This is a genomic window from Bartonella bovis 91-4 (assembly GCF_000384965.1).
Taxonomy (GTDB): domain Bacteria; phylum Pseudomonadota; class Alphaproteobacteria; order Rhizobiales; family Rhizobiaceae; genus Bartonella; species Bartonella bovis.
Window position 1 is genome coordinate 1 of record NZ_CM001844.1, and the last position, 115,343, is coordinate 115,343.

Sequence of the window (115,343 nt, forward strand, 5' to 3'; positions counted from 1 at the left end):
ATGCAAAAAGAAAAAAAGAGCTTTCATTTGTATATGATTTCTGATGCAACAGGAGAAACATTAATTTCTGCTGCAAGGGCTGTAGCGTCGCAATACACGATGTATCAGGCAGTAGAACATCTTTATCCGATGATTCGTAATAAAGCACAGTTGCAAAAAATTCTTGATGAGATTCAAACAAAGCCGGGTATTGTTCTTTACACAATTATTGATAAAGAAATTGAACAACTTCTCAGTAAAATGTGTGCAAAAATAGGTATTCCTTGTGTTGCTATTCTAGATCCTGTTTTGAATGTTTTTCAGTCTTATCTCGGAACACCAACAAATTTACGTGCTAGTGCACAACATAGTCTTAATGCAGATTATTTTCGTCGTATTGAGGCATTGAATTTTACAATAGAACACGACGATGGACAATCTCCTGATAGTATATTAAATGCAGATGTGATTCTTGTAGGAATTTCAAGAACTTCCAAAACACCAACGAGCATCTATTTAGCAAATCGTGGAATAAAAACGGCTAATGTGCCTCTTATTCCAGGAATTGACTTACCACAAACTCTTTTAGAGAAAAAAGATGTTTTAATTGTTGGTTTAATTGCTTCAGCTGAGAGAATTTCACATATTCGCCAAAATCGAGATTTGGGGGAAGGTTTTACTATTGAAAATTATACTGATCGTACAAGCATAGCTAGAGAGTTAGTTCATGCAAAACGCATTTATGAACGTTTTAATTGGCCTATTATTGATGTAACAAGACGTTCTATTGAAGAAACCGCGGCAGAAGTATTTAGACTTTTATCACAATTTCGTGAAAAAAAATGAGAGAAATTTTGTAATCAAAAATATGTTAATATTAGCATCCCTTAGTTCTTATCGCGCACACTTATTAAACAAAGCCGGTTTAAAATTTTCCATTGAAGGAGCTTCCTTTGATGAACGAAAAGTAGAAGAGAAAATAAAAACTAAAACTCCCAAAGAAATGAGTTGTTTTCTTGCAAGTGCAAAAGCAAAAAATGTTTCTAAACGTTTTCCTCATGCATTAGTTATTGGTTGTGATCAAGTACTTGATTTAGAAGGTCAGATTTTTCATAAAGTTACAGATGTTAAAGAAGCATATCAACGATTATGTACTTTATCAGGAAAGACACATTCTCTTCATAGTGCAATAGCTTTAGTTCAAAATGGTCAAGAAATTTGGGTTGAAGCTTTTAGTGCTCATATGACAGTACGTTCTCTCTCATCAGAGTTTATTGAACGCTATCTAGCGCGTGTAGGAGAAGATGTTTTAAAAAGTGTGGGAGTATATCAAATCGAGAAAGAAGGAATCCACCTTTTTGAAAAAATTGAGGGGGATTTTTTTACTATTATTGGTTTACCATTGTTACCGTTGTTATCTAAACTACGTCATTTGGGAATTATTGATGGTTAATTTAACAATAAATTGTGAAAAAAAAGAGTATCCGTGTGCTTTTATTGCTGGTTATCCTGTTCATCATTCAAAATCACCAAAGATTCACAATTTTTGGCTCAAACAATATGATTTACAAGGTGAATATCTTGCAAAAGAAGTAACAACCAAAGAATTTAGTAATTTTCTTATGTCTTCACAAAAAAGAGGTTTTTGTGGAGGTAATGTTACTTTACCTCATAAACAAGAAGCTTTTCGTTTAGCAACTTATAAAGATGAAGTAGCAACAGTCATTGGTGCTGTTAATACATTATGGTTTGAAAGACAAAAGCTTTGTGCTACAAACACTGATGCATACGGTTTTAGTGCTAATCTTGATGAAATTGCTCCCGATTGGGTTAAACAAACAGCGCTTGTTTTTGGTGCAGGAGGTACTGCCCGCGCTATTTTATATATCTTGAAAAAACGTGGATTTGAACGTATTTTTTTGCTTAACCGTACAAGACGACGTGCAGATGATTTAGCTGAGTATTTTGGAAAATCTGTTGAGGTCTATGATTGGCAAAATGTTGATAAAATACTTTATCAAGTTGATTTCATTGTTAATGCAACTTCTGTGGGTATGACAAATCTTTACAACAAACAAAACGATACTTTTTTTTTGATTTTCATAAAGTTAAACCAACAGCATTGGTAGCAGACGTTGTCTATAATCCATTGACGACTCCTTTTTTACAACAAGCAAAAGCGCACGGTTTAAAAACAATCGATGGGCTTGGTATGCTTTTACATCAAGCCGTACCTGGTTTTGAGCGGTGGTTTGGAACAAAGCCGCTTGTAACAAAAGCATTACGAACAGCAATTATAGAGGATATGAGTGAAGATAAAACATGAAAATTGTAGGATTGACCGGATCAATTGCAATGGGAAAGTCAACAGTTGCTCGTTTTTTCAAACAAGCAGGTATTCCTGTTTTTGATGCTGATAAAATAGTACACCAGCTTTACCGTAGTGAGCCGGCTTTGTCGCTTATTGCACGAAGTTTTCCAGATGTTGTTGAAAATGGTCAAGTTAATCGTTTAAAACTCTCTAAAATTTTGATAAATAATCACGAAAAGCTGCAAATTTTAGAAAAAATAATCTATCCTTTAGTTTGGAAAAAAGAAGAAGAATTTGTCAATAAAGCACGTAAACAGGGAAAAAAACTAATAGTTCTTGATATTCCACTTCTTTTTGAAACAAATAGTGAAAATCGAGTAGATAGTATAATTGTTGTATCTGCGCCATTAGCAATACAAAAAAGCCGTGCAATGAATCGTCCAAATATGAGTGAAGAAAAATTTGCAGCAATTAATGCTAAACAAATGTCTGATAAAAAAAAGCAAGAACGTGCAAATTTTATCATTGATACGGGGAAAAGTTTAAATAATACACGCCAACAAGTGTTTCATATAATAAAAAGTTTACTAAGGGATGTATCTTTAAAGAATTAAAAAATGCGTGAAATTATTTTTGATACCGAAACAACAGGTTTAGATAAAGACAGCGACCGTATTATTGAAATCGGTTGTGTAGAGATGATTGATCGTTATCTTACAGGACGTCAATTCCATGTTTATTTAAATCCACAAGGAGTTATTATCCCTGAAGAGGTTGTAGCAATTCATGGTTTGACCAATGAACGTTTAAAAAATGAGAAGAAATTCGAAGATATTGCTGATGAGTTTTTAGAATTTATCAATGGTGCAACAATAGTTGCCCATAACGCAAGTTTCGACATAAGCTTTCTTAATGCAGAATTAGGGCGAATCAATAAACCACTTATCAGTGTTGATAATGTCATTGATACATTAGCTATAGCACGACAAAAATTCCCTATGGGGCCTAATTCTCTTGATGTTTTGTGTAAACGTTTTGGAATTGATAATAGTAATCGCGTTCTTCACGGTGCTCTACTTGATGCAGAAATTCTTGCCGATGTTTATATTGAGTTAATTGGTGGAAAACAAGGTGTACTTAGTTTTGATAACAGTGTTAACCTTGATGAAAATACTCAAGATGGCAAGAGAATTTCTCATACAATTAAGGCTCGCCCTTACACTTTACCTTCAAGGTTAAGCGCACAAGAAAAAGAAATGCATGCTAGTTTAATTAAAAAAATAGGCGATAAAGCTTTATGGAATAATTTTAAAATTTCTTAATAAGAATCTCGAGCTTTTTATTAAAAATCAAAAACAGACAACGCAACTTTTAAAAATACGGTCGTTGTGGGGAGGGGAACACCACAACGACCTCACCACTACGTTGTACCTCAGCTATCATAGAAGGAGTAAAATGAAAGCTATCATATCCTATAATAACAAAGAAAAGCTCTTGGTACTCACTATAAAACGTAACGGCTTTATATCTTATAAAAACAAAAAAATGGCTTTTCAGAGGCAACTCTATAAATTTTGAAATGAGATCAAAAAAAATATAAGAATAAATTTGTTTTGCACTAAAATAAAGAAATGAAATTGCCATGGAAAAAAAAGATCACTTATTTTTAGTTGATGGATCGGGTTACATTTTTCGTGCTTATCACGCTTTACCACCCTTAAAACGTAAAAAGGATGGACTTCCTGTAGGCGCCGTAGCCGGTTTTTGCAACATGTTGTGGAAATTACTCTGTGATGCTCGCAATACGGCTGTTGGTATTGTGCCAACTCATTTTGCTGTTATTTTTGATTATTCATCTGATACGTTTCGTAAAGAGATTTATCCTCAATATAAAGCCAATCGTTTAGCTCCTCCTGAAGATCTTGTTCCTCAATTTTCTCTGATACGACAAGCAACAAAAGCTTTTAATTTGCCTTGCATCGAAAAAGAGGGATTTGAAGCAGATGATTTAATTGCAACCTATGCACAGCTGGCAACTCAAGCGGGAGCAAAAACAACAATTATTTCTTCAGACAAAGATTTAATGCAATTGGTAAATACGCATGTGTCTTTATATGATGGAATGAAAGATAAGCATATCGGTGTTTGTGAAGTCATAGAAAAATGGGGTGTAACACCTGAAAAAATGGTTGATTTGCAAGCTTTAGTTGGAGATCCTACAGATAATATTCCAGGTGTTCCTGGTATTGGTCCAAAGATTGCAGCACAATTATTAAATCAGTTTGGTACTCTTGATCTTTTGTTGCAACACGCAGCAGAAATTAAGCAAGCAAAGCGGCGTGAAAATATTCAAGCTTATAGAGAGCAAACAAAAATTTCTCGCCAATTGGTAAAGCTTAAAACAGATGTACCAATAGACAGTAATTTAGATGGTTTCATTTTAGAACCACAAGATGGACCGCGTTTAATCGCTTTTTTAAAAGCTATGGAATTTACAGCGTTAACGCGTCGTGTAGCAGAAGCAACAGAATGTGATGCAGAGGTTATTGATGCGCTTGATATAGATGTTAAATGGACACAAACTATTTATAGACCTGATTTGGATAATGAGAAAGCTAGTCCATCACTAACCCGTGGTTTTTATAAGAATTCACCACAGATTTTGGCACAAAAGCGTAAAGATCAGACTCTCGTGCAAAAAAATATAGGAGATTCTTATAAAATCATCCTTGATGAAGAAACCTTAAAAGAATGGTTATCGCAGGCACAAGAGCAAGGTTATTTTGCTTTTAATGTTGAAACGACCTCACTACCCCCTATACAAGCAAAAATTATTGGTTTTTCGTTAGCGCTAAAGCCAGAAAAAGCAGCCTATATACCACTAGAACATACTGAAGGAGGACACGATCTTTTAGGGGGTGGACGTATAGTTGCACAAATTGAGACACAGAAGGTTTTAGCACTTTTAAAACCAATATTGGAAGATCAAGCTGTGTTAAAAATTGGCCATAATATGAAATATAATTGGCTGGTTATGAAACAATACGGCATTGTGATACAGCCTTTTGATGACATAATGCTTATATCGTATGCTTTGGATTCTGGAACTTTGACTCATGAGAGAAATATTTTATCTGAACGATGGCTTAAGCATAAACCAATTACTTACAAAGATTTAACACATAACGAAAAAAAAATTACTTCTTTTGCACAAGTAAATTTAAAACAGGCAACCCTTTATGCGGCAGAAGGTGCTGATATAACGTTAAGGTTATGGCAAGTTTTAAAGCAGCAACTTGTTGCACAAGGAGTAACGAGAATTTATGAACGTCTTGATCGACCACTAATAGAAGTTCTTGCAAGAATGGAAGAACGAGGGATTCTTGTTGATAAGCAAATTCTTTCGCGTCTTTCATATGAGTTAGCACAAGCAGCTTTTTCTCTAGAAGAAGAAATTTACCAGCTAGCTGGTGAACAATTTAATATAGCCTCACCAAAACAATTAAGCAATATTCTTTTTGACAAAATGAATTTACCAGGAGGTGTTAAGACTAAAAATGGTCAGTGGTCAACCTCTGCACAAATTTTGGAAGAATTAGCTGCTGAAGGTCATGTTTTACCGCGCAAAATTGTTGATTGGCGTCAACTTACAAAATTAAAATCCACTTATACAGATGCTTTACCTTATTACATCTTGCCCGAAACAGGGCGTGTTCACACTCATTATTCTTTAGCAACAACATCAACTGGGCGGTTATCTTCATCAGAACCCAATCTGCAAAATATTCCAATACGAACAGTAGAAGGGCGTAAAATTCGAACAGCCTTTATTGCTCCAAAAGGGTGTGTGCTATTATCAGCTGATTATAGTCAAATTGAATTACGTGTTCTTGCACATATTGCTAATATAACTGCATTGAAAGAAGCGTTTGCACAAGATAAAGATATTCACGCTATAACTGCATCGCAAATATTTGAAATTCCTGTGGAAGAGATGCCTTCAGATATACGCCGACGTGCAAAGGCGATTAATTTTGGTATTATTTACGGTATTTCAGCTTTTGGATTGGCAAACCAATTAAATATTTCACGAAACGAGGCAAGTCGCTATATTGATATTTATTTTAAAAGGTTTCCAGGAATTAAGGATTATATGGAAACCACTAAATCATTTGCGTGCCAACATGGTTATGTAGAAACAATTTTTGGACGTCGTATTCATTACCCTGAAATAAAAGCAACAAATTCACAAATCCGCGCTTTCAATGAAAGAGCTGCTATTAACGCACCAATTCAAGGATCAGCTGCAGATATCATCCGCCGTGCTATGATCCAAATGGAAGATGCTTTGAAAAAAGAAGAACTATCAGCAAAAATGCTACTTCAGGTTCACGACGAACTGATTTTTGAAGTACCAGAAACTGAAAGTGAAAAAACAAAAATTCTTGTTAAAAAGGTAATGGAAAATGCTACAATGCCAGCATTATCCCTGTCTGTCCCTCTCAAAGTAAAAGTTATGACTGCTCAAAACTGGAATGAGGCACATTAATTTTTTTCACTTATTTTATCATTAAATGTGGCCATTACATTGGCAAGATTAAGATGAGCTTTAATTGGTAAGTGATCTGATGCAACACGCGCTAATGGTGAATAATGACTTTCAACTTTTGTTACTAAATGAGGAGGAAAAGCAAAAATTCTATCAAGAGCTAAAAAAGGAAAGCGAGAAGGAAAACTTGGCACAGTTCCTAGTGTAATATCAAAATAAGGAAAAAAATGATTTAATGACGATTTTTTCCCTACCCGCCATTCATTAAAATCACCAATGAGTAGTGTGGGCATAAAGGAACGTTTTTGCAAAAGTGTAAGAAGCATTTTTACTTGCTGATTACGAGAATGGCGTAACAAGCCAAAATGAGCTGCTATGATACGAATAAAACCTGTCTCCATTTCTAATTCTGCCATTATAGCACCTCGTGGTTCAATACCAGGCAAGGAAATTTGTAAGATATCATGCACCCGTCCTTGACGCACAAAAAGAGCATTACCATGCCAACCATGGCCATTGGGTGACATGGTATTTAAAGGCACAGGAATCAAATTTGTTTCAGCTTTTAATAATTTGAGATCAATCAAGCCAACGCGTTCACCAAAGCGTTTGTCTGCTTCTTGGAGTGCGAGAATATCAGCTTGTAATTCTGCAATAACACGCACAATACGAGTAGGGTTAAAAATTTTATCAACACCTACGCATTTATGAACATTATAAGAAGCAACAACAAGATCATAATCTTTATCACAATGAAAAGTATTTGGTTGGTGGCCAGAATAATTACGGATAACATTTAAGAGAGGTTTATGAAGCTTTTGCTGGATGAATGTGGTAGGCCAGCGAAATTTTGGTTTATGAGGCTTCTTTATCATTTTATATTTGAGTTGATTGTTCGGTATCGCAAAATATAATGCTAAAAAATTAGAGAATACGAGCTTGTATTAAAAACTAAAAAGCCTTGTTTCTTGAATGAAACAAGGCTTTTTAATAAAACAATAACTGTATAATTAATTACGGTTCGAACCCAAGAATTGTAACAAGAAAACAAACATATTAATAAAATCAAGATAAAGATTTAACGCACCCATAATAATTTTACGACCACGAGTGTCATCTGCATCACCTTCGTAATACATTAATTTGATAGTTTGTGTATTATAAGCTGTTAAGCCAGCAAAAACAAGAACACCAATTACTGAAATAGCAAATTGCAAGGCACTCGATCCCAAGAAAATATTAACGACCATAGCAAGTAGCAGACCAATCAACCCCATAAACAAGAATGACCCCATCGCTGTAAGATCACGTTTTGTAGTATAGCCGTAAAGCGAAAGAGAACCAAAAGCTGCTGAAGTTATGACGAAAGTTTGCACAATACTTTCAGGTGTGTAACGTAAGATAATTGATGATAATGAAAGCCCAACAAGCGCTGCATAACCAAAAAAGAGACCACGAGCAGCATTGGTACTAAGCGTATTGATTTTAAAACTGAGAAACAACACAGCAACAAGTGGCGAAAACATAATAACATAAGATAAAGGTGACGTATAAAATGTCACTCCAAATGATGTTAAGTAAACGCTACCGTTAATTTGTGCAGCTGCTTGATTTATATCTGCTGTTGTGGCCAATGATGCAATTATATAAGCAGCAGAAGCTGTAATAAGTAAACCAATGGCCATTGTGTTATAGACGCCCAGCATATAGCTGCGCAATCCTTGATCGATTGAAGCATCGGCATGAGAAACAGACGCCGAACGTAAATTTTTGAAATCAGCCATAATAAAAAGTCCTTTAGCATATGTTCCGTCACGAGTTAGGATTAAAAAGGTATAAATTCTTTTTAATAACGCTTATATAAAACATTATTAAGCTTATATAAACAACCCTAAACGCCGCTGGTAAATTCTAGCATACCTTCTCTTCCTATTATGGAGATTTATTTAAAAATTACAAGAGACTTTTATTGAGAGGAAAACTTACAAATTTGTAATGAAGAAGCGCATTTTAACTAGAAATATTTAATTTTTTCAATAATATTTTTTACAAGGTTAACTAATCTATTTATCGGCGGTTAAAATAAATAATTTTGTTTGAATAGACCTAAAAAGAATTAGCTATTTCAGTGATATTTATTAATCGCACACAATATCAAAGATTTAGTTAAGGACTTTGTTTTTTTATAAACACTAAAAATTTTTCTGTTTTGGGTGATTAACAATAATTCATAATCAAAGTACTACCAGGCCCAATTTTATTTTTTAGTACTTCAGCAGTCAAAAGAGACACTATTTTACATTATCAATTTTATAAAAACAAATTAGATAATAACAATAACAAAATCTGCTTTGTTAATATCTTTGATATTATACCGCTCACTTAATGCCAATAAAACGCGCTAAAAATAGCCCACTACGATATCAGAATTTAACGTAAAAACATTTTTTGCTATTAGCTTTAAAGCCGATAATTAAATTCGGTGTTAGTTTTTTGGCGATGCTGCTTTGTGATACATGATTTATACATTAAAGAATATTGCACGAAGGTGGAAAAAACTTTAATGGTATTGTAACTAAAGGATAAACACCGAATTTTTTTTATTTGTAAATTAAGATGACAATTTTAATAAGTTCTGTAAAAAAAACAGTAGCAGATAGAATGTGAATAACGTTGTGGGTTATAACTCATTAGAGAATAAAAACATGGTTATATTCACAGTATCAATAGCTTCATAAATAGTGAAATAATATATTATTTTGTGGAAGTGTTATCATTGAAATAACGTTTTTTTCCAAACAAAATACGAAATTCATCAATTAATATAGCGATGGATCCAAGTGTTATAAAAGTATCAGCAAGATTGAAGATAGCAAAAGAAAAGATGCCATCAATGTGGAATGATATATAATCAGTAACATAGTGAAAACGAATGCGATCAATAAGATTTCCAATTGCTCCACCAAGGATTAAGACAATACCAAAATGTGTTAAAATTTTATTGTGTTCAGCATTTTTCCAAAACCATAAAAGAAACACAATAATGATGAGTGTAAAAGCAATGAGTCCCCAATGGGAAAAAGAAGAAAAAAACGAAAATGCAATACCAGAATTGCGTACATGGTAAAGCGAAATAAAAGAAAGAAGCGGAATTTTTGTTTCTAAAGGTATGGTCTGTATAACCCAAAATTTTATTGCTTGATCAAGAAAAACTGTAATAACCAAACCAGAAAGAAGACAGGATAATTTGCGTGTCATCTTTTCACCTCACACGGTTCAAGTGTTAAATAAGGGCGACGGATTTCATAAAGCATAATAGCTGTAGCTATGGCCAAATTAAGTGAATCAGCACGTCCATTTTGTGGAATACGCACCAGTTGATCACAGCGATCAGCAAGAACATCTGGTAGACCTTGTTGTTCATTTCCCATTAAAAGTATAATAGGGCCTTTTTTTAAATCAACGCTGCGATAATCAACAGACGTTTTAAGATGTGTCCCAATAATGATACCTTTAAAGTGTGTGGACCAATTCAAAAAAGCACTTTCACTACAATGATAAAGTGGTATAGAAAAAATTGATCCCATTGTTGCACGTACTGTTTCGGGTGAAAAAGGATCTGTTGTTTCACCGATCAGCATAATCCCTTTTGCTCCAACTGCATCTGCAGTGCGGATAATGGTACCAAGATTTCCGGGATCACGTACACGATCAAGCGCAATATAGACATCTTGATTTAGTCCTTTTATCATTTCAATAGGGTGCCATTGTTGTTTAAAAATGCCAACAACTGTTTGCGGATTATGACGCCGGGTAATAGATTCCATAACTTTTTGTGAAGCTTTAATGACAAAACCACCACAAGCTACAGTACGTGCGGCAATATTTTCAATGATAGTGTTACCAATTTTATTTTTGGATAAAATAAGTGTTTGGATTGTCCAACCAAGGTTTAAAGCATCAATCACTAGTTTAAGCCCTTCAGCCATGAAGACTCTATCTCGATTACGGTTCTTCTTTTGGTTGAGTGCTTTAAGGTTTTTAATGATAGGGTTGCTAAGAGAAGAGATTTCTTTAACTTGACCTGTTTTTTGTGTATACATATTCAAGCAATCCAACGGCTAAAAAGAGAAGTAGAAAGAGCACGTCCAGCAATTTCTTCACGCAAAATCAATTCTCCTGATTCAATTGTACCACCAAGATTTATAAATTCGTCACGCATTAAAGTATGAAGTGCGTAAAAGGAAGAACGAATAGTATAAGCTGTAAGCACGATGGATAATGGTCTGTCAGATAAAAGGTTGCGACAATTTTTAATCATTGCTGGTAAATGATCAAATAATTGCCAAACTTCACCATGAGGCCCACGCCCATAGGCAGGAGGGTCAAGAAGAATGATATCGTAGGTTTTTTGACGACGCAATTCGCGCTCAACAAATTTTACAGCATCGTCACAGATCCAACGAATAGAGTGATCTAATAATCCCGCTTTTTCCTGATTAGCTTTTGCCCAAATGATAGCTTTTTTAGAAGCATCAACATGGGTGACAGCTGCACCTGCACGCGCACCAATCAAAGAAGCAATACCTGTGTAACCAAAAAGATTTAGCAATTTAATAGGGCGTTTGGCTTTAATAATTTGTTCTTCCATCAAACGCCAATGAGCATCCTGTTCGGGAAAAACACCGACATGACGAAAAGAAGTAAAACGCCCCCAAAAAGGCAAACCATTCCAAAAAAGTGGCCATGTTTCATTAAGTTGTTTTTTTGGAAAATGCCAACGACCAATACCTTCTTCATCTCGATTGCCTTTGAAAATAGCATCAACATCAATCCAATTTTCTTGTGGTAAAGCGGGTTTCCATAACGCTTGACCTTCTGGACGGATAATACGGTAAGAGCCGTAGCGTTCTAATTTTCGTCCATTACCAGAATCAATCAAGGCATAGTCTGCACTGGTACTTGTTTCTAAAATAAGAGGTATTTTTTCTTGCGGGTACACACCATTAAAATGTGATTGAAAGCATTTTGCAGACATATTTGGTGCCATAATATTTGCTTTGCAAGAAGGTTTATTGATGAAAAACTATTGAATTTCTAGTATAATGTGAAAGTCTGAAATTAATTAAACATTATAAAAAAGCAAAAATACTTTTAAAATTTCATTATCAAACACAGTAAGAGTAAAATTCATTAAGGTGTTGTTATATTAAGATTTTTAGCAATCGATGTCTTTAATTTCTCAAGCTCTGCTTTGCTTTTTTTAAGAGCTTTACGGTATTGACGTTGTATAAACCAGTGCACCGTACTACTCAATAAAATACCAAGAACAAGAAAAATAAAAAGCCAAACAAAAAAGGGAGCTTGGTAAGTAAAACTTTCAGAATTTGTTCGAAAAGGATCAAGCGTTAAGGTAACAATTTGACGATTAGCTACAGTAAAAGCAATCAAAAAAATTGTAAGAGGAACTAAAATAATTGCCAAGAGAATACGTTTGGTTGTCATTAGTTTATTCATTTATTCAATCGATCCCGTAAATCTTTACCTGTTTTGAAAAAAGGAACCCATTTTTTTTCAACTACAACGGTTTCACCTGTTCGTGGATTACGACCATTACGAGCCGAACGGCTTTTAACAGCGAAAGCTCCAAAACCACGGAGTTCAATACGGTCACCATTAACGAGCGCTGTTGAAATTTCTTCAAAAACAGCATTTACAATATTCTCTACATCACGCTGTAGAAGATGTGGATTATAACGAGCAATAATTTGTATGAGTTCTGATTTGATCAAAATAGCCTCTCTATTCACACAAAAAAGATTACATTTTCCTACTGTGCATTCTATATGTGCACGTTACGTAATATAAATTAATAAAAACAGAATAAAACCAAGAGCAGTCAGATTGCAAGAAGCAAAATTTAAAAATACATATTGAGAGATGTTAAAGGTCGAAAAAACTAGAGTGTTTGAAAGATAAAATAAATATGTCTATACGTAATTATCGTAAAGCTTTTTCAATAAAATCATTTTCTGATGACATTTTTAAAAAAGCGTATCATCATTCATATCGAGTTCGTTTGTTAAAAATCTTTTTACCTCTTATAGCGTTAATTATAGCGCTGGTTTTTTCTTGGTTTATATTTTTTTCTCTGTCTGCTTCCTCTGGTAGTGTGGTTTTAAAGAGTGAAAATGATGAGATAGTAAAATTGATAATGGTCAATCCAAGATTAGAAAGTTATACAAGTTCTCAAAAGCTTTACTGGCTTAAAGCACAAGAAGCTTTTCAAGATTCTATACATTCTGAGGTGATTGGATTACAAGGTATTACAGCTGAGATACCTTCAGGCAAATTAGGGGTGGCTTTTCTTCAAGCACAAAGTGGGACTTATGATCATATTAATGGTCATTTGCAATTAGATAAGCCATTTATAATCAAAACACAGGACAATATGGTTGCACAATTTATAGCTGCTGATATCGATTTATCTGAAGGCCAATTAAGGACTGATCAATGTGTACATATTAAACGTGCAGGCTTATCTCTTAAAGCAGATGCTTTACAAATTCGTGAGAAAGGGCTGAAAATATATTTTCAGGGTGATGTGCACTTGGTGATTGACAAACAATAAATTAAGATCAACACGAACTCTTAAATGATGTTTATGGAAGATAAATCTATATATAAACAAATGGAAGAATTGGGGATAATCAGGTGAATCCAAAAACATCATATAAAAAACAAATAAATTTATATTTGACTTTAATCATGGGAACATTAGGACTGAGTGTGATTTTTGGACATGCTGAAGAATCTCATTTCGGGATTAATTTATCAAATAGCAAAGAGCCTATAGAATTGCGTGCAGATTCTTTAGAAATACATGATAAAGAAGGGGTTGCTGTTTTTAGAGGCAATGTTTCAGTTGTTCAGGGTGAACGATTTATGCAAACATCACAATTGATTGTTTATTACGATAAAGCACATAAAGCAATTGGTGAGAATAAGAAAAACATAGAGTCAACATCGCTTGTTGATTTTGATACAACAGGTATTAAGAAAATGGAAGCATCAGGAAAGGTTTATATTAAAATAGCCACGCAGATTGCTACCGGTGATAAAGGTGTTTTTGATGGGCAATCAAATAAGGTAATCCTGACAGGTAATAAAGTTGTTTTGAGAGATAACAATAATGTTGCGACAGGGTGCAAATTGACAGTACATATGGAAAGTGGAAAAGCTTTTCTTGAAGGTTGTCAGACGGTTGAAAAAAAGAACCGTGCTTCAATCATTTTAAAATCAAATTAAAAATAGCTGTTAAGATTTTATGCTTGGAATCAAAAAAACAAAACGAACGACTAGATATAATTTTGCGAATGAAGCTTTAAAACAACCTTTAAAAGGGACTTTAGTTGCACGTCATTTAGTTAAAGTTTATCGAGGAAGGCGGGTTGTTAAGGATGTTTCTTTTCATGTCTGCACCGGTGAAGCTGTAGGTATTTTAGGCCCGAATGGTGCTGGTAAAACTACTTGTTTTTATATGGTTACAGGTTTAGTTGAAACTGATGGGGGGACAATTGAAATTCATGGATTTAATGTCACCCATATGCCGATGTATCAACGTGCGCGTTTGGGTATTGGATATCTACCGCAAGAAGCATCTATTTTTCGTGGTCTTTCAGTAGAAAATAACATTAAAGCTGTTTTGGAAGTAGTTGAAAAAGATCGCTTTAAACGTCGTGAAGAATTGGATGCACTTTTATGTGAATTCAAAATTGATCATTTACGCAAAACACCAGCTATTTCTTTGTCTGGGGGTGAACGGCGACGACTCGAAATCGCACGTGCTTTAGCTTCACGCCCCAATTTTATGTTGCTTGATGAGCCATTTGCAGGAATTGACCCTATTGCTATTTCTGATATCCAACGGCTTGTTCAACATTTAACTCAACGTGGTATCGGTGTTTTAATAACTGATCATAATGTGCGTGAGACATTAAATCTTGTTGATCGCGCTTATATTATTCATGAGGGACAAGTGTTAATTGATGGCTGTCCGAATGATATTATCAATAACACTGATGTTCGTAGAATTTATTTGGGTAGTCAATTTTCTCTTTAGATTATTTTGATGTATTATAAAAGATCAAATTAAATTTAAAAGATTATAACTGTAAAGAATAAGATATCGTTTTTAATCAATTACATTTTATGATGCTAATAATGCTTTTTATTTCCATTATACAGCTAAGAATCCTCTATTAATATGGGATATGATGAGCTTATTTCCAAAATAAGAGGTTGGTAATTTGAATGACCTTAAGTTAAAAGTGAAATGATTAAACTTGCTCTCTTCTTAATTTCTTCATTCTATAAGAATCGTTTTATTCTAGTAATATTCATTGTTTTAGTGCACAAATTCCTGCTTATTTGAATTTTTTATAATTACAATCTAATTGAATTTTTTCTGCTAATATGGTTAGATGAATACCTTAAAAATGGATGATTTTTTTGACTTGTTTTAATTGCATTTTGAAAAAGATATCGCTAAATTAGTTTTATTATTGAATGATAAATGGGTTTGTCATGAATCTGCGCATTTCTAGAAAATATAGAGATAGCAGGAGGTTTTTTCACGACCGATTCAAACAATATATTGGTGATTTTATTTCCGAATGTTTTAATAATAAAGTTGCAGGCTATAGTACGATTTTCAAATCAAATTTGTACTATTTTACTAATTGTATTGCGCATTTAAAAATTAGCACACTTTTACAAAATATTAAGCCAGTTACAAAATGCACAAATATTTTAATAAAGTGGTTGAATATATTTCATATGTTTTTGTTGTTATCATTAGTTGTTTTAAGCCATACACTAAGACTCTAAGTAAAAATACCATTTTTGCACAATATATATATGATGGATATTATGAAACCTATTAAGAAAGGGAGGACAATCTTCCAAAGGTTATAAATCAATTATGACGACTGAAAGGTTAATAAGATGATGACGATTATTAGCGAGTTACAAGAATCAAATTTTGATTGACAAGGTGATTTTAATTTTTGTTTTCCCAATGTTGTTGAAAACAAGCTAAATGTTGTTCATCATCAAGCTAATGGTGATGTGAGAAAGATTAATTCATGGTTATTATGAGTTAATAAACGTATATAAGATAATGCAAAATATTGACATAAATCGATGAAAGCTCTTAAAAATTAATTTATTTTGGGATTTGCAAATAAACATTCGAGTGTGTAAAAAGGAAATAAGTTATGAATTTGAGTGAGTTAATTGCACCAGAAGCAATTATTCCGGTGCTCAAAGCAAATTCAAAAAGACAAGTCCTGAAAATTTTAGCTGAGAAAGCTAATGAATTAACAGGTCTTAGTGAGCGTATAATTTTTGATGTTATTTTGCAGCGTGAAAAATTAGGATCAACCGGGGTGGGAAATGGTATTGCGATCCCTCATGGGAAATTTCCTAATATTAATCGAAATATCTGTATCTTTGCTCGTCTTGAACATCCAGTTGATTTTGAAACTTTTGATGATGAGCCTGTTGATCTTGTTTTCCTGCTTTTGGCGCCTGAGCAGGCTGGCACAGATAATTTGAAAGCTTTGTCACAAATTACGCGCATTTTACATTATTCTGATGTTATTGACAAATTACGCAATACACATGATGTCCACACGCTTGATGCTTTATTGATCCAACATTTAACATTAAATGCAGCCTGAGAAGCAATGTTGGGCAATATGTATTACGATAGGATCAATCGAAGAAAAAATTTTAATACCCTGCCAGTTTTTCTTGTAAGTGTTTCAAAATTAAAAAGCGTGTGATGTTTGATAAGTTTACAACATTAATTTTGAACAAGCAAAAAAGGAAAAGACATAAATGATTACACACAAATCTAAAAGTGAGCTTTAATTGATAAGGGATTTAAAGTCTATTGATTGTTTGATCTTTCTATAGAAAATATGTCTTTTAAAAAGCTGTATAATAATTTACTTGTATATAGCGTGATTCTACAATTTGTCATTTAACAATCTAATAATGTGTTCACTTTTTGGTTTGTTTTGCAATCAAATTACCAGTGGAAGCAAAGTATGTGTTTATATTTTTATCTTAAACAACAGAAATACGCTTTTTATTTGCGAAAACACAAGTTCTTTATGCAAAAACAAAGTTGACGAAATAAAATCAGAATATTGTCTTTTTATCTGGTTATTAAATAAAAAGAATCATATTTTATAAAAGCCACAAGGTTACACTAAAATAAAAAGCTTGTTTTAATTGAGAGGCTTATTTTATTGTTAAATAATTAACAACAATAATGCTAAATATTTAGCTAGCCTTTGTTAGGCTTCATTGAAACAAAAAATTGTTAAAGAGAATAAAGAAGTGAGTTAAATGGAGATGTTAAAAAAGACTTTTATCGCTGCGTTTATAATGATTTTAGCTGCTGCTGAGATAACATGGGCACAAACGCCAAACCGTTTAAATCAGTTTGAAGCTTGGGGAGCTTATTCTTATAAATCATCAGAAAATACAGTTTGCTACATGTTATCAGTGCCTTTAAGCGCACTTCCAACAACTGTTAATCATGGTGATAATTTCTTTTTGGTAACTAAACGTTCTAATTCACCCGTTACATTCGAACCCCAATTTATGGCTGGTTATACACTTAAAGAAGGATCAAAAGTTACTGTAACCGTTGGAAATAAAAATTTTGACTTTTTTACAAAAGATTCATCAGCTTGGTTAGCATCATCGGAGATGGAAAAGCAGCTTGTTGCTGCTATGCGTTCAGGTAAAGATATGGTGGTAAAGGCGACCTCAAAACGGGGAACGCATACTACCTACACTTATTCCTTAAAAGGGGTGACGGCTGCATTAAATATGGTGCAAAAATGTCATTAAGGCACTTATAATTTTTAAAATAGCTATATAAACTAGAAGTCAATTGGCTATTTTACGTGATTTTTCAACTAGGTGGTACATGTCAAGTGCTCAAAGTAAATGATACTGTGACAGAGGAGAGATCTAAACTATCCTTAATTGGTTTATCGCGTGATGAAATGGTGCAAGCTTTAAAGGTGATTGGTGTGCCAGAACATCAATTGCGTATGCGCGTGCGTCAGCTTTGGCATTGGCTTTATGTACGTGGTGTTTCACATTTTGATGAGATGCTAAATATTGCTAAGCCAATGCGTAAAATGCTTCAAGATCATTTTTCTATTACGCGCCCGGAAATTATTGAAGAACAAACATCAAACGATGGTACATGTAAATGGCTCTTGCGTTTCCCAGCACGTGGAGCTGGAAAGCCTGTTGAAATTGAGACAGTTTATATTCCTGAAGAAGGGCGCGGTACTTTATGTATTTCATCTCAGGTAGGGTGTACGTTAACTTGCTCTTTTTGTCATACAGGAACGCAGACACTTGTTCGCAATCTGACAGCTGAAGAAATTTTGGTACAATTATTAGTTGCACGTGATCGTTTGGGTGATTTTCCTAAGAAAAATACATTTGATGATGCAGTTCTTTCAGTCAAAGGGCGCGAAATCACCAATATTGTTATGATGGGTATGGGTGAACCACTTTATAATTTTGAAGCGGTCAAAAGAGCTTTATTAATTGCATCTGATGGTGATGGGCTTTCTTTATCAAAACGCCGAATTACTCTTTCAACAAGTGGGGTCGTTCCTGAAATTATACGAGCTGGAAAAGAAATTGGAGTTATGTTGGCAATTTCATTGCATGCTGTACATGATACATTGCGGGATATACTGGTACCAATTAATAAAAAATATCCACTTGCTGTGTTAATGGACGCTTGTCGTAATTATCCTGGTCTTTCTAATGCAAAGCGAATTACATTTGAATATGTTATGCTGAAAGACGTAAATGATAGTTTAGATGATGCTAAACAATTAGTGCAGTTACTTAAAGGTATTCCTGCAAAGATCAATTTAATTCCTTTTAATTCATGGCCGGGGAGTCATTATCAATGTTCTGATTGGGAACAAATTGAACGTTTTGCTGATATCATTAATCAAGCAGGTTATGCTTCCCCTATTCGGATGCCACGTGGTCGCGATATTTTAGCTGCTTGTGGACAGCTTAAATCAACTTCACAACGTTTACGCAAATCTGAGCGGTTGCGCTTTGAAAATACAATTTAAGGATGCTAAATTTAATTTAGTATGTTTTGATGATAAGTAAGCGTAAAGCAAAAATAATAAAAATAGTGGCAATAAGCCAATTGAGCAGGTGAATATAAAAAGGATTTTCCTTTAAGCTTGTGGAGAGTTTGTTAGCCATAAGAACCAATAAAATTGTAATAGGTAAAGATATAGGAATATAAGAAAGCCCCAAAATAAACAATTTTTGCTTGGCCATAGGATCATTAACATCAATAAATTGAGGTAAGAAAGTTATATTAAAAAGGATGACTTTGGGATTTAAAAGATTAATTCCAACTCCTGCAAGATAATTACGTTTAAAACTTTGATGATTTGGTGGGGATGTTTGTTGTAAAGAAAATGTTGAATTTTTTCGCAATGTTTGAAAAGCAAGCCATAGAAGAAAGAAAGCGCCAACAATTTTCAGAAGAAAAAAAGCACTCGGTGAGGTGACAATAAGTGCAGATAAACCAATAGCCACAGCAGTAACCTGAATGGCAAAACCCGTTGCACTACCCAAAGCACACATAATCCCAGCTTTTTTATTTTGTACAATAGTCCGTCCCACTGACAGCATTATATCAGGTCCTGGGATAAGCGCTAAAATCAAAGATGCCAGAGCAAATTGCATAAAAATGGGCCATTCAGGAAAAAATGACATGTAAATTTCCTTTATATATAAAAAGAGATTACTACAATTTACGCTTATTCGTTCTTTTTTACATCCTTTTAATACTACTTAAAGGGAATTTATTTTCATTGCTTGCATGGTTCTAAGTAAAAGAAAATAAATAATGTGAAGCTTTAAAATGAAAAAATCAAGATATTAAGGAAGTTGTTTTAGCTTATTCAGGAAGGTTAGATACGTCATATTCTCAAATGGTTGTAAAAGTAAGCTCTGTGTTGAAGTTGTCACTTTTACAGTTGATTTAGGGCAAGGGGAAGAATTAAAGCCTGCATGTTGTGAAGCCAAAATGCTTGGTATTAAAGAAATCTACATTGAAGATCTGCATGAAGAATTTGTACGTGATTTTGTATTTCCAATGTTTCGAGTAAATGCAATTTATGAAAATTTATCTTTTGGAGACATCAATTGCTTGCTCACTCATCTCAAAATGTCTTATCGAAATTGCTAAAGAAACAGGTGCAGATGCAATTGCTTATGGAGTAACAGGAAAAGGGAATGATCAAGTACGTTTTAAACTTTTTGTCTAATGCTCTTAACTCCATATTAAAGTTATTGCTCCGTGACATGATTGAGTTTTAAAAGTCAAACAAATTTAATTGAGTTTACGCAGGCACATCAAATTCCAATGGAGAAGGATAAACAAGGTGAAGCACCTTTTTCAATAGATGCAAATTTATTTAGAAGAAAAGGTTTTAGAAGATCCGGCTAGTGCTGCTCCTGAATATATGCATATGCGCACTCTTTCGCTAGAAGCTGCTCCAGATCAAGCAACTATAATCACTATTGGTTTTAAGAAAGGTGATGCTGTTTCGATTAATGGAAAAGTTTTATCTCCTGCAGCTCTACTTGTTTGATTGAATTAGTATGGATGCAACAATGGTATTGGTCGGTTAGATTTAGTAGAAAACGCTTTATAGGTATGAAGTCGCATGGTATTTATAAAATACCAGAGGGAAACTATTCTCTTAACTACGTATCGGGCAATCGAATCTTTGACATTAAATCAAGGTGCAGCGCGTTTGAAAGGTAAATTAATGCTGCGTTGTGTAGAATTGATTTATTATTGGTTTCTGGTTTTACCTAAACGCCAAATGTTACAGGCGGCTATGGATTTATCGCAAAAAAATGTTGAGGGCGAGGTGACATTAAAACCTTACAAAAGTAATGTTATTGTTATGGGGCGCCAAAGCGAAGAGTCACTTTATTACGATAAATTGGTGACTTTTGAAGATGATCAAGGCGCTTATAATCAAAAAATGTTGTTGGCTTTATTAAATTGAATGCTTTGCGCTTTCATACATTAATGCTGTGTTCATCAAAATTATAGATGGAAATAATAAAAAACTATTTTAATGTTTTTTCTTAAAAAATAACTTTTAGACAAAATATTTAACAAAGTTTTTTATTACTCATTTTTATCAATAGATACACTATTTGTTTATGCTGTTTTCAATACGAAAGAATTTGTTTTCTTTTGGAGTAAATGTAATAGGGTAAAGTTTAAGATAACGGTTCTTGAAAAGTCAATTAAAAAAGCAAAGGATTATTGTAAAATAATAAAAGTGGAATAAAAAAATTTTGGCTACTTTTACTTTGCTATTATTGACGAATAAATTCAATAACCATACACCATGTGTATTAAACAATTTAATTTAAGGATAAAAATTATAAATGCGTGATCAGTGTGCTGCCCTTAGTTTTACACCCGAATTAATTGATGCAGCTGCCCAGTCGAAAGCCTGGCCGTTTGAAGAAGCACGCAAGCTTATCAAGCGTTATGAAAAAACAGGTTATCCAGAAAACATTTTATTTGAAACAGGCTATGGACCTTCTGGTTTGCCGCATATTGGTACTTTTGGAGAAGTGGCGCGCACGACCATGGTGCGTCATGCTTTTCATATTTTAACTGAGAACAAAGTTAAAACAAAACTTTTGTGCTTTTCTGATGATATGGATGGTTTGCGCAAAGTTCCTGATAATGTGCCTGATCGTGAAAAGATGGAAAGTTATCTTGGTCAGCCACTTAGTCGCGTACCAGATCCTTTTGGGAATGTTTATCCTTCTTTTGGAGCAGCTAATAATGCGCGTTTGTGCGCTTTTCTTGATCGCTTTGGTTTTGATTATGAATTTATCAGCTCTACCGATTATTACAGTTCTGGCCGTTTTGATGAAGCACTTTTAAAGATACTTGCCTGTTATGATCAGGTTATGGACATTATTCTGCCAACATTGGGTGAAGAGCGGCGGGCAACATATTCACTCTTTTTGCCTATCTCTCCTATTTCTGGAAAAGTATTACAGGTACCAATGATCGCCCGTAATATTGAAAAAGGCACTGTCACTTATATCGAACCTGAAACAGGTGAAACCATTGAAACAGAAGTCACACGTGGAAGGGTTAAATGCCAGTGGAAGGTGGATTGGGCAATGCGTTGGAAAGCGCTTGGGGTTGATTATGAAATGGCGGGAAAAGATCTTATCGATTCCGTCTCTCTTTCTTCTAAAATTTGCAAAGTACTTGGTGGTGATCCGCCTGAAGGGTTCAATTATGAACTTTTTTTAGATGATAAGGGACAGAAAATTTCCAAATCCAAAGGAAATGGTTTGACTATTGATGAATGGTTGACTTATGCACCAACACAAAGCTTAGCGCTCTATATGTTTTTAAAGCCTAAAACGGCAAAACGACTTTATTTTGATGTCATTCCAAAAGCCGTTGACGAATATTATGCACATCTTTCAGCTTATAATCGTCAGTTGTGGAAAGATCGGTTAAATAATCCCGTATGGCATATCCATAATGGTTGCCCACCACAAATTAATTTGCCTGTATCTTTCGCTATGTTATTGAATTTAGTAAGTGCTTCAAATGCTGAAAATAAAGAAGTTCTTTGGGGGTTTATTTCTCGCTATGCTAAAGGAGCAAATCCGCAAACATATCCAATGCTTGATCAGTTAGTGGAATTTGCCATTAAATATTTTGGTATTTTTGTAAAACCAAACAAAAAATTTCGTATACCTGATGAAAATGAACGTTTAACATTGGCTAAAATCGATGAAAAATTAGCCAGCCTTCCAGAAACTGCTGATGAAAATACAATCCAAAATGCGCTTCTTGATGTTGCGCGTTTAACACAATGTTATCAAGATCATAACAAAAAAAGCCCTGAAGGGGGACCTGGTGTTTCGAATGTCTTTTTTCAAATGCTTTATGAAGTTCTTTTAGGGCAAGAACGGGGGCCAAGATTTGGATCGTTTATTGCGCTTTATGGAATTGATAAAATACGTGCACTCATTGCTGAAACGCTTGCACAACCTGTGGGGGAATAATGGAATATAGAGCGCAAGAAGTAAAACGACGGCGTACATTTGCAATTATTGCGCACCCTGATGCAGGAAAGACGACATTAACAGAAAAATTTTTACTGTTTGGTGGTGCTATTCAACTTGCCGGTGAGGTGAGAGCAAAAAAAGATCGTATTCAAACTCGTTCTGATTGGATGAAAATTGAACGTGATCGTGGTATTTCGGTTGTAACATCTGTGATGACATTTGAATATGAAGGGCATATTTTTAATTTGTTGGATACTCCAGGCCATGCTGATTTTGCAGATGATACATATCGCACCCTCACAGCAGTTGATAGCGCTATTATGGTGTTGGATGGTGCGCGCGGAATTGAGCCCAGGACATTAAAATTATTCGAAGTTTGCCGAATGAGGGACATTCCTATTATTACTTTTGTTAATAAAATGGATCGTGAGGCGCGTGATCCCCTAGAAATTTTAGATGAAATTGAAGAAAAGCTTGTTCTTGATACTGCTCCAATTACATGGCCTATTGGTATAGGTAAAGATTTTAAAGGTACTTTTGATTTTCATCATAATTGTTTTCGCCAGCATGATGATGAGGTAACCCCAAAAATAGTTTCTGGACCTGTTGAGGTTTCTAATTTACTTCCTGAAAATCAACGTGCATCCTTTGTTGAAGGGATAGAATTTGCCCGTAATGCATGCAAAAAATTTAATTTTCAGGCTTTTTATGAAGGTCATATGACACCTGTTTATTTTGGTTCAGCTTTACGTAATTTTGGTGTTCGTGATTTAATAAATGCATTAGTCGATTTTGGTCCAAGTCCTCGTGATCAGGTGGCTGATCAACGCACTGTAATGGCTGTAGAATCCAAGATGACAGGGTTCGTTTTTAAAATTCAAGCCAATATGGATCCTAATCATCGTGATCGGATTGCATTTTTACGGGTATGTTCAGGAACGCTTAAGCGGGGTATGAAGACAAAACTAGTTCGAACGGGAAAGCCAATGACACTTTCAACACCGCAATTTTTCTTTGCTCGTTCACGCCAAATTGCTGATCAAGCCTATGCTGGTGATGTAGTTGGAATTCCTAATCATGGAACTTTGCGGATTGGTGATACTTTGACTGAGGGAGAGGATATTCTCTTTAAAGGTTTACCAAATTTTGCACCAGAAATTTTGCGTCGCGTATGTTTAAGCGATCCCATGAAAGCAAAAAAGCTTAAAGAAGCTTTGCGGCAAATGGCTGAAGAGGGAGTTGTTCAACTCTTTATTCCTGATGATGGATCACCTGCTCTTATTGGTGTTATTGGTGCTTTGCAAATTGATGTTTTAATAGAAAGATTGAAGGTAGAATATTCTTTACCCGTAAATTTTGAACTAGCGCGTTTCAATATTTGTCGTTGGATTTTCGCAGACAATAAAGATGAGCTTCAAAATTTTCTCACAAATCACCGCTCTGCTATTGCTCACGATTTGGATGGTGATCCGGTTTTTTTAGCAGAAAATCATTTTTCATTGAATTATGAAGCAGAACGGGCTCCAAAAATAAAATTTTCACCCTTTAAAGATTATCAAGTCCGCTCTAAGTAAGTAAATAATTTTTGTTTCAACAAAAGGAGATTGTTTTAAGAAGGTAAAGAATTCCTTAGAATTTTTCTCTTTATATAAAAATTATTATAAACAGATTTAACTAAGCCCCTCTTTAATCCATTCATAGAGGCGTCCTTTAGAAACAGCACCAACCATATGAGATGAGATATTTCCATTTTTGAACATCAAGAGAGTAGGAATTGAACGAACTCCATATTGTGTAGCCAACTCTGGATTTTCATCAATATTAACTTTAGCAATTTTCACCTGACCTTCCATTTCTATTGAAATTTCATCAAGAATTGGTGCAATCATTTTGCAAGGGCCACACCATTCTGCCCAAAAATCAACTACAACAGGGATGGAAGAGGTAAGAACTTTATTTTCGAAATTGCTATTATCAGCTTTTATACATGTCATTGATTGAGCCTTTATATATTCATTTGTACATATTAGAATGACTTTGATTAATGTCAAGTAATGATAAATTAAAGGAGGGCAAGATCTTTTAGAAAGTCCTTTCTTTTTTGTTAGGCTAATTCATTCAAACATGCATCGAGTTTTTCAGAAGTAAGTGTAAAAATTTTTGCTTCTTTGCAATAAATAAGAAAAGCATCAATATTTTTATTGGGGTAAATAGTTTGCAGCAATTTCCGATAAAGAGCCATTTGTAATAAATAGTTTGGGGCGATAGTAGCTTCATCTTCTGGTGGAATTCCTGTTTTAAAATCAGCAAAAAGAACATTATCTTGGGTGATGCATAAACGGTCAATTTGACCGGAAATTATTTGTTCTTTACCATGAATTGTAACAGTGCCCATGAGAGAAACTTCGGCTTTGGAATTAGCAGAGAAGAGAGACTTGAGATTTGAATTTTCTAACACTTCCCAAATTTGATAGAGTGCTTTTTCTCTTTGGATTTCAGGCCAATGAGAAGCTTTGATGTTAAGATAGCGTTGAGCATAATCAAGACGTTTTTGGGGAGGGCACTCAGGCAGATATTGTAGTAAGCGGTGAACCAAGTTACCATATTCAATAGAGAAAATTTTATTCGTGTTTTTTTCTCCTAAAATAGGTGAAATGCTAAGGTGTTCTTGATGAGGGGAAAGTTCAACGTCAATATCAATGGAACGACCAGCAACAGAAGGTCTGAGTGGTTTTGGTAAAACTGGTTGTGAAGGCATTTTGTGATGAAAAAAAGCTGGCAAAGGTGGAAATGTTTGTTTATCTTCATCAAGCATTTCTTTGTTTATTAGGGTAGAAGAATTTGTAATAGAATAGCGCCAAGCTGCTATATCTTCTGTCGGGCCTTTTATGGTAACGCTGTGGGGCTGAAGGGCTTTTTTTACTAATTTTAGCCATGTATTAGAGTTTTCTTTTTGACTGCTATAACCGCAGACAATCAATCGATCTTCAGCACGTGTCATTCCCACATAAAGAAGACGCTTATACTCTTCTTCTGCACGCTCTTTTAAATATGAGAGTGCTTTTTCAAAAGGTTTTGTATTAAATTGTGCATTTGGGCGCCAAATAAGAGCTTGTCTTCCATTCAAAAGAAATGTGAAAAAGTGCGGTATGTAACATGAATCCCAGATTGCACTACCCGGATCAACCAAAAAAACAACAGCGCTTTCCAATCCTTTAGCAGCGTGGATAGTCATAATACGAACTTCTTCATGGTTTTGATCAAGTTCACGCTTGATTTCTGGTTTATTGGCACTCAATGTTTCCAAAAAGGCTTGTAGTCCTGGCAAACCGGTTTTTTGAATCGTGAGTGTATAATCCATAAAAGCGTCAAGAATTTCATTTGCTTCAGATCCTAAACGAGCAAGGATTTTTTGTCGTCCTTTGTCATTGTTGAGAATATAACTATAGAATTCAAAAACAGGCATTTTATCGACAAGGGTGCGATATTTGCTTAATTTTTCAAAAGCATCTTTATAAGATGCATGTGATGAAGCATGGATATAAAGACTTTGCCAAAGTGATCCTTTACGTTTTGCTGCAAGATGATAGAGTGCATCTTCGCTAAGTGCAAAAAGTGGACTTTTTAAAACACAGGCAAGAGAAAGATCATCTTGTGGTTGCAAAACAAATTGCGCAAGCGCCATTAAGTCACGCACACTGATATGGCTGGTTAGCTGTAAACGATCAGCACCAGCCACAGGAACGTTATGTAATTTAAGTGCGCGAGAAAGAGCAGGTACAAATTGATCATGTCGTTTACGAACTAAAACCATAATGTCACTGGCACGCAGTAAACGTCCTTTTGCTGGAAGCATTTTGCCTGAATGCAACCAATCAGCAATGGTTGCGGCAATCTTATTTGCTAAGTGTATTTCAGGTGTATCCACATGATCAACAGTTAAATGCCAATCATCAGGAAGCTCGTTTGTTTCTTTGGAAATGGCGTCCCATAAAATAACTTCGCCTGGGCTGTTAATACGAACAGGTTCGTGCACTGTTTTTACATTGTCTGCTGAAAGTCCTTTATAATTTTCCGGTGTTTCAAATACAAGATCAACACCTTTGAGGATATCAGCTGTAGAGCGAAAAGAATAGTGCAGTTGTATTTTTTCAAATTTTTGATTAATGCGTTGCGCTTGTTTTTGAAACATCCGGCCATTTTTAGCAAAATTTTCTGGTTCAGCACCTTGAAAAGAATAGATAGATTGTTTTTCATCACCAACAGCAAAAATAGTGCGGATATTTGTGTTTTGACTATAATCTGCAAAAAATTCCTGCGCTAAAAGCTGGATAATTTGCCATTGCTCAGGGTTAGTGTCTTGTGCTTCATCGATAAGAATATGATCAATGCCACGATCAAGTTTGTATTGCACCCACTGACTTGCACCTTTGCGCTGCAATAAATAAAGTGTGCGTTCAATAAGATCATCAAAATCTAACAAGCCATTGGCTTTTTTTAAATCTGCATAGATTTTAAGATAAGTAGCACAAATCTGAAAAGCGGCTATATTGAGTGTAACGAGCTTTATACATTGACGTTTGTCTAACAAAACAGAGATCTTGTCTTGCTTTTCTTCAATCTCTTTTTGAATGAAAGACGAAGTTTCGTCTAATTTTTTGGAAAGAAGACGTGAAAAATTACGTGGTATGCCGTCAGTTGTAAAGTAAATGCTTGATACAATGTCTATGATATCTTCTTCATCTGAGATGGTCGCTAACTGAGAAAATTTCTCTATAATGCCTGTTACTCTTTTATTACCGTAGGTTTGAAAATATTTGAGGGTATAAGGAGACAATGAAGCAGTTTGTTGAATTTCTTTAAGTATTTGTGAATGTGTTTCATTGGGTGCTAAATTAAAAAATGCACGTAGTTGCTGTTTTCCACTTTCAGATAAAATGAAAGGTAAGAAATCAGAAAGTTCGTGTTGTTTTTGAGTAGCTTCATGAAGCAATTGATCAAATGTACTTTCGCTAATAGTTTTAAATAGCTCTTTTAAAGCCGATTGCACATGACTATGTGCCAAAAGTTGGCAACGGACTTGATGCAATAACTGTGTTCGATTTGTATCGTCAAGCAATTCAAAATGGCCAGCAATATTAGATTCTAGCGGAAATTGATGCAATAAAGATTCACAAAATGCGTGAATGGTTTGGATTTTTAAGCCACCTGGTGTTTCAAGGGCACGGGCAAAGAGTTTACGCGCATGAGCTAGTTTTTGTGCACTTGAGGGCTTATTTTCAAGTTGCGATAAGAGTGTTTGAAGTTGCTCATCATTAAGTTCGTTCCAACTGGAAAGCGTGCGAAAAATACGCGATTGCATGACGGAAGCGGCTGCATTGGTATAAGTTAGACATAAAATGCGTGCTGGAGGTGTGCCGTTTAAAAGCAAACGGATAACGCGTTCACTTAGAACATGGGTTTTTCCAGATCCTGCATTTGCAGAAACCCACACATTTGTTTTTGGATGTGTTGCTTTTTTTTGTGCATCAAGGGCGGCTTCAGGAATAAAAAAAGTAGTCATGATGAGCCTGCTTTATAAAAATTACCAGACCATTCCGATAATCGAGCCAAGTGATCATAATCACCTTCATAACGATGAGGTGAAGGGAGTGCGTGTGAAAGATAGCCTTGTTGTGGGTTTTGATAATACTCAATCAATGCGATAAGACGTTTCCATACTTCTTGACTAAGCGAGACAGCGCTTGTTTGGTCTTTTGCTTTTTTGCGTGGGATAATCGATTGAGATTCGATTGGACCTTTTGCTTTAAGGGGGATATAAAATAAGTTTAACGGAGTAAAATCTTGGAAGTCTGTAAAAGCTCCTTGCATTAATAAAGCTGCTTCTAATGCCAATTGTGGATGTAATAAAGCACGAACCTGTTTAGATGAAGGAGGAGTATTGGTTTTAAAATCAAGAATTTCAACCATTTTACCAGGCAAAATATCAATACGATCAGCACGTCCTGAAAGAGTGATACCTGTTGTGCCTATAGGTGTTTTTTGAGCAATAACTTCGACATGTCGTTCTCGAGGTCCGAGACTTTGTTCCCATTTAATAAAAAAAGGAGCAAAATTTTCAAAAATTGACCACCAAATTGCTTCAATGTCAGGAGGCAAATTTAATTTGTCGAATTCTTTGCGCCCAATGGCCAAAAGTGTAGCTAATGCATGGGTAACATTTGGGTCTTTTATTTGTGAGCAAAAAGAAGCAAGAATAGCGTGATATAAAATTCCACGTTCAGTTGCATGGGGGTTATAAATAAGTGTTTTAAGTGGTTTGAGACGCAAGATTTTTTTAGCATAAATAGCATAAGGATTATAGCGTAACGTTTCTATTTCAGTTACTGAAAAATGACGCGGGCGTATATCAAGTGGCGGTACAGGGCAAGGTCGTAGTGTAAAACCGATCGTGTCTGTTTTGTCAAGCATTTTCGCCCAATGAAGAAACGTCTCTCCCCGTGAGCAAATTTGCTTCCAAACTTGTTTGCCCACTACTGTTTCTAAACGTTGTAACCAGCGTGAGGGAACAGAAGGAATATGGTTGATCCGCGTAGCTCGGCTCATCACCACTTTATTCATTCCCATAGCCCATTGAAAATCATGTGCGGCAAGGCCAATACGCTTTTCAGGTGGTTCAAGAGTTAGTGTTATTTTCATTGGCCGCGATAAAAAAGCATCGTTGCGAGTTGTTATAGGCCAAGATCCTTCATTAAGGTTACCAAGAACAACTGTGTCGACTGTTTGTAAGCGCGATTCCAAAGTACCCCAAATAAATAAGCGTGGATGCCCTCCAGGAGAAGGGCCTACACAGCGAGCTGCTATAAGGGCTAAAAACATAGCCGGCCATTCACAAAGATCAAACTTTAATTCTGATTGATCGCTAATCAATTCATGCAAAAAAATTGATAAAGTTTTTCCTGCTTCATTTTGATAAAGATGCACAAAAGAATTATTATCGTCTCGCCCAAAATTTTCAAACGCCTCAACAGTTGCTCTTGCAACTTCATTGATGGTACATTCTTTATCCTGTTTCATCAAAGACACTAATGGTTCAATTGCTTTAACCAAAAGATGACAAAGTGAGCGTGCTTCTTCGGTTTTTTGTGGATCAAAGGAGCAGTTATCAGGCATGTTATAGGAATGTGTTTGCACCCATGTTTCAAGAAATTGATCACATTCGCAAAGATTGATACGATTAGGATTGCCTCGAAGAACAAATAATTCAAAATTTTCTACTATTTCACGTAAACGTTGACGATTTTGTCCTAAAATTGTGAGTGGGTGTTTAAGAAGAGATAGAAAAGCGATTGGATCACCAGGCTTAAATACATTCTCTAAGAGAAGCCGTAATAAGGTTGCAGGCAATGTATGTGCAAGCGGCATTCCACCTGAATCATTTGCTTCAATCCCAAATCGCTGTAATTCAGTGACAACACGGCGCGCTAAATTACGGTCATTAGTAATAAGAGCTGCAATTTTTTGAGGTTCTTCAATGGCATTACGTAAAGCAATAGAAATGGCTAAAGCTTCTTCGCGTTCATTAGCAGCTTCAATCAGTGACCAATCTGCGCAAATACTTTCATAATCATCGCGTACGATTTGTGCCCATTGATCTGTAGTGGAAACTGGTCGTAGCGCTTCTGATACAAGGGCAGCGCGTTTTGTTTGCATAATACTTCTTTGGCCAATTTCACTTACATGAATGCGTTGACATTTCATAAGAGATAAAAATTTCTTTAAATGGTATTGAGGATGGCTAAAAGCATCAAGAGCATGGTCGAAACAATCAAGAGTTGTTGTACCTTTATTGATTGTGCTTAATGTATCCCATTGCACTTCATCCATATAAAGATCAAGTCCTGGGAGAACAACAGCTCCTTTGGGCAGGTAGGCGACAACTTTTGAAAGATGTGCAACTGCGGGAATAGAACCTGTTGCGCCGGCAACGATAATAGGTTTATGAGGTTGTGTGCGGTGTAAAATATCTGCTTGTATTTTGAGTACTTGATTACGCCATTCAGCTGGATTGCTTCGTTGTTTTTCCTTTAAAATTTGAGGCCAATTTTGTGTGATAATAGTTAAAAAATCTAAAGTGATTTGCCACCATTCAGCAACCGTATCAGGGCAAATATCTTTGAGTTTTGACCAATCTGCAGATTCTGTTTCAACTTCATCCATCAAGCATGCTAAATCTTGGGCGAACCAAATTGCATCGGCGGTATTAGTAGGAATGAGCACATCTTCTGTACCAAACATAGCACGCAAATGAGCTGGCAATTTTTCACGCCAAGGACGAATAAGGCGCGCTAGAAGAAGAAGACGTTCACTTTCTCTAATGGGGGGATTGAGTGTCAAAATACTGTTATGATCTTCAACAAAAAAAGAATTTTCTTCATCCATATCTCCTAAAGGACGGATAGTAGGCAAAAAGCTTGATCGTGTATGATTTCTTTCAACAAAGGCTGCGCGTAAAGCACGAGCAGCACGTCGTGTTGGTACATAAATAAGAGTATCAGCAAGAGCAGCTTGAATGTCTCCATTTGGTGCGAAGTCATCAATAAGGGTGCCTGAAAGAAGTGCATCAACGATATGAGGCAAAAAAGAAGTTCCAGGAGAAATAGAAAATACACGCGGTTTACGAGGCACTGAGCCTTTTTTTGGGGGCATAAAGATTCCATCTTAGTTATCTTTTAATTAATTTCCATTGTATACTAATTTTCAATTAGCAAAAGCCTGAAAACTGCGTTTGTACAATAGCTTTTCCAAAGAAAATGAGATGAATGAAGTGTTTATAAAATAAGTGGATTGCTTAGAAATAGCATTATTATAGCTACTTTGAAAATTATCTAAAATTGCTCAAGAAAGTTTATTTTGAGGGTCAATAATACAACCATTATGTTTATTTATAGTTTTGTGGCATGTAACGGTTTAAAGAAATGGGTCTATAGGGACTGAAGTTACAATAATATCCCATTTGTATGGAACAAAAAAATTGTGGTTAATCAAAAGAAGAGCTGCGTTTAAGAATAAAAAAACGATTTTGCTTGAAAAAAGTGGTTTAGCGGTACCAAATTTTGAATCTTATAACTGTTTTACAGATAAGAAGCGTGTATAAGGCATATGACTAGTGGGTTCAATAGTTAGATATTTACAGTGTGTTTGTAAGTATACCCACTTCTTGATAAAAGCTTTGTAAATGAGTAAGGCTTGGGTGTGAAAGATTACGGGCAAGATAATCTTGCAAATGAGGTAAATGTTTAAGGTACGATGACTTTCCATCTTGTTGATGAAGTCGTATAAAAATTCCTAAAACTTTTGAAACTCGTTGAGCACCGGCAAACGCATAAAGTTTACGCAATTCATCTTCATTAAAAGATCGTGGTGCTTTACGGCGCGCATTGCAATAAGCATCGAGAATTTTTGTTTCCAATGTTGGTGAAATATAGCAACGTGCATCTTGCGCTAAAGAAACAAGATCATAAACTGTTGGGCCTTGCAAACCATCCTGAAAATCAATAAGACCAATGCGATCAATTCCTTTTTTATGAGCACGCCAAAGAATGTTAGGCGAATGATAATCGCGCATAACAAAGGTATTTTCTCCTTGAACTAACATGTCAAGATAGGGGTGCCAACAGGTAAAAAAAGCATTACGTTGTTTTTCGTCTAAAGGTTTTTGTTTTTGAAAGGGTATATACCAGTCCAGCAGTAAGGAAAGTTCTGCTTGCATAGTTTGGTAATCATAACAGGGAATTTGAAGCGAAAATGTCGCAAATTGTTTTTCTGAAGGCCATGACTTTTGGTGGAACGCCGCCAATAGTTCACTACAAGCAAGGTAACGCTCTTCTATAGGATTACCCATTTGATCTAAAAGTCCTTCACGCCCTAGATCTTCTAAAATTAAAAAGCTCTTTTCAAAATCTTCAACAAAAATACGAGGAGCAGAAAATTCATTATCCAAAATAAGTCGACTTATTCCTACAAATTGACGGATATCTTTTGCAAGATGTGCTATTTCTGAATAAGAGGAATTAGCATCATGTGTTATTTGCATAGTCGCTGCATCCATAAAAACCTCTTGATGGTGACCATCATTTAAAAGTTCATAGGAACGTGCTGAGGCATCACTTGCTAAAAAACAACGATGGACATGACCACGTCCATGATTTGTTAGGAAGGAACGAATGGCAAAGGAGTGTTGTAGGCGCTGGACAGAATGTTCTGCTGATATCACAGTAATATGACGTCCACAGTTTTTGTGTTGTAAAGTGATAGCAAAGGTAGCAGGCCCTAAAAGATCTGCTCCTTTTTCTGGCCATTCTATCAATAAAACACTTTGTTCACGCGCTTCATGAAGTCCTAATTCGTCAATTTCTTCCATCATAGAAAGGCGGTAAAAATCAGCATGGATAACTTCAAATTGTGGAAGCTGATAATCTTGAACAAGGGTAAAAGTAGGACTAGGAACATCCAATGTATTATCGTTAGCAAGTGCACGGATAAGGGCACGGGCAAGCGTTGATTTTCCTGCTCCAAGATTGCCTTGAAGTGTTACAAGGTCGCCTGGTTTTAAGGCAAGGGCTAAATCTTGTGCAAAAAGTTTAGTTGCTTCTTCATTTTCGAGAAAAAAACTAAAATTCATAAAGAGTTCCATAAAATTTATAGAAAAAAACTGTTATGATAATTAAAAGTAAGATTAAGAAATTATATTCTCTTTTTGCATTGGAAAAAAGCACTTAACTGTTGTCCCTTGGCCCATACCGGTTAAAATTTTAACATGTCCACCATGAAGTTCAACGAAACTTTTAACAAGAGAAAGTCCAAGACCTGCTCCTGCACGTCCACCATGATGCGGGTGAGAAGAAAAACGTTTAAAAATCCGATCCAGAATATCAGTTGGAATGTCAGATCCTTCATTATGAACGCTGAAAACAATGTTGTCTTCTTGTTTATTAGCACAAAATTCAATAGTGCTTGCTTCCGTTGCAAAATTAACAGCATTACTGAGTATATTAACAAAAATTTGGTGCAAACGTGTTGCATCAGCTGAAATAAAATTTAAGGAAGGAGAAATTTGTTGTGAAAATGTGATATAGCGCCCGTTAAGATGTTCTTCTACTCGGGCAACTGCTTGCGCCATAGCACCGGCAATGTTAACTGGTTTAATGTCTAATTCCATAATACCTGCATCAAGAGTTGCAAGATCAAGAATGTCATTGACAATATTCAAAAGGGCATTTGACTCTGATTGGATATGGCCAAGATATTCACGCTGACGTTTATTAATAGAGCCAAAAATTTGGTCGCGTAGAATGTCAGAAAACCCAATAATATTGGTAAGAGGTGTACGTAATTCATAAGAAACATGTTGAACAAATTCGTTGCGTAAACGGTCAGAGTTTTCTAGAGCTTCATTTCTTTCTTGCAGTGCACGCGCAATATAAACACTATCGGTGACATTAACAAATGTTAACATTGTTTGTCCGTTGGGTAGTGGTACCAACGTATAATCAATAATCGTCCCATTTTTTAAGTCTATGCGACCTGAATATGCATCACGTTTGTCAGCAAAACCCGTGATGAATTTGCTAAATTGTTCCCATTCTTGTCCCACGGTTAAAGTTGAACAATGGGTTTGTAATTGTGTAATATGAGTTCCTTCTACTAGTAAATTATAAGGTAAAGACCACAATTTTGATAGGGCTGGATTTGATAAACGAAGACGTCCATCAGTTCCAAAAACCACTACACCTTCGGAAAGTTTATCAAGTGTTTCACCTTGTATTTTAATTAGTGTGTTATAACGTCGTTCAAGATCAATTTTTTCAGTGAGATTTTCGTAAAACCAAGTAATACCTCCTTGTGGATGAGGGCTAGCAATAACACGCACTGTACGTCCATCGGGAAGATTCCAAATTTGTTGGTTCGATTCTATTTGCTCGTAAGCTTTAAAAAGCTCTTCTTTCCATGCACGCCAATCAGGATGTTCACCAAGAAATCCTTTTTCACGCAACTGTTCAAGAAGCAGTGAATGACTTGGTTCACTTTCTAAAAAGGAATTTTCCAACGGCCATAAAACTTTAAAAGCATGATTGCAGAATTTTAATTTTTGGTTAGTATCAAAAATTGCTACAGCTGTTGAAATTTGGTCAAGTGTCTCACAATGATTTTGAAGAACTCGTCTCATTTCTTTAGTAAGATTTTCATATGCACTATCATCACGGGCAAAAGCTGCCATCCCCTCTGGGGTTGTGATACGGGTGAGGTGAAAGTGGCGCCGTTCTCCATTGATCACTGTATGAACATGTTCTTGAAAAACTGTTTCTGTTTCAGTTGCTTTACACTGTGTATCTTCATTGAAAAGATCAGTTATCTGATTGCTGCCTTCTTGGAAGTCTGTTATTTCTCGAAAAGCACGGTTGATAAAACAGATTTTTCCTTTACAATCTTGAATCCATACCGGTTCTTGAATATGGTCAAGAAGGTTACGTTGTAGTTTCAGTTCCTTAAGTAACTCAGTGATATTTTCCTTTAAACGAATATTTTCATGTTGCTGGGGTGAGATATCTTGAAAACGCGCAATAGCTGCTGTTCCTGCGACGACACCTGTAACTTGCAATAATATTTTATTTGTCGTGGTAATAGAAAGTTCAAAAGGATGACCATTACAACGCAATTGAATCAGTGCTTGATCAAGTTGTCTTAAAGATGATTCTTCAAGCCAACGCCCAAAGCATTGAAAATTTTTGTGATTAATTTCTATTTTTTGTAATGCAGAAATATTACCAATTGTATGCGGTAAGGCTGTTGGATTTTCCCAAATAAGAAGACACTGCTCGGTTTCTTCAAAAAGCCATTCATAATATTTAAGCTTTTCAAAAAAATCTGCTTGAATCATTTTCAATGGCTTCCATGAGGCTTTTTTTATAGCCATAATAACCGCTATACATATGAGCAGTGAGGTACAAGAAATACCTCCAAAGAGTGCTAGAATAAACCATGAACCATCTGGCCAAGTGAAAGTAGGAAAAGAGAGAAATTCTAACGATTGAGCAACAGCTGGCAATGGGGAAAAAAAGAACAAGAAGCAAAAAATACCAGTATAAATTTGAATGATTTTTTGAGTTTTTTCTTTGGAGTTATAGTCACCAAAGTTGTGCACGATGCGTCTCCTTTTTTTACCAAGGAAATGTTCTAATAACGGTAATAATTGAGCTTTTTAGGGTTCTTATAGGTAACTCCAATATAGACAGCTTATATCTTCCGATAGAACGTTTGATTTTATTTCTAACCGATCAAGGTAAAGACATGCAACTTTTTCATTAGGATATTTAAGCAAAACGGTTACTTTATTTTGTAGTTTTCTGTACAAGAAATATATGTCTCATTTAAAGATTAATGAGAAGAAAATTCTTTACGAAAATTCATCAGATTGAGTATTTTCGTTTTTGGTGAAAAATACCAGATTTTTTGCTAGCTATAAACAATAAGTTCGCTATCCTTGATAGTAAATATTAAACTATCATTTTTACTCCTCTAAAATTACTTTGTTCAAAGTAATAAGGAAGCTTTAAAAATACACGCATATATAAAGATTTCTTTATGTGTTTATATGAAAAAATCTTTTTTAAACTTTTATAAGTTTAACGATAAACAATATGTTGAATAATGATACTCCCAAAAGGCAACAAAGAATATCATAAGTTGTATTGATAAAAAAAACTAATGGTTTGTAGTGGTTTTGGCATTATAAGAGGAAGCCAAAAAATTTATTTATAAGGTTATATTCTCTGGAAAACGACAAATGAATATAAATTTGAACGTTAGTACATCTAACTTTTTTCTTTTAGGACACAAGACTTGTTATCGATTTAGTTACAAAAAGAATGCGTGTTAAGCTGATAAACTTTTAGAAAACTGCCCTTGTGGACGAAACCGCCATAGGTAACTGGGTAAAATAGCGCTCATTGTTTTAGGAGTAATCCCTACTCCTTCTAACGTTCGTCCATTTTTGATAGCTTCTTGAGAGACGATGTTGTCCATTTGTAGAAAGTGCATTTGATCAACTGTCATAAGTTCTGGTAATAAGGGTATTTTACCGATATTTCCTAAAACATTTCCAATGAAGAGACCAAAAGAAAGAGGCATGGATAAAACTATTTTTTTGCGGTGGATAATTTTTAGTACATTTTCAACGATATTCTGGAATGTCATAACTACTTGTCCACCAAGATCATAACTTTTTCCAAAGGCAACCTTTCCTTCTAAAGCGCGTGTAACAAATTCAGCGATATCACCAACATAAACAGGTTGCAATTTATTTTGCCCTCCACCAAAAAGTGGCATAATAGGCGAAAAGCGAGATAAATTTGCCAAAGTATTAAAAAAACAATCTTCCGGCCCAAAAATAACCGATGGGCGCATAATAATTGCTTGAGGATGGCTATGATGTACAATTTGCTCACTTGTAAATTTGGCACGGGTATAAGAGCATAAGGTGTTTTCATCATTGGCGGTGAGTGTTGACATATGAATGAGCGGAATATTCGCTTGAGCTGATAATTCTGCAACATTTTTGGCGCCATCAATTTGTGTATTTTGAAAATTCGACTGATTTGCTTGCGTTAAGCTTCCAGGAAGAAAGATTGCACCTTCTGCTCCAAGCAATGCACGGGCAACAGAAGTGTGGTCCTTAACGTCAGTTGCAAGCATTTGAGTTTGGCCCACTTCGCCTATTTGTAACATGTAATAAGCTTTTTGCGGACAGCGAACAGCAATACGAACGCGATAACCCCGTTTGGTTAAAGTTTCAACGATATGTCGTCCTACAAAACCTGATCCACCGAAAACAGTGATAAGTTTAGGATGTTGGTAAAGAGTGTAATCAAGTTTCATAATAAAAAATTCTATTTATTAAAGCTCTATAAAGAAAAGAATTTTTAGCATGGCGGTGTTTCATTGTCACGTAAAATATCACCTGCAAGGTAAAGAGAGCCACCAATAAAGATGATTGCATCTTTATGTTCTAGACTAATTTTATGAAAAGCAGTTTGTAGATTAGCTTGCGGGCTAGCAGTAAGCCCTACTTTTTGAGCTGATTGGGCTAAAATTATTGGGCAGATACTTGCATCATTAGAGTTCAATGGAATTGTATAAACTTTATCTACGAGATTGGCCAGAGGGCGAAAATAACCAATAGTGTCTTTAGTTTTAAGCATACTGGCAATCATAATAATAGGACGGTTTGATTTTTTTTTCCATTGTGTAAGTTCCTCTGCAACAACTTTTCCAGCAGCAGGGTTATGACCACCATCTAGCCATAAATCAGTACTGAGAGGAAGTTGATCAACTAATCGTCCATGGGTAAGATGTTGCATTCGTGCTGGCCAGTAAAGATTGCGCAAAGCTTTGCTTATTGTTTGTTGTGAAAGCTGAAAACCTGCTTGATAGATTGCTTCAATAGAAGCACCAGCATTAGCAATTTGGTGAGCACCAATAAGATTAGGAAGTGGTAAATCCATTAAACCTTGATTATTTTGGAATACCATACGTCCATATTCTTTATAACTTTGATAATCCTGGTTAAAAATAGAATAAGGCGCTTTGTTTTTATCGGCAAGGGTGCTTAAAACACAATGAGTTATATCATAATTTTGCTTACCTATGACCACAGGAACAGCTTGTTTGATAATTCCCCCTTTTTCAAAAGCGATTTGTTTAATAGTGTTGCCAAGAAAGGTTTCATGGTCATAGTCAATGGGCATTATAAGGGATACAGCTGGCTTGTTAATCACATTGGTAGCATCAAAACGCCCTCCTAATCCAACTTCTAAAATTATTGCATCAGCTGGATTTGTACTAAACAGCATAAAAGCAACAGCTGTGAGAATTTCAAAAATAGAGATCGGTTCATTACAGTTTACTTCTATAATTTGATGAATTGTTTTGATCAGTTGGTCATCTGTGACAAATTGACCGTTTAATCGCCAACGTTCATTCCAATGCACCAAATGAGGAGAGCTGTATACATGAACACAATAGCCTGCACTTTCCAACAAAGCCCGACAAATAGCTGAAGCAGATCCTTTACCATTTGTTCCAGCGATGTGAATAATAGATGCAAGCTTTAAATGCGGGTTACCAAGACGCTCTAAAAGGCGAGAAATGCGTTCTAAAGAAAGGTCAAATTTTTTCGGATAAATTTCTAGTAAATCATCAATCACTTTTTTTGTATGGTTTTTTTTCATAGTTCAAGCAGCATTTGTTTCAGAAAACGCTGTTTGAGGATTTTGAGATGATGGATAATAAGGCTTTTGGGGCGTAGAATGTTTCATCATCAAGCGTAAAAGACGCGCAATAGTAGCTTTCATATCCAAGCGTGATACAACCATATCAATCATACCGTGATTAAGAAGATATTCACTACTTTGGAAACCTTCTGGTAAAGTTTCACGGATGGTTTGTTGAATAACACGCGGCCCCGCAAAGCCGATCATAGCTCCAGGTTCGGCAATGTGAATATCTCCTAACATAGCATAAGAAGCAGTTACACCACCGGTGGTAGGATTGGTAAGAACCACAATGTAGGGAAGTTTTGCTTCTTTCATCATTTCAATTGCCACTGTTGTACGGGGCATTTGCATTAGTGACAATATTCCTTCTTGCATTCGTGCTCCACCAGAAGCAGCAAAAAGAACTAAAGGACATTTATCTTCAATGGCAGTGTGAAAAGCTTTAATAATAGCTTCCCCTGAAGCCATACCAAGTGACCCACCCATAAAAGCAAAGTCTTGAACGGTGGCAATAATTGGTAAGCCTTCAATAGTTCCTCGTGCATTTAAAATATTATCATCAACACCAAGTTTGGAGCGATATTCTTTTAACCGGTCAGTATAGCGTTTTGTATCGCGAAATTTTAATGGATCTGTGGCAACCTTTGGATTTTCAAGTAATGTATAAACACCATCATCAAAAAAATGCATAAGACGGTTTTTAGCACTAATGCGCATGTGATACCCCGAAGAAGGAATCACATATTGATTGGCTTCTAGATCTTTATGAAATACCATTTCACCATTAGTAGGATCTTTAATCCATAGATTGTCTGGAATTTCGCGGCGACCTAGTATAGAGTTAATTTTAGGGCGAACATAATTTGTAATCCAGTTCATTTTATAACCTCCCTTTAAATATTATACATTTTTCATGTGGCTTAAGGGCATAAAGAATTGAATGCTCGGATTCTTTTGATTGATTGAATAAACTATTTCGTTTTATTTTTTTGCTAATATTGGCTCTCATTATATTGTTTTAGCTTCCCTTGTTTATTAGTGATGGCATGAACAAAGAAAGTTGTCTTTAACAAATTTATTAACAATTTCAGCAATGTATTTTGCTCGTTCATTTTTTTGATATCAGATCCTGTTACAACAGGTAAGGATATATTGTTGATTACAATTACAGAGTCACTCTGGTTGAGGAAAGATGTTTCCTTTAATATTTGATCAGTGACGTTTACTCCAAAAGCATAATAAACGAAGTTTAAACTATTTTGCAAAATTTTTGATATCTTTTTGTTACTGGTTGTTGGGACATTAATAAATAAGATTTCATTATTCATTTTAGCAGGCGAAGTTTTTTATCTGTGTTGATGGTAACTCAACAATAATTAAATTACCAAAATAACTAATATAAGTTTTCAGCAAAAAGAGCTTAATATTGTAAATAAAATTAAAATTATAGTACCTATCACCCCAAATGAGAGTAAAAATTTATGTAAGGGAAACGCTATCTATAAGAACGAAATTTTTTCAAAGATATGCTTCAATTTACAAATGCATGATGTGATATTTTGAATCATTAGCTTATAAATTGTGGCTTAAAAAGCAGGTATAATAATTTCAATTATATATTACTAGCTTAAGAGCAGTACCTTTATAAGAAATAAGGACTATTAATATAATATAGGGCATAAAACACATCATGTTGCTCCATACAAAATTTGCGAAATCGAAAATTTATTTTCGACACGTTTATTTTTAAAATCTCACAATTTTTATGTCATATGTAACTACAATCTATACATTTTTGTTTCTACATTTTGAAAGGTTGATGACGATAATTATTTGCGTAAGGCTATCATATTTTAATGTGCAAGTTTATATTTTTTAATATCGTCAGATTATGTTAAATATTGAATTGATTTTACAATGGAATGCTTCTTTCGCAGATTAACTATTTTGATGGGATGTAAATTATTTTAATGTAATAAGTGTAGAGGGGTTGTGGGGGAGCATTTTGTATAAATATGTCATAAAGGCAGCTGCAAAAAGTGGTGTTGCTAAATTAATAATAGGAATAGAAACAAAAAATGCAATCACTAAGCCGGCGCAAAACACTCTCATATGGTGAGCGCGTAAAAAATTATGGGCTTCTTGCAGAGATTGAAAACGGTAAGCAGAGAACAAGAAATATTCACGGCCCAATATATAGCCATTAATAACATAAAAGGCAATCAAATTAATGCCTGGTATGAAAAATAAAATAAAGGCAATTGCGTTACCTAAAAGGCTTATAACAGCAAATTTTAAAGAGAGAATAAGCGAAAGAGTAAACGGCATAGTTTGCCCAATAGGTTCATTGGGATAATCTTCTTTTTCAATAATTTCAGCGGCAGTATCAATAAAAAAACTGCCAATTATAGCTGTAGTCGGAGCAATTAAAAAAGGTATCAGGAAAACTAAACCAAAGTTAAGAATAATTAATGTGCTAACTTTTAATAATCCTATCCAGTCTGTTAGTGTGGAAAAAAAATGTGTAATCCAAAGCCAAAAATAAGGCATAAAAAGCTTGTGTGCAAATAACCATATAGAGATAAAAACAGTACAAGTAAGCCCCAAAATTTTCAACATCATGACGCAATATTGTGGGGTAAAAAGGCGTTTTAGAGCCAGGTAGGTAGCGGTAAAAATCATAAACGATAGATAAGAAAAGAAAAATAGAAAACAAGAGATAGATTAAATAGTGTTTTATAAAGCTCTGTTTTGTAAATCGTATGGTCTTATGTAAATTGTATTAATTAAAGTTTATCCTTTTATTTTATGAAGGTTTTTTTAGTAGCATTAACTTTTAAGATTTTTATTGTTATTGAAATAAAAAGTTTTTTTTCTTTTAATTAGTGAGAGAGAGAATGAAAAAATGACACAATAGTCTTTGCTAATTTTTCAGCTACTTTCTGTTTACTCATACATGGCCATTGTTCAACAGTTTTTCTACTGACCAGACAAATTCTGTTTGTATCTCCACCCATTATGCTTGTTCCATCAGTGTGGAGAGAAACGTCATTGGCAAGAATGAAATCTGCTCCTTTTTGAACACATTTTTTTTGTGCATTTGCAATGATATCATGTGTTTCAGCAGCAAAACCAATAACAAGAGAGGGACGGTTTGAAGCGTGACCGATAGTTGCTAAAATATCAGGATTTTCAACCATATGCAAAGATGGTGGGATTTTGTTATTCTCCTTTTTGATCTTTTGTAAAGATTGCGTTTGACTACGCCAATCACAAACAGCAGCAACAAAAATAGCACCATCAGCGGGCAATGCAGCCTGTACAGCTTCTAACATCTGACAGGCTGTTTGTACGTGAATGGTTTTTATGTTTTGCGGATCAGGAAGATTAACGGGCCCACAAATAAGTGTTACTGAAGCCCCCAAGTGGGCTAAAACTGTTGCAATTGCATGGCCTTGTTTGCCTGAGGAGCGGTTAGCAAGATAACGTATTGGATCGATTGGTTCGTACGTGGGGCCAGAAGTAACAATGAAATGACGGCCGGAAAGCGGCTTTTCTTGCACCCTCAAAAGAGTTTCTACTGAAGCTACGATGGTTAATGGATCACTCATACGCCCATAGCCTATTTCATCTTGTTCAGCCATTTTACCACTTTCTGGCCCTACTATATGAACCCCATCGGCATGCAATTGTGCGACATTACGTACAGTTGCAGGATGAGACCACATAGCTGGATTCATAGCTGGTGCAATCAAAAGTGGACAGCACGCTGCTAAAAGCACACAGCCAGCTAAATCATCTGCTATACCGACGGCCATTTTTGCAATACGATCAGCAGTAGCTGGTGCTAAAATAATTAAATCAGCATTACGTGCTAGCCGAATATGGCTAATATCATGATCTTTTTCGCGTGAAAATAAATCGCTATATACAGCACGACCATTCAGAGCTTCAGCTGCTAAAGGGGTAACAAATTTTTGAGCTGCTTTCGTCATAATAATGTTCAAATGTGCTCCACGTTCTTGTAAACGACGAATCAAATCAAGTACTTTATAGGCAGCAATTCCACCACCGATAATGAGAAGTATAGATTTTGATTGCAATGATTGCGTTTTAACAGCACTTGCTTGTAATAGTGGCATGGATAGTGCTGTGGGATTGCTTAACAAACGACGAGCTTCTTCTTCCATAGAAACACCATTTTGTGCTGCTCGTGTGCGCAACATTGCTTTGGCTTCAGGTGAAAGATTACGGATAGTGATACTGGCCATAAAATTCTTCCAAAGAAATAAAATGATTTCAATGATTTCATAAATTTTATTCTTTTTAGCATATTAAGCAAATTAGAAAAAATGAAAAAGAAAAAAGATTAGGATAATGAGACAAGTGGTTGTGATAAATAAATTATAACGACTATAACGGTGAGTACGATTTTGTTCGAAAACAAAGTGTTTGAAAGTGGGGGGAGAAAGATACAGCCCTGTTTTTGTCATTTGGCTGAGATTTTCTTCTATACTTTGAAGGTTTTTCACTAATTTTGGTGTTTGACGTGCTAGCGAAAACAGTGCTTGTGCTCCTTCATTAAAATCTTGGATAAATCCCATAGGCCCTAAATTTTTTCCAATCCACTCTTTAACAACTGGTTCAGAGGCTTTCCACATATTAAAATCTGGGTCCAATGTGCGGGCTACACCTTCTACAACAATCATAGTTTTTTGCAGCAACAAAAGTTCAGGTCGAGCTTTCATGTCAAATAATTCAGTAACTTCAAACAAAAGTGTGAGTAATTTGGCCATGGAAATGCTTTGTGCTGATTGTCCGTGAATGGGTTCACCAATAGCTCGGTTGGCTTGAGCAAAACTTTCAATACTATGATGAGACGGTACATATCCTGCTTCAAAATGGGCGCGTGCCACTCGATAGTAATCACGAGTAATAAAACCGTAAAGAATTTCAGCAAGGAAATATTTTTCTTTTTTACTAAGTCGCCCTGTAATTCCTAAATCCACTGCAACAATACACCCTTGCTGATCTACAAATAAATTACCAGGATGCATATCAGCATGAAAAAAACCATCCCGTAATGTATGGCGAAGGAAAGATTGAATAAGCGTGGTTGCTAGATTTTTCAAATCAAAGTTTGCTTCTTTGAGTGCTGGAATATTAGACATTTTTATGCCATCAATCCATTCCATCGTTAAAACATCGCGTCCTGTTCTTTCCCAATCAACCAGTGGCACCCGAAAACCTATGTCATTTTGAATATTTTCAGCCATTTCTGATAGGGCAGCTGCTTCTAAGCGTAAGTCCATTTCAATACGGGTAGTTTGTGCCAAAGTTTCAACAACGCGAACAGGGCGTAAACGGCGAGAAGCAGGAATATAACGCTCTTGTAAACGGGCAATAAGATAGAAACTTTTAAGATCTTTGGCAAAACGAGTTCTAATATTAGGGCGGATAACTTTAACAGCGCATTTTTTTTTATGACCTGCTTCATCATAATATTCAGCTGGATGAACTTGGGCAACGGAAGCAGCAGCAATAGGCGGACAAAAGTTTATGAATAAATCATTCATAGGACGACCTAGCGAACTTTCAATTTGGGCAATGGCTGCAGTGCAAGGAAATGTTTGAACACGATCTTGTAGCTGTGCCAGATCTGTAGCAATATCATGCCCCACAATATCAGGTCGGGTGGCGAGAAATTGACCAAGCTTAATGTAAGAAGGGCCAAGTTTATTAATGGCGTGCGACATATTTTCAGATCGGTGCTGCTTTTTCGTTTTACGTCGCGCTAAGATTCTTGCTATATGATGACACGTCGCCAAAGGACCATCAAGACTTTCTCTGGGAAGAGCACTAAGGACGCCTTCACGTGCTAAAATCCATCCTGCACGTATGAGTTGAAAATAAGAAGAAATTTGTACCATTTTTCAAATTTTCCAGCCTGAATGTAATGCTGCAATAGCACCGGTGAGGTTGCGATACGATACCCGCGAAAAACCTGCACGACTAATCATATGGGCAAAATCATCTTGTTTGGGAAATTTGCGAATAGATTCAACCAAATAACGATAAGCATCACCATCACCTGTAATGAGTTGGCCAAGTTGGGGAATGGCATGAAAAGACCAAAGGTCATAAATTTTATCAAGAAGGGGCATTTCAACGTTTGAAAATTCTAAACATAAAAAACGCCCGCCTGGTTTTAAAATACGTAAAGCTTCCCTAAGAGCTTTATCAATATGTGGCACATTGCGAATTCCAAAGGCAATTGTATAAGCATCAAAGCTTTGATCCTCAAAGGGGAGGTCTTCTGCATTGGCTTCAACAAAATCAATAAAAGGAGAAAGACCATTTTTATGCGCGCGCTCTCTACCAATGTTGAGCATCGAATTATTAATATCAAGTATTGTAGCGTGAACTTGTTTGCGTGCAGCATTGAGAATGCGAAAAGCAATATCACCAGTGCCACCAGCTACATCAAGAATTTTCCAGCTAGAAATTGCCGGTGGAGAGAGCCACGCAACCATGGAATTTTTCCACATACGGTGCAATCCAAAAGACATGATGTCATTCATCTTGTCATAGTTCGTAGCAACAGAATGAAATACATCATCGACCATAGATTGTTTTTGCGTTTCATCAACTTTCGTGAAACCAAAAGAATATTCCATGCCACCGTCAGCACCTACGCGTTTCATTTCAGTTGTCATATGTGAGACCTTTCTTATTTTCTTTTATTGTAAATGAAGGATAAAGAAAATTCTCAAATACAAAAAAGTAGCACGCAAAACCACAATGCTTAAGTTTAAAACAAAAAAGTGCCTTTAGATATCAAGATTGGCAACGCTTAAAGCATTATTTTGAATAAAAACGCGCCGTGGTTCAACTTCATCACCCATTAAACGGGAAAAGAGAGAATCTGCGTCAGTTGCATCATTGATTTTAACTTGTAAAAGGGAACGTGCGTCAGGATCAAGGGTTGTTTCCCAAAGCTGTTCAGCATTCATTTCTCCAAGACCTTTATAACGTTGTAGAGTGATGCCTTTTTTACCGTTTAAAAAGATACTTTCTAATAAGCTCATTGGTCCCAAAATATGCTCTGATTTATCTTTGCGATGCAGGAAAGTAGGAGGATTATATATTTCTATGAGATTTTGGCAAACACGATCAATTTGACGCGCATCTGCTGAATTTATAAGTCCTGCATCAAGTACAACAACATCTTTAACACCACGTAAAATGCGCTCAAAACACAAACCTCCATCTTGAGTACTATATCCACTCCAACCGCGTTCCATATCATCAGCAATTAAATCAAGGCGGTGCACAACATTATCTATTGTTTTTTTGGTTTTGTCTGGTGTTGCAAAAACTTCAGGATTAAAAACACCAGCAATCGCTGCTTGCTCAACAATATTACGGTCATAACGGGTATGAAGACCATTTAAAAGTTGGCGTAACAAACAAGCATCTTGAACGAGGTGGCGTAAATCAACGCCTGCACGTATCTCACCTGTTGATAATTCTAAAGTTGTATCTTCCAATCCTGCATCAATCAAAAATTCTTCAAATGCTGTTTCATTTTTAATATATTGAAAAGACTTACCACGTGATACTTTATAAAGAGGCGGTTGAGCGATATAAAGGTGACCACGCTCAATCAATTCAGGCATTTGCCTAAAGAAGAAAGTGAGAAGCAAAGTACGAATATGAGCTCCATCGACATCTGCATCTGTCATAATAATAATTTTATGATAACGTAATTTATCGGGCGAGAATTCATCTTTACCAATAGAAGTTCCAAGAGCGGTGATAAGTGTTCCAATCATTTCAGATGAGAGCATTCGGTCAAAACGTGCTCGTTCAACATTGAGAATTTTACCACGCAAAGGTAAAATCGCTTGATTTTGACGTGAACGTCCACTTTTAGCTGAACCACCAGCTGAATCTCCCTCAACGATAAAAATTTCCGACTTTGTAGGGTCACGTTCTTGACAATCAGCAAGCTTTCCTGGGAGTGAAGTAATGTCAAGGGCTCCTTTTCGCCGTGTAAGTTCACGTGCTTTACGCGCTGCTTCACGGGCTGCTGCAGCTTCCACTACTTTACTGATAAGAATTTTTGCTTCATTAGGGTGTTCTTCTAGCCATGCTGAAAGACCTTCATTCACTAAATTTTCAACAATAGGACGTACTTCAGAAGAAACCAATTTATCCTTTGTCTGTGAGGAAAATTTTGGATCAGGAACTTTGACTGAAAGAATAGCTGTTAATCCTTCACGGCAATCATCACCAGTTAAGTTGACTTTTTCTTTTTTTGTAATACCTGACAATTCAGCATAGCCGTTAATTTGGCGTGTTAAGGCACTGCGGAAACCTGCTAAATGGGTTCCTCCATCACGCTGAGGAATGTTATTGGTAAAACATAAGACTTTTTCATGATAAGAGTCATTCCACCATAAAGCAACATCTACATTCATTCCGTCTTTTTCACTTGTAATGTAAATAGGATCATCGATGAGCACTTTTTTAGATCGGTCAATATATTTTACAAATTCAACTAGCCCGCCTTCGTAGTGTAATTCTACTGATTGGACATCAGCATGACGTTGGTCTGTGAGAAGGATATGTACACCAGAATTTAAAAAAGCTAATTCCCGCAAACGGCGTTCTAGAGTTTCAAAATCAAATTCAACTTTAGTAAAGATTTCAGGGTTTGGTAAAAAGCTAATTTCTGTTCCGCTTTCTACATCGCAATCACCAACAATTTTGAGTGGAGAATCAGCCACTCCACGGGTAAACGACATTGCATGGATTTTACCATTACGTTTGATTTGTAGTTGCAACCAAACTGAAAGTGCATTGACAACAGAGACACCAACGCCGTGTAATCCTCCTGACACTTTGTAAGAATTTTGATCAAATTTTCCACCAGCATGAAGTTGTGTCATAATAACTTCAGCTGCTGAGACGCCTTCCGTTGGGTGAATATCAGTTGGAATTCCACGTCCATTATCGCGAACAGAACAAGATCCATCGGCATGGAGCGTGACAGTTACAAGGGTAGCATGACCGGCTAAAGCTTCATCAATAGCATTGTCTACAACTTCGTAAACCATGTGATGCAAACCTGAACCATCATCAGTATCACCGATATACATGCCGGGACGTTTGCGTACAGCATCAAGACCTTTGAGAACTTTAATGGAAGCGGCACCATACTCACCATTTGAGGGTGAGGTTGTTTCATCACTCATAAGTCAATCCATTTCTGTATTTGAATCAATATTTTATTAGCTCTTTTGAGGTTTAATATTCTAATATGTTATTTATGATATAACTACATAAAACATTTACCGTATATCAAATATATATTCAACATTTGTTACTCTATAATTAGGTGGAATAATTTTTCTATAGGCAAATGCTGTAAGGCTTTTGTTTTTGCCTTTATTGGGCTAAAAGAAGAGAAGGAAGTTTTGGTGATATCTTGACTTCTTACTCAAAGATCGTTTTCCTTTAGTTTATGCTTAAAAAACATTTACAATGAGATTTACATTCTATTTTACACGTGTTCTAGATAAATGTACCAATTATGATGTTTTTTTCTAACGATTTTGAAAGTATCAGACATTTTAACCTATAAAAATTCTCACTACTTCGATCAAATTATAACTAAAAAAATAGTATTTTTGATGCTTATGAACTTTCACTTTATGGTTGAATGATCTAATAGGTCGATTATTACTATTTATTGAGTGGTATTTGTATAGTTTTACAATTATTAGAGGGAAAAATGTGGAGTGTTTTTGCAGAAAATGCAAAATGAATTGATACACTTAATTATATTCTAAAATGTTTGGTACATGATAGCAAACTAATAAAGTTTTGTTTATATTATTTTCTGATTAATTTTTGTTGACGCATAGTCTCTTTAACTAATAGTTGTTAATTTTTCATTGTTTAATCGATAGGAAATGGCTTCTGCAAGATGGTGGCGTGAAAGTTGATCTGCTTCGTCAAGATCAGCGATAGTGCGTGCGACTTTAAGGATACGGTGATAAGCGCGTGCAGAAAAGCGCATTTTTTCACTGATATCTTGTAGCAATGTAGTTGCATTTTGATCAGGAATAGCAATTTGTTCAATAATTTTGCCAGGGCAATCACCGTTGGTGCGAATATGATCAAGGCCCAATTTTGCAAAACGTTTGGTTTGAATAGCACGGGTTCGTGCAACACGTTTAGCAACGTCATAGCTTTTTTCGGATTGTTCTGGCTGCATGAGGTCCATGGCTGTTAAGGCAGGTACACAAATGCGTAAATCAATTCGATCGAGCAAAGGATTAGAAATACGAGCCTGATAATCACTCTGACAGCGTGGACCTTTGGCACAGACATGGCCTTCTTCACCTGCCATGCCGCATCGACAAGGATTCATTGCAGCAATAAGCTGAATGCGAGCGGGGTAACTAATGTGATGATTAGCGCGGGCAATAATGCATTCTCCACTTTCTAAAGGTTGACGGAGAGAATCAAGGACCTGTGGAGAAAATTCAGGTAGTTCATCAAGAAATAAAACGCCATTGTGTGCAAGTGTTACTTCTCCTGGTTTTCCTTTGAGGCCACCACCAATTATTGCGGCCATGGAAGCGGAATGATGAGGAGAGCGAAAGGGACGGTGGCGTGAAATGGTATTGTGTACTGTTTCTCCGGCAATAGAGGCAATTAAACAAACATCTAAAAGCTCACGGCTATCAAGAGGTGGTAAAATAGAAGGTAAGCATTGAGCTAACATAGATTTTCCTGCGCCAGGAGGACCTACAAATAAAAGGTTATGCCGTCCAGCTGCGCATACTTCTAAAGCACGTTTAGCGGCTTTTTGTCCTTTAATCTCACAAAGATCTGGTAATTCAGTTTGGATTGTGTATTGGCGTGGTTGTGGACGCTTTTGAATTTGCGTTCCTTTAAAATGATTTACAATAGCAAGGATTGTATCGGGTGCAAGAATATCCATATCTGCACTTGCCCATGCAGCTTCAGGTCCACATTGGTGGGGGCAAATCAACCCTCTATTAAGTGATAAAGCTGTCATTGCGGTTGGTAAAACGCCATTGACAGCAGTAATGGATCCATCCAGTGATAATTCTCCTAAAATGATGTAGTTTTGTACTATTTCAGGGGGAAGAAGTCCCATAGCAAGCATTAAACCTATTGCAATAGGTAGATCATAATGTGAACCTTCTTTAGGTAGATCAGCTGGTGCAAGATTAATCGTAACCCGTTTATTAGGCATGGAAAGTCCACAAGCATGCAGGGCTGCTTGCACACGTTCACGGCTTTCTGCGATGGCTTTATCTGCCAATCCAACAATAGCCATTCCTATTCTACCAGGAGCAATCATAACCTGCACATCAACAGGGATTGCTTCTAAACCACGAAAAGCAACTGTTGTAACACGTGCAACCATGAATTTGTTTGTCCCCTTTTATAACTGTAAAAAAACAATCATATCTGCACATAAAAATCAAGCCATGTCTGTAAATGTTTTGATAGAGAAATTTATACATACAAGTTTTATGGCACAGTTACAGATGGTGATTTACATAAATTTAACTATGGTAACACTATGGCTCAAGATATTATAGGATAAGCCAATAGGGATATTTAAAAAAAGAAAAAAGATACTATGTGTTTTTTCTAGTATTCAAGGTTTATAAACATAGGAAAATGATATAACATTACCGTAAAAATGTTATTTGATGTGATCAAATGCGTGAAGAATTAAAAGCAGACATATTTATTTTCTTTTTAGATGTTATGTATAAAAACATACTATAAAATATTTATTTTAAGAGTATCTAATTTGGTGATATGTCAGAAAAAAGTTTTGTTAAAATCAAGAACGATACGCAGCATATTTGTAAGCTTATGTTTAATTTTTGCTTTTCCGCAATCGCTTGCAGCGTTTGAGTTTTTTGGCATTCATTTATGGGGTAAAAAAAAGCCAAATCTTTCTTTATATAATATAAGTGGTACAGAAAAATTTTATCAAGTTGAAGTTATTGTACCACAAGGTGCGCCCCAGGTGGGTGCTCAAATAGTTAAAGATGTGTCTTCTCTCGTTGCTGACCAAGATAAAGCAGTTTCTAGTTCTTCTGGCTTGTTAGCTAAAGCCCGTTCAAATTATCAGGCTATTCTTTCTGCTCTTTATGCTGACGGACGTTACGGGGGTGTTATTAGTATTAAGATTAATGGTTTAGAAGTTGCTGATTTGTCTCCTATGACTCAATTACCAACTCAATCTACCATTGTTATTACAGTTGATGCTGGGCCACAATATATTTTTAGTGCTGCAAGTATCACAGAATCTGCCCCGTTTTTAAAACATAAAACAAATTCAATGCCTTCAGTTGAAGAGTTGGGTTATAAAGTTGGGGCTGTTGCAAAATCTGAGACTATTTTTAAGGCAGAACGATGGGTAATTGAGGGGTGGCGTAGACATGGATATGCTAAAGTTAACATTGTGAATCGTGATGTGATTGCTGATCATGCTACGCACCTTATTGATGCGCAGATTATAACTAATTCTGGGCAAAAGGCTCATTATGGTTCTTTAAATGTGCGCAATGTGAGTGAACAACCACGTATGGATTCAGATTATGTTAAATGGATAACGGCGTTAAAACCAGGCCAGCAATATGATTCTGATGCATTAGCTAAAGCTAATAAACGGCTTACGCGGCTTGATGTTTTTCGTGCTGTTAATATACAAGAAGCTGATGCAATTAATTCTGATGGAAGTTTACCTCTGACGCTTGTTTTAGAAGAACGTAAGCCACGACGTTTTGGTGTTGGTGGTAGCTATTCAACATTGGATGGTGCTGGTTTTGAATCTTATTGGATGCATAACAATCTTTTTGGTCGTGCAGAACGCCTTAAAATTGAAACTAAGATAAGCGGTATTGGTGATCATCAAACAAAATCTTATCACCCAAAGGATTATAATTATCTTTTTGGAACAACATTAACCAAGCCTGGTGTAATTACTCCTGACACAGACTTTGAAGCAGAATTAAAAATGCAACGAGATAGCTTGGATAATTACACAACACAAGCTATTAAAGGGAAGTTTGGTCTTACCCATATTTTTAATGATAATTTATCAGGGCAGTTTGCTGTGGTAGCTTCTAATGGTCATTCAGATGATGATTATCTTGGGAGTCGTAATTTTACGATGGTTGGGCTACAGAATGGTTTGATTTATGATAGTCGTGATAATAAGTTCAATGCGACAAAAGGTTTATATGGTGAAACGGTAGTTGAACCATTGTATGAAGCGCATGCTAATGATTTTGTGACGAAAATAACAATAGAAGGCCGCTCTTATTGGGCACTTGATAAACAGGATCGTTTTATTTTTGCAACACGGACAAAGTTTGGTACAATTATCGGGAGCGATAAAGCGAAGTTGCCTTCAGATATGCTTTTTTTTGCTGGTGGTGGTGGGTCTGTTCGTGGTTATGCTTATCATAATATTGGTATAAAAGCGAAAAATGATACTGTTAGTGGTGGACATGCACTTGTTGAAGGTTCAGCTGAATTACGTCTTTCTGTCAATGATACAATAGGATTTGTCAGTTTTATAGATGGCGGTCTTGTGAAGGCGAAGGCAAATTTTGATTTTTCGCAAGATACTAAATGGGGAGTAGGTGTTGGAGGGCGTTACATGACAGGTCTTGGTCCTTTACGGTTTGATTTAGCCTGGCCTCTTAAGCGGGAGAAAGGTGATCCACGCGTAGGTTTTTATGTAGGTATAGGGCAAGCATTCTAATGAAAAAAATGTTGCGTTTTTTTACCTTCTTATTTGCATTTTCTTTTCTTGTGATAAGTTTTTTTGTTTTTGTACAGAAAGATAATTCACTTTTTAGAAACATAATAGGAGGTGAGCATTCATGGTTTGTTTCTTTTATTGAACACAAACTTTCAACACCTAATCGTCAAATTCGTTTGCATAATATACAGGGAATATTATCGTCCCAAGCATCGATTGATACCATTACAGTAAGTGATCATAAAGGTGTTTGGCTTACAATTACTAATGCGAAGATAAATTGGAATCGTTTAGCATTACTAAGGGGGCGTATTAAGATTAACCAGCTTTTGGTAGGACATGTTACGTTTTTACGCAAACCCCACAGTTCCACATCTGTTTCTTTTTTGGAAACAGGTCAATTTTCTATACCAAAATTGCCTGTGTCTATTTCTATCAATACGTTTAAGGTTAAACATGTAAAGTTTGGACAAGACCTTTTTGGTCTTTCTTCTGATGTATCATTAGAAGGACGTTTAGCTTTAACCAATGGTATTATTGATGCTGATATTAAAGCTCATCGTTTAGATGCACCGGGTTATTTTTCTATTTTAACAAAGATATCCAAAAAAAGCCGTATAGCTCAAATAGATATTATGGTTAACGAACCACAAAATGGCATATTAGCTAATGTCTTTAATATTGAAAAACGTCCTGCATTAAATCTTTCTGTTAAAGGTGATGGCACTTTTGATGATTTAGTTGTTGCACTTCAGGCAGAGGTTGATCGTGAGCCTATTTTAAATGGCAATGTTATTCTTGCAAAGGTTTTAAATGGTCATAGTCTTTCTGTACAGTTGGCAGGTACAATTGGTCTTTTAATGCCTTCTCAATATCGCAGCATTTTTGAATCTAATGTAACATTGGGCATAGAGACGGTGATAACAAAAGAGGGTACTACACGCCTTGATCATGTAGTTGTCCAAGGTAAAGCAATTAATGTTGTAGCCAATGCTGAGATAACAGCTGATGGATTTTTGCGACGCCTTTTTGTTGATGGCAATATAGGTTTTGATCAAGAAACAAAAGAATCTGTTCATTTATTGCCGTTAGAAGGTCAAACACGTGTGGATAGTTTGACTTTAGCCATTGATTATGGTCGCCAAGACCAACAAGTTTGGAAAGGTCGGCTTATTGCGCATCATTTGAGCAATGAAAATATTCGTATTCGTGATGCAATTTTTGATATGGGGGGGGTGAGTGAAAATCTTGATAATCCAGCTTCTCGTCATGTTGGTATTCAGGTTAATGGTACTCTTCAGGGGATTGAAAGTACTAAGAATGCATTTGAAGATGGTCTAGATCAAACGGTTAATATCCATATAGATACAGATATTGTCTCTGGAAAACCGATATTAGTTCATGATTTTAGCATTGTGGCTCAAGGTTTTTCTGCTTGGTTAAAGGGGGAAGTGAATCGTTTTGTTTTTAAAGGAGAAGTTGGTTTAAAAGCACAAACATTAGCACCTATGGGTATGTTAAGTGGGCGACCAATGTCTGGTAATGCAGATATTAAAGCCAAAGGTACCATGAGTTTACTTGGTGGTGCTTTTGATCTTGAATTGTCAGGAGCTGCTAATAACGTTATGATAGGTACTAACACTGTCGATTCTTTATTAAAAGGAAGGCTTGCTCTTTCAGGTAATGTTACCCGAAATGCGACAGGTTTAATTTTACATCATTTACGGCTGAAAAATAACTATGCCAATGTAACAGCTAATGGCTATCTTTCAAGTGTGAGCGCTGAGATGGATTTTTATGCTCAAATATCTGACCTTGCCATGTTGGATCCAAGGATGGAAGGTGCGGTCACTATAAAGGGTGCTGCTAAAGGGCATAATAGTCTTATAACGGTTAATACGCACGCCGATATTACTGAGGCAGTCTTTATGGGTAAAAAACTCGAAAATACAATATTAAATGTCAATGCATTGGTGGATAATACATCAATTTCTTCTAATGTAACTGGCTTTGTAGAAGGTAAAGGGATTTTTGCTCAACAACCATTACAATTATCTGCTTCTTTTAAAAATTTCAACCATATTTGGAAGCTTCAGGATATCGATATTGAAGGAGCATCTGCGAAAATAACAGGTGATCTTTTTCAAACGTTTGAAGGTTTTATAAATGGAACTTTGCATATTGACGTTGACGATATCTCGACATTTGCTGGGTTATTTTCGCAAAAAGGTAGTGGAAAAGTAAGAGGAGAATTTGTCTTTGATGAACACAATGGTAGGCAAAAAACTAGTCTGCAAATCAAGAGTGATCATTTAATATTTGCAAAAAATGAAATCAAAAAATTAGCAATACAAGCTGATATATTTAATCCTTTCGATGCGATACAATTTGAAGGTTTTGTTCAGGCAAAGCGTGTTCAGACATCATTTATGGTGGCCGATCGTTTAAAAATTCACGCTAATAGTAACAATAAGCAGACAGTTTTTAATGCTCAAGCGATATTGCCTAACAATACAAATGCACAGTTTTCTGGCCGCATGATTATAGCAGGGTCATCGGCCGGTGTGAAACAAAAGATCCAGTTTGAAACTATGGATATAAAATACTCCAATTTTCATGCAAGATTATTCACTCCAGCAACAATTATTTTTGATGAGAACGCAGTCACAATAAGCAAATTGGGATTTGCTATTGATCAAAGTAAGATTGTACTTAATGGTACTTTTCAAGATGTTTTAAATTTGCATCTCACTATGAATGCTATTCCTGTAGCTTTAGCTAATCTTTGGAAGCCAGATCTTGGTGCTGTTGGTACTTTGTCAGGGCAAGTTATGATCCATGGCCATTTTGAAAATCCTGATGTGACTTATGATATAAAAGGTCACGAGCTGACAACTGCAGTCCTTCAAGAAAGAAAGATAAAGCCTTTTGCTTTTTCTTCCAGGGGTAAGGTGATAGATAAAACTTTTACTTTAGGTGCGAGTTTAGCTGGAGAAGGATTGCAAGCCCAAGCACAAGGAGCCGTTTCTTTAGATAAAGGCGAACTTAATCTCCATATTGATTTGCAAAATTTATCTGGGCTTTTGGCTAACGGTTTTATTGAAGGGCAAGCTTTGAACGGAGTGATAACTGGTAAGATCGATATTGGGGGAACATTAAAAGATCCATCTGCTCATTTTGAATTTTCCAGTCAGAATTTAACAATTAATTCTATCTTTCATAAGAATGTATCATCAATCAACATAAATGCTCGTGGTTTTTATGAAAAATCAATACTTCATGTTCAATATATAACAGCGACTGGATCTAAAGATTTGGATCTGTTCGTAAATGGGCGTCTTTCTTTGAATAATTCACCAACTGAACTGAGTGTTAAAGGTATAATGCCTCTTGCTTTTGTTGATCAATTTTTAGCAAAACGTGGTGCGCATGTAACAGGAATAGCAAAAATTGATGCTGTTTTAAATGGAACATTATCTCAGCCACAGTTGATAGGATCTTTTTCGATAATAAATGGCGGTTTTTTTGATTCGCAAACAAATTTAGAGCTAAGCAATATAATGCTTAAAGGCAAATTGAATGGCGATCATATAATTTTAGAGCATGCTTCTGCTCATTCATCTGGTGGAGGATCTGTTTCTGTTTCGGGTCGTATTTCTATAGATCTGCAAACAGATTTATCTATTTATCTCGACCATGTCAATTATAATGATGAATCTATGATTTTTGCAACACTGACAGGCAAAACAACAATGACTGGTCATTTGTTGAGCAATCTTGTTATTGGTGGTGAGGTTACAGTTGAAAAAGCTGAAATTCTTATTCCTGACCATTTTCGAAATGCAACATTCCTTGATATTAGACATAATAATTTAACTAAATTAATTCTAAAAACGCTTGAACGTGCTGACGCTAAAGCTTACAGAATCAATCATAATATTTCTAAAGAGCCTTCTTCTGTTGTGCAGTTGAATTTACAAATTAATGCACACAATCAAATTTTTGTTCGTGGTCGGGGGTTAGATGCTGAGTTGGGGGGACGTATTAGTTTAACAGGTCCATTGCATGATGTACAGCCAGTTGGAGAACTTCAGATGATTCGTGGGCGGTTTGATATTTTATCACAGCGTCTCAATTTCGATAAAGGGCAGGCAAGTTTTAGTGGCAATCTTGATCCGGCTGTTTATTTTGTTGCTAATAGTAATAATGGCAACATTCATGTTACTGTAACAGTGAGCGGAACTATTGATAACCTTAATATTCAATTTGAGTCACAACCTATTTTGCCACAAGATGAAGTATTGGCACGCTTAATTTTTAAGCGCTCTCTTAATGAATTATCACCCTTTCAGATTGCTCAGCTTGCAGCAGCTGTAGCTGAGCTTGCTGGTGCTTCTAATACATCTTTATTGAATACTTTGCGTGCTAAGGTTGGTCTTGATGATCTTGACGTTATTGTTGATAAAAATGGTAATACAGGCTTACGTGTTGGGCGCTATATTCGCGATAATATTTACTTAGGGTTTGAAGCAGGATTAGATGGCACAACAAAAGGAACAATAGATTTGGATATTTCACGCCATCTCAAAGCAAAAGGTGCTATAGGGAATGAAAACAATTCCAGTTTTGGTTTATTTTATGAAAGAGAGTATTAAATATAAAATTTTTAAAAGCTAATCATTTAAAATTCTTGCTTTTTAAATTGAGTATTATGAAGCTTTTTATAAAGGCCTTTTTTCTTTGCTAACAGTTCTATCTGAGTACCTTGTTCAACTAATTGCCCATTTTGTATTACAATAATTTTATCAGCATGTGCAATTGTTGAAAGGCGGTGAGCAATCACAAGAATTGTACACTTTTTAGTAAGGTACTGAAGTATCTCATTGATTTGAGCTTCAGCGTGTGAATCTAATGCACTTGTAGCTTCATCAAGAATCAAGATTTGGCTATTATGAAGTATTGCACGGGCAATAGCAATACGCTGTTTTTGACCGCCTGAAAGATTATTCCCATTCTCACCTACTTGCGTATCATAACCTTGAGGCAGATCTATGATAAAGTCATGAGCGTTGGCTGCTTTTGCTGCTTTTATAATATCATTGTCGCTTGCGTTTTTTTTCCCAAGCCCGATATTATATTTAATAGTTCCTTGAAATAAAAAAGTATCTTGTCCTACATAAGCTATGAGGTTTCGAAGAGAACGAAATGTGATGAAGCGAATGTCTTGATCATTAATGAATATAGATCCTTGTGTAGGGTCATAAAGGCGCATGATAAGATTGATAAGGGTTGATTTGCCTGAACCGGATGGCCCTACTAATGCTGTCATTTTTCCTGCTTCTATTTCCAGGTTTATGTCGTCTAAGACTGGCTGATTGCCCATGTAGGCAAAAGAAACATGCTCAAAACGAATAGAGCAATCTGTTTTGTTAAAGTCTTTAGCTTCTTTATGTTCTATAACAGTAAGTGGATGATCAAGTATTTCAAACATTGTACGGATACTGACCAAACCAGATTCAATTTTGACACGCACATTTGCCAATCTTTTAGCAGGTTCATAAATGAGAAGCAAAGCTACAAGAAAGGACATTAATTCACCTTGAACACCGGTACGTTGGGTTGCAAGATAGCTGGAAAAACAAATAATAACTGCAATTGCGATGCCGGCAAGCGTTTCCATAATTGGATGTGTGGCAGCTTCGAGCATTGCAATACTGTTTGCTTGTTTTTCAACGTCACAAATAGCTTTATTCATGCGTTTTTCCATCAATTCTTCTAGCGAAAAAGCTTTAATTACTTGAATACCAACAGCAGTTTCTTGCATAACTTTGATGATTTCCCCTAGTGAGAGAAGTTCTTTTTCCATGAGTCCGCGAATACGTTTTAAAGCCATTCGAACTCCTAAAAATGCAAGAGGTCCTACTGTTAAAGTAATGGCGATTAACGTAAAATTTTGAATAAACATAACAACCAAAAGGCCAATAACAGAGAGTAAATCACGTACAAAGGTTGTGATAATTATATCGATGATATTACGTGCTGCTGTTGCATTATGAGTTACACGAACAAGAAGATCGGATGAAGCATTATTTTGATAAAAAGAGACACCTTGCTTCATAAGACGTTCATAAATTTTACGCTGTTGTTCGGCAATGATACTATTGCCTGCTTTACTCAAGCAATAGGTTTGGGCAAAAGTTGCAACCCCTTTGAGAATAAAAATAGATGCAAAGATACTAGAAATGAAAACAATCATACTAAAATTGTGTCCATCAATAATATGATTAATAATATCACGCATCATCCATGCACTAATTGCAGTGGCCAAAGCAATGATGATCATTGAAACAATGGCTGCACTATACCAATACACATGTTTATGAAAATTTTCTCGTAAAAGACGGATGATCAGATATTGATTAGAAGGGGATGTTTGTGTTTTGGCCATGAAATACTTTTATTTTCTCTCATTATTTCACGCAAGATTAAAGTACTCCTTATAGAAAAGCAAACCTTCTTCTATAAAAGAATACTCTCTAGAGAGATTTAGAGCACCAGTTTCCTGTTTTAAAAAACATTATATCAACACTGTACAATGTTTTAATTATATTCACGCTTAAAACATGAGTTTCATACAACACGCTTTCTCAATTAAAATTTACTTAGGCGCTATAACCATCATCATCTGACGACCTTCAAGTTTGGGCTCAGATTCAATTTTAGCAATTTCACTTGTGTCTTCTTTAACTCGCTGGAGAAGCTTTATTCCAAGATCTTGGTGTGCCATTTCACGACCACGGAAGCGCAAAGTAATTTTTACTTTATTACCATGATCAATAAAACGATGAATAGCCTTAAGTTTCACCTGATAATCATGGATGTCAACATTTGGTCGCATCTTGATTTCTTTGACTTCAATAGTCTTTTGTTTTTTACGTGTTTCAGCTGCTTTTTTTTGATTTTGATATTTCAGTTTGCCTAAATCAATAATTTTACAAACTGGCGGCTCTGCATTTGGCACAATCTCAACCAGATCCAGCCCAACATCTGCAGCCATAGCAAGCGCTTCTTGCGTTGCAATAATTCCCTGATTTTGTCCTTCATCATTAATGAGTTGGACGCAAGGAACGCGAATATCTTGATTTGAACGTGGCCCATCTTTTTGACTAGGCGTCATTTTAAATGATCGACGAATGGTCTATGCTCCTTAATTTTGATTTATTTATAGAATGCTTTAATATACAATATCTATACAGAAAAACAATAAGAATTCATGTTTTTTCATTATCGTTAATATAAGTTATTTAATTCATTATTTTGAGTTTAGTTTTGAAAAAGGGCTTTTCTTTTATAGTGAAGGATATTTCATTGAGGAAGAATGATGATAGATCAAAATATTCCTTGTCAGTTTTTTTCGTTTGAAGATACGGCTCTTGCTGTACGTTATCGTAAAGGTAGTCGTTCTCCAGGGATAGTTTGGTTATCTGGTTATCGATCTGATATGCTAGGAAGCAAGGCGATGGTGGTTGATGCTTTTGCTCAAAAAAACGATTTGTCTTGTTTGCGTTTTGATTATTCTGGTCATGGAGAATCAGAAGGAGATTTTTTTCAAGGTACGATTTCACGTTGGGTGAAAGAAAGTTTAGCAGTTTTTGAAGCTTATTGTGAAGGACCACAAATTTTAGTTGGTTCCTCTATGGGGGGGTGGATTGCTTTAAGGCTTGCTATGATGCTCGCGCAGAAAAATAAACTACTTGCCGGGATGATATTAATTGCGCCTGCTCCTGATTTTACGCAAACTTTGATTGAACCAACTTTAACCACGGTAGAATGGAAAGATTTAGAAGAGAAAGGTTATTTTGAGCGCTCTTCAATTCATGATTTAGAGCCAACACCTTTTACCAAAGCGTTGATTGAAGATGGGCGAATTAACTGCATTATGAAAGGATGCATTGATATTGGGTGCTCAGTTCATATTTTGCAAGGGATGGAAGATGAAGTAGTTCCCTATCAACATGCATTGACTTTACTTGATCATTTGCCTTTGCATGATGTAACATTAACGCTTGTTCGTGATGCAAATCACCGGTTTTCGCGTCCACAAGATTTGGATTGTTTTGAAAAAGTGTTGATGTCATTAATTGATCGAATCAATGAACCATCGAAATTTAGTTGATTGATTATAGAGATATGATGCATGGCCATTTATGAGAAAGATTTTATTCTTTTTGATCGCATTGTACCTTTGCGGGTACGAGAACATAAATATACACGCCGTTTCACGTTACGCATTGATGCAGATGGACAGGGGATTTGTTTAACAGTACCACCAGCGGTAAATCTTAATACGGTTCAGTCTTTCATTGAAAAACATCGTTGTTGGATTGAGACACATCTTACTCATGTCCTCATTTCCCGTGAAAATTCTTATCTCAAGGAGGGTGCAACAATTCCTTTATTGGGTGTTGCGCACATTATAAGGCATAAAGAAGGGCGTGGGGTGGATGAAATCATTGCAGGTGATATGGAACAAAAACCGCAAATTATTATCTATAGTCGGTTAGAATATTTGCCAAGACGAATTGCTGATGTTTTTAAAAAACAAGCTAAAATCATTATAACACCGCTAGTAGAACATTATGCGCATAAAGTGGAACGTAAAGTTAAATCAATCCGCTATAAAGATATGAAAAGCCGCTGGGGATCATGCTCAGCGGATGGGCGTTTATCTTTTTCATGGCGTCTTGTTATGGCACCAAAAGAAATTGTTGAGTATGTTGTTGCACATGAGGTGGTTCATCTTATCGAGATGAATCATAAATCACGATTTTGGGATCTTTGTGAAAAACTTTGCCCAGGTAGTAAAAATTATCACGCTTGGTTGAAGAAAAATGGTCATACATTGCATACGATCAATTTTCACTAACACAAAAAATATTATGGTTATTTTTTTAATTTTACATAATATTTATTGATAATTATCTGCTATTTTTGTCATTGTGTGTAATATCATCTCGCACTTTGTGTTTTCTCTATAAAAAGATCTATTGCCCTTTATGATTTTTATGGCGTTACTTATCGATTAGCAAACTTATTGTAATAGATGTTGTTTTGTAACCATTAATCAAAATATACTATCATTATTGAATATACCAAATGAAAAGACCTAATCTTTTTACTCTTTTTGATTATTTTTATCTTTTTTGTGATTTGGCTTAACGTTTTTAAATCACTCTTTGTGCAGATTGGAATATATTTATGTCTGTCCTTACAGATCCTGTCCAGTTATTACAGGCACTTATCCGTTGCCCTTCTGTTACACCTCATGAAGCAGGTGCTTTATCGACTTTGGAACATTTTTTGACAAAATTGGGATTTACTGTTGAACGCCCTGTTTTTATAGATAAAAATACAGAAGATGTTGAAAATCTTTATGCAAAGATTGAAAATGAAGGCCCGCATCTTATGTTTGCAGGTCATAGTGATGTAGTCCCACCTGGTGAACTGAGCAATTGGGTTTATCCTCCTTTTAAGGGCGTCATAGATCAGGGCAAGTTGTACGGGAGGGGTGCTGTTGATATGAAGGGGGGTATAGCGTGCTTTATAGCGGCGCTAGCGCGGGTTTTTGAGAAACAGCCAATTAAAGGAACAATAAGTTTTTTGATAACTGGTGATGAAGAAGGTCCTGCTCTTAACGGAACGGTAAAACTTTTAAAATGGGCAGTACAAAAAGGCGAAAAATGGACTGCAGCCATTGTTGGTGAACCTACGAGTGTAAAAGTTGTTGGTGATATGATCAAAATTGGTCGTCGGGGGTCAATTTCCGGTATTATTAGAGTGCAAGGTCGGCAAGGCCATGTTGCTTTTCCTGAACGAGCAGCCAATCCATTACCTTTAGCAAATAAGCTTATTCAGGCACTGATACAAACTCCTCTGGATCAAGGAACAAAAAATTTTCAAGCAAGTAATTTGGAATTAACAAGTATTGATACGGGTAATTGTGCTGTCAATATTATTCCTATGCACACAGTAATACGTTTCAATATACGCTACAATGATCTGTGGACAAAAGAAACGCTTATTACTGAAATTGAAAATCGTCTTGCATCGGTACAATCGGAAGATAATCATATTGAGCTTCCACATTATCAACTTGAATGGATACAAAATTTGGGTAGCGTTTTCTTGACTAAAGATGATAAACTGATTGAAACTTTATCAAATGCTATTGAAAGTATGACAGGAAACAGACCAGAACTTTCAACTTCTGGCGGCACTTCAGATGCGCGGTTTATTAAGGATTATTGCCCCGTTATTGAATTCGGTTTACCAGGGCAAACCATGCATATGGTGAATGAATGTGTTTCTCTTGATGCATTGGAAAGCCTTACTTCGATTTATGAACGCTTCATTATTGATTTTTTTGCATAAAAAATAATTATTATTTGGAATATCTTCTAAACAGGAACGTAAAATAATTAAATTATACAAGCATCTTATGGTCAATATCACACTATCCGTAATTTTACCTGAAGCGGGAATATTAATTTGCTAATTTGCTAATGATATAATCGAGAACAATGTATCCTTTAGTTGTAGCTTTTAAGCGCTGGTTATCTACTATTTCTACCAAACCTTCTTGTTGTAAATTGGCAAGTGTGGCTGGTGATAAACTTTTTAAGTTTAAGGTTTCATAACGTCTAAGATCAAGACCTTCTGAAAGACGCAGACCCATAAGCAGCATTTCATTGGCCTGTTGTCTTCTGGTTAATTGTTCTGTTTCAATGCAGCCATGGCCTGTGTTTTCTACCAATTCAAGCCAACGTTCGGGATGTTTTTCATTCATTGTGACATAACGTACAAGTTTTTCAGTTGTAGATAGTGGTACTTTTGAGGGAGTAGAGAAATTTTCCACCAGGCGTTGAAAACGTCCATGTGCTCCTGGGCCAAAGCCTGCATATTCGTTATAACGCCAATAAAGAAGATTATGACGAGATTCGGCACCAGGCATTGCATGGTTTGAAATTTCATAAGCGGGAAGGCCGTGCATAGCCGTTATTTCTTGAGTAAGATTATAAAGGTCTGCTGCCAGCTGCGATACTGGAAGAATAAGTTTTCCTGCAGTATGAAGTTTTTTAAAGACAGTTCCTTCTTCAATGGTTAGTTGGTAAAGGGAAAGGTGGTCTGCTGCTAAATCAATAGCTTGGGAAAGTTCATGTTTCCACTGTTTAAGTGTTTGCTCGGGGCGGGCATAAATTAAATCAAAGGATAAGCGTGTAAAGATTTTACGCGCTAAAGTGATAGCATGAAGAGCTTGCTTAACATCATGAAGACGGCCAAGTTGTCGTAGGGCTTTATCATTGAGTGCTTGTACACCTAAAGATAAACGATTAATACCTGCTGCACGGTAGCCGTGAAAGCGCTCTACTTCTACACTGGAAGGGTTGGCTTCTAGTGTGATTTCAACTTTATCGTCGATTGTCCAGTTTTTGGCGACAGTTTGTAGTAAAGCGTCAACAGTTTGAGGAGTCATAAGAGAAGGTGTACCACCGCCAATAAAAATACTTGTAATATGACGAGAGCCTATTACATGATATTGTGTTGCCATTTCGCGTTTAAAGGCGGCTACAAAACGCTGCTGATCCACCCCATTTTTGCGAACATGCGAATTAAAATCGCAATAAGGGCATTTGGCAGCACAAAAAGGCCAATGAATGTAAATACCGAAAGGTTTAGCCATTAGGGTGCCCAAAAATTTTCCACAAAAAGTTTAAAAGCGCGTGAGCGATGTGAAAGAGGTGTTTTATCATTAAGTTTCCAGCCATGTTTTTGCTCTGTAGACATTTCACCAAAGGTATTTTCATATCCATCTGGTAGAAAAATGGGATCAAAACCAAAACCTTTATCTCCACGTGGTGGCCAAATGAATGTACCTTCAATGCTGCCACGAAAATAGTCTGCATAGCCATCGGGCCATGCAACGCAGATGACTGATATAAATCGACATTTACGCTGGCTTTTTTCAAGAGCTCCAATTTTTTGTAATTCATTTTCTATTTTTTGCATAGCTTTTAAAAAATTACGTGTACCATTAGGCTGAATGGCCCAGTCGGCTGTATAGACGCCTGGTGCACCGCCTAATGCGTCTATTTCTAAACCAGAATCATCAGATAAAGCAGGAAGCTGTGTAGTTTTTGCTGCTGCAAAGGCTTTGATATAGGCATTTTCTTCAAATGTTGTTCCTGTTTCTTTTGGTTCGGGTAAACTGAGCTCTTTTGCTGAGAGTGTCGTTAAGCCAAAAGGAGCAATTAATGTGTTGATTTCATGCAATTTTCCGCTGTTATGTGTAGCAATAACAAGTTTTTTATTTACTATACGTCTCATACGTATCTCTCCTGATATGAGGGTAGGTTATTGTTTGGGTGAGAACTTGTTTATAGGAGAATAAATTTGACACAATACCGGTTTTGTAAGTTCCAATAAATAAAGTGATCAATACAGCTTGAGAGATTTATTTGCGGTGGTTGCTTTCATATCTACAAAAATTTTGCAACTTATTATAACGAAATTAGTGCTAGTTTTAGTTTGTAAATTTACATCATAGTTAAATCATGAATGTATTTTATAGATATGATAGGAAATAATACTATTATGATTTTTAAGGATTTTATCATAAGGGAATTTTTTATATTGGTGTTTAGCTTAAATAATTATAGAATGTGCGTATTACCAAATTTCGAGAAATTTAATCCTTCTACAATTTTTTTTGAGATTTTCTTCAAAGAAGATTGTTTGCATTTAAGAGGATGAAGATTAGAGTGATACATAAAATAGCCTTTCTTTTGATGATGGTACTTTTGATGATAAAGCGATAGTACTTTTGGCAAGAGATATGTAATATACTCTTTACGTTGCTTTAGACTGTTTGACCAAATCTTAATAAAACTTATATAAGAAAAAGTGTTTTTGAAGTGGTGAAATGTTGTGATAAAACAAGCGTCTATTACCGATGACCTCAAAGGGCTTGATGAACGGTCGCGTGATATTTTTCGCCATATTGTTGAGGCTTATCTTAATGATGGTGAGCCGGTGGGATCACGTAACTTGTCACGACTTTTACAACAAACATTATCACCTGCGACAATTCGCAATGTAATGAGTGATCTTGAACACCTCGGTTTGATTTATGCACCTCATGTGTCTGCAGGGCGCATGCCAACACAATCAGGTTTACGATTTTTTGTTGATGCATTTATGGAAGTAAGTGATTTACCATCTGAGGAGCGTGAGAATATTGAATTTCAAGTCAAAGAAGCAGGTCATACACAATCAGTTGAACACTTTTTGATCCAAGCTAGCCAAATTCTTTCGGATCTTTCACGTGGGGCAGGGTTGGTTTTAGCGATGAAACATGAAGGTACATTAAAGCATATTGAATTTGTACGTCTTGATGGTGAGCATGCTCTTGCAGTTTTAGTGACGCAACAAGGTGAAGTTGAAAACCGCATCATTCATCTACCAGAAGGTGTTACGCATTCGCAATTGACGGAAGCAACAAATTTTCTCAATGCACATATTCAGGGGCGTACACTCAATGAAGCTAAAGAAGAAATTGCGCGTTTATGTGTGGAAACACGGGCTGCACTTGATCAGTTATCCCATCATCTTGTTGAAACTGGACTAGCTCTTTGGGGAGGAGAAGATTCAGAACATAAGATGCATCTTATTGTTCGTGGGCGAAGCAATTTACTTGAAGATGTAAAAGCAGAAGAAGATTTAGAGCGATTACGGCATTTATTTGATGATCTTGAAACGCGTGAAAGTATGGCGCAATTGCTTGATTTAGCAGATGCAGGTTTGGGGGTTCGTATCTTTATTGGTTCAGAAAATAAGCTGTTTTCTCTTTCAGGGTCTTCTTTAGTGGTAGCACCTTATTGCGATGCACAGCAAAGGGTAATTGGCGCTTTGGGCGTTATTGGACCAACACGGCTTAATTATGCGAGAATTGTGCCTATGGTTGATTATACCGCTCAACTTATGTCACAGTTATTGCGTTAGCCTGTATCGGATATTTTTATTGTGGACACTCATTATGTTAAGGTAAATAAATACCTCTTGATTTTTATCTGCAAAATTTCGATATCGAGAATAATAAATTTTATGAAAGAATGGAACTTTTTATGTCTGACGAAAAAAACAAATTTACTGATGCTTCATTTGAAAATTGTAATCTAAAAAATCCAAATGATCGCGAGACACTTAAAAAAGCTGCTGATGAACTTTTAAAAATGAGCAAAGAAGAGGTTTGCGAAAACGTTGAGGAAAAAAAAGGTGAGTCTACTGATCCCTTAGCTGATTTACAGAATGAAAATAAGGAGCTAAAAAATCAACTTTTACGTTTTGCTGCAGATATGGAAAATCTTCGACGCCGTACAACGCGTGATGTGGCTGACGCAAGGGCTTATGCGATTGCCAATTTTGCCCGCGATATGTTATCTGTTTCTGATAATCTTAATCGTGCTTTGGAAGCTATTCCAGAAGGTGCACGCGAAAATGATACTGGTTTAAAAATGTTGGCAGAGGGTGTTGAAATGACAGAGCGGGCTATGATGACGGCTTTAGAGCGTCATGGAGTGAAAAAGATTCATCCAGAGGGGCAGAAATTTGATCCTCATTTTCATCAGGCGATGTTTGAAATTCCTAACGCTGATGTTCCTGATAATACTGTACAGCAAGTTGTTCAGGCTGGTTATATTATTGGTGAGCGTGTTTTGCGTCCGGCTATGGTTGGTGTAGCTAAGGGGGGGCTTAAAGAGGATTCTATTAAAGTTGATTCAACATCAACACATCAGTAAAGAAAATATTTTAAACTATAGCAGCATATTTGTTTATGTGCGACCTTACGTTAAAGCAATTTGAGGAAAAGCTTTTAAAAATGCTCTGTTTAAGTGCCTTTTACGCTTGAAGTGGCCAACTTCCTTTTACAATATAAGGGGTATCACTTGAGGGGTCTTTTGACAGGAATAAAACAAAGTAATCAACTGCAAAGGGAGGATAAGAAAAATCACCCCGATCAGATAAATACAAAGAAAGGTTCTCCAATTTAACATCAAGCAGCCGCGCAAGGGTAATATGTGGGATATATTGTGTTTCATCAGGAATTAATCCTAAACGTTTTTGAATGCATAGTATTTTCTCATGTAAAAGACTGAGTGTTTTACAAGGTTTTATGCGAACAACCAGGGAGTGAGGAGAAGTTTTTGAGCCAAAAATTTCAAAACCATTAGGTTGGAGCATAAAAGAAGGGCATTTTATTGTATCAAAGGCTTCAATCAATTCTTTGGCAACGGAATCTGTGACTTCACCAAAAAAAGACAAGGTAACATGGAAATTTTTCGGGTTAATCCACTGAGCTTTTGGCAAGCCATTTTGTAGTGATATAAGTATTTTCGTTGTGTCTTGAGGAATTTTAATAGCAGCAAATAGACGTGGCATGAGGCTTCCTTATAGTTAAAAGATAATTATCTTGATACTTTATTTTGAATGTAATGATCGGTAAACTAAAACAGAACCGATTGTTACGAGATAGATAAGTTGGTAGACAGAAATAACGCGTTATATATTTATCAATTGAATTCATAAGATTATTAGTGCTGAAAAAGATGGCGCTTGTCATCAATAAAAAAAGCTTTTACGTGAATACTAGAACGATAAATTTGATATATGATTTGTGAAGAGATAAAGTATGTATCCATTTTAATAGCAACTGAATGCAGTTTAGATAAGGGGAAATTGAAAAGTCCAGTCACTTAATAGTCTTTATTGACTCAAAAAATGGCAAAAAAATTGCGCTCTAATGTGTCTTACTAAAAAGTAAAATTTTCTGTTTTTAAGAAATTTTATTATTATACAAAACATTACAGTGTACTAAGAGGAATGTTTCTAAAAAATATTTTGATAGCTCAACAGATGGCTATAATTGTATTTTATGAAAATTAAAAATTTTTAGAAAAAGAATGTATCAATTCCCAAACTCAAAAATTTGATTAATAGAAAACCATTCATATTCAAGATTAAAAAGAATAATACAGCTTATAAATTCATTTTCTAAATTTTATTGTAAAAGTTAGCTCTACAAATTGAGTATGCTCTTTAAATCTGCTGGAATATTATTTTACGGAATTTTTTATTTTTTGCTTACAATATCGTACTCTGATTATTAATCAGTTTTACTTTATGGTTATGGTAATCAATACAGTCAAACAAGGCAAGAGAGGGATAATTTTTCTTTGTCCAGAGAGCCGATAATCAACAACTCTTTATTTCCTAGTTTGAGATAATTGGCATGGCAATATTTTATATTATTGTTATTGTACGCTATTATGCCTTAGATAAAGGCTCTATTTGGCAAGGGGAAGCACAATAATAAATCGTGCACCAGTTTTGCTGTTTTCAAGTATAGGGTCAATAATATTTTCAGCTGTGAGTGTTCCATTATGGGCTTCAATAATTTGCCGACTAATAGATAAACCAAGCCCTGAGTTTTGCCCGAATGTATCTTCATTTGGTCTGTCAGTATAAAAACGTTCAAAAATGTGATCAATACTCTCTGAACGAATACCAGGGCCATTATCTTCAACAGTTAGGATAAGAGTTGAAACATTATTTTTCATTGTAATACGAATTTCACCATTATTACGAGGAATGAAGGAACGAGCATTTTCAATGAGATTGGAAATGACTTGACCTAAACGTAATTCATGTCCCAAAACAAGATAAGGTTTACCGTGAGGGCGCGGTACAATATTAAGGCTGATATTAATAGTTTGCTTATTACGATATACTTCACGAACGGCATGAATAAGACTTTCCAAAAGCTGACTCATATCAACAATCTGTGCAGTTTCACGGGCAAGTTCTGCGTCTAGTCGTGAAGCATCAGAAATATCGGTAATCAAACGGTCAAGACGACGGACATCATGTTGGATAATTTCGAACAGTTGTCTTTGTGCTGCCTCATTTTTAGCCAATGGTAGTGTTTCAACAGCACTGCGCAGCGAAGTAAGAGGATTTTTTAATTCATGACTCACATCAGCAGCGAAACGTTCAATAGCTTCAATACGTGTATAAAGAGCATTAGTCATATCACGTATAGAGGTTGAAAGGTGACCAATTTCATCTTCACGTTCTGAAAAATCAGGAATTTCTACCCGCTTATTGTTGCCATGACGCACACGATTGGCAGAGGCAGATAATTTGCTCAATGGATTGGCAATAGTATAGGCTAAAAACAAAGAAAGCACCAAAAGTACACTACCAACAACCGCAAAAACTTTAAAAATAACAAGCCTTTCAGCTTTCACAATGTTATCAATGTCTGAACTAAGGGTCGAAAGAAGAAGAGCACCAACTACTGCACGATAACGTTGCACAGGAACAGCAACCGAAACAATCAATTGGCCATGCTTATTACGTCGTTGGGCAGTGGCTGAAGAACCATTTAATGCTTGATAAACTTCTGGATAAATATCACCATTGTTTTTTGCTTGCTCTCTATCAAGAGCAAGGCCACCGCCATAGAGTGCATGTAAAAACCATGAATATAGGCGTTTCCATGGGCTTGGTTTTGTTTCAATGGAAGGAAGATCATAGCTAGAAATTACACCACTGGAATAAAGAACGCGTGAATCAAGAAGCAAAGTGGCATCCCGATCATAAATACGTGCTCTTGTTGTTTTCGGTGTGATAAGGCGGCGTAAAAGTGGAGCTATCTGTTCCGGATTAATAGGAAAATCCCAAGTGTCGGTTGATTGGGGTGTTGGTGTAACACTTTCTCCAGCTTGTAATTCCAAAAGTTTTTGAGGATCAATTAAAATAGAATTAGTATCTACTGTTGCAGAAGCAGCAATGGCTCCAGCAATGATTTTTCCTTGAGTGCGCAAACTTTCAATTTTTGCTTCAATTAAACTATCACGAAATTGTTTAGGATACAAAATGCTTGTAACTAAAATACCAAGGGCAGCAAGATTTAAAATGACAATACGGCGTGTAAGACTAGAAAAAAACAATTGTCTAAATAAACGCTGTCCTCGAAAATGCAAATGAGCAAGCGTAGGAAACCGTGCGTGGGGAACGTTATTGGGTGTTTTATTTGGTACAGTGCTCGATTGAATATTTGTTATCATTGATTTGATTGTTATTCAAATTGTCGTGACACAATAACTCTAAACTTCATGAAAACGATAACCTACACCATAAAGTGTTTCAATCATTGCAAAATCGTCATCCACTTGTTTAAATTTTTTACGCAAACGTTTAATATGGCTATCAATGGTACGATCATCTACGTAGACTTGATCATTATAAGCGGCATCCATTAAAGCATCACGACTTTTAACAACTCCCGGTCGTTGTGCTAAAGTTTGGAGAATCAAAAATTCTGTGACTGTTAATATAACAGGTCTGTTTTTCCATGTACAGGTGTGGCGTTCTTGATCCATGATGAGATCTCCGCGTTTAAGAGAAGAGGCAGGTGATGTTCCTGTTAGAAGCGATTGATTGCGAGCGTTTGAACGACGTAAAATAGCTTTTACTCGCTCAATGAGAAGACGTTGAGAAAAGGGTTTGGTGATAAAATCGTCAGCACCCATTTTAAGCCCAAAAAGTTCATCAATTTCATCATCTTTAGATGTAAGAAAAATAACTGGGATATCAGATTTCTGACGCAGTCGGCGCAAAAGTTCCATTCCATCCATTCGTGGCATTTTTATATCAAAAATAGCTAGATGAGGGGGATGTAGCGTTAAGCCTTTAAGCGCAGATGCTCCATCTGTATAGCTTTCAACCCGATAGCCTTCTGTTTCAAGTGCAAAAGATAAGGATGTCAAAATATTGCGATCATCATCAACAAGTACAATCGTTTGAGTGATTGCTGGAGTATCCTTCATAGCTTTTTAGACCTTTCTATCGCTGTGGCAGAAAATCGCCCATAGCTGTTATATGAGAGTTCGTATTTTTTTTGCAAAACAAATATGGTACAAATTGTGGCAAAGTAAAATACATTTCGTCTTAATGGTAAAGACTATTTTTTCTTTGCAGTTTTGTAATGCGTTTTTGCTTAGTTAGGATTCCTTCACTTAGTGTAAGTTTTCATTAAGGCGTTTTTTATAAAATCTATCATTTTTGTATCGAAGAAATGAAAGAGTTCATTTTTAATGGTTGGAGTTTATAAAATGCACTTAATCTATTTTGACAGTATGGTGATATAGGGGAAAAAGGTGAGCTATTAAAGATACGCTGTTATTATACGAAAGAAAATTGTAAAAGGATTTTAAATTTTTCTAAAATTATTGACCAATATTAGGTAATTGTGAACACAAAGAAAACAATCTTTAAGGTTGCACTTAATAATTTTCAGTTTGGTGCAGAAAAAATCGATTTTAGATTGAAAGTTACAAGATTATTTTGACCAGAGAAGTTAAACATTAAGGAAACGCTTAAAAAAGTGGTTTTAATCGTTTGTAATTCGTGTGATATTTTTTCTGTTAGGTTGTCCAATCATAAGAATTACAAATCTGCTGCTAAACAAGGTTAAAGTCTAAATAAAGTCTTATGGAAAAGGGCTATAAAATATGTTCATTTTTGAGACGAAGGGACCAATGGTAAAGCCGTTTGATAAATTATTCGAGCAAATATTATGCATATTCCTGATATTAAATCGGATATAATAGAAATGACGAGAATCTCTCTATTTTTTGTTTTTTATGATAGATTATGGACCTTCAAATAGTGCTTTAAAAAAATTAAGAAGCATAAAAATCTATATTTTTATCGTATCATATGACTCTGCAAAAGTTTATTGAGAAGCATCTAGCTTAGAAGACGTAGCTCCTATAGCATCTACGAAAAAGTCAACATTAATTGCACCAGCTTTCTCAAATGTTAACTTTGCATTGATTTTATTGCCTTGTTGAAATGGCTGTGAAAGTCCTATAAACATGATATGGTTGCCACCGGGTTTCAATATGATCTCACCATTGCCTGGAATTTCAATGCCATTGAGCAGTTTTTTCATTTGCATAATATTATTAACTGCCGTCATAGAATGAATTTCTGTTTCTTGTACTCCATCCATTGAAATAGCAATTAATCGGTCAGGAGTATTACCGTGATTAATGATATGAAGATAACCACTACCAACTTTTGCACTTTTAAGTGTTGCTCGTGTCCAGGGATAAATGATTTCTAAGTCGCCAAGTTTGTATTGGTTAACATTTGCAATTGCAGGCAGAGCTATAAAGGCAAAAATAAAAGTATACAAGATGCAGATAATAATAGTTTTAAATGCATATTGTGTATAAGTAATGTGTGTGTCCATAAAATTCTCCATTTTGGGACGTGGTGTTATTGTTGGGTGGTTTTCATTTAATAAACTCATCTTAATTTTTAGTACAATCTTCACATGTATCAATAAAAGATAATATTGCGCAAATTATGTTGGTGTGAATGATTAAGAAAAAGGAAGGGATGCGCACATATTAACTAAAGAGGTAAAAAAATTCAAAATAATCAGAGAAAAATAAGTTAGGGAGTACATAAGAATTAAGAGTTTTGCTTTTTCAAAGATAAGTTTAATTCTATAAGAGGTGAAAATACTTATGTCTATTAATTGAGTCTGTTTTGTTGTAGCCAATATAAAATCTATTTAAGCCCGATTGGAAATATTTGATGTAAACTTATTGTGTACGAAGAATGCTTTTACAAACTTTTTCTTGAATATTTTAAGTTACTATGAGAAATAAAGGCTAAAAAAGTAGAACAATTATTCTTATTCCTTCAAGTTTTATAGGCGTAATTTACAGCTTTGTGAGAGATATGCTATTGTACTTGTCTTAGTTGTAGAAATATATTTTAGCGAAGATATTAAGAGTACGAATGCTTATTTAAATTTAAAGAAAATTTTTATTTTAGAAATATTTCTCTCGTTATTCTCTTGTAGGGGTAAAAAGCTGTTCTTATATACGAATTAACAAGACTTGTGATGATTCTCGAGTTATCGTTTATAGTATTGAAATCAAAAACAGGCTTTAAATGTGATAAGGAGCTGTCTTGGAAAGATGCTTGATAAAGGTTTAGACAGCTTGCTGAATGGAGATTAAAATATGGCAAAAGTAATTGGTATTGATTTGGGGACAACCAACTCCTGTATTGCTGTCATGGACGGCAAAAATGCAAAGGTCATTGAAAATTCAGAAGGAACGCGCACTACACCTTCTGTTGTTGCTTTTACCGATAGTGGTGAGCGGCTTGTTGGACAACCTGCTAAACGGCAAGCGGTTACTAACCCTGAAGGAACGGTTTTTGCGGTTAAACGTCTGATAGGGCGCCGCTTTGATGATCCTATGGTTGAAAAAGATAAAGCGCTTGTACCTTATAAAATTGTTAAAGGTGACAATGGTGATGCATGGGTTGAAGAAGCAGGGAAGAAATATTCTCCATCGCAGATTTCAGCAATGATTTTGCAGAAAATGAAAGAAACTGCAGAATCTTATTTAGGCGAAAAAGTTGAACAAGTGGTTATTACTGTTCCTGCCTATTTTAATGATGCGCAACGTCAAGCGACCAAAGATGCTGGTAAAATTGCTGGGCTTGAAGTTTTGCGAATCATTAATGAACCTACAGCTGCTGCTTTAGCTTATGGTTTAGATAAGAAGGACGGAAAAACTATTGCAGTTTATGACCTTGGAGGTGGTACGTTTGATATTTCTGTTCTTGAAATTGGGGATGGTGTTTTTGAAGTTAAATCAACCAATGGGGATACATTCTTAGGTGGTGAAGACTTCGATATGCGTTTGGTTAGCTATTTTTCGGATGAATTCAAGAAAGAACATGGGATTGATCTGAAAAATGATAAACTGGCTTTGCAGCGCTTAAAAGAAGCAGCAGAAAAAGCGAAAATTGAGCTGTCTTCTTCACAGCAAACTGAGGTTAATTTACCATTTATCACAGCAGATCAATCTGGTCCTAAGCATTTAACGATGAAATTAACCAGAGCGAAGTTTGAATCATTAGTGGAAGATTTGATTCAGCGCACTATTGAGCCTTGTAAAGCTGCGTTAAAAGATGCGGGCTTAAGTGCTGGTGAAATTGATGAAGTCGTTTTGGTAGGTGGTATGACCCGTATGCCAAAAATTCAAGAAGTGGTGCAAAGCTTCTTCGGTAAAGATCCACATAAAGGCGTTAATCCCGATGAAGTTGTGGCTATGGGTGCTGCTATCCAAGGGGGGGTATTGCAAGGAGATGTAAAAGATGTATTGCTTTTAGATGTTACACCTTTGTCTTTGGGTATTGAAACACTAGGTGGGGTATTTACACGTTTAATTGAACGCAATACCACCATTCCGACTAAAAAATCGCAAACTTTTTCAACAGCTGATGACAATCAAAATGCTGTCACTATTCGTGTTTTTCAAGGTGAACGCGAGATGGCTAATGATAACAAGTTATTAGCTCAGTTTGATCTTGTTGGTATTCCACCGGCACCGCGTGGTGTTCCTCAGATTGAGGTTACTTTTGATATTGATGCAAATGGTATTGTGAATGTTTCAGCCAAGGATAAAGGTACTGGCAAGGAACATCAGATTCGTATTCAAGCATCAGGTGGTTTAAGTGATGCCGACATTGAGAATATGGTCAAAGATGCAGAAGCACACGCTGCTGAAGACAAAAAGCGTCGTGAAAGTGTTGAAACAAGAAATCAGGCAGAAGCTCTTGTCCATTCAACTGAAAAATCTTTAGCTGAATATGGTGATAAGGTATCGCCTGAAGATAAAGGTCAGATTGAAGCAGCAATGACTGATTTAAAGACTGCGCTTGAGGGCACTGATACTGAAGAGGTAACAGTAAAGATGCAAAAATTAGCAGAAGTTAGTATAAAGCTTGGACAAGCTATGTATGAAGCTTCAGAAACAGCAGAAAAGGCTGATACTGAAACAGATGCAAAAAATGATGATGTTGTTGATGCTGATTTTGAAGAAGTTAATGATCAAAAGAAATAGTTGAAGCAAATGTATTTATAAGTTAATAAACCCGGCCTGTGAAATATAAGGCTGGGTTTTATTGTTTGGGAGCAAATTATAACTCTGTTGTTTAAAGAATGTAGATTGAAATAAATATTATCTTTGAGATGGATGACGGAAAATTTATCAGGAATACATGATGAAAGTTGATTATTATGAAATTCTCGGCGTAACGCGTGGATGTGATGATAAAAAGCTGAAATCTGCTTTTCGTAAGCTGGCAATGCAATATCATCCTGATCGTAATCCAGGGGATAAAGAAGCGGAACAGAAATTCAAAGAAATTGGCGAAGCCTATGAAGTTTTGAAAGATCCTCAAAAGCGGGCTGCTTATGATCGATTTGGTCATGCTGCTTTTGAAAATGGTGGTCGTGAAGGAGCTAGTCCGTTTGGTGGTGGATTTGCTGATATTTTTGAAGATTTTTTTGGCGAAATCATGGGCGGTGGGCATCGTAAACGTAGTGATGGCCGTGAACGTGGTGCAGACCTAAGTTATAATATGGAAGTGACATTAGAAGAAGCATTTGCAGGTAAAACGGCGCAAATTAATATTCCCACTTCCATTGTGTGTGATTCTTGTGAGGGATCGGGAGCAAAAAAAGGTTCTAAACCACAAACCTGTGGGACTTGTTATGGGGCTGGACGTGTGCGTGCTGCACAAGGTTTTTTTTCCATTGAACGAACATGTCCACTCTGTCATGGTCGTGGTGAAATCATAACGGATCCATGTTCAAGATGCCGTGGTACAAGGCGGGTGGAAGCAAACCGTTCATTGCGGGTGAATATTCCAGCGGGTATTGAAGATGGTACTCGTGTTCGTCTTTCTGGTGAAGGTGATGCTGGAACTCGTGGAGGTCCTGCAGGTGATCTTTATATTTTTCTTTCCATTAAACCGCATGAATTTTTTCAGCGGGATGGGGCAGATCTTCATTGTCGTGTACCTATTTCAATGATTACGGCTGCATTAGGAGGAGAGTTTGAGGTTTCTGATCTTGATGGTGTCAAAGCACGAGTAAAAGTTCCAGAAGGCACACAAAATGGGCATCAATTCCGCCTTAAAGGTAAAGGAATGCCTACGTTACGCCAACAAACAAGGGGTGATCTTTATATCCATATCACTATTGAAACACCACAAAAATTGACGCAAAAACAACGTGAATTGTTGCAAGAATTTGATAAGCTTTCAAATCATGAAAATTCACCACAATCACACGGTTTTTTTTCACGTATGAAAGAATTTTTTGAAAATATTGCTGGTCAAAATTTATAGATAGACATAGCAAAGGAATGATAAAAAGTACACGTGAATGTTCTGAATAAATTTGTCAGAACATTCTAAAATCAGTTAACTGACAATTTTTTTGTAATTATAATCTCTAAAGTATTTATACAGGGTTGTTTTAGAAAATATGAAAATGGCCAATCCTTTGCCTAAGGTTAAGGATGATCAACATAATTTCATGATAAAAATTAAAAATCTTAAAAGGTAGACGTAGAGATCAAAAACAATCTTTTTGAAATGGTTAGTTTTTACACAAAAATCACTAAAGCTTGAATTCCATTAAACAATGTGTAATCAGTGGTGAAATAACGCATTTATGTATTAGGGATTATTACACGGTTTCCGAATCGTTTTCTTGATTGGTGATATGGCAATCAATTGCATTATAGGAAATACACTTCCTCCATAAAACCATAATTTTTTTACAAGCTATTTTTATTAAAGGCGTTATTATATGGTTTAATCAGTAATCATATAACATTTCTCAAAAAATTTTCTATATTATCCTAGCACTTTTTATAAAGTAAGATTATAAAACGGTAATATTTTTTGTTCCTCTTTTAAAACACTCCAGTATCGGTAATTGCTTAAGGTACATTTATCTAGTTTCATTTATTGTAAACGAAATTTTGAAAAGAATCAGATGATTTTTAAGAGTTGAATAGAGAAGAATGTATTTTGAATCTGTTTTCATTTTCTAAACTTTATAAAAGAGGGCAAAAAATGATGAGGAGACTCTTTTGATGGGTGATATTGCAAATACTGCCGCAGATGTTTTCGAAAAACAGGCAGCGTTTTTGTCATCTGCTTTGCCTTACATGCAAAAATATGAAAATAAAACGGTTGTTGTAAAATATGGCGGACATGCTATGGGTGATCCTGCTTTAGGGCGGGCATTTGCACGTGATATTGCTTTGCTGAAACAATCAGGCATTAATCCTGTTGTAGTTCACGGGGGTGGCCCTCAAATTGCTGAGATTTTGAAGAAAATGGGTATCGAATCGCGATTTGAGAATGGTTTACGCGTAACTGATGAAAAAATCGTTGAAGTAGTTGAGATGGTTTTAGCAGGCTCAATCAATAAAGAGATTGTAGCTCTCATCAATGCTGAAGGAGAATGGGCAATTGGTCTTTGTGGCAAAGATGGTAATATGGTTTTTGCTGAAAAAGCTTATAAGACTATAATTGACCCTAATTCGCATATTGAACGTGTTTTGGATTTAGGATTTGTTGGTGAACCTGTTGAAATTGATCGAACATTACTAGATCTGTTAGCGCGTTCTGAAATGATTCCGGTACTTGCTCCAGTTGCTCCGGGCCGCGACGGTAAAACTTATAATATTAATGCTGATATTTTTGCTGGGGCAATTTCTGGTGCTTTAAAAGCTAAGCGCCTTTTATTTCTAACTGATGTTCCTGGTGTATTGGATAAAGAGGGTAAAATTTTAAAAGAATTGACAATTTCTGAGGCTGAGCATCTTATCAAAGATGGAACAATTTCAGATGGTATGATTCCAAAGGTAGAAACTTGTATTGAAGCTATTCAAAATGGTGTGGAAGGTGTAGTTATTTTGAATGGTAAAACACCTCATTCCGTTTTACTTGAACTATTTACCGAACATGGAGTTGGGACGCTTATCGTTTCATAAAACGTATTGGGATTGATTTAGGATGGAACCTTTCATGGCTGAAAGGCAGCAGTTAAGACGCTTTTTATTCAGTAAGCAAGAATTAGCATTATTTGTTGCGACAATACTTTGGGGTATTACATTTTTAATTATTCATATTGCAGTACAGTATAGTGGACCACTTTTTTTTGTGGGATTTCGTTTTATTGTTGCAGCGCTTATATCTGGGCTGATTTTTTGGCGTTCTATGAAAGACGTAACTTTTTATGAAATTTTTGCTGGTATGAGTATTGGTTTGGGAATGTTTTTTGGTTACACTCTGCAAACAGCGGGGCTTCAAACTATTCTCAGTAGTCAGTCAGCGTTTATTACTGCGCTTTATGTACCGATGGTTCCAATATTGCAATGGATTTTTTTAAAAAAGCTACCCCATTTTGCCAGTTGGATTGGTATTACTTTTACTTTTATCGGACTTGTGTTGGTTTCTGGGCAAGGATTTAAAGATATTGATTTTTCAAAAGGTGAAATTCTTACTTTACTAGGAGCTTTAGCGATTGCTGGGGAAATTATTCTTATTGGTTTTTTTGCAAATAAAGTTGATAGTCGGCGTATAACGGTTATACAGTTATTTTTTGGTGGTGTTTTTTCATTTTTCTGTATGCCTTTAATGGGAGAAAATATTCCTGAATTTTCGTGGGTTTGGCTAAATGTAGGTTTAAGTTTGGCCCTAATGAGTACGGTAATCCAGTTGACTATGAACTGGGCACAAAGATCTGTCTCACCTACTCGCGCAACACTTATTTATGCAGGTGAACCTGTCTGGGCTGGTATTGTTGGGCGTTTGGCTGGCGAGCGTTTATCTATTTCGGCATTATTAGGTGGTTTGCTTATTATAATTGGGATTGTAATAGCTGAGTTACAACCTACGCAATGGCGTAAAAAGGGCGTAGTGAATAAAAAAATCAATTAACTTCTTGCCTCCTATATCAATTCTTTCTTATGACGATTTTTTTGAATAGAGTCAGTTTATTGAAAGTGCGTAGAGTTTATAATTGGTAAAAACAAAAATGGAGAATTTCATATTGGTTGATTGTCATTGTAATTGAAGCAAATAAAAATTTAATCTTTGTTCAAGTTAAGGGGGTTACAAGTGATCTTCACCTCCATTCTTTTAAAGGTTTTCAAGAATATATAATTGGTCTTTGCGTTTTGCGCTATTCTTTGCTAAATCGCCTTGTATGACAATAGATCGCAATTATATCCGTAATTTTTCCATTGTGGCACATATCGATCATGGAAAGTCAACTTTGGCTGATCGCTTGATTCAAATGACAGGTGGCCTTGAGACACGAGAGATGAAAGATCAAGTGCTCGATTCTATGGATATTGAGCGCGAACGTGGGATTACTATTAAAGCACAAACAGTGCGTTTGCATTATAAAGCAAAGAATGGTGAAACATATATCTTAAATCTTATTGATACGCCTGGCCATGTTGATTTTGCTTATGAGGTATCACGCTCACTAGCGGCTTGTGAAGGTTCATTATTGGTTGTGGATGCAAGTCAGGGAGTAGAAGCGCAAACGTTGGCAAATGTTTACCAGGCCATTGATAATAATCACGAATTGGTTGTTGTGCTCAATAAGGTGGATCTTCCAGCTGCAGAACCTGAGCGTATTAAAGAGCAAATAGAAGATGTAATTGGTATCGATGCATCTGGAGCGTTAGAAATATCGGCAAAAACAGGTTTAGGTGTTGTGGATGTTTTAGAAGCAATTGTTATGCAACTGCCTCCTCCACACGTTGGCGATGTTACAAAGCCATTAAAAGCAATGCTAGTTGACAGTTGGTATGATGTTTATCTTGGTGTTGTTGTTTTGGTGCGGGTAATTGATGGTGTGTTAAAAAAAGGTCAGATCATTCGTATGATGGGCACAGGAGCAAAATATCCCGTTGAACGAGTTGGAGTGTTCACTCCAAAAATGATACAGGTTGATGAATTAGGGCCAGGAGAGATCGGTTTTATAACTGCTTCTATTAAAGAAGTTGCTGATACGCGAGTTGGGGATACTATAACTGAAGAACGCCGCCCTTGTGAAGATATGTTACTTGGTTTTAAACCTGCTCAACCGGTTGTCTTTTGTGGTCTTTTTCCAATCGATGCAGCTCATTTTGAAGATTTACGTGCAGCTATGGGAAAATTGCGTTTAAATGATGCGAGCTTTTCTTTTGAGATGGAAACATCGGCTGCTTTGGGTTTTGGTTTTCGTTGTGGCTTTTTAGGGCTGCTTCATCTTGAAATTATTCAAGAACGATTAGAGCGCGAATTTAATTTGGATTTAATTGCAACAGCACCTTCTGTTGTTTATCGCATGCATATGACTAATGGTTCTATTGAGGAATTGCACAATCCGGCTGATATGCCTGATAGTGTTAAAATTATTTCCATTGAAGAGCCGTGGATTCGTGCGACAATTATGACACCTGATAATTATCTTGGAGCAATTTTAGAACTTTGCCAAGAACGACGTGGGGTGCAAGTTAGTTTGTCATATGTTGGGACACGTGCCATAGTAACGTATGATTTACCTCTCAATGAAGTGGTTTTCGATTTTTATGATCGATTAAAGTCAATTTCAAAGGGATATGCTTCTTTTGATTATCAGATAATTGATTATGCTGAAGGTGATTTGGTTAAAATGTCTATTTTAGTCAATGGAGAACCTATTGATGCATTGTCGATGCTTGTACACCGCACTATAGCGGAAAAACGTGGGCGTTCTATGTGCGAAAAACTTAAAGATCTTATTCCTCAACATATGTTTCAGATTCCAATTCAAGCAGCAATTGGTAGTAAAATTATTGCACGTGAAACAATTCGTGCTTTACGCAAAGATGTGACAGCAAAATGTTATGGTGGTGACATTACCCGTAAGCGTAAATTGTTAGAAAAACAAAAAGAAGGCAAAAAGCGCATGCGTCAGTTTGGGAAGGTAGAAATTCCGCAGTCAGCCTTTATTCAAGCACTTAAAATGAGTAAGTAATTTTAAAAGGAAAATGTTAACCTTTTAATTGATTTGGCTTTAAACATGATGTTTGTCGAAAGGGGATCTTTAAAGTAGCACTTTTTAGTCGCGTAAGAGGTCATTAATGGATGTTTTTTCCCGTGTTTTTTGATCTACTCGTTTGACAATAACAGCGCAATAAAGGTTGGGACCTACTTCACCGTTTGGTAGCGGTTTTCCAGGAAGAGAGCCTGGAACAACAACTGAATAAGCTGGTACTTCACCTGTAAAAATTTCGCCTGTTGTGCGGTCAATAATTTTTGTAGATTTTCCAATAAAAACTCCCATACCTAAAACAGCACCTTCACGAATAATGCAACCTTCAACTATTTCAGAACGTGCACCGATAAAACAATGATCTTCAATAATTGTTGGACCTGCTTGCAGTGGTTCCAAAACACCTCCGATGCCGACTCCACCAGAAAGGTGAACATGTTTACCAATTTGAGCGCAAGAACCAACAGTAGTCCACGTATCAATCATTGTTCCTTGATCTATATAGGCACCAAGGTTAACAAATGATGGCATCAAAATGACGTTGGGTGCAATATAAGCAGAATGGCGTACAATCGCGCCAGGAACTGAGCGGAAATTAGCCCGTTTAAAATCAGCTTCTTGCCATCCAGAAAATTTTGAAGGTATTTTATCCCACCAACACGATTCATTTGTTTCACCAGACATGATGCGCATAGGATTGAGTTTAAACGATAAAAGAATAGCTTTTTTCAGCCATTGATGAATATGCCATTGACCATCTTCTTGGCGTTTTGCTACGCGGATTTCGCCTTTGTCTAGAAGATTTAATGCGTGTTCAACACTGTCACGAATTTCACCTTTTGTAGAGGTATTGATAAAATCGATATTATTAAATGCTTTTTCGATAATCGTTTCAAGTTGTGTTATAGTGGTCATTGCTAAAGTTCCATTAAGCAAATTGAAAGCATAAAGATTTATGGTTTATGGCCTACGTGAAGAAATGTGTGTAGTCAATAAAAGGATTTAAAAGAGTGTAACAGGTATATGAAAAAAGGGCTATAAAAGCATGGTAAAAAGGGAAGAAAAAAATAATATATTATCTTCCTCTGAAAAGGAGGTGAGGCGACAGGTGGATACAATATCTGAGCGCCACAGGCGCTGTTCACTTACTTACCATTTAGCTTATATGGATCAAGAATTTATTATGCGTCCTGAATTACGTCCACAACGCCTTGGTCTTGAGTTTTTAAAACCGGAAATAGTTTTTCAGGAATGCGGCATTCAGTCAACTGTTGTTTTATTTGGTGGAGCACGTATTCCTGAGCCTGGGCAAGAAGCATGGGCAGCGAAAAATCAACAACAAAAGAAGAATTTGCAAGATATGTCCCATTATTATGATGAGGCAAGAGAATTTGCGCGTTTATGCTCACGTTATTCTGCCACCACAAAATATCGCGAATTCGTAGTTGCAACGGGGGGAGGGCTGGGGGTAATGGAAGCAGGAAATCGTGGTGCTGATGATGTTGGTGCACCAACAATTGGTTTGAATGTTATTTTACCTCATGAGCAATGGCCTAATGCTTATGTGACTCCGCATTTGTGTTTTAATTTTCATTATTTAACAATACGAAAAATGCATTTTTTAATACGAGCGAAAGCATTGGCAGTTTTTCCTGGAGGATTTGGCACTTTGGATGAGCTGTTTGAGGCATTAACTTTAATGCAAACAGGTCGTATGAAACAGGTTCCTATTTTAATATTTGGAAAAGAATTTTGGAACAATGTTATCAATTTTGATTATTTGTCCTCTCAAGGTATGATTTCTTCCTCTGATGTGGATCTTTTGACGTTTGTCAATACAGCAGAACAAGCTTTTGAAGTAATTCGTTCTTTTTATAAGCTAGTTTGATAGTTTAAAAAGACGTTTTTTAAAATAGTTAATAATCAATTTTCATCAAATAAAGACCTGAAGGAGGTGCGACCATACCACAGCGCGCACGATCCTTGGCATTAAGAGCTGCTTCAAGATCTTGAGCTGTCCATTGTCCAGTACCAACTTTCACAAGACTTCCTGCAAATGAGCGGATCTGATGGTGAAGAAAAGAACGAGCCTGTGCATAAAGGAAAATTTCTTCTCCTTTTCTTTGAACATCTAGCCGTTCAAGAGTACGAATAGGACTTTTAGCTTGGCAGTGGGCTGACCGGAAAGTAGTAAAATCATGCTGTCCTACAAGCTTTTGAGCCGCTTCGTGCATAGCATCGGTATTAAGGTGTTTTGGTAGCCACCACACACGTTTAGCGTCTAAAGCTGGTGGTGAGCGACGATTGAGAATTTTGAAGAGATAATAGCGTTTAATTGCACAAAATCGTGCATGAAAACTATCTGGAACATTTTGTACATTTAAAATAGCAATATCTTCGCCTTGTTGCTGCAAATGAGCATTAAGTGCATTGTGTACAGTATTAGCGTGCCAATTTTTCATAAAATCAACATGCGCGACTTGTCCTATAGCGTGAACACCAGCATCGGTTCTGCCAGCTGCAATGATGGTTAGTTTTTGGCCGCTAAAGTTAAAAATAGCTTGTTCAATAGCACCTTGTATAGTGCGCAGCTCTGCTTGACGTTGCCAGCCAGCATAATTTGAGCCATCGTATTCAAGAGTAAGTTTAAAGCGCGTCATATCAGAAAACTGCAGAAATGCTTGTTCCCCGCAAAAATGTTGAACTGTCGAGAATTTTACCGCCAGATCGTTGGAGGTGAGTTATTTCTATTTGCCCTTTTCCACAATGGATAATCAGATTTTTTGCTTCTATCCGACTAATTTCAAGAGAGAGGTTTTCCACTACGCGACTTCCAAGAATTTTCACCCGTTCTTGTTTTCCACCAATATCCATGATGCACCAGCAACCAGGAAAGGGAGAGAGTGCGCAGATACGTTTGTGAATGGATTGTGCAGATTGCGTCCAATCAATTCGGGTTTCTTCTTTTTTAATTTTTGCGGCATAGGTTACCCCCTCTAAGGGTTGCGGGGTAAATTTGAGTTGGTTTCTTTCAAGAGTTGATAGAGCTTCTACTATAAGCTTTGCTCCTATATGTGAAAGTTTGTTTGAAAGTTCATGAGCTGTCATATTATTGGTAATAGTGATTGAGTGGGATAAAGCGATAGGCCCCGTATCTAGCCCTTCATCCATTTTCATAATCATTATTCCAGTTTCTTGGTCATCTGCCATAATCGCGCGTTGAATAGGGGCTGCACCTCGCCAGCGCGGTAATAATGAAGCATGAATATTCAAACAACCAAAACGCGGTGTTTCGAGAATAGCTTTTGGCAAAAGTAATCCATAAGCTGCAACAACAGCAACATCAATAGATAATGCCGCAAATCGAGCTTGTTCTTCAGATGTTTTGAGGCTTTGAGGGGTGAAAACGGGAATGGATTTTGCTTGCGCTGCATTCTGGACAGGGGAAGGGATCAATTTAAGACCACGCCGTCCTGCTGGGCGGGGAGGTTGGCTGTAGACTGCTACAATATCATGACCAGCATCTAATAAAGCATGTAAAATGGGTACAGAAAAATCAGGTGTTCCCATAAAGCTTAATCGTAATACCATCACACAATTACTTTCTGTGTGTCTTTTTCTTTTGCGCGTTTTTTTAATTTTCGAATTACCATATCACGCTTGATTTTTGAAATGTGATCAATAAAAAGGCAGCCATTCAAATGATCGATTTCATGTTGTAGGCAAGTGGCCAAAAGATTGTCTGCTTCAATTTCTGTTTGCTTTCCTTCACGATCTCTATAACGAACACGAAGACGTTTAGGACGTTCAACTTGTGCATAATATTCAGGAATAGAAAGACACCCCTCTTTGTAAATATTCCGTTCATCTGATAACCATAAGATTTCTGGATTGATCACAACAAGCGGATTTTTAGGAGCATTGTTTTCAGCAACATCTATGACCAACATACGTAATGGCACACCAATTTGAATAGCAGCAAGACCAATGCCTTGAGCGTGATACATGGTTTCCAACATATCGTCTGCTAGCTTTAGGATAGCTAGATCGATATGTTCGACAGGTTTTGAAACTTCACGTAGAATCGGGTTGGGTAAAGTAACTAAAGATTTCATTAGCATGGAAATAAATTAATCAATGGTTTATTACTGGTCAATATTGAATAAGAGATTTACGCGCTTTTTCGTAATAAAATCGCTATATTGCTTGTTATGTTTGATTCGTTTTTTTCTTTGATACTCTTGAATAGGCATTTTTATGAAGTTATAGCTTTATTTTTACTAGCTAGTTTTGTGGTTATGATGATTATACGCAGTAACCGGAAAAAGGCTATTGAAGTGGCTGCACACGCTCATGAAATGCAAATACAGATGGCTGCATTGTTGAAAACCCAAGCTGAAATGCAAGGGCGTATGCAGACAATGGCAGAAATTTTTGGTCAAAGACAAGCTGAATTAAATCAATCTATTCGCGAGCAACTCAATGGGATGACAACTAATTTAGGTCAAACTCTTCAGGTGCAGACCAAGTCTACTTATGAAAATTTGACTCGTTTACAAGAACGTTTAGCGGTAATTGACGCAGCACAAAATAACATTCAATCGCTTACTGGACAAATTATTCAGCTGCAGGCTATTTTAAACAATAAGCAGACACGTGGTATCTTTGGTCAAGGGCGGATGGAAGCTATTATTGCTGACGCTTTACCAGCTAATACTTATGTTTTTCAAGCGGTTCTTTCAAATGGAAAACAACCAGATTGTCTCATTCATATGCCAAATAAAGCACCAGCTCTTGTTGTGGATGCTAAATTTCCTCTAGAAGCTTGGCATGCTATGCGTAAAGCGTCTTCTTCTGAAGAACGAAAAAAAGCTGAACGCCAATTTCGTACTGATATGGATGTCCATATTCGTGATATTGCACAAAAATATTTAATTCCCGGAGAAACACATGATACAGCTTTTCTCTTTGTGCCATCAGAATCAATTTTTGCAACAATTTATGAAGATTTTGAACCATTAGTACAAAAAGCTAATCGTGCACATGTAATTATTGTATCGCCATCTTTGTTGATGTTATCTGTTCAAGTTGTACAAACCATTATGAAAGATGCAAAGATACGTGAACAAGCACATTTGGTCCAATCAGAGGTAGCAAAGTTAATGGAAGACTTTGGACGAATGGATATGCGTGTTCGCTCTTTGCAAAAACATTTTTACAAAACAGGCGAAGATATTGAGGCAATTTTAACATCGTCTTCTAAAATCATGAGGCGTGCTAGCCGTATTGAAGCTTTCGAATTAAAAGAAAATGACTTTATGCCAAAGTCAATAACAGCTCATGTTCAGCCACAAACATTGCGTTTGAATGATGAGCAGTGAAGTGGAATTCTTGAAAAAATATAGAATGATTTTATCTTTTATTAATTTGATAAGAATTTTGAAATATTTGTATTTTGTTTTTATCTTTTTATAAGGGAACATAAGGTGATGCGGCACCTTTTATTATTGGGGACAGTTGTATTTTTTTTGGGCAGTTGTGCAGCCAGACCTCCCACCTATACGAATAATGCTTGCGCTATTTTAGCGCAAAAAAATGGTTTTTTTGATAATTGGAAAAAAGCTTCTAGGAATGCAGAAACGCGTCATGGAATTCCTGCGTCTATTATTCTTGCAACGATTAATATCGAATCAGGTTTTCGTCATAATGCACGTCCTAAGCGTACAAAACTTCTCGGTTTTATTCCATGGAAGCGTCGTTCAACAGCTTACGGTTATGCTCAAGCACTTGATAATACATGGGCAGTCTATATCCGTTCTACTGGAAGATCTTCTGCACGACGGACTAATTTTGCTGATTCTGCTGATTTTGTTGCTTGGTATCATCGTCAAAGTGTTAGACGCAATGGTGTTAAACCCAATGATGCGTATAGTCTTTATTTAAATTATTACATGGGGCACAGTGCTTATGCCCGCAATAGAGGCCGTCCTACCCCAGCGATTGCAGAAGTTGCGCAACGTGTGAATAAAATGGCGAGACGTTATGATCAACAATTAAGAATGTGTGGATGGCGCTAGAAGAGGTTGTGCGAATAGCGGTTTAAAAAGTCATTAAATATTTAAAAAAAACCACATTTGTCGTGGATGATGTACAAGTAAATGATTGATCACTTCTGTTTCTGTAGGTCAGATTTATTGTGTTTAGTTGAAGTTTTTTAAGTTTTAAAGCTTATATTGATGAAGGATGGTATGGTCTATTTCTTTAATAATAATATCACTGAAATTAAAATTGTTTCTTTTTCATTTCTAAAAGAGATAGTTATCTACATAGCCTGTGTAATAGGATTTAAGATCATAAAATGATCACAGCGTTTAATTCGTGGAGTGGATAATTTCATAATTTTTTTTAAAATAATTTAGTGCAATGTGACAATTTGTAACTCATGTTCATTGGCACCTGCAAGAGCGAGAGAGCGTTCATCGGATAAAATGATTGGATGACCTGTTTCACCAAAGAGAGCCCATATTGTAATACCTGGAGTCATTGGTGGAAGATCTGGAAAATTTTTAGCTAGATCATCTGTACAAACTTTTTTTAAATAAGCAATCTGCCCTGCATTAGAATGGGGTGTGTCTTGTAGTGACAAGATTTGTTTATGCTCACTCATTTCATTTGTCCCTTATGCATTGACTTTTGTTATTTTCACTGCTGACTTGAATTGGATCTCTTGCATTTTTTTGAATTTTAATAACTAAAGAATAGTTGATAAAAGATTATTTTTCAACTCAGTACTCATGCTATACATATCTTTAGTGAGAAGAAAAATGCGTTAGAGTTTATGCAAAGTTATACCATGATAGAAATATTAATGGTTTTAACTGTTTGTTTACTGTAAATAATCAGTTGATCTTCTTCTAGAGGAAATTTAAATTTAATTATGTCTTAGTTCCATAACGGCTAAAGTTATGCGCGTATAACTTTTCTCATTATTTTTATGAAAATACTCACTGTGTATAATTTGTGTAAACTTTGTTAGTTATATCAACGTGTTGTGATGTTTTATTCTTTTTCCAAATTCAAGAAGAAAAGGATAGAATTATGGGTCATTGTAATAGTTACTCTTTAAAGTGATCAATTGACAAATTTTTAAAAAGCGTTTTTCGTATTTCTCTTATGTGGGTTAAGCGTGAGCAAATGACTTCAAGAGAAATGAGAAAGAGTTTAATGACTGAAAAGACAAGGCAATTGAGAGAAGCACGAAAAATTGCCGGAACATTATATAGAGAAGATGAAATTGCAGAAATTTTTCGTCGTTTTTCTATTCAACGTCCTACTCCCAAAAGCGATCTTATATATACGAATGCTTTTACTCTTTTGATTGCAGTTATTCTTTCAGCTCAGGCTACAGATGTTGGTGTTAATAAGGTTACACAAAAGTTATTTTCTCTTGCAGATAGACCGGAAAAAATGGTTGCATTAGGAGAAGAGGGAATCGCATCTTATATTCGTGCCATTGGTCTTTGGCGCGCAAAAGCACGCAATATTTACGCACTTTGTTGCCTTTTAATTGACCAATATGGTGGACAAGTGCCTGATAGTCGTGAGGCACTTATGGCTTTACCTGGTGTGGGGCGTAAAACTGCTAATGTTGTTTTGAATGTTGCTTTTGGCCAACCTACTTTAGCAGTAGATACGCATATTTTGCGCCTTGGAAACCGCCTTGGTTTAGCACCAGGTAAAACACCAGAAGTAGTTGAAGAGAAGTTAGTAAAAATTATACCAGTGCATTATATGCATTATGCTCATCATTGGCTTATTTTACATGGGCGTTACATTTGCAAGGCGCGTAGAGCACTCTGTACACAGTGTATCATTGCTGATCTTTGCAAAGCAGCGATTAAAACAAATGCCATTCCAGCACCCTTGGTTGAAGTTAAAGGGAATGGAGCTCCTGTTTTTTTTTAATACGGCCTTGCTATTTTATGCATACTGACTTATGAAAGCATGGTTGGAACTGCCCGGCAGGGCATGCCGTGGCTGTTCAAATGCTTATTCAAGTTTTGATCAATTTGATCAATTTTAAATATACGGAGTAGCAAAATGCCCAAAATGAAGACCAAATCATCTGCTAAGAAACGGTTCAAGATTACTGCGCTAGGTCGGGTGAAAGCAGCAGCAGCAGGCAAACGTCATGGTATGATTAAACGCTCTAATAAGTTCATTCGTGATGCACGTGGAACAATGATTCTAGCTGAATCAGATGCTAAAAAAATTACTCAGTATTATTTACCGAATGGCCTTTAAGCCTTGCCCTTTTGATTCATAGGAGATTATCATATGGCACGTGTAAAAAGAGGTGTTACAGCTCACGCTAAACACAAAAAAGTTCTCAAAGAAGCTGAAGGTTTTCGTGGTCGGCGTAAAAATACTATTCGTGCAGCTAAAGCAGCGGTTGATCGTTCAAAGCAATATGCTTATCGTGATCGTAAAAACCGTAAACGTACTTTTCGCTCTTTGTGGATTCAGCGGATCAATGCAGCTGTTCGTTTGGAGGGTTTAACTTATGGACGTTTTATTGATGGTCTGTCAAAGGCTGGTATTGAGATTGATCGTAAGGTTCTGTCTGATATAGCTATTTATGAACCCACAGCGTTTGCTGCGTTAGTGGTTTCTGCAAAGAAGGCTTTAGAATATTTAAAAGACACAACGCCTAATGCTTTTGAAGGCGCAGTCAAGTAAGCCAGTTGCGTTTTCTTAAAGCATTTATTTATTCAAGATTCCGCTCTGGTTATTACTGGTGCGGTTTTTTTAATGTAAAATAGGCAGAAATATGAACGATATTGAACGTCTAGAACAAGAAATTTGTTTAGCTTTAGAAGCGGCCAATGATGAACAGGCACTTGAAGCAGTACGTATTGCGGCATTGGGTAAAAAAGGTAGCATTTCTGAAAGATTAAAAGCATTAGGAAAGATGAATGCTGATGAACGCCATAAAGTCGGGCCTATACTTAATGGGTTAAAAAATCGTATTCTAGAATTGTGGGCGCAAAAGCGTGATACTCTCAAGCGTCATGCAACGGCTGTACGCCTTTCAAAGGAAACAATTGATATAACTTTGCCTGTTCGTTCTTCGCCTATAGAGCGTGGTCGTATTCATCCTATTTCGCAAGTGATTGATGAAATTATAGCTATTTATGCAAATATGGGTTTTTCTATTGCGCAAGGGCCGGATATTGAAACAGATTATTATAATTTTACTGCGTTGAATTTTCCTGAAGATCATCCCGCGCGCGAAATGCACGATACCTTTTTTTTTGATGTGGATAAGGCAGGAAATCGGAAATTATTGCGTACGCACACATCGCCAGTACAAATTCGTGTGATGGAAAAGCAGCAAACACCAATACGCATTATTATTCCTGGAAAAACTTACCGTATGGATTCTGATGCGACTCATTCACCGATGTTTCATCAGGTGGAAGGGTTGGTGGTTGATAAAACTTCCACTATTGCACATATGATGTGGCTTCATGAAACTTTTTGTAAAGCCTTTTTTGAAGTATCTTCGGTGAAGATGCGTTTTCGCCCATCTTTTTTTCCTTTTACTGAGCCATCTATGGAGGTAGACATTCAATGTAATTGTTCCGGTTCAGAAGTGAGGTTTGGAGAAGGTCATGATTGGTTGGAAATTTTAGGGTGTGGCATGGTGCATCCTCATGTTTTAAAGAATGTTGGTTTTGATCCGGATGAGTATCAAGGATTTGCGTGGGGTATGGGGATTGATCGTATGGCTATGTTAAAATATGGTATGCCTGATTTGCGGGCTTTTTTTGAAACTGATTTGCGTTGGTTGAATCATTATGGTTTTCGTTGCTTTGATGTGCCTGCCCTTTTTACTGGCTTGAGCAATGTATAATTTTGTCACAGTTTTCATGTGAGGTTTTAAGATGAAATTTACATTGTCTTGGTTGAAGGATCACTTAGAAACAGATGCATCTTTAGATGAAATTTGTAATAAACTGACAGCTATTGGTCTTGAGGTTGATCATGTTGAAGATTATGCTTCTTTAGCAGGCTTTGTGAATGCAAAGGTTTTAACAGCTGTAAAACATCCTGATGCAGATAAATTACAAATTTTGTCAGTAGATACAGGGTCTGGTGCGCCTGTGCAAATTGTGTGTGGGGCATCAAATGCGCGTGTTGGGCTTGTTAGTGTTCTTGCATTGCCAGGCACCTATGTGCCGGGGCTTGATATAACGTTATCTGTGGGAAAAATCCGTGGTGTTGATAGTTTTGGTATGATGTGTTCATCAGCAGAGCTTAAGTTTCTAGATGAGCATGATGGGATTATTGAATTACCAGAGGATGCTCCTCTTGGAGTATCGTATGCAGATTATGCAGGTTTGAATGATCCTGTGATTGATGTTGGATTGACGCCTAATCGTTCTGATTGCACGGGTGTTCGTGGAATTGCTCGTGATTTAGCTGCAACCGGTATTGGGCGATTAAAAGAATTATCAATACCGCAGTTTGATGCCTCTTTTGAAACGTCAGTTCAAGTTACTTTAGATTTTTTGCAAAGTAAATCACTATGTTTAGGCTTTTCTTGGCGCGAAGTGCGCAATGTGCAAAATAATGCGTCACCACAATGGATGCGACGACGTTTAAATGCAATCGGTTTGAGACCGATTAATGCGCTGGTTGATATAACAAATTATATAAGTTTTGATCTTGGTCGTCCGCTTCATGTTTTTGATGCGGATAAGGTTAAAGGGGCTCTAAGAGTACGTCGCGGTTGTGAAGGTGAACAGCTTCAAGCTCTGAATGGTAAAATTTATAACTTGAGAGCTAAGGATTGTGTCATTGCAGATGAAGAGGGGGTTGTCGCTATTGCTGGCATTATGGGTGGTGTCAGGACGAGTTGTGATGAAATGACACGGCGTGTCATTATTGAATCCGCTCTTTGGGATTCACGCAGTATTGCGCAAACAGGTCGCACATTAGGCCTTATCAGTGATGCGCGTTATCGATTTGAACGGGGTGTTGATCCAGCTTTTATGGAATCAGGGCTTGAGATTGCAACAAAGCTGGTGTTGAATCTTTGTGGTGGTGAAGTATCAGAAGTGCAGGTTATTGGCTATCAGAAGCCAGAAATTAAACAGATCAGCTTTCCATTTTCTGAAATCAAACGTTTGACTAATTTAGAAATAGAACGTGAAAAAGCTATTACTATTTTAAAGCAGCTTGGATTTGGCATTAGAGGAGAAGGAGATGTGGTTACGGTTGAAGTGCCAACATGGCGCTTTGATGTTGTTGGTAAAGCTGATTTAGTAGAAGAAGTGATACGAATTTATGGGTTAGATAAAATTGAACCTATACCGTTAAAAGATTTTGCTGAGGGAAATAATAAAATTCTAACGTTTCCACAAATTATTTCACGCATTGCTCGTCGGACTTTAGCGTGTAGAGGTATGGTGGAAGCTGTGTCTTGGTCATTTATTTCTGAAAAGCAAGCGCTAACTTTTGGAGGTGGTCAAGCGCAGCTTAGATTAGTAAATCCTATTGCAACTGATATGTCTGTGATGCGTCCTTCTCTTTTGCCTGGTTTGCTTATTGCTGCGCAGAGAAATATTGATCGTGGTTTTTTGGATTTTGCTTTGTTTGAAGTTTCAAGTATCTATAAAGGCGATACACCTGATGAACAACAATGTGTTGCTGGTGGTATTCGTCGTGGTACAGAAAAATTTGAGGGATCTGGACGTTTTTGGAGTGGAAATACAAAGGCGGTTGATGTTTTTGATGCCAAAGCAGATGCATTAGCTGTTTTGGAAGCGTGTAGTGTAGATATTAGCAAAGTACAAATTGGGACTGAAACGCCTGATTGGTATCATCCTGGTCGTTCAGGTGTCATTAAGCTTGGGCCGAAGATTATTCTTGGTTTCTTTGGTGTTTTTCATCCTGATGCATTAGAAAAGTTAGATGTTAGCGGTCCTTTGTGTGGTTTTGAAGTTTTTCTTGACCAAATTCCGGAACCAAAGAAAAAAGCAACAAAAATTCGTTCTCCTTTAAAGTTGTCACCTTTTCAAATGGTACGACGCGATTTTGCATTTGTGGTTGATAAAGAAATAGCATCTTCTTTGATTGTTAATGCTGCACGTGGGGCAGATAAAAAGCTTATTCATTCAGTGCAGGTTTTTGATCTTTTTGAAGATCCAAATCTTGGTGAGGATAAAAAGTCTGTAGCGATTGAAGTTGCTATTCAACCCATTGAACGAACCTTAACAGATGAAGATCTTGAAGAACTTGCTTTGAAGGTTGTTGAAAATGTTACTAAAGCAACAGGTGCATGTTTGCGTTGTTGATTTTATAGTTTGCAAAGTTGGTTACTATCCTGTTGTATGAATTTTATACATAAGCGCGCTTTTAGGTACTTTTTGAGTGTTAGTGAGCATTTAAAGGGCTAGGAAAACATTTCAAAATTGATTTTCATATCGGTAGACTATTATTAAAATTATAAACATTTTTCAGTGTAAAAAAGAATTTTTTAAGTAACTGAAAATAACAGAAAAAATTGTTATTTTGGATAATTTTTTATTGCAAAGATAAAAATTAACTGCTAACTGATAATGCAAATCATTTGCAATAGAAAGTAGGTCGATGAAAGTAAAAGCATTTTTTACTACTTTTTTTTTGAGTTTAATCTTTTTAATTCCTAGCTTAGCTTTGAGTGCTAACAAGTTTAAAGCTGTTACAACGTTCACTATTATTGCTGATATGGCGCGTAATGTAGCAGGTGATGTTGCTGATGTTGAATCCATCACCAAGCCAGGTGCTGAAATTCACGAGTATCAACCTACACCGCGTGATCTTATGCGTGCGCAAGGTGCCAACCTTATATTGTGGAATGGATTAGAATTAGAACTTTGGTTTGAAAAATTTTTTCAAAATATCAAGGATGTCCCAAGCGTTGTTGTTTCAGAAGGTATTGCCCCAATTGCAATTGGCGAGGGGCCTTTTAGCGGTAAACCAAATCCTCATGCGTGGATGTCACCGACTTTGGCTTTGACTTACATTGATAATATTCGCGATGCTTTTGTAAAGTATGATCCTGAGCATGCTAGTATTTATAAAAAAAATGCTGAAATTTATAAGCAGAAGATTCGTTTAAGTCTTGATCCAATCAAGGCTAAATTAGAGGCATTGCCGGAAGATAAGCGCTGGCTTGTGACCAGTGAAGGTGCGTTTAGCTATTTGGCTCGTGATTTTGACTTAAAAGAGCTCTATTTGTGGCCAATTAATGCTGATCAACAGGGAACACCACAGCAAGTTAAACATGTTATTGATATGGTTCGCAAATATCGTATTCAAGTCATTTTTTCTGAAAGCACCATTTCTGATGCACCTGCTAAACAAGTTGCAAAAGAAACAGGCGCTCGTTATGGCGGTGTTCTTTATGTTGACTCACTAAGTGAGAAAGGCGGTGAGGTTCCAACCTATATTGATTTGTTACGTGTTACAAGTGCGCGTATTGCCCAGGGGTTATCTGATGGGTGAAAGGTCAATGATTGAATCTGGAATATCTGTTCAAGATGTAACAGTGATTTATCGCAATGGGCATACAGCTTTGCGCGAAGTAAATTTTGAGAATCCAATTGGTTCGATTGCAGCATTGGTCGGGGTTAATGGATCAGGAAAGTCAACGTTATTTAAAGCTATTATGGGGTTTGTACAACCTTCAAAGGGGAAAATTCGCATTTTAGGTTTGCCGGTTAAAAAGGCTTTGAAACAAAATCTTATTGCTTATGTACCTCAGAGTGAAGACGTTGATTGGGATTTTCCTGTTCTTGTTGAGGATGTTGTATTGATGGGGCGGTACGGCCATATGAATTTTTTTCGCTATGCACGCGCGCAAGATCGCGAGGCCGTCCGTTCTGCTTTGGAGCGTGTTGATATGTTGGCATTTGCTAAGCGTCAAATTGGGGAGCTTTCTGGTGGACAGAAAAAGCGTGTCTTCCTAGCACGTGCTTTAGCACAAGAGGCAAAAGCTATTTTATTAGATGAGCCATTTACGGGGGTTGATGTTAAAACGGAAGATAAAATTATTACTTTGTTACAAGATTTGCGTAAAGAAGGTGCAATAATATTAGTCTCTACCCACAATTTAAGCTCTGTTTTTGAGTTTTGTGATCGTACGGTTTTAATAAAAGGAACTGTTTTAGCTTCTGGATTGACACAAATGGTTTTTACGCAGAAAAATCTTGAACGAACTTTTGATGGTACGTTACACCGTCATAATATTGATTTCCAAGGTAGAAAAAAAGATAATATTTTTTCGGATGGTGAGGAGCCTTTATTTTTTGGCTGCAATCGAGAGCGGAAGCACGTTTCATGATGTCTTGGTTACTTGAGCCATTCAACTATCAATATATGGTCAATGCAATGTGGGTTTCGGGGTTAGTTGGGTGTGTTTGTGCATTTCTTTCGGCTTTTCTAATGTTAAAGGGTTGGTCGTTAATTGGTGATGCACTTTCCCACTCAATTGTGCCTGGAGTTGCTGGGGCTTATCTTTTAGGATTGCCTTTTTCACTTGGGGCTTTTTTCTCTGGTGGGGCAGCAGCAGCAGCGATGTTGTTTCTTAATCATCGGACAAAACTGAAAGAAGATACAATTATTGGTTTAACTTTTTCTTCCTTTTTTGCTCTTGGATTGTTTCTCAAGTCATTAAAACCAATGGCTGTTAATATTGATACGATTGTTCTTGGAAATGTTTTGGCAATTAGTTCATCAGATATTCTACAGTTAGTTTGTATTAGTGTTTTCTCTTTGTTGATATTATGTGCAAAGTGGAAAGATTTATTAGTTTCTTTATTTGATGAAAGTCATGCACGTACTCTTGGATTGAATGTAAAGCTATTGAAAGTTCTCTTTTTTACGCTACTTGCCGCTTGTACTGTTGCTGCTATGCAAACGGTAGGAGCTTTTTTGGTTATTTGTCTTGTTGTAACACCAGGAGCTACAGCTTATCTTTTGAGTGATCGCTTTGTGAACCTTTTGATAATTGCAGTGGTGATTGGAACATTTACAAGTGTATTAGGTGTTTATGTGAGTTATTTTTTAAATGCGCATACCGGTGGTGTTGTTGTGCTTTTCCAAGCATTTCTGTTTATTATAGCTTTTATTTTTTCTCCCAAATACGGTTTTCTCGCTGCTCGTTTGCGTGTGAGAGTAGCAAAAAAAATATGATAACAATATGATAGATCAATTACTACTTCCTTTTCAGCTTTCTTTTATGATTAAGGGTATGACTATTACGGTTATTCTTTCCATTCCAATGGCTATGCTTTCTTGCTTTCTTATTTTAAAAGGATGGGCGCTTTTAGGAGATGCGATTTCTCACGCAGTTTTTCCTGGTGTGGTTATTGGTTATATGACAACACCGTGGGTGATAACGTTTTTAACTTCTTTGCCGTTTTCTTGGTTTCATCATCTACATCCAGCAAATGTTACAATGATTTTAATTGTTTTTGGTGCTTTCGTTGCTGGTATGATTTGTGCTATCATAATAGGCTTTTTAGGGAGCAATAGCCGTATAAAACAAGATACAGTTATGGGGGTTGTTTTTTCATCTATGTTTGGTTTGGGGCTAGTTCTAGCAACCGCAATCTATAGTAATTTGGATTTAAATCATATCTTATTTGGTAATCTTTTGGGCGTTAATTGGCTCGATATTACACAGACAGCAATAATTTCTATTATTGTTACTTTAATTTTGGGGACAAAATGGCGTGATTTTATGCTGTACATTTTTGATTCAATTCAAGGGCGTGCAATAGGACTACAGATATCAATGCTCCATTATACTTTGTTAACAATGATTTCTCTCACGATTGTTGCGGCTTTAAAAGCAGTTGGAATTATTTTAGTTATTTCTTTGTTGATTGCACCAGGAGCGATTGCTTATCTTATTACTAAGCGGTTTTTCTCTATGCTTTTAATTGCTGTATTGGTTGCTGTTTTTTCTAGTTTTCTAGGAATTTATCTAAGCTTATTCATTGGTTCTGATTCTGCTTCTACAATTGTGTTGATTTTGACACTGATCTTTGCTGCTGTTTTTGTATGGATCTTTGTTCAACAAGCTACAACTCAAGAAAAGCAAGTATAATAGATCTTTGCATAGTAGCCATGCATTTTTGTATGTTGTTTTAAATTTTTCTTTTTATTAAATGAGGAGGAGCTAGGTTATTTTCCTCCTAATGTCTAGCCGATGAATGCAGTATTTTCTCCTCCCAACACTGCATTCGTATTTAAGAGGCTGCATTGATTTATCATGCAGCCTTTTTATTTTTGAATGCTGTAAAAGCTTATTCTCATTTCTTGAAAACTTTTAAATGGTTATCATATTGCATAAACTATCCTATATTTCGGGACGTAGTCATTGTTAAAGATATGCTTGTTGATGGAGCAATGTTCAGTAAAATTATGTGCTAAAATATATAAAGGGTAAAGTTTTACATCGTGGTATCTGAGTGAAAGAAGAAACAGCAATAAATGATAGAAAAAGATTTTAAGATATCTCGTCCTTTACGGGTGGTCTATTCTATATTAGGTTGGCTAATGATTGTATTAGGTTTAATCGGTGTGGTTTTACCTATTATGCCAACTGTGCCCTTTTTGTTAGTTGCTTCATGGTGCTTTACCCGTTCATCACCGCGTTTTCATTGTTGGCTGCATAATCATCGAATTTTTGGTCTACCTATTAAGCAATGGGAAGAAAAGAGAATCATCCCACCTTTTGTTAAAATTTTTGCTGTGGTGAGTATGACTGGCGGCTTTTTATTGTTTTTAGTAATTGTACACCCTGCTTTATGGCTTGCTTTATCAGCTGCAATTGTTTTGTTAGCGATTGCTATTTATATTGTAACACGTCCATCCTCATCTACGTCATCATCTTCATCATTACAAAAATAAAAAATTTTATTATTGAGTCTGTTTTACGTTTTTCTCGTTTTATTGAAATTATTTTCAGAGAATTTTTGGGCTAAAAACATTTAAGATAAAATTTTCATCTATCGATATTAATACGCACATCATCCTACCAGATTTTCTAAAGTGCTAAATGGCATGTTTGCTAGATGAAGTATGCACTGATGAAAAATTAGCCGTGAATGGAATTGTGCGTCAATACTTTTTTAGGTACTGCTCAGATTATTTTAACAGGCAATAAAAACCGTTCACGTAATAATATTATTTTTACGTATTTAAAAGAAATAGAGATAATATTTGCCTGTTGGAGTTGAACAATAATTTGTTTCTTTTTTATTCAATCAGTTAACGATTAAATCTTGATGGATTTGATAACGGATGCTTCAGGATTGAAAAAATTTAAATAACGCTGTATTTCTTGTGGATCTCCAATGGTTTTTTCAGGATTATCTGAAAGTTTTACAGTTGATCGGCCATTAACGTGGGTGGCTTTACAGACAAGGGAAGCAGCTTTAAGATTTGCAATGCTTTGAGGTGCACAATTTTCAAAATCATTGGTGAGATTGGTTCCCCATCCAAAACTCATGCGTATTTTACCATGAAAGTGATGATAAGTTTTTTCAATTGTATCTACATCTAGCGCGTCGGAAAAAATCAATAATTTTTCTCGTGGGTTTTTTCCTTTTTCTTGCCACCATTTTATAATGCGTTCACCTCCTTCAATGGGTAGAGCACTGTCAATTCTAAAACCTGTCCAGTCTGCTACCCAATCTGGTGCATTGTGTAAAAATGCTTCTGTTCCAAAAGTATCGGGCAAAACAATCAAAAGATTTCCACCATAATGACGGTTCCAATTTTGCAGAACTTGGTAAGGTGCTTGGCGCAAATCGTTGTCATTATTGGTAAGGGCAGCGATAACCATAGGTAATTCATGCGCGTTTGTTCCAAGGGCTTCTAAGTCTGTGTCCATTGCTAGAAGGATATTAGAAGACCCCACTAAAGAGTTGCCAATTCCTTCTTTTAACGCTTCGACACACCAACGTTGCCATAAAAAAGAATGGCGACGTCTAGTGCCAAAATCAGCGATATTAAGATCAGGCAATTGTTTAAGACGTTCAATTTTACTCCACATTTTTGCTTTAGCGCGGGCATAAAGAACATCGAGTGCAAAACGATCGAGGTTTTTTATTGCAGCGCGTGAACGTAATTCACTGATAATAGAAAGGGCAGGGATTTCCCACATAGAGCTATAAGCCCATGGGCCATGAAAATGTAGAATATATTGGCCGTCTTTGTGGGTTAATTCATATTCAGGCAATTGAAATTTTTCAAGCCAATGGAGAAAATCCGGTTTGAAAATTTGCTTGCGACCATAAAATGTATTACCAGCAAGCCAGATTATTTCTTTTTTAGTAAAGCGTAGACTAAGGGCGTGATCAAGCTGAGCACGTAGCTCACCTTCATCAATATCATTAGCAAGACAAATTGTTTTACTGCGATTTATAAGTGAGAAGGTGACATGAACATTTGGATAAAGTCCCCAAATCATCTGCACCATGAGAAGTTTATAAAAATCCGTATCGAGAAGCGAACGAATAATAGGGTCAAGTTTCCATGTATGGTTATAAACGCGTCTAGCAATATCTGTATGATTCATTACCCTTTTCTTTCATCTTAGTGAAATCTAAAATTGTTTCGTGTCAATATAATCATCAAAAAAAATGCAAAAACTATAACAACTTTATAGCTGTGAGTAGTGCAAAAAAAGCTTTTCATTTTTTGTGAGTTGAGGACTTAAGGGTACGTGTGATTTCATGAACACCTGTTTTTTGTAATTCTATTCCTGTATCAATGTTGGCATATTCCTTGCCGTTAACACTGAGTGTGTCTTTTGAAGCCCATTTAACTTTAATAATATAAACAGCTTCATGAAATTTCATTTTTACTTCATATTCAGGCCAACAGGAGGGTAAATGTGGACGTAAAAATAATTGATTGGCTTGGATGTGAATTCCAAGAATAGTTTCTGTTGCTGCGCGATAAAACCAGCCTGCTGAACCTGTATACCAGGTCCAACCACCTTGTCCATGGTATGGCTCAACAGCATAGATATCTGCGGCCATGACATAGGGTTCAACACGGTAAATTTCAGGATTTTGACCATGAGTGATAGGGTTTATCATGGAAAATAAGTTATATGCTTTATCTATTTCACCTATTTGTGCAAGTGCTATAACACTCCAAATAGCACCATGGGTATATTGGCCGCCATTTTCTCGAACTCCCGGTGGATACCCTTTAATATATCCGGGTTCGAGAGTACTTTTGTTAAAAGGCGGCCAAAAAAGACGAATAAGCCCACCTTTTGTATCACATAAGTGATCAAGCATCGACATCATTGCTTGTTTTTGGCGGTTGGGAGATGCCATTTTAGAAATTACAGCCCAGGATTGAGCGATGGCGTCAATTTGACATTCAGCATTTGTTTGAGCACCAAGAGGGGTTGCATCATCAAAATAACCACGTCGATACCAAGCACCATCCCAACCATTTTTTTCCAGAGCTTTTATTAAATGTTTAAGATGTTTGCTCCATGCTTTAACGTGGTCATTGTCACCGCGATTTTTAGCGAGAGGAACGAATGCTTGTAATGTGGTGCCAAGAAACCAGCCCAACCAAATGCTTTCACCTTTTCCTTCAATGCCAACCAAATTCATACCATCATTCCAATCACCACCTAAAATAAGTGGGAGACCATGTGGACCACAACGTTTGATAGTGAGGTCTAAAGCTAGAGCGCAATGTTCATAAAGTGTTACAATTTTTTGCGATTGTATAGGTTGAAAATAAGCATCATGTTGTCCCGTTTTTAGAGGAGCTCCTTCAATAAAAGCAATAGGAGTATCAAGAAATGTATGCTCACCAGTGGTATTGACATAAAGGGCTGTTCCATAAGCAAGCCAAACTATATCATCAGAAATGAGTGTACGGACACCAGCGTTGGTATCGGGAAACCACCAATGTTGTACATCACCTTCAAAAAATTGGCGAGCTACAGCACTTAATAATTGTTCACGTGCTAATTGTGGTTTAAGCAATAACAAAGATAAACTATCTTGTAACTGGTCTCGAAAACCAAATGCACCACTGGCCTGGTAAAAAGCTGCACGCGCTATCATGCGACATGCATAGATTTGATAGGGAAGCCAATGGTTGACCATAATATCAAAAGAAGGATCAGGAGTTTTAACTTGCAAAGGAGAAACAAAATCATTCCATTGCTGTTTTTGTTGCGCAAGAACAACTTGAAAATCATCTATGCGTGCTTGATCCAGTAATTTTTCAGCTTCTTGTCTATTTTCAGCGCTGCCAAGATAAAAGATGATCTCTTTTGTTTGACCCGGTAATAAATAAATATCATAGGCTGATGCTGAACAAGGATCACGGCCTGCCTCTACTGTATTTGAAAGTTCTTGTGCTTTGTAAATAGCATGAGGGTGTTTAACTGTTCCTGCTGAACCAATAAACTCGGAGCGATCGGTTGTAACACTGGTTGGTATTTCGGATGCTGATAAAAAAGTAACCTGTTGAGATCTTTCGATATGATAGGGATTTTGAATAAAATGTGCACCACGTTTGGAATCGTAAGAGGGAATAATAAAGGGAGCGTATTTTGTACGTGCATTGCCCAAAACCCACTCAGCGTAATTATAAAGACGTAAACTACGTGATTTTTTGCTTTCATTTTTAATGATAAGGCGAGAAAAACGAATAGGCCTTTCTCGGTCGAGTGTATGGGTAAGTTCTAATGCAATATCGGAATGTGTGGATTTAAAAGTTGAAAATCCAAAACCATGGCAAGCTTCGTAAACAACACTATCATCACATTCAACAGCAGAGACTGGAGAAAAACGTTTTAAAGAAAGGCGATCAACAAGATATAGTGCTTCTCCTGGGCGGTTGGAAACAGGGTCATTGGTCCAGGGGGTTAAGTGGTAATCACGGCTATTGTTGGCCCAGGTGAAAATTGCCCCTTCAGCTGATACATGAAAGCCAAAATTGCGATTGGCAACCACATTAATCCATGGCTGTGGTGTGGTAGTATGTCCATTAAGATACATCACATAATGATTATGCGCATTGAACCCTCCATAACCATTCCAGTAACGCAGATCTTTTCCATTGATAAGAGGAGATGATTGTTTTTGTTGACCGATAATACCAATAGAAGCAGATGGATTTTGTTCAGCTTGCGGTTCTGTTTGCCTTTTTCTGTTATGTTTGCTGTGATTTAGTTGATGATTAAAATCTTGCCTACTATTATTGGTTATCAGATTGGAATCAATATTTTCTGTACATTTAAGTTGTTCAGATAAAGGCCCATTTTGAGCATGAAGTATGATGCGGGCTGATGCAAGAAGTGTCTTGAAACTTTGCTCATTAATTTGATCACGTTGAAGGGTAAAAATGTGTTTGTTTCCATTCATTTCGTTGGTATGACGACGATAGGATTCACATGCCCATTCAATAGCACGTTGAGTATCTTGCATGTAAGAAAATGTCTGCTCATTCAAAACAACCATATCAACACTTAACCCCCGCATACGCCAATATTCATGTGCTTTAAGCAAGTCACGTAGTACAGTTATATTTGTTTCATTATCAATTCTAAGAAGGCAAATAGGATAATCTCCTGAGATAGACATTGGCCAAAGATCAGATTGTTTTCCAAGAGTATCAGCGAGCGTTTTAGAGGGAAGACGCCACGTTCGATCAGGGTAGATAAGTGGTGTTGCATATTTTTGATAAGCAATGGCTTCTCTGGGACGAATATTATTTTGAAACAGTGAAACTTGCGAACGAGTCCATGTTATAGAGAATTCTCGCTGAAACATATTAGGTTGCCGATAACGCTTAATATGATTTTGCAGCGTTTCTTTTGAATGAGCAGCAAATGTCCAAAAAATAAGTTCTCTTTTTTCATGTGCTGGAATTTTTAAATAACAGCGGATTGAGATAATTGGGTCAAGAACACAGCCCTGACTGTTACTAAAATGGGTATTTCGATCAAATGCAGCTGGACGATGAATAGACCGACCACCCCCAATAAAAATATGACGGTTAGTTTCAGCTTCTGACTTTGGGATGGTTCCAGATGGGTCAGTGACAAAATGGGCAATATGAATATCAGGATCACTAGGGGCGCGTTTGCGCCTTTTAGCTAAAATCGTTCCACCTGAATCAGTAATTTCTGTTTCTACAAACATATGTGAAAAAACAGGATGAGCACAAACAGTATCCATGGTTGCTAGCGCTAGTTCACCATAAGATGTTACTTCAATCAGGCGATCTTTGTTGGTTGTATTCATAAGCTGAAGACGCCTGCCTTCACCATCACCTTCAGATGCTACAAAACATTCGAGCGTTGATTTTATACCATCAACTATTTTTGTATATTCAGCTTTTTCATCTGTGAAGATGCTGACTGTTTCTTCTTCGACAATGCGTGTTGGTTCACTGGTGGCAGACCACCAGCGCCCATTGTGTGTATCACGTAAGAAAAACAAGGTACCTTGTTGATCTTCTGATGCATCAGGGATAAAGCGTGTGATAGCATAATCATGCCAACGGCTATAACCAGAACCATTGGCTGTTAACATTGTGGAATAATAGCCATTAGATAAAAGCAAAGTCTCACGAGGTTTGAGAAGCGGGTTTGTAATAGTGCGTAAAGGGGCGTTATCAAATTCTCCAGTGTCATTGCGCATTGGGTTAGCAACTTTGGCATGAATGATAGGAATTTGATGGGATGCTCTTTCTTGTAATAATAATTGTGCAGCTTCAATGACGGGATCACGATGAAAACGATTGCGCATCCGTCCTTCAAAAATGACATTATTAATTGCAAGAATTGACATGCCGTGATGGTGCGCATAATAATTACGCACAATAGCATAACGCTCTCCCTTTGGCACACGCGAAGGGGTAAAATCAATAGAATCATAATACCCATAGGCTCCTAAAGCACCAAGGTCACGTAAACGCTTTAAATTTATAATAGCTTGAGTTGGCATATATTGCGCAGCTAAAATGCTAGCATAAGGAGCAATAACAGCATTACGTGATAAACCACGTTGAAGTCCAAGGTTTGGAGCTCCAAAATTAGAATATTGGTAATTCATTAAATGATCGCGGGCATTAAATGCAGCTTCTGAAATGCCCCATGGTAGTCCGCGTTTACGGGCGTATTGTATTTGATGGCGAATAATCAATCGATTGGTTTGATCCAGTACGGATCCTAAGGGTTCACGCATGACCAGAGAAGGCATAAGATATTCGAACATAGATCCCGACCATGATAATAAAGCACCTTTCCAACCAATTGGGATGAGTAAACGGCCGAGATGAAACCAATGTTTGAATTTAATATCGCCTTTGGCAATTGCAAAAAGACTTGAAAGACGCGCTTCTGAAGCTAGAAGATCATAACAGCTTTCATCAAGTTTATTTTCCTGCACACGATAGCCGATAGACAAGAGTTGTCGTTCAGGTTGTTCTAAAAAGTCAAATTTCATATCAAAAGCTATTTGTCGTGCTTTTGTCGCTAAAGTATTTAATTGTTTGCGCAGTTTTTTGATGTCATACTCATAAGTAGTATCATGGTGATATGCTTCACAGGTTTCTACAAGACATTTAGCCCAGGACAGTATACGAGCAGATTCTACTGTTTGAATTTTTTTATCAAGCTCATCTGTTAAGAGAACAATATCACGAGCTACAAGTGGAAGATTAATAGTGCACAAAGTTACAGTTTCTGACTTTTCTTTGAGAGTACTGACAACACAACGAAAGTGAGCAATGCATTCTTCGATCTGTTGGCGTAAGGAGCATGAAATATGCTGATTATCAGGAATCTCTTTTAAAGTTTCTTCAAGAATATCACTAACATCAAATAAACCTGCTAAATCACTTTGTAAGAAAATGTCAGGTGTTTCAGCCCATTCACTTAAAGCTGAAGAGAGTGTCACCAAATGACCAGCAAGATTACCTGAATCAACTGTTGAAACATAAGTCGGCGATAGAGGTTTAAGTGTGTCCGTTTCATACCAATTATAAAGGTGACCACGGAACTTTTCCATTTTTTCAAGGGTGCTTAATGTGCATTTGATGCGTGTAATAGTATCTTTGAAACTAATCCAACCAAAATCACGTGCGGCAATAGTGGAAAGAAGATAAACTCCAATATTGGTGGGTGATGTACGCTGAGCAACAAGAGGGTCGGGGTCTTCTTGAAAATTATCGGGTGGCAAATAATTGTTTTGCGCATTGACAAAAGTTGTATAATAAAGCCACGTTCGTCGTGCGATACACCGAAGTGCTTTTTCATCTTCTGAAGATATATTAAGCATATCTTGGAATGTTGCTGGTTGACTAACAATCCACGCAATGAGTGGTGAGAAAAACCACATCAGTCCAAAGGGCAAAGCAATGAAACTTGTCACGCTACAAAATGATACAGGTAGTGCTATGGCAATAATGCCAATCAGTGATGCTGGCCACATTGTGAGAATATAGAAGCCTAAACTATTGGGGATTAATTTTGTTGCAGCTGAGGTTTTCCATTCAAGCAGATATTGTTTTGAAATCAGCATGCGATAGAAAGTGCGAATGATTGCATCGGTTGTAAAATAACTTGAATGAGCAATAAAAGTAGTTTTAAGAAATATTTCTGCAGTCGTTGAAGTAATAGTGCTTAAAATTAATTGCAGCTGTCCACGCAAAGAATGATCAAGACTAAATGACATAAATGTCTGAATCATACCTAGAATTGGAGAGATAAATAAACTGAGCAATAAAAATATTTGCCAGATGGTTGCCATTTTTAATGGTAAAATAGACCATCCCATGATTGCTGCAATTAGCCATATAAGTGGTGTGAGAGAACGGCGTAAATTATCCTGGATTTTCCAGCGATTCATAAGATTAATTTGACAACGCTTAAAAAGATAAGGTAATAATTGCCAATCACCACGAATCCAACGGTGATGACGAGCAACGTCAGTGTTATAGGCTGTTGGGTAATCTTCAATTACTTCTACATCGCTCACGAGTGCTGCACGTGCATAGCTCCCTTCCAAAAGATCATGACTAAGAACAGTGTTTTCTTTGATTTTTCCACTAAGTGCTTGCTCAAATGTATCGATATTATAAAGACCTTTGCCAGTAAAAGTTCCTTCTCCCCAAAGGTCTTGATAAATATCAGAGACAGCAAAGACATAAGGATCAATTCCACGATTGGTAGAAAAAATTTGTTGAAAAATTGATGTTTCTTTTCCTGTTGTAAGAGAAGGTGTAATACGCGGTTGTAAAATGCTATAGCCTTTTACAATTGTTCCATTTTGGGGGTCAAAAACAGGATGATTGAGTGGATGGTTGAGCTTACCAACAAGTTTAGTGACCCCTTCAGGTGTTAAACGTGTATCTGAATCCAGAGTCATAACAAAACGACAATCTAAAGGAAGGCGTGGATCTGGAGTGTAAAAGCTTGTATTTTGATTTCCTCGTAGTAAAAGATTGAGTTCATGAAGTTTACCACGTTTACGTTCCCATCCCATCCAGCATTTTTCGCTAGCATTGTAAGAACGTCGGCGATGAAGAAGAAAAAACAAAGGAATATCATCACGATGATAGCGGCGGTTAAGTTTAGCTATGCTCTCTTGTGCATAATGCAACAAATCAAGATCATCTTGTGTTTCTTCTAATGAAGAATCTACCCAGTCTGTAATCAGTGCAAAATGAACAGCACCTTGCGAATTAGAAAGATAATGTACTTCAAGATTGCGCACTTGTTCATCAATATAATCATATGATGTAATTAAAGTGGGCACGACAACCATTGTACGTGCGTGTTTAGGAATCCCTTCTTTATATTCATAACCAATGAGCTGGTTGGGTGGGATACACCATGAAACAACAGTATTAAAAAAGGAAAAAGAAGCCTCCATGGCAGGAAAAAGCGCCAAAGCGGTAAAAATAAGACTTATCCATGGCGGTAGGCTGGATATCTGTAATAGAGTATAAATTGCAAATAAAAGAATGAACGTTAAAATAGAAACAGGAATTGCAATTGTTCCTACTTTTAAACGATGATAAGCGCGTATCCATTTTATGAAAAGGGATGGTGTGTAATTACAAGCTTTTTCAAAGGTATAACGCCCATTGTCGATAAGGTACCAGCCAATAGAAGAACTATTTTGATGAGCATTATCTTCAAGAAAGGTTTGCGTCATTTCTACGGCTTTGTGCGTAACTTCCAACTCACTGAGTGAACAACGAGATGCGATTTTTTCAATCACTTGTCGATAAGTATTACGTGACTGAGAATCGAGTTCAGAAAAATCACTGTTTTGACGCAGGATAGAGTCCACATAGCTAACGGTTTCAAACCACGCTGTCCAATCAATGTCATCAATAGTTTTAAGGGTACGAATAATATTACCCATGGTCACACCGTCTTTTGTTTGACGTGTATGTTCATCAGCTGTTGCAATTTCTGGGTTACTGCCATGATGATGCAATTGCTTTTCAAGCCAAGTCAGTGCCATTGTAGCATCAACAGACGCACCTCGCAGACGATAAAATAAATGAGTTGAAAAGGTTAAATTAGCAGTGAATTTTTCATAAAGAGTAAACAGATTATGTAATTCAGTCTCATTTTTCGCAAGGGTAATTTTGTTAGCTGCTTGATTAGCAAAGTAGCGCATATGCTGTGTTTGCTCAATACGCAAAGAAAGACGACGAACATTTTCAATTAAAATCATACGAATAACAGAAGGCAAGGCCCACAATTCGCCAATTTTAAGGTTACATACTTCCTGAAAGCCATTAACCATAGCTGTAAGGGTTTCTTGTGAGAAACTGCTATCTGTATGGGCAATATAAAGCCAGGTTAAAGCAAAAATACGTGGAATTCCTGCTTTTTGTTCATCAGGAGGGATTTTTTTTGTGAGGTTGTTTGGAAAATTGCGGCGTAACTGCTGTACGGTTTTATCAATGGTATAATGATTATCAATAAGCCATTGAGCAGATGGTGCTATAGTTTCATTGTTACGTGCGGCAACATCGCTAATGCGAAAAGCATGGAGGATAAGTTTTGCGTTTTCACTCAATCGTTTGCGAAAATCATTTTCTCCCTTGTATTCAGGAAGAAAAATTTTTTTACCCAAAGCTATATCATGGCCTAATTGATAAAGCTCTTCTTGTGATTTATCAGTTGAACGAATGGGAGAATCAGTATCAGCAAGATAACAAATCTCTGTTTTTTGAGAAAAGAACCACTTCATGAAAAATAGTGTGGGTACCATAATATTTTATTGCCATTCAATTATGCAAATTTCTTTTTATTTAATAAATTATTGATATTTTATCCTAGTCATGAATGGTTAGTGGAAAATGAGTTTTTTATTTAAAAATATTTAAATTTTTTTATCAGATCACTGAAAAATCAAAAAAATATTTTCAATAAATAATAAATAAGACCACTAAAAAATCAGCAGTCTTATTTTAACTATTGATTATCAATCTTGTTCTTGTTTTTTTAAGGCCACACCAAGGATGTCACCAAGAGAAGCACCAGAATCCGTTGATCCATATTGTGCTACTGCTTCTTTTTCTTCTGCAATTTCCAAGGCTTTGATAGATACTGACAGTTTCCGCGTTTTTTTATCGAATGAGGTGATACAAGCATCAACTTTTTGTCCAATAGCAAAACGTTCAGGGTTTTGTTCATCACGATCACGAGCCAAATCAGAGCGGCGAATAGTCGTTTCAAGATTGTGATCAATGAGTTTCACATCAATGCCATTTTCATTAATTCCAGAAACTTCACAGGTCACAATAGTACCTTTACGTAATTCACCAGAGGCGACTGCTTCTCCAACTTTATCGCAGGAAAGTTGCTTAATTCCTAAAGAGATACGCTCTTTTTCAACGTCAACATCAAGAACAACAGCTTTAACGATATCGCCTTTGTTGTAAGTCTCGATAACTTGTTCTCCAGGACGATTCCAATCAAGATCAGATAAGTGAACCATTCCATCAACGTCACCTTCAAGGCCAATGAAAAGGCCAAATTCCGTTTTATTTTTAACCTCACCCTCAATTTGTGAATTCACAGGAAATTTATTGGCAAAAGCTACCCATGGATTTTCACATGTTTGCTTTAAACCAAGGGAAATACGCCGTTTAGAAGGATCGATTTCAAGAACAACAACTTCTACTTCCTGTGATGTGGAAAGGAGTTTTCCAGGGTGGATATTTTTCTTCGTCCAGCTCATTTCAGAGACATGAATCAATCCTTCAATTCCTGGTTCAATTTCAACAAAACCACCATAATCGGTGATATTCGTAACAGCACCCGTAATTTTCTTACCAACTGGATATTTTTCACTGATACTATCCCAGGGATCATTTTCAAGTTGTTTCATCCCAAGCGAAATACGGTGTGTATCCTGATTGATACGAATAATTTGAACTTTAATAGTTTGACCCATTGTAAGGATTTCAGATGGGTGATTAATACGCCGCCATGCCATATCGGTGACATGCAAAAGACCATCAATTCCACCAAGATCAACAAAGGCACCATAATCGGTAATATTTTTAACTACGCCTTCAACAATTTGATTTTCTTCAAGATTTTGAACAATTTCTGAACGTTGTTCAGCACGGCTTTCTTCTAAGACCGTGCGGCGTGAGACAACAATATTACCACGGCGACGATCCATTTTCAGAATTTCAAAAGATTGCGGATTGTGCATTAAAGGTGCGACATCGCGGATAGGGCGAATGTCAACTTGGCTGCGAGGCAAGAAAGCGATAGCACCATCAAGGTCGACTGTAAATCCACCTTTAACTTGGCTAAAGATAACTCCATCCACACGCGCACCAGCATTGAATTTTTCTTCAAGGCGAGTCCAGCTTTCCTCACGGCGTGCTTTTTCGCGTGATAGAACAGCTTCACCCATTGCATTTTCGATGCGTTCAACATAAACTTCAACTTCATCACCAGCTTGCAAGGAACCATCTTTACCTTTTGTGCCAAATTCCTTAAGCGGAATACGCCCTTCTACTTTAAGGCCAGCATCGATAATGACCATGTCTTTTTCAATTGCAATGATACGACCTTTCACAACGGATCCTTCAGTAAGATCGTTTGTTTGAAAGGATTCCATTAAAAGAGCTTCAAAATCCGCTGTTGTGGGATTATATTGTGACATAAGAACTCCTAAATATATACCTTTATAGGTATGAGCGCTGGGTTAGTGTTAATATAGAGTAATTCCACGATTTCTTATCTTTAATACAGGAAAAAGAAATTAGCGCTAAGCTGGAATCACCAGGGTGATTTTATTTAACTGTATGGGCTTTTATGATAGGATCAATAAAGGTGCACATAGCTGTTAATGCTTCTTCTATACTCAATTCTGACGTGTCAAGCAAGTGGGCGTTTTTTGCTGGTTTTAAAGGACTCTGTTTGCGGGTTAAATCCCGTCTATCGCGTTGTTTAAGATTAGCAAGAATTTCATGATAATTTGCTTGTGTTCCTTTTTTTAAAATTTCTTGATAACGCCGCTTTGCACGTATTTGAGCGTTTGCAAAAACGTAGAATTTTATATTTGCATCAGGGCAGACAACAGTGCCAATATCGCGCCCATCAAGTACGCTACCTGGCAGAGTTTTGGCAAAATTGCGTTGTTTTGCAACAAGAATTTCACGCACAGCCACTATAGTTGCTATTTTTGAAGCCGCTTCGCCAATTTCATGAGAAGAGAGAAGATTTGAATCTAAAGTTTTAAAATCAAGCTTTGTGGCATATGTGATAGCATTGGTTTCATCATCAAGAGCCAGTCCTTGCTGTAAAAGTACATATGCAACACCACGATAAGTTAGACCAGTATCTAAATGGTGAAGATGATAATGGGTTGCAATTTTGCGGGCTAATGTTCCTTTACCAGAAGCTGCTGGACCATCAATTGCAATGACAAAAGGTTTCAAAGAATTTGACCTCCAATTTGGTGCATTAAGGGGATAAACTCTGGAAAGCTGGTGGCAATCATTCGCGTATCATCGATGGTTACAGGTTTTTCTGACGCCAATCCAAAAACAAGAAAGCACATTGCAATTCGATGATCAAGATATGTTGTAACGTATCCGCCTCCTAGACTTTTTGTTGAATTTTGTCCATGAACAATAAAAAAGTCTACGCCTTCTTCACAATCTACGTTGTTGATTTTTAATCCTTGAGCAATGGCAGAAAGCCTGTCTGATTCTTTAACGCGTAATTCTTCAATCCCTAACATAGTTGTTTTACCTTTAGCAAAGGCTGCTGCTACTGCTAAAGCGGGATATTCGTCAATCATTGATGGGGCTCGTTCTTTAGGTACAGTTACGCCTTTTAATATTGATGATCTGGCCCGTAGATCGGCAACATCCTCTCCACCTGTTTGGCGTTGATTTAAAAGATCAATTTTAGCTCCCATTTCCCACAATGTTTGGATAAGACCAATTCTGGAGTTGTTTATGAGAACATTTTCAATAATGATATCAGAATCTTCCACAAGAAGGGCTGCAATGAGTGGAAAAGCAGCAGAAGAAGGGTCCCCTGGAACATTTATAATTTGTCCAGTAAGATGTGGTTGACCATTCAGATGAATAAAACGTGTACCTTTTTTGTCTGTTTCTATCTCAAGTTCAGCCCCAAATGCTTTTAACATTTTTTCCGTGTGATCTCGGGTAAGGATTGGTTCAATAACAGTAGTAATACCGGGAGTATTAAGACCTGCAAGAAGAATTGCTGATTTAACTTGGGCAGAAGCCATTGGTACACGATAACAAATTGGACTAGCCATTTTAGGACCATAAAGCGTTAAAGGCAAATGATCACCATATGTTTTTTCAATCGTAACACCCATTAAACACAAAGGATCAAGGATACGTTTCATTGGTCGTTTAGAAAGAGAAGAATCGCCAATAAAAGTTGTTTTCATATGATAAGAGCCGACCATCCCCATAATCAAGCGAGCACTTGTTCCAGAATTTTTAAAATTTAAAGGTGTTGGCGCTTGCAAAAGACAGCCGTTCCCAGTTCCTCGAATGATCCAGAGATTATTTTCCCTACGAATATGGGCTCCCATAGCTTGCATAGCAGCAGCTGTTTGCAAAATGTCATCGCTTTCAAGAAGCCCGTGAATATGTGTTTCACCATTTGCAAGCCCCCCTAATATAAGAGATCGATGAGAGATTGATTTATCGCCCGGTATTTTGATTGTGCCAGAAAGATTGGTAGATTTTTGAGCTGTCGCGGGTATTGATTTTTGCATAGAAGCTTATTTAATTTTATCTGAATTTTACAAAATTAAGTATTCTTTAACACACACTTTAATAAGCGTCATGAGAAAATTCGTGTGAAATGATGCATTTATCTTTGACAAATACACTGTTTTTCGCTTAAGCACCTTAAATTCGTTTTTAGATGAAATTGTAACTAACCAAAGAGGCACGGTCCATGGCAAAACAAGAACTTGGAACCAAACGTGTTGACCCGGAAACGGGAAAGAAATTTTATGATCTTAATCGTGATCCTATTGTATCACCTTATACAGGGCTTTCTTATCCACGCTCTTATTTTGAGGTTGCAGCAGCTGAAGCCAGTAGCGAAGAAGAAGTTGACACTGAAGAGCTTGATACAGCACTTGAAAAGTCTGCTTTTATGTTACTGGAAGACGATGTTGACGATTCTAAGGATGATGATCTCCCTATTTTGGAAGATGATGATATGGATCTCGGAGATGATGACGATACATTTTTATCGCACACTGAAGGTGATGAAGATGACGATGTAACCGACATTATTGGTGGTAGTGTTCCAGACGATGATGGTACTTAAAGAAAACAAGAAGGTTTTTGTATTCGTTTTGTAGAAGACAAATTCCTCTTGATCTTCGATTTTTCTCGTTTTAGGAATCTTTTTAGACTGTTAATCTTCTTGTTGGGAAGAGAGGATATCTTTTATGGGGCTATAGCTCAGCTGGGAGAGCGCTTGCATGGCATGCAAGAGGTCAGCGGTTCGATCCCGCTTAGCTCCACCAAAAAGATTATGGTATTTTTCTCAATATAAAGCAAATATTTGAAAAGAAGATTTATATATCGGTTAAGAAATGTTGCGATTTTCATGCTAAATCTTTTTTTAAAAGTTATTCAATAAGTTCGTAATATGTTTCTGCGCACTCATTTATTCTATGCCTTTTTGAATTTTTAACGATCATAGAAATATAAGTTTAATGAAAACGAAAATATAATAAATTGTTTGCTAAACAAAAGCTCTATTACTATTAGAAGACATTATAAGAACCATTGATTAGGTGATGGTCTGTAATAAGGGATTCAAGAGTAACGTAAATTAGATCCATAAACTGGAATAGTGTGCCAACTTTATAATTATAATATACAGCCCAATACCAAAATAGCAATGGGGTTTAAATTTTATCTCCAGAAAAATAATTAAAAAATTAATGTATTACATCACGATCCAAAAGTCTATTCATCATGAATTCAATTGACATTGGTTATTATCTAATTGTGCTTTTTTGGGTTTCTGTAAGCTATTGTTATATTTTATTAAAATTAGAAAATAATACACAAGATAATCTTATTTATTATGGACAATAATGGTTATCAAATTGAATTTTGTAAAGAGTCTTAGTCTTTTAGAGTTTCAAATTCTTCGGTAGAACAATATTTTTCGCTTTTAGCGCTAAAATTCTTGCCTTTATGGTTAGGTTGCAGCACAACAGAGAAGAAATTTTAAATTATTCAAGGAAAGAAATAATGCCTTTTTATCGTTCAAGAACATCAACTCATGGACGCAATATGGCAGGGGCTCGTGGTCTTTGGCGTGCAACAGGGATGAAAGATGGGGATTTTGGTAAACCCATTATTGCAATTGCAAATTCTTTTACACAATTTGTACCAGGGCATGTACATTTAAAAGATCTTGGGCAACTTGTTGCACAAGAAATAGTTGCCGC

At 36.4% G+C, this 115,343-nt stretch carries 79 protein-coding genes, 1 tRNA gene and 4 pseudogenes (1 of these 84 running past the window's edge); 44 read left to right on the forward strand and 40 right to left on the reverse strand.

The window, feature by feature from the left end; translation table 11 throughout:
* From BBBE_RS00005 to polA, 6 genes and pseudogenes are all read left to right on the forward strand, one after another.
* Complete coding sequence (locus tag BBBE_RS00005) at nucleotides 1-825, forward strand: pyruvate, water dikinase regulatory protein (protein ID WP_010700577.1); 825 nt, start codon at nucleotides 1-3, stop codon at nucleotides 823-825.
* Between the two features lie 22 nt (nucleotides 826-847).
* The gene (locus BBBE_RS00010; RefSeq protein ID WP_010700578.1) at nucleotides 848-1,432 is read left to right on the forward strand and encodes a Maf family nucleotide pyrophosphatase; all 585 of its coding nucleotides are present in this window, start codon (nucleotides 848-850) and stop codon (nucleotides 1,430-1,432) included.
* Nucleotides 1,425-2,305 (forward strand): annotated as a pseudogene (locus tag BBBE_RS00015) (shikimate dehydrogenase). Before BBBE_RS00010 ends, BBBE_RS00015 begins: the two are co-directional and overlap by 8 nt.
* On the forward strand, nucleotides 2,302-2,904 hold the full coding sequence (coaE, locus tag BBBE_RS00020; RefSeq protein WP_010700580.1) for a dephospho-CoA kinase: 603 nt from the start codon (nucleotides 2,302-2,304) through the stop codon (nucleotides 2,902-2,904). Before BBBE_RS00015 ends, coaE begins: the two are co-directional and overlap by 4 nt.
* A 3-nt stretch (nucleotides 2,905-2,907) precedes the next feature.
* The gene (gene dnaQ / locus BBBE_RS00025) at nucleotides 2,908-3,612 is read left to right on the forward strand and encodes a DNA polymerase III subunit epsilon (RefSeq protein WP_010700581.1); all 705 of its coding nucleotides are present in this window, start codon (nucleotides 2,908-2,910) and stop codon (nucleotides 3,610-3,612) included.
* 320 nt (nucleotides 3,613-3,932) lie between these two features.
* Nucleotides 3,933-6,839 carry a DNA polymerase I gene (gene polA, locus BBBE_RS00035; RefSeq protein ID WP_010700582.1) on the forward strand — a complete coding sequence of 969 codons (2,907 nt, stop codon included), beginning with the start codon at nucleotides 3,933-3,935 and terminating at the stop codon, nucleotides 6,837-6,839.
* Here polA and BBBE_RS00040 read toward each other — a convergent pair.
* The 7 genes from BBBE_RS00040 to ihfB form a co-directional block, all read right to left on the reverse strand.
* Nucleotides 6,836-7,714 (reverse strand): endonuclease/exonuclease/phosphatase family protein, encoded by an 879-nt coding sequence (locus BBBE_RS00040; RefSeq protein WP_010700583.1) that lies wholly within the window; start codon nucleotides 7,712-7,714, stop codon nucleotides 6,836-6,838. The genes polA and BBBE_RS00040 overlap by 4 nt on opposite strands.
* A gap of 135 nt (nucleotides 7,715-7,849) precedes the next feature.
* Entirely contained in the window at nucleotides 7,850-8,623 is a 774-nt protein-coding gene (locus BBBE_RS00045; RefSeq protein WP_010700584.1) for a Bax inhibitor-1/YccA family protein, read from the reverse strand.
* Between the two features lie 970 nt (nucleotides 8,624-9,593).
* The gene (gene lspA, locus BBBE_RS00050; protein WP_010700585.1) at nucleotides 9,594-10,097 is read right to left on the reverse strand and encodes a signal peptidase II; all 504 of its coding nucleotides are present in this window, start codon (nucleotides 10,095-10,097) and stop codon (nucleotides 9,594-9,596) included.
* Nucleotides 10,094-10,942, reverse strand: coding sequence for a TrmH family RNA methyltransferase (locus BBBE_RS00055; RefSeq protein WP_010700586.1), 849 nt, complete (start codon nucleotides 10,940-10,942; stop codon nucleotides 10,094-10,096). The genes lspA and BBBE_RS00055 overlap by 4 nt, the downstream gene beginning before the upstream one ends.
* A gap of 2 nt (nucleotides 10,943-10,944) precedes the next feature.
* A complete protein-coding gene (locus tag BBBE_RS00060; protein WP_035464574.1) occupies nucleotides 10,945-11,877 on the reverse strand; it encodes a class I SAM-dependent rRNA methyltransferase in 933 nt (310 codons plus the stop codon).
* Between the two features lie 155 nt (nucleotides 11,878-12,032).
* A complete protein-coding gene (locus tag BBBE_RS00065) occupies nucleotides 12,033-12,344 on the reverse strand; it encodes a LapA family protein (RefSeq protein ID WP_035464576.1) in 312 nt (103 codons plus the stop codon).
* 8 nt (nucleotides 12,345-12,352) lie between these two features.
* Nucleotides 12,353-12,631, reverse strand: coding sequence for an integration host factor subunit beta (gene ihfB / locus BBBE_RS00070; RefSeq protein WP_010700589.1), 279 nt, complete (start codon nucleotides 12,629-12,631; stop codon nucleotides 12,353-12,355).
* Between the two features lie 194 nt (nucleotides 12,632-12,825).
* Here ihfB and lptC point away from each other — a divergent pair, with 194 nt between their 5' ends.
* From lptC to rlmN, 6 genes and pseudogenes are all read left to right on the forward strand, one after another.
* Entirely contained in the window at nucleotides 12,826-13,470 is a 645-nt protein-coding gene (gene lptC / locus BBBE_RS00075) for an LPS export ABC transporter periplasmic protein LptC (protein WP_010700590.1), read from the forward strand.
* Nucleotides 13,471-13,553: 83 nt separating this feature from the next.
* Nucleotides 13,554-14,147: an LptA/OstA family protein gene (locus BBBE_RS00080; RefSeq protein ID WP_010700591.1), complete on the forward strand. Its 594-nt coding sequence runs from the start codon at nucleotides 13,554-13,556 to the stop codon at nucleotides 14,145-14,147.
* A gap of 19 nt (nucleotides 14,148-14,166) precedes the next feature.
* Nucleotides 14,167-14,961, forward strand: a complete 795-nt coding sequence (gene lptB, locus BBBE_RS00085; RefSeq protein ID WP_010700592.1) for an LPS export ABC transporter ATP-binding protein — start codon at nucleotides 14,167-14,169, stop codon at nucleotides 14,959-14,961.
* 1,156 nt (nucleotides 14,962-16,117) lie between these two features.
* Nucleotides 16,118-16,582 carry a PTS IIA-like nitrogen regulatory protein PtsN gene (ptsN, locus tag BBBE_RS00090; protein WP_010700593.1) on the forward strand — a complete coding sequence of 155 codons (465 nt, stop codon included), beginning with the start codon at nucleotides 16,118-16,120 and terminating at the stop codon, nucleotides 16,580-16,582.
* A gap of 682 nt (nucleotides 16,583-17,264) precedes the next feature.
* Nucleotides 17,265-17,768: an invasion associated locus B family protein gene (locus BBBE_RS00095; RefSeq protein ID WP_010700594.1), complete on the forward strand. Its 504-nt coding sequence runs from the start codon at nucleotides 17,265-17,267 to the stop codon at nucleotides 17,766-17,768.
* Nucleotides 17,769-17,881: 113 nt separating this feature from the next.
* A pseudogene (gene rlmN / locus BBBE_RS00100) lies at nucleotides 17,882-19,033 on the forward strand (dual-specificity RNA methyltransferase RlmN); the annotation flags it as partial.
* Nucleotides 19,034-19,049: 16 nt separating this feature from the next.
* On the opposite strand, the gene BBBE_RS00105 reads toward rlmN, so the two are convergent.
* Nucleotides 19,050-19,694 (reverse strand): LysE family translocator, encoded by a 645-nt coding sequence (locus BBBE_RS00105; RefSeq protein ID WP_010700596.1) that lies wholly within the window; start codon nucleotides 19,692-19,694, stop codon nucleotides 19,050-19,052.
* A 208-nt stretch (nucleotides 19,695-19,902) separates the two neighbouring features.
* Here BBBE_RS00105 and BBBE_RS07475 point away from each other — a divergent pair.
* The 4 genes and pseudogenes from BBBE_RS07475 to BBBE_RS00120 all read left to right on the forward strand — a co-directional run bounded on the left by BBBE_RS07475 (nucleotide 19,903) and on the right by BBBE_RS00120 (nucleotide 24,628).
* Nucleotides 19,903-20,248: pseudogene (locus tag BBBE_RS07475) on the forward strand (argininosuccinate synthase domain-containing protein).
* Between the two features lie 204 nt (nucleotides 20,249-20,452).
* Nucleotides 20,453-21,001 (forward strand): annotated as a pseudogene (locus tag BBBE_RS07480) (adenine nucleotide alpha hydrolase family protein).
* Nucleotides 21,002-21,392: 391 nt separating this feature from the next.
* Nucleotides 21,393-23,051 (forward strand): lysine--tRNA ligase, encoded by a 1,659-nt coding sequence (locus BBBE_RS00115; RefSeq protein WP_010700597.1) that lies wholly within the window; start codon nucleotides 21,393-21,395, stop codon nucleotides 23,049-23,051.
* Nucleotides 23,051-24,628, forward strand: coding sequence for a peptide chain release factor 3 (locus BBBE_RS00120; RefSeq protein WP_010700598.1), 1,578 nt, complete (start codon nucleotides 23,051-23,053; stop codon nucleotides 24,626-24,628). Before BBBE_RS00115 ends, BBBE_RS00120 begins: the two co-directional genes overlap by 1 nt.
* 96 nt (nucleotides 24,629-24,724) lie before the next feature.
* Here BBBE_RS00120 and trxA read toward each other — a convergent pair whose 3' ends face one another.
* From trxA to BBBE_RS00195, 14 genes are all read right to left on the reverse strand, one after another.
* Complete coding sequence (gene trxA / locus BBBE_RS00125; RefSeq protein WP_010700599.1) at nucleotides 24,725-25,048, reverse strand: thioredoxin; 324 nt, start codon at nucleotides 25,046-25,048, stop codon at nucleotides 24,725-24,727.
* A 110-nt stretch (nucleotides 25,049-25,158) separates the two neighbouring features.
* On the reverse strand, nucleotides 25,159-28,617 hold the full coding sequence (addA, locus tag BBBE_RS00130) for a double-strand break repair helicase AddA (RefSeq protein WP_010700600.1): 3,459 nt from the start codon (nucleotides 28,615-28,617) through the stop codon (nucleotides 25,159-25,161).
* Nucleotides 28,614-31,742, reverse strand: coding sequence for a double-strand break repair protein AddB (gene addB, locus BBBE_RS00135; protein WP_152023211.1), 3,129 nt, complete (start codon nucleotides 31,740-31,742; stop codon nucleotides 28,614-28,616). Before addB ends, addA begins: the two co-directional genes overlap by 4 nt.
* A 502-nt stretch (nucleotides 31,743-32,244) precedes the next feature.
* Nucleotides 32,245-33,738 (reverse strand): tRNA (adenosine(37)-N6)-threonylcarbamoyltransferase complex ATPase subunit type 1 TsaE, encoded by a 1,494-nt coding sequence (gene tsaE, locus BBBE_RS00140; protein WP_010700602.1) that lies wholly within the window; start codon nucleotides 33,736-33,738, stop codon nucleotides 32,245-32,247.
* A gap of 54 nt (nucleotides 33,739-33,792) precedes the next feature.
* The gene (locus tag BBBE_RS00145; RefSeq protein WP_010700603.1) at nucleotides 33,793-36,258 is read right to left on the reverse strand and encodes a sensor histidine kinase; all 2,466 of its coding nucleotides are present in this window, start codon (nucleotides 36,256-36,258) and stop codon (nucleotides 33,793-33,795) included.
* A gap of 731 nt (nucleotides 36,259-36,989) precedes the next feature.
* A complete protein-coding gene (locus BBBE_RS00150; protein ID WP_010700604.1) occupies nucleotides 36,990-37,991 on the reverse strand; it encodes a complex I NDUFA9 subunit family protein in 1,002 nt (333 codons plus the stop codon).
* 44 nt (nucleotides 37,992-38,035) lie between these two features.
* A complete protein-coding gene (locus BBBE_RS00155) occupies nucleotides 38,036-39,343 on the reverse strand; it encodes a bifunctional folylpolyglutamate synthase/dihydrofolate synthase (protein ID WP_010700605.1) in 1,308 nt (435 codons plus the stop codon).
* A gap of 3 nt (nucleotides 39,344-39,346) precedes the next feature.
* Nucleotides 39,347-40,267 carry an acetyl-CoA carboxylase, carboxyltransferase subunit beta gene (accD, locus tag BBBE_RS00160; RefSeq protein ID WP_010700606.1) on the reverse strand — a complete coding sequence of 307 codons (921 nt, stop codon included), beginning with the start codon at nucleotides 40,265-40,267 and terminating at the stop codon, nucleotides 39,347-39,349.
* Between the two features lie 1,083 nt (nucleotides 40,268-41,350).
* The gene (locus BBBE_RS00170) at nucleotides 41,351-42,070 is read right to left on the reverse strand and encodes a sulfate transporter family protein (protein ID WP_010700608.1); all 720 of its coding nucleotides are present in this window, start codon (nucleotides 42,068-42,070) and stop codon (nucleotides 41,351-41,353) included.
* A 200-nt stretch (nucleotides 42,071-42,270) separates the two neighbouring features.
* Nucleotides 42,271-43,659 (reverse strand): bifunctional phosphopantothenoylcysteine decarboxylase/phosphopantothenate--cysteine ligase CoaBC, encoded by a 1,389-nt coding sequence (gene coaBC / locus BBBE_RS00175; RefSeq protein ID WP_010700609.1) that lies wholly within the window; start codon nucleotides 43,657-43,659, stop codon nucleotides 42,271-42,273.
* Between the two features lie 72 nt (nucleotides 43,660-43,731).
* Entirely contained in the window at nucleotides 43,732-45,318 is a 1,587-nt protein-coding gene (gene ubiB, locus BBBE_RS00180) for a 2-polyprenylphenol 6-hydroxylase (protein ID WP_010700610.1), read from the reverse strand.
* Nucleotides 45,319-45,321: 3 nt separating this feature from the next.
* Complete coding sequence (gene ubiE / locus BBBE_RS00185; RefSeq protein ID WP_010700611.1) at nucleotides 45,322-46,104, reverse strand: bifunctional demethylmenaquinone methyltransferase/2-methoxy-6-polyprenyl-1,4-benzoquinol methylase UbiE; 783 nt, start codon at nucleotides 46,102-46,104, stop codon at nucleotides 45,322-45,324.
* Between the two features lie 114 nt (nucleotides 46,105-46,218).
* On the reverse strand, nucleotides 46,219-48,648 hold the full coding sequence (gene gyrB / locus BBBE_RS00190) for a DNA topoisomerase (ATP-hydrolyzing) subunit B (protein ID WP_010700612.1): 2,430 nt from the start codon (nucleotides 48,646-48,648) through the stop codon (nucleotides 46,219-46,221).
* Between the two features lie 677 nt (nucleotides 48,649-49,325).
* Nucleotides 49,326-50,858, reverse strand: coding sequence for a YifB family Mg chelatase-like AAA ATPase (locus BBBE_RS00195; RefSeq protein ID WP_010700613.1), 1,533 nt, complete (start codon nucleotides 50,856-50,858; stop codon nucleotides 49,326-49,328).
* Between the two features lie 399 nt (nucleotides 50,859-51,257).
* Between BBBE_RS00195 and BBBE_RS00205 the strand changes: the two genes are divergently transcribed.
* Both BBBE_RS00205 and BBBE_RS00210 read left to right on the forward strand, forming a co-directional pair.
* The gene (locus BBBE_RS00205; protein ID WP_022708583.1) at nucleotides 51,258-53,222 is read left to right on the forward strand and encodes an autotransporter assembly complex protein TamA; all 1,965 of its coding nucleotides are present in this window, start codon (nucleotides 51,258-51,260) and stop codon (nucleotides 53,220-53,222) included.
* Nucleotides 53,222-57,877 carry a translocation/assembly module TamB domain-containing protein gene (locus BBBE_RS00210; protein ID WP_010700615.1) on the forward strand — a complete coding sequence of 1,552 codons (4,656 nt, stop codon included), beginning with the start codon at nucleotides 53,222-53,224 and terminating at the stop codon, nucleotides 57,875-57,877. The genes BBBE_RS00205 and BBBE_RS00210 overlap by 1 nt, the downstream gene beginning before the upstream one ends.
* A 26-nt stretch (nucleotides 57,878-57,903) precedes the next feature.
* Here BBBE_RS00210 and BBBE_RS00215 read toward each other — a convergent pair whose 3' ends face one another.
* A complete protein-coding gene (locus BBBE_RS00215) occupies nucleotides 57,904-59,670 on the reverse strand; it encodes an ABC transporter ATP-binding protein (RefSeq protein WP_010700616.1) in 1,767 nt (588 codons plus the stop codon).
* A 210-nt stretch (nucleotides 59,671-59,880) separates the two neighbouring features.
* Nucleotides 59,881-60,399: a translation initiation factor IF-3 gene (gene infC, locus BBBE_RS00220; protein ID WP_010700617.1), complete on the reverse strand. Its 519-nt coding sequence runs from the start codon at nucleotides 60,397-60,399 to the stop codon at nucleotides 59,881-59,883.
* Nucleotides 60,400-60,606: 207 nt separating this feature from the next.
* On the opposite strand from infC, the gene BBBE_RS00225 reads away from it, so the two are divergent.
* From BBBE_RS00225 to dapE, 3 genes are all read left to right on the forward strand, one after another.
* Entirely contained in the window at nucleotides 60,607-61,398 is a 792-nt protein-coding gene (locus BBBE_RS00225) for an alpha/beta hydrolase (protein WP_035464578.1), read from the forward strand.
* Between the two features lie 21 nt (nucleotides 61,399-61,419).
* A complete protein-coding gene (locus BBBE_RS00230; RefSeq protein ID WP_010700619.1) occupies nucleotides 61,420-62,148 on the forward strand; it encodes a M48 family metallopeptidase in 729 nt (242 codons plus the stop codon).
* A 332-nt stretch (nucleotides 62,149-62,480) separates the two neighbouring features.
* Nucleotides 62,481-63,653, forward strand: coding sequence for a succinyl-diaminopimelate desuccinylase (gene dapE, locus BBBE_RS00235; protein WP_010700620.1), 1,173 nt, complete (start codon nucleotides 62,481-62,483; stop codon nucleotides 63,651-63,653).
* Between the two features lie 112 nt (nucleotides 63,654-63,765).
* On the opposite strand, the gene hemW is transcribed toward dapE, so the two are convergent.
* Both hemW and rdgB read right to left on the reverse strand, forming a co-directional pair.
* Nucleotides 63,766-64,962, reverse strand: coding sequence for a radical SAM family heme chaperone HemW (gene hemW, locus BBBE_RS00240; RefSeq protein ID WP_010700621.1), 1,197 nt, complete (start codon nucleotides 64,960-64,962; stop codon nucleotides 63,766-63,768).
* On the reverse strand, nucleotides 64,962-65,606 hold the full coding sequence (gene rdgB / locus BBBE_RS00245) for an RdgB/HAM1 family non-canonical purine NTP pyrophosphatase (protein WP_010700622.1): 645 nt from the start codon (nucleotides 65,604-65,606) through the stop codon (nucleotides 64,962-64,964). Before rdgB ends, hemW begins: the two co-directional genes overlap by 1 nt.
* Nucleotides 65,607-66,209: 603 nt before the next feature.
* On the opposite strand from rdgB, the gene hrcA reads away from it, so the two are divergent.
* Together hrcA and grpE are read left to right on the forward strand one after the other, a co-directional pair.
* Nucleotides 66,210-67,280, forward strand: coding sequence for a heat-inducible transcriptional repressor HrcA (hrcA, locus tag BBBE_RS00250; RefSeq protein ID WP_035464580.1), 1,071 nt, complete (start codon nucleotides 66,210-66,212; stop codon nucleotides 67,278-67,280).
* A 122-nt stretch (nucleotides 67,281-67,402) separates the two neighbouring features.
* Nucleotides 67,403-68,077, forward strand: a complete 675-nt coding sequence (gene grpE, locus BBBE_RS00255; RefSeq protein WP_010700624.1) for a nucleotide exchange factor GrpE — start codon at nucleotides 67,403-67,405, stop codon at nucleotides 68,075-68,077.
* A gap of 100 nt (nucleotides 68,078-68,177) precedes the next feature.
* Here the strand turns inward: grpE and thpR are convergent, their stop codons facing one another.
* From thpR to BBBE_RS00275, 4 genes are all read right to left on the reverse strand, one after another.
* Nucleotides 68,178-68,717 carry an RNA 2',3'-cyclic phosphodiesterase gene (thpR, locus tag BBBE_RS00260; protein ID WP_010700625.1) on the reverse strand — a complete coding sequence of 180 codons (540 nt, stop codon included), beginning with the start codon at nucleotides 68,715-68,717 and terminating at the stop codon, nucleotides 68,178-68,180.
* A 905-nt stretch (nucleotides 68,718-69,622) separates the two neighbouring features.
* The gene (locus tag BBBE_RS00265; protein WP_010700626.1) at nucleotides 69,623-71,407 is read right to left on the reverse strand and encodes a sensor histidine kinase; all 1,785 of its coding nucleotides are present in this window, start codon (nucleotides 71,405-71,407) and stop codon (nucleotides 69,623-69,625) included.
* A 39-nt stretch (nucleotides 71,408-71,446) separates the two neighbouring features.
* On the reverse strand, nucleotides 71,447-72,169 hold the full coding sequence (locus BBBE_RS00270) for a response regulator transcription factor (RefSeq protein WP_010700627.1): 723 nt from the start codon (nucleotides 72,167-72,169) through the stop codon (nucleotides 71,447-71,449).
* Between the two features lie 908 nt (nucleotides 72,170-73,077).
* Nucleotides 73,078-73,599: a copper chaperone PCu(A)C gene (locus tag BBBE_RS00275; RefSeq protein ID WP_010700628.1), complete on the reverse strand. Its 522-nt coding sequence runs from the start codon at nucleotides 73,597-73,599 to the stop codon at nucleotides 73,078-73,080.
* A gap of 784 nt (nucleotides 73,600-74,383) precedes the next feature.
* Between BBBE_RS00275 and dnaK the strand changes: the two genes are divergently transcribed.
* The 5 genes from dnaK to lepA all read left to right on the forward strand — a co-directional run bounded on the left by dnaK (nucleotide 74,384) and on the right by lepA (nucleotide 82,254).
* Nucleotides 74,384-76,279, forward strand: coding sequence for a molecular chaperone DnaK (gene dnaK, locus BBBE_RS00280; protein WP_010700629.1), 1,896 nt, complete (start codon nucleotides 74,384-74,386; stop codon nucleotides 76,277-76,279).
* A 160-nt stretch (nucleotides 76,280-76,439) separates the two neighbouring features.
* On the forward strand, nucleotides 76,440-77,570 hold the full coding sequence (dnaJ, locus tag BBBE_RS00285; protein ID WP_010700630.1) for a molecular chaperone DnaJ: 1,131 nt from the start codon (nucleotides 76,440-76,442) through the stop codon (nucleotides 77,568-77,570).
* A gap of 755 nt (nucleotides 77,571-78,325) precedes the next feature.
* The gene (gene argB / locus BBBE_RS00290) at nucleotides 78,326-79,231 is read left to right on the forward strand and encodes an acetylglutamate kinase (RefSeq protein WP_010700631.1); all 906 of its coding nucleotides are present in this window, start codon (nucleotides 78,326-78,328) and stop codon (nucleotides 79,229-79,231) included.
* 34 nt (nucleotides 79,232-79,265) lie between these two features.
* Entirely contained in the window at nucleotides 79,266-80,180 is a 915-nt protein-coding gene (locus tag BBBE_RS00295; RefSeq protein ID WP_022708584.1) for a DMT family transporter, read from the forward strand.
* Between the two features lie 268 nt (nucleotides 80,181-80,448).
* Nucleotides 80,449-82,254: a translation elongation factor 4 gene (lepA, locus tag BBBE_RS00300; protein ID WP_010700633.1), complete on the forward strand. Its 1,806-nt coding sequence runs from the start codon at nucleotides 80,449-80,451 to the stop codon at nucleotides 82,252-82,254.
* Between the two features lie 84 nt (nucleotides 82,255-82,338).
* Here lepA and dapD read toward each other — a convergent pair whose 3' ends face one another.
* The gene (dapD, locus tag BBBE_RS00305; RefSeq protein ID WP_010700634.1) at nucleotides 82,339-83,187 is read right to left on the reverse strand and encodes a 2,3,4,5-tetrahydropyridine-2,6-dicarboxylate N-succinyltransferase; all 849 of its coding nucleotides are present in this window, start codon (nucleotides 83,185-83,187) and stop codon (nucleotides 82,339-82,341) included.
* Between the two features lie 130 nt (nucleotides 83,188-83,317).
* Here dapD and BBBE_RS00310 point away from each other — a divergent pair, with 130 nt between their 5' ends.
* Nucleotides 83,318-84,160 carry an LOG family protein gene (locus BBBE_RS00310; protein WP_010700635.1) on the forward strand — a complete coding sequence of 281 codons (843 nt, stop codon included), beginning with the start codon at nucleotides 83,318-83,320 and terminating at the stop codon, nucleotides 84,158-84,160.
* A gap of 28 nt (nucleotides 84,161-84,188) precedes the next feature.
* On the opposite strand, the gene truA is transcribed toward BBBE_RS00310, so the two are convergent.
* From truA to def, 3 genes are read right to left on the reverse strand one after another with little or no spacing between them, the layout of a single operon-like run.
* Nucleotides 84,189-84,932, reverse strand: a complete 744-nt coding sequence (truA, locus tag BBBE_RS00315) for a tRNA pseudouridine(38-40) synthase TruA (protein WP_010700636.1) — start codon at nucleotides 84,930-84,932, stop codon at nucleotides 84,189-84,191.
* 1 nt (nucleotide 84,933) lies between these two features.
* Nucleotides 84,934-85,863: a methionyl-tRNA formyltransferase gene (gene fmt / locus BBBE_RS00320; RefSeq protein ID WP_010700637.1), complete on the reverse strand. Its 930-nt coding sequence runs from the start codon at nucleotides 85,861-85,863 to the stop codon at nucleotides 84,934-84,936.
* Complete coding sequence (gene def, locus BBBE_RS00325) at nucleotides 85,863-86,393, reverse strand: peptide deformylase (RefSeq protein WP_035464460.1); 531 nt, start codon at nucleotides 86,391-86,393, stop codon at nucleotides 85,863-85,865. Before def ends, fmt begins: the two co-directional genes overlap by 1 nt.
* A gap of 90 nt (nucleotides 86,394-86,483) precedes the next feature.
* Between def and BBBE_RS00330 the strand changes: the two genes are divergently transcribed.
* Nucleotides 86,484-87,653: a DNA recombination protein RmuC gene (locus tag BBBE_RS00330; protein WP_010700639.1), complete on the forward strand. Its 1,170-nt coding sequence runs from the start codon at nucleotides 86,484-86,486 to the stop codon at nucleotides 87,651-87,653.
* Nucleotides 87,654-87,761: 108 nt separating this feature from the next.
* Nucleotides 87,762-88,349: a transglycosylase SLT domain-containing protein gene (locus BBBE_RS00335; protein ID WP_010700640.1), complete on the forward strand. Its 588-nt coding sequence runs from the start codon at nucleotides 87,762-87,764 to the stop codon at nucleotides 88,347-88,349.
* A 338-nt stretch (nucleotides 88,350-88,687) separates the two neighbouring features.
* Here the strand turns inward: BBBE_RS00335 and BBBE_RS00340 are convergent, their stop codons facing one another.
* Complete coding sequence (locus BBBE_RS00340; protein WP_010700641.1) at nucleotides 88,688-88,939, reverse strand: BQ00720 family protein; 252 nt, start codon at nucleotides 88,937-88,939, stop codon at nucleotides 88,688-88,690.
* A gap of 557 nt (nucleotides 88,940-89,496) precedes the next feature.
* Here BBBE_RS00340 and nth point away from each other — a divergent pair.
* The 10 genes from nth (at nucleotide 89,497) to BBBE_RS00390 (ending at nucleotide 99,240) form a co-directional block, all read left to right on the forward strand.
* The gene (gene nth, locus BBBE_RS00345) at nucleotides 89,497-90,237 is read left to right on the forward strand and encodes an endonuclease III (protein WP_010700642.1); all 741 of its coding nucleotides are present in this window, start codon (nucleotides 89,497-89,499) and stop codon (nucleotides 90,235-90,237) included.
* Nucleotides 90,238-90,372: 135 nt separating this feature from the next.
* Complete coding sequence (rpmI, locus tag BBBE_RS00350; protein WP_010700643.1) at nucleotides 90,373-90,576, forward strand: 50S ribosomal protein L35; 204 nt, start codon at nucleotides 90,373-90,375, stop codon at nucleotides 90,574-90,576.
* 33 nt (nucleotides 90,577-90,609) lie between these two features.
* Nucleotides 90,610-91,011, forward strand: a complete 402-nt coding sequence (gene rplT / locus BBBE_RS00355) for a 50S ribosomal protein L20 (protein ID WP_010700644.1) — start codon at nucleotides 90,610-90,612, stop codon at nucleotides 91,009-91,011.
* Between the two features lie 91 nt (nucleotides 91,012-91,102).
* Nucleotides 91,103-92,188 (forward strand): phenylalanine--tRNA ligase subunit alpha, encoded by a 1,086-nt coding sequence (pheS, locus tag BBBE_RS00360; RefSeq protein ID WP_010700645.1) that lies wholly within the window; start codon nucleotides 91,103-91,105, stop codon nucleotides 92,186-92,188.
* 31 nt (nucleotides 92,189-92,219) lie between these two features.
* Nucleotides 92,220-94,634: a phenylalanine--tRNA ligase subunit beta gene (pheT, locus tag BBBE_RS00365; protein WP_010700646.1), complete on the forward strand. Its 2,415-nt coding sequence runs from the start codon at nucleotides 92,220-92,222 to the stop codon at nucleotides 94,632-94,634.
* Nucleotides 94,635-94,929: 295 nt separating this feature from the next.
* A complete protein-coding gene (locus BBBE_RS00370; RefSeq protein WP_010700647.1) occupies nucleotides 94,930-95,826 on the forward strand; it encodes a metal ABC transporter substrate-binding protein in 897 nt (298 codons plus the stop codon).
* A 7-nt stretch (nucleotides 95,827-95,833) separates the two neighbouring features.
* A complete protein-coding gene (locus tag BBBE_RS00375) occupies nucleotides 95,834-96,664 on the forward strand; it encodes a manganese/iron ABC transporter ATP-binding protein (protein ID WP_035464584.1) in 831 nt (276 codons plus the stop codon).
* A complete protein-coding gene (locus BBBE_RS00380; RefSeq protein WP_010700649.1) occupies nucleotides 96,661-97,515 on the forward strand; it encodes a metal ABC transporter permease in 855 nt (284 codons plus the stop codon). The genes BBBE_RS00375 and BBBE_RS00380 overlap by 4 nt, the downstream gene beginning before the upstream one ends.
* Nucleotides 97,516-97,522: 7 nt before the next feature.
* On the forward strand, nucleotides 97,523-98,434 hold the full coding sequence (locus BBBE_RS00385) for a metal ABC transporter permease (protein WP_010700650.1): 912 nt from the start codon (nucleotides 97,523-97,525) through the stop codon (nucleotides 98,432-98,434).
* Nucleotides 98,435-98,823: 389 nt separating this feature from the next.
* Nucleotides 98,824-99,240, forward strand: coding sequence for a YbaN family protein (locus tag BBBE_RS00390; RefSeq protein WP_035464586.1), 417 nt, complete (start codon nucleotides 98,824-98,826; stop codon nucleotides 99,238-99,240).
* A 367-nt stretch (nucleotides 99,241-99,607) separates the two neighbouring features.
* Here the strand turns inward: BBBE_RS00390 and pncB are convergent, their stop codons facing one another.
* The 5 genes from pncB to aroA all read right to left on the reverse strand — a co-directional run bounded on the left by pncB (nucleotide 99,608) and on the right by aroA (nucleotide 113,636).
* Nucleotides 99,608-100,912, reverse strand: coding sequence for a nicotinate phosphoribosyltransferase (gene pncB, locus BBBE_RS00395; protein ID WP_010700652.1), 1,305 nt, complete (start codon nucleotides 100,910-100,912; stop codon nucleotides 99,608-99,610).
* A 115-nt stretch (nucleotides 100,913-101,027) separates the two neighbouring features.
* Nucleotides 101,028-109,619 (reverse strand): glycoside hydrolase family 94 protein, encoded by an 8,592-nt coding sequence (locus tag BBBE_RS00400; RefSeq protein WP_010700653.1) that lies wholly within the window; start codon nucleotides 109,617-109,619, stop codon nucleotides 101,028-101,030.
* Between the two features lie 213 nt (nucleotides 109,620-109,832).
* Nucleotides 109,833-111,533 (reverse strand): 30S ribosomal protein S1, encoded by a 1,701-nt coding sequence (gene rpsA / locus BBBE_RS00405; RefSeq protein WP_010700654.1) that lies wholly within the window; start codon nucleotides 111,531-111,533, stop codon nucleotides 109,833-109,835.
* A 130-nt stretch (nucleotides 111,534-111,663) separates the two neighbouring features.
* Complete coding sequence (gene cmk / locus BBBE_RS00410) at nucleotides 111,664-112,311, reverse strand: (d)CMP kinase (RefSeq protein ID WP_010700655.1); 648 nt, start codon at nucleotides 112,309-112,311, stop codon at nucleotides 111,664-111,666.
* On the reverse strand, nucleotides 112,308-113,636 hold the full coding sequence (gene aroA / locus BBBE_RS00415) for a 3-phosphoshikimate 1-carboxyvinyltransferase (RefSeq protein WP_010700656.1): 1,329 nt from the start codon (nucleotides 113,634-113,636) through the stop codon (nucleotides 112,308-112,310). The genes cmk and aroA overlap by 4 nt, the downstream gene beginning before the upstream one ends.
* A gap of 185 nt (nucleotides 113,637-113,821) precedes the next feature.
* On the opposite strand from aroA, the gene BBBE_RS00420 reads away from it, so the two are divergent.
* The 3 genes from BBBE_RS00420 to ilvD form a co-directional block, all read left to right on the forward strand.
* Nucleotides 113,822-114,202 carry a TIGR02300 family protein gene (locus BBBE_RS00420; protein WP_010700657.1) on the forward strand — a complete coding sequence of 127 codons (381 nt, stop codon included), beginning with the start codon at nucleotides 113,822-113,824 and terminating at the stop codon, nucleotides 114,200-114,202.
* Between the two features lie 126 nt (nucleotides 114,203-114,328).
* Nucleotides 114,329-114,404 (forward strand) — tRNA-Ala (locus tag BBBE_RS00425).
* Nucleotides 114,405-115,143: 739 nt separating this feature from the next.
* Nucleotides 115,144-115,343: the beginning of a dihydroxy-acid dehydratase gene (gene ilvD / locus BBBE_RS00430; RefSeq protein ID WP_010700658.1), read on the forward strand. It continues 1,639 nt past the right edge of the window; the window shows 200 of its 1,839 coding nt (coding positions 1-200); it begins with the start codon at nucleotides 115,144-115,146; the stop codon falls past the right edge of the window.

What these genes read in the sequence shown, in the direction of transcription:
- BBBE_RS00005 (WP_010700577.1), top strand. Translation starts at nt 1, where the DNA reads ATGCAAAAAGAAAAAAAGAGCTTTCATTTGTATATGATTTCTGATGCA.
- BBBE_RS00010 (WP_010700578.1), top strand. Translation starts at nt 848, where the DNA reads ATGTTAATATTAGCATCCCTTAGTTCTTATCGCGCACACTTATTAAAC.
- coaE (WP_010700580.1), top strand. Translation starts at nt 2,302, where the DNA reads ATGAAAATTGTAGGATTGACCGGATCAATTGCAATGGGAAAGTCAACA.
- dnaQ (WP_010700581.1), top strand. Translation starts at nt 2,908, where the DNA reads ATGCGTGAAATTATTTTTGATACCGAAACAACAGGTTTAGATAAAGAC.
- polA (WP_010700582.1), top strand. Translation starts at nt 3,933, where the DNA reads ATGGAAAAAAAAGATCACTTATTTTTAGTTGATGGATCGGGTTACATT.
- BBBE_RS00040 (WP_010700583.1), bottom strand. Translation starts at nt 7,714, where the DNA reads ATGATAAAGAAGCCTCATAAACCAAAATTTCGCTGGCCTACCACATTC.
- BBBE_RS00045 (WP_010700584.1), bottom strand. Translation starts at nt 8,623, where the DNA reads ATGGCTGATTTCAAAAATTTACGTTCGGCGTCTGTTTCTCATGCCGAT.
- lspA (WP_010700585.1), bottom strand. Translation starts at nt 10,097, where the DNA reads ATGACACGCAAATTATCCTGTCTTCTTTCTGGTTTGGTTATTACAGTT.
- BBBE_RS00055 (WP_010700586.1), bottom strand. Translation starts at nt 10,942, where the DNA reads ATGTATACACAAAAAACAGGTCAAGTTAAAGAAATCTCTTCTCTTAGC.
- BBBE_RS00060 (WP_035464574.1), bottom strand. Translation starts at nt 11,877, where the DNA reads ATGTCTGCAAAATGCTTTCAATCACATTTTAATGGTGTGTACCCGCAA.
- BBBE_RS00065 (WP_035464576.1), bottom strand. Translation starts at nt 12,344, where the DNA reads ATGACAACCAAACGTATTCTCTTGGCAATTATTTTAGTTCCTCTTACA.
- lptC (WP_010700590.1), top strand. Translation starts at nt 12,826, where the DNA reads ATGTCTATACGTAATTATCGTAAAGCTTTTTCAATAAAATCATTTTCT.
- lptB (WP_010700592.1), top strand. Translation starts at nt 14,167, where the DNA reads ATGCTTGGAATCAAAAAAACAAAACGAACGACTAGATATAATTTTGCG.
- ptsN (WP_010700593.1), top strand. Translation starts at nt 16,118, where the DNA reads ATGAATTTGAGTGAGTTAATTGCACCAGAAGCAATTATTCCGGTGCTC.
- BBBE_RS00095 (WP_010700594.1), top strand. Translation starts at nt 17,265, where the DNA reads ATGTTAAAAAAGACTTTTATCGCTGCGTTTATAATGATTTTAGCTGCT.
- BBBE_RS00105 (WP_010700596.1), bottom strand. Translation starts at nt 19,694, where the DNA reads ATGTCATTTTTTCCTGAATGGCCCATTTTTATGCAATTTGCTCTGGCA.
- BBBE_RS00115 (WP_010700597.1), top strand. Translation starts at nt 21,393, where the DNA reads ATGCGTGATCAGTGTGCTGCCCTTAGTTTTACACCCGAATTAATTGAT.
- BBBE_RS00120 (WP_010700598.1), top strand. Translation starts at nt 23,051, where the DNA reads ATGGAATATAGAGCGCAAGAAGTAAAACGACGGCGTACATTTGCAATT.
- trxA (WP_010700599.1), bottom strand. Translation starts at nt 25,048, where the DNA reads ATGACATGTATAAAAGCTGATAATAGCAATTTCGAAAATAAAGTTCTT.
- addA (WP_010700600.1), bottom strand. Translation starts at nt 28,617, where the DNA reads ATGACTACTTTTTTTATTCCTGAAGCCGCCCTTGATGCACAAAAAAAA.
- tsaE (WP_010700602.1), bottom strand. Translation starts at nt 33,738, where the DNA reads ATGAATTTTAGTTTTTTTCTCGAAAATGAAGAAGCAACTAAACTTTTT.
- BBBE_RS00150 (WP_010700604.1), bottom strand. Translation starts at nt 37,991, where the DNA reads ATGAAACTTGATTACACTCTTTACCAACATCCTAAACTTATCACTGTT.
- BBBE_RS00155 (WP_010700605.1), bottom strand. Translation starts at nt 39,343, where the DNA reads ATGAAAAAAAACCATACAAAAAAAGTGATTGATGATTTACTAGAAATT.
- accD (WP_010700606.1), bottom strand. Translation starts at nt 40,267, where the DNA reads ATGAACTGGATTACAAATTATGTTCGCCCTAAAATTAACTCTATACTA.
- BBBE_RS00170 (WP_010700608.1), bottom strand. Translation starts at nt 42,070, where the DNA reads ATGATTTTTACCGCTACCTACCTGGCTCTAAAACGCCTTTTTACCCCA.
- coaBC (WP_010700609.1), bottom strand. Translation starts at nt 43,659, where the DNA reads ATGGCCAGTATCACTATCCGTAATCTTTCACCTGAAGCCAAAGCAATG.
- ubiB (WP_010700610.1), bottom strand. Translation starts at nt 45,318, where the DNA reads ATGGTACAAATTTCTTCTTATTTTCAACTCATACGTGCAGGATGGATT.
- ubiE (WP_010700611.1), bottom strand. Translation starts at nt 46,104, where the DNA reads ATGACAACTGAAATGAAACGCGTAGGTGCTGACGGTGGCATGGAATAT.
- gyrB (WP_010700612.1), bottom strand. Translation starts at nt 48,648, where the DNA reads ATGAGTGATGAAACAACCTCACCCTCAAATGGTGAGTATGGTGCCGCT.
- BBBE_RS00195 (WP_010700613.1), bottom strand. Translation starts at nt 50,858, where the DNA reads ATGGTTGCACGTGTTACAACAGTTGCTTTTCGTGGTTTAGAAGCAATC.
- BBBE_RS00210 (WP_010700615.1), top strand. Translation starts at nt 53,222, where the DNA reads ATGAAAAAAATGTTGCGTTTTTTTACCTTCTTATTTGCATTTTCTTTT.
- BBBE_RS00215 (WP_010700616.1), bottom strand. Translation starts at nt 59,670, where the DNA reads ATGGCCAAAACACAAACATCCCCTTCTAATCAATATCTGATCATCCGT.
- infC (WP_010700617.1), bottom strand. Translation starts at nt 60,399, where the DNA reads ATGACGCCTAGTCAAAAAGATGGGCCACGTTCAAATCAAGATATTCGC.
- BBBE_RS00230 (WP_010700619.1), top strand. Translation starts at nt 61,420, where the DNA reads ATGGCCATTTATGAGAAAGATTTTATTCTTTTTGATCGCATTGTACCT.
- dapE (WP_010700620.1), top strand. Translation starts at nt 62,481, where the DNA reads ATGTCTGTCCTTACAGATCCTGTCCAGTTATTACAGGCACTTATCCGT.
- hemW (WP_010700621.1), bottom strand. Translation starts at nt 64,962, where the DNA reads ATGGCTAAACCTTTCGGTATTTACATTCATTGGCCTTTTTGTGCTGCC.
- rdgB (WP_010700622.1), bottom strand. Translation starts at nt 65,606, where the DNA reads ATGAGACGTATAGTAAATAAAAAACTTGTTATTGCTACACATAACAGC.
- grpE (WP_010700624.1), top strand. Translation starts at nt 67,403, where the DNA reads ATGTCTGACGAAAAAAACAAATTTACTGATGCTTCATTTGAAAATTGT.
- thpR (WP_010700625.1), bottom strand. Translation starts at nt 68,717, where the DNA reads ATGCCACGTCTATTTGCTGCTATTAAAATTCCTCAAGACACAACGAAA.
- BBBE_RS00265 (WP_010700626.1), bottom strand. Translation starts at nt 71,407, where the DNA reads ATGATAACAAATATTCAATCGAGCACTGTACCAAATAAAACACCCAAT.
- BBBE_RS00270 (WP_010700627.1), bottom strand. Translation starts at nt 72,169, where the DNA reads ATGAAGGATACTCCAGCAATCACTCAAACGATTGTACTTGTTGATGAT.
- BBBE_RS00275 (WP_010700628.1), bottom strand. Translation starts at nt 73,599, where the DNA reads ATGGACACACACATTACTTATACACAATATGCATTTAAAACTATTATT.
- dnaK (WP_010700629.1), top strand. Translation starts at nt 74,384, where the DNA reads ATGGCAAAAGTAATTGGTATTGATTTGGGGACAACCAACTCCTGTATT.
- dnaJ (WP_010700630.1), top strand. Translation starts at nt 76,440, where the DNA reads ATGAAAGTTGATTATTATGAAATTCTCGGCGTAACGCGTGGATGTGAT.
- argB (WP_010700631.1), top strand. Translation starts at nt 78,326, where the DNA reads ATGGGTGATATTGCAAATACTGCCGCAGATGTTTTCGAAAAACAGGCA.
- BBBE_RS00295 (WP_022708584.1), top strand. Translation starts at nt 79,266, where the DNA reads ATGGCTGAAAGGCAGCAGTTAAGACGCTTTTTATTCAGTAAGCAAGAA.
- lepA (WP_010700633.1), top strand. Translation starts at nt 80,449, where the DNA reads ATGACAATAGATCGCAATTATATCCGTAATTTTTCCATTGTGGCACAT.
- dapD (WP_010700634.1), bottom strand. Translation starts at nt 83,187, where the DNA reads ATGACCACTATAACACAACTTGAAACGATTATCGAAAAAGCATTTAAT.
- BBBE_RS00310 (WP_010700635.1), top strand. Translation starts at nt 83,318, where the DNA reads ATGGTAAAAAGGGAAGAAAAAAATAATATATTATCTTCCTCTGAAAAG.
- truA (WP_010700636.1), bottom strand. Translation starts at nt 84,932, where the DNA reads ATGACGCGCTTTAAACTTACTCTTGAATACGATGGCTCAAATTATGCT.
- fmt (WP_010700637.1), bottom strand. Translation starts at nt 85,863, where the DNA reads ATGGTATTACGATTAAGCTTTATGGGAACACCTGATTTTTCTGTACCC.
- def (WP_035464460.1), bottom strand. Translation starts at nt 86,393, where the DNA reads ATGCTAATGAAATCTTTAGTTACTTTACCCAACCCGATTCTACGTGAA.
- BBBE_RS00330 (WP_010700639.1), top strand. Translation starts at nt 86,484, where the DNA reads ATGTTTGATTCGTTTTTTTCTTTGATACTCTTGAATAGGCATTTTTAT.
- BBBE_RS00335 (WP_010700640.1), top strand. Translation starts at nt 87,762, where the DNA reads ATGCGGCACCTTTTATTATTGGGGACAGTTGTATTTTTTTTGGGCAGT.
- BBBE_RS00340 (WP_010700641.1), bottom strand. Translation starts at nt 88,939, where the DNA reads ATGAGTGAGCATAAACAAATCTTGTCACTACAAGACACACCCCATTCT.
- nth (WP_010700642.1), top strand. Translation starts at nt 89,497, where the DNA reads ATGACTGAAAAGACAAGGCAATTGAGAGAAGCACGAAAAATTGCCGGA.
- rpmI (WP_010700643.1), top strand. Translation starts at nt 90,373, where the DNA reads ATGCCCAAAATGAAGACCAAATCATCTGCTAAGAAACGGTTCAAGATT.
- rplT (WP_010700644.1), top strand. Translation starts at nt 90,610, where the DNA reads ATGGCACGTGTAAAAAGAGGTGTTACAGCTCACGCTAAACACAAAAAA.
- pheS (WP_010700645.1), top strand. Translation starts at nt 91,103, where the DNA reads ATGAACGATATTGAACGTCTAGAACAAGAAATTTGTTTAGCTTTAGAA.
- pheT (WP_010700646.1), top strand. Translation starts at nt 92,220, where the DNA reads ATGAAATTTACATTGTCTTGGTTGAAGGATCACTTAGAAACAGATGCA.
- BBBE_RS00370 (WP_010700647.1), top strand. Translation starts at nt 94,930, where the DNA reads ATGAAAGTAAAAGCATTTTTTACTACTTTTTTTTTGAGTTTAATCTTT.
- BBBE_RS00375 (WP_035464584.1), top strand. Translation starts at nt 95,834, where the DNA reads ATGATTGAATCTGGAATATCTGTTCAAGATGTAACAGTGATTTATCGC.
- BBBE_RS00380 (WP_010700649.1), top strand. Translation starts at nt 96,661, where the DNA reads ATGATGTCTTGGTTACTTGAGCCATTCAACTATCAATATATGGTCAAT.
- BBBE_RS00385 (WP_010700650.1), top strand. Translation starts at nt 97,523, where the DNA reads ATGATAGATCAATTACTACTTCCTTTTCAGCTTTCTTTTATGATTAAG.
- pncB (WP_010700652.1), bottom strand. Translation starts at nt 100,912, where the DNA reads ATGAATCATACAGATATTGCTAGACGCGTTTATAACCATACATGGAAA.
- BBBE_RS00400 (WP_010700653.1), bottom strand. Translation starts at nt 109,619, where the DNA reads ATGGTACCCACACTATTTTTCATGAAGTGGTTCTTTTCTCAAAAAACA.
- rpsA (WP_010700654.1), bottom strand. Translation starts at nt 111,533, where the DNA reads ATGTCACAATATAATCCCACAACAGCGGATTTTGAAGCTCTTTTAATG.
- aroA (WP_010700656.1), bottom strand. Translation starts at nt 113,636, where the DNA reads ATGCAAAAATCAATACCCGCGACAGCTCAAAAATCTACCAATCTTTCT.
- BBBE_RS00420 (WP_010700657.1), top strand. Translation starts at nt 113,822, where the DNA reads ATGGCAAAACAAGAACTTGGAACCAAACGTGTTGACCCGGAAACGGGA.